The sequence below is a fragment of the Brevibacterium sediminis genome (assembly GCF_024895295.1).
Taxonomy (GTDB): domain Bacteria; phylum Actinomycetota; class Actinomycetes; order Actinomycetales; family Brevibacteriaceae; genus Brevibacterium; species Brevibacterium sediminis.
Map to the genome: position 1 here is coordinate 1 of NZ_JAHQRN010000004.1, position 115,007 is coordinate 115,007.

The 115,007-nt window shown below is 64.8% G+C and carries 100 protein-coding genes and 1 riboswitch (1 of these 101 running past the window's edge); of the genes, 63 read left to right on the forward strand and 37 right to left on the reverse strand.

Translation table 11 applies throughout. The features are described from left to right. Positions 1-8 precede the first annotated feature (8 nt). A complete protein-coding gene (locus KTJ89_RS09990; RefSeq protein ID WP_259357609.1) occupies positions 9-785 on the reverse strand; it encodes an NAD(P)-binding domain-containing protein in 777 nt (258 codons plus the stop codon). 99 nt (positions 786-884) lie between these two features. Beyond that, on the reverse strand, positions 885-1,403 hold the full coding sequence (locus KTJ89_RS09995) for a MarR family winged helix-turn-helix transcriptional regulator (protein ID WP_259357610.1): 519 nt from the start codon (positions 1,401-1,403) through the stop codon (positions 885-887). A gap of 102 nt (positions 1,404-1,505) precedes the next feature. Between KTJ89_RS09995 and KTJ89_RS10000 the strand changes: the two genes are divergently transcribed. Beyond that, the gene (locus KTJ89_RS10000) at positions 1,506-2,291 is read left to right on the forward strand and encodes an SDR family NAD(P)-dependent oxidoreductase (RefSeq protein ID WP_259357611.1); all 786 of its coding nucleotides are present in this window, start codon (positions 1,506-1,508) and stop codon (positions 2,289-2,291) included. Positions 2,292-2,547: 256 nt separating this feature from the next. On the opposite strand, the gene KTJ89_RS19370 is transcribed toward KTJ89_RS10000, so the two are convergent. The 5 genes from KTJ89_RS19370 to KTJ89_RS10020 form a co-directional block, all read right to left on the reverse strand. Beyond that, entirely contained in the window at positions 2,548-3,285 is a 738-nt protein-coding gene (locus tag KTJ89_RS19370) for an RloB family protein (protein WP_374990267.1), read from the reverse strand. 9 nt (positions 3,286-3,294) lie between these two features. After that, on the reverse strand, positions 3,295-4,596 hold the full coding sequence (locus KTJ89_RS10005) for an AAA family ATPase (protein ID WP_259357612.1): 1,302 nt from the start codon (positions 4,594-4,596) through the stop codon (positions 3,295-3,297). A gap of 555 nt (positions 4,597-5,151) precedes the next feature. Next, positions 5,152-5,988, reverse strand: coding sequence for a MetQ/NlpA family ABC transporter substrate-binding protein (locus tag KTJ89_RS10010; protein WP_139468371.1), 837 nt, complete (start codon positions 5,986-5,988; stop codon positions 5,152-5,154). 154 nt (positions 5,989-6,142) lie between these two features. Continuing rightward, a complete protein-coding gene (locus KTJ89_RS10015; protein ID WP_139468372.1) occupies positions 6,143-6,817 on the reverse strand; it encodes a methionine ABC transporter permease in 675 nt (224 codons plus the stop codon). Then, complete coding sequence (locus tag KTJ89_RS10020) at positions 6,817-7,785, reverse strand: methionine ABC transporter ATP-binding protein (RefSeq protein WP_259357613.1); 969 nt, start codon at positions 7,783-7,785, stop codon at positions 6,817-6,819. Before KTJ89_RS10020 ends, KTJ89_RS10015 begins: the two co-directional genes overlap by 1 nt. Before the next feature lie 406 nt (positions 7,786-8,191). Here KTJ89_RS10020 and KTJ89_RS10025 point away from each other — a divergent pair, with 406 nt between their 5' ends. The 3 genes from KTJ89_RS10025 to KTJ89_RS10035 are packed head-to-tail and all read left to right on the forward strand — an operon-like array spanning position 8,192 to position 11,308. Continuing rightward, on the forward strand, positions 8,192-9,262 hold the full coding sequence (locus KTJ89_RS10025) for a glycosyltransferase (RefSeq protein ID WP_248283930.1): 1,071 nt from the start codon (positions 8,192-8,194) through the stop codon (positions 9,260-9,262). Further along, positions 9,259-10,782: a hypothetical protein gene (locus tag KTJ89_RS10030; RefSeq protein WP_259357614.1), complete on the forward strand. Its 1,524-nt coding sequence runs from the start codon at positions 9,259-9,261 to the stop codon at positions 10,780-10,782. Before KTJ89_RS10025 ends, KTJ89_RS10030 begins: the two co-directional genes overlap by 4 nt. Positions 10,783-10,795: 13 nt before the next feature. Beyond that, positions 10,796-11,308 (forward strand): GtrA family protein, encoded by a 513-nt coding sequence (locus KTJ89_RS10035; RefSeq protein WP_101543404.1) that lies wholly within the window; start codon positions 10,796-10,798, stop codon positions 11,306-11,308. A 79-nt stretch (positions 11,309-11,387) separates the two neighbouring features. Here KTJ89_RS10035 and KTJ89_RS10040 read toward each other — a convergent pair whose 3' ends face one another. Next, the gene (locus tag KTJ89_RS10040; RefSeq protein WP_181272504.1) at positions 11,388-12,170 is read right to left on the reverse strand and encodes an ABC transporter permease; all 783 of its coding nucleotides are present in this window, start codon (positions 12,168-12,170) and stop codon (positions 11,388-11,390) included. Further along, complete coding sequence (locus tag KTJ89_RS10045; RefSeq protein ID WP_259357615.1) at positions 12,167-13,135, reverse strand: ATP-binding cassette domain-containing protein; 969 nt, start codon at positions 13,133-13,135, stop codon at positions 12,167-12,169. Before KTJ89_RS10045 ends, KTJ89_RS10040 begins: the two co-directional genes overlap by 4 nt. 77 nt (positions 13,136-13,212) lie before the next feature. On the opposite strand from KTJ89_RS10045, the gene KTJ89_RS10050 reads away from it, so the two are divergent. After that, positions 13,213-13,992, forward strand: coding sequence for a TetR/AcrR family transcriptional regulator (locus KTJ89_RS10050; RefSeq protein ID WP_181272506.1), 780 nt, complete (start codon positions 13,213-13,215; stop codon positions 13,990-13,992). A 120-nt stretch (positions 13,993-14,112) separates the two neighbouring features. Here the strand turns inward: KTJ89_RS10050 and KTJ89_RS10055 are convergent, their stop codons facing one another. The 7 genes from KTJ89_RS10055 to KTJ89_RS10085 form a co-directional block, all read right to left on the reverse strand. Beyond that, complete coding sequence (locus KTJ89_RS10055) at positions 14,113-15,555, reverse strand: DUF6716 putative glycosyltransferase (protein ID WP_259357616.1); 1,443 nt, start codon at positions 15,553-15,555, stop codon at positions 14,113-14,115. After that, positions 15,542-16,543, reverse strand: a complete 1,002-nt coding sequence (locus KTJ89_RS10060; RefSeq protein ID WP_062243292.1) for a polysialyltransferase family glycosyltransferase — start codon at positions 16,541-16,543, stop codon at positions 15,542-15,544. The genes KTJ89_RS10055 and KTJ89_RS10060 overlap by 14 nt, the downstream gene beginning before the upstream one ends. Then, the gene (locus KTJ89_RS10065; protein ID WP_259357617.1) at positions 16,540-18,000 is read right to left on the reverse strand and encodes a polysialyltransferase family glycosyltransferase; all 1,461 of its coding nucleotides are present in this window, start codon (positions 17,998-18,000) and stop codon (positions 16,540-16,542) included. The genes KTJ89_RS10060 and KTJ89_RS10065 overlap by 4 nt, the downstream gene beginning before the upstream one ends. Next, entirely contained in the window at positions 17,997-18,992 is a 996-nt protein-coding gene (locus KTJ89_RS10070; protein WP_259357618.1) for a glycosyltransferase family 2 protein, read from the reverse strand. Before KTJ89_RS10070 ends, KTJ89_RS10065 begins: the two co-directional genes overlap by 4 nt. A 114-nt stretch (positions 18,993-19,106) precedes the next feature. Beyond that, positions 19,107-19,994 (reverse strand): N-acetylneuraminate synthase family protein, encoded by an 888-nt coding sequence (locus KTJ89_RS10075; protein ID WP_259357619.1) that lies wholly within the window; start codon positions 19,992-19,994, stop codon positions 19,107-19,109. Next, positions 19,991-21,445, reverse strand: a complete 1,455-nt coding sequence (locus KTJ89_RS10080) for an acylneuraminate cytidylyltransferase (protein ID WP_259357620.1) — start codon at positions 21,443-21,445, stop codon at positions 19,991-19,993. Before KTJ89_RS10080 ends, KTJ89_RS10075 begins: the two co-directional genes overlap by 4 nt. A gap of 431 nt (positions 21,446-21,876) precedes the next feature. Beyond that, positions 21,877-23,760, reverse strand: coding sequence for a dolichyl-phosphate-mannose--protein mannosyltransferase (locus KTJ89_RS10085; RefSeq protein WP_259357621.1), 1,884 nt, complete (start codon positions 23,758-23,760; stop codon positions 21,877-21,879). Positions 23,761-24,037: 277 nt separating this feature from the next. Here KTJ89_RS10085 and KTJ89_RS10090 point away from each other — a divergent pair, with 277 nt between their 5' ends. The 11 genes from KTJ89_RS10090 to KTJ89_RS10140 all read left to right on the forward strand — a co-directional run bounded on the left by KTJ89_RS10090 (position 24,038) and on the right by KTJ89_RS10140 (position 37,044). Then, complete coding sequence (locus KTJ89_RS10090; RefSeq protein ID WP_259357622.1) at positions 24,038-24,709, forward strand: DUF4190 domain-containing protein; 672 nt, start codon at positions 24,038-24,040, stop codon at positions 24,707-24,709. Between the two features lie 364 nt (positions 24,710-25,073). Continuing rightward, entirely contained in the window at positions 25,074-25,529 is a 456-nt protein-coding gene (locus tag KTJ89_RS10095; protein ID WP_259357623.1) for a DUF4190 domain-containing protein, read from the forward strand. A gap of 192 nt (positions 25,530-25,721) precedes the next feature. After that, positions 25,722-26,156: a DUF4190 domain-containing protein gene (locus tag KTJ89_RS10100; protein ID WP_259357624.1), complete on the forward strand. Its 435-nt coding sequence runs from the start codon at positions 25,722-25,724 to the stop codon at positions 26,154-26,156. 167 nt (positions 26,157-26,323) lie between these two features. Continuing rightward, positions 26,324-27,196 (forward strand): 16S rRNA (cytidine(1402)-2'-O)-methyltransferase, encoded by an 873-nt coding sequence (gene rsmI / locus KTJ89_RS10105; RefSeq protein ID WP_374990275.1) that lies wholly within the window; start codon positions 26,324-26,326, stop codon positions 27,194-27,196. A gap of 300 nt (positions 27,197-27,496) precedes the next feature. After that, positions 27,497-28,561, forward strand: a complete 1,065-nt coding sequence (locus KTJ89_RS10110; RefSeq protein ID WP_259357626.1) for a type IV toxin-antitoxin system AbiEi family antitoxin — start codon at positions 27,497-27,499, stop codon at positions 28,559-28,561. A gap of 176 nt (positions 28,562-28,737) precedes the next feature. After that, the gene (gene metG / locus KTJ89_RS10115; protein ID WP_259357627.1) at positions 28,738-30,453 is read left to right on the forward strand and encodes a methionine--tRNA ligase; all 1,716 of its coding nucleotides are present in this window, start codon (positions 28,738-28,740) and stop codon (positions 30,451-30,453) included. Beyond that, positions 30,453-31,454 (forward strand): TatD family hydrolase, encoded by a 1,002-nt coding sequence (locus KTJ89_RS10120; protein WP_259357628.1) that lies wholly within the window; start codon positions 30,453-30,455, stop codon positions 31,452-31,454. The genes metG and KTJ89_RS10120 overlap by 1 nt, the downstream gene beginning before the upstream one ends. A gap of 218 nt (positions 31,455-31,672) precedes the next feature. Next, positions 31,673-32,878, forward strand: coding sequence for a resuscitation-promoting factor (locus KTJ89_RS10125; protein ID WP_259357629.1), 1,206 nt, complete (start codon positions 31,673-31,675; stop codon positions 32,876-32,878). Positions 32,879-33,269: 391 nt separating this feature from the next. Further along, positions 33,270-33,563, forward strand: a complete 294-nt coding sequence (groES, locus tag KTJ89_RS10130) for a co-chaperone GroES (RefSeq protein WP_039209993.1) — start codon at positions 33,270-33,272, stop codon at positions 33,561-33,563. Between the two features lie 36 nt (positions 33,564-33,599). Beyond that, the gene (groL, locus tag KTJ89_RS10135; RefSeq protein WP_139908737.1) at positions 33,600-35,192 is read left to right on the forward strand and encodes a chaperonin GroEL; all 1,593 of its coding nucleotides are present in this window, start codon (positions 33,600-33,602) and stop codon (positions 35,190-35,192) included. Positions 35,193-35,475: 283 nt separating this feature from the next. Beyond that, positions 35,476-37,044 carry a polysaccharide pyruvyl transferase family protein gene (locus tag KTJ89_RS10140; RefSeq protein ID WP_259357630.1) on the forward strand — a complete coding sequence of 523 codons (1,569 nt, stop codon included), beginning with the start codon at positions 35,476-35,478 and terminating at the stop codon, positions 37,042-37,044. 237 nt (positions 37,045-37,281) lie between these two features. Here KTJ89_RS10140 and KTJ89_RS10145 read toward each other — a convergent pair whose 3' ends face one another. Next, positions 37,282-37,686 (reverse strand): SRPBCC family protein, encoded by a 405-nt coding sequence (locus KTJ89_RS10145; protein ID WP_181272443.1) that lies wholly within the window; start codon positions 37,684-37,686, stop codon positions 37,282-37,284. Positions 37,687-37,969: 283 nt separating this feature from the next. On the opposite strand from KTJ89_RS10145, the gene KTJ89_RS10150 reads away from it, so the two are divergent. Both KTJ89_RS10150 and KTJ89_RS10155 read left to right on the forward strand, forming a co-directional pair. After that, positions 37,970-38,746: an ABC transporter ATP-binding protein gene (locus tag KTJ89_RS10150; RefSeq protein WP_259357631.1), complete on the forward strand. Its 777-nt coding sequence runs from the start codon at positions 37,970-37,972 to the stop codon at positions 38,744-38,746. Then, positions 38,743-40,164, forward strand: coding sequence for an FtsX-like permease family protein (locus tag KTJ89_RS10155; protein WP_259357632.1), 1,422 nt, complete (start codon positions 38,743-38,745; stop codon positions 40,162-40,164). Before KTJ89_RS10150 ends, KTJ89_RS10155 begins: the two co-directional genes overlap by 4 nt. Positions 40,165-40,313: 149 nt before the next feature. On the opposite strand, the gene KTJ89_RS10160 is transcribed toward KTJ89_RS10155, so the two are convergent. Together KTJ89_RS10160 and KTJ89_RS10165 are read right to left on the reverse strand one after the other, a co-directional pair. Continuing rightward, positions 40,314-43,139: a PEP/pyruvate-binding domain-containing protein gene (locus KTJ89_RS10160; protein ID WP_259357633.1), complete on the reverse strand. Its 2,826-nt coding sequence runs from the start codon at positions 43,137-43,139 to the stop codon at positions 40,314-40,316. 158 nt (positions 43,140-43,297) lie between these two features. Further along, positions 43,298-44,512: a lysophospholipid acyltransferase family protein gene (locus KTJ89_RS10165; RefSeq protein WP_259357634.1), complete on the reverse strand. Its 1,215-nt coding sequence runs from the start codon at positions 44,510-44,512 to the stop codon at positions 43,298-43,300. 404 nt (positions 44,513-44,916) lie between these two features. Here KTJ89_RS10165 and KTJ89_RS10170 point away from each other — a divergent pair, with 404 nt between their 5' ends. Beyond that, positions 44,917-45,165: a hypothetical protein gene (locus tag KTJ89_RS10170; RefSeq protein WP_259357635.1), complete on the forward strand. Its 249-nt coding sequence runs from the start codon at positions 44,917-44,919 to the stop codon at positions 45,163-45,165. 263 nt (positions 45,166-45,428) lie between these two features. Here the strand turns inward: KTJ89_RS10170 and KTJ89_RS10175 are convergent, their stop codons facing one another. Beyond that, positions 45,429-45,881 (reverse strand): hypothetical protein, encoded by a 453-nt coding sequence (locus KTJ89_RS10175; protein ID WP_259357636.1) that lies wholly within the window; start codon positions 45,879-45,881, stop codon positions 45,429-45,431. Positions 45,882-46,063: 182 nt separating this feature from the next. On the opposite strand from KTJ89_RS10175, the gene KTJ89_RS10180 reads away from it, so the two are divergent. Then, entirely contained in the window at positions 46,064-47,149 is a 1,086-nt protein-coding gene (locus tag KTJ89_RS10180; protein ID WP_259357637.1) for a pseudouridine synthase, read from the forward strand. A 9-nt stretch (positions 47,150-47,158) separates the two neighbouring features. Next, the gene (locus KTJ89_RS10185; protein WP_025776861.1) at positions 47,159-47,821 is read left to right on the forward strand and encodes a GntR family transcriptional regulator; all 663 of its coding nucleotides are present in this window, start codon (positions 47,159-47,161) and stop codon (positions 47,819-47,821) included. Between the two features lie 71 nt (positions 47,822-47,892). Here the strand turns inward: KTJ89_RS10185 and KTJ89_RS10190 are convergent, their stop codons facing one another. The 3 genes from KTJ89_RS10190 to KTJ89_RS10200 all read right to left on the reverse strand — a co-directional run bounded on the left by KTJ89_RS10190 (position 47,893) and on the right by KTJ89_RS10200 (position 50,541). After that, on the reverse strand, positions 47,893-48,357 hold the full coding sequence (locus KTJ89_RS10190) for a VOC family protein (RefSeq protein ID WP_259357638.1): 465 nt from the start codon (positions 48,355-48,357) through the stop codon (positions 47,893-47,895). A 13-nt stretch (positions 48,358-48,370) separates the two neighbouring features. After that, the gene (locus KTJ89_RS10195) at positions 48,371-49,564 is read right to left on the reverse strand and encodes an MFS transporter (protein WP_259357639.1); all 1,194 of its coding nucleotides are present in this window, start codon (positions 49,562-49,564) and stop codon (positions 48,371-48,373) included. Positions 49,565-49,662: 98 nt separating this feature from the next. Next, positions 49,663-50,541 carry a LysR family transcriptional regulator gene (locus tag KTJ89_RS10200; protein ID WP_259357640.1) on the reverse strand — a complete coding sequence of 293 codons (879 nt, stop codon included), beginning with the start codon at positions 50,539-50,541 and terminating at the stop codon, positions 49,663-49,665. A 156-nt stretch (positions 50,542-50,697) separates the two neighbouring features. Between KTJ89_RS10200 and guaB the strand changes: the two genes are divergently transcribed. The 14 genes from guaB (at position 50,698) to KTJ89_RS10270 (ending at position 68,155) form a co-directional block, all read left to right on the forward strand. Continuing rightward, the gene (guaB, locus tag KTJ89_RS10205; RefSeq protein WP_259357641.1) at positions 50,698-52,224 is read left to right on the forward strand and encodes an IMP dehydrogenase; all 1,527 of its coding nucleotides are present in this window, start codon (positions 50,698-50,700) and stop codon (positions 52,222-52,224) included. A 499-nt stretch (positions 52,225-52,723) separates the two neighbouring features. Then, positions 52,724-54,376 carry a pyridoxal phosphate-dependent decarboxylase family protein gene (locus KTJ89_RS10210; RefSeq protein ID WP_374990268.1) on the forward strand — a complete coding sequence of 551 codons (1,653 nt, stop codon included), beginning with the start codon at positions 52,724-52,726 and terminating at the stop codon, positions 54,374-54,376. Next, complete coding sequence (locus KTJ89_RS10215; RefSeq protein ID WP_259357642.1) at positions 54,373-55,806, forward strand: lysine N(6)-hydroxylase/L-ornithine N(5)-oxygenase family protein; 1,434 nt, start codon at positions 54,373-54,375, stop codon at positions 55,804-55,806. Before KTJ89_RS10210 ends, KTJ89_RS10215 begins: the two co-directional genes overlap by 4 nt. Continuing rightward, positions 55,803-58,433, forward strand: a complete 2,631-nt coding sequence (locus KTJ89_RS10220) for a GNAT family N-acetyltransferase (protein WP_259357643.1) — start codon at positions 55,803-55,805, stop codon at positions 58,431-58,433. Before KTJ89_RS10215 ends, KTJ89_RS10220 begins: the two co-directional genes overlap by 4 nt. A 638-nt stretch (positions 58,434-59,071) precedes the next feature. Next, on the forward strand, positions 59,072-59,401 hold the full coding sequence (locus KTJ89_RS10225; RefSeq protein ID WP_139908724.1) for a TfoX/Sxy family protein: 330 nt from the start codon (positions 59,072-59,074) through the stop codon (positions 59,399-59,401). 164 nt (positions 59,402-59,565) lie between these two features. After that, a complete protein-coding gene (locus tag KTJ89_RS10230; RefSeq protein ID WP_139908723.1) occupies positions 59,566-59,964 on the forward strand; it encodes a hypothetical protein in 399 nt (132 codons plus the stop codon). Between the two features lie 110 nt (positions 59,965-60,074). Further along, on the forward strand, positions 60,075-61,172 hold the full coding sequence (locus KTJ89_RS10235; protein WP_259357644.1) for a LacI family DNA-binding transcriptional regulator: 1,098 nt from the start codon (positions 60,075-60,077) through the stop codon (positions 61,170-61,172). A 92-nt stretch (positions 61,173-61,264) separates the two neighbouring features. Continuing rightward, a complete protein-coding gene (locus KTJ89_RS10240; RefSeq protein WP_139468400.1) occupies positions 61,265-62,359 on the forward strand; it encodes a substrate-binding domain-containing protein in 1,095 nt (364 codons plus the stop codon). A gap of 98 nt (positions 62,360-62,457) precedes the next feature. Next, positions 62,458-63,282, forward strand: a complete 825-nt coding sequence (locus KTJ89_RS10245) for an ATP-binding cassette domain-containing protein (RefSeq protein ID WP_259357645.1) — start codon at positions 62,458-62,460, stop codon at positions 63,280-63,282. Beyond that, entirely contained in the window at positions 63,279-64,490 is a 1,212-nt protein-coding gene (locus KTJ89_RS10250) for a sugar ABC transporter permease (protein ID WP_139468402.1), read from the forward strand. Before KTJ89_RS10245 ends, KTJ89_RS10250 begins: the two co-directional genes overlap by 4 nt. A gap of 151 nt (positions 64,491-64,641) precedes the next feature. Then, a riboswitch (TPP riboswitch) is annotated at positions 64,642-64,775 on the forward strand. Then, on the forward strand, positions 64,763-65,692 hold the full coding sequence (gene thiM / locus KTJ89_RS10255) for a hydroxyethylthiazole kinase (RefSeq protein ID WP_259357646.1): 930 nt from the start codon (positions 64,763-64,765) through the stop codon (positions 65,690-65,692). Its footprint overlaps the riboswitch before it by 13 nt. Next, on the forward strand, positions 65,689-66,447 hold the full coding sequence (gene thiE, locus KTJ89_RS10260) for a thiamine phosphate synthase (RefSeq protein WP_259357647.1): 759 nt from the start codon (positions 65,689-65,691) through the stop codon (positions 66,445-66,447). The genes thiM and thiE overlap by 4 nt, the downstream gene beginning before the upstream one ends. Continuing rightward, positions 66,444-67,313 (forward strand): bifunctional hydroxymethylpyrimidine kinase/phosphomethylpyrimidine kinase, encoded by an 870-nt coding sequence (gene thiD / locus KTJ89_RS10265; protein ID WP_259357648.1) that lies wholly within the window; start codon positions 66,444-66,446, stop codon positions 67,311-67,313. Before thiE ends, thiD begins: the two co-directional genes overlap by 4 nt. Before the next feature lie 101 nt (positions 67,314-67,414). After that, positions 67,415-68,155 carry a TenA family protein gene (locus KTJ89_RS10270; protein WP_259357649.1) on the forward strand — a complete coding sequence of 247 codons (741 nt, stop codon included), beginning with the start codon at positions 67,415-67,417 and terminating at the stop codon, positions 68,153-68,155. 6 nt (positions 68,156-68,161) lie between these two features. Here the strand turns inward: KTJ89_RS10270 and KTJ89_RS10275 are convergent, their stop codons facing one another. The 6 genes from KTJ89_RS10275 to nadA form a co-directional block, all read right to left on the reverse strand. After that, the gene (locus KTJ89_RS10275; RefSeq protein WP_259357650.1) at positions 68,162-68,686 is read right to left on the reverse strand and encodes a DUF1648 domain-containing protein; all 525 of its coding nucleotides are present in this window, start codon (positions 68,684-68,686) and stop codon (positions 68,162-68,164) included. A gap of 106 nt (positions 68,687-68,792) precedes the next feature. Further along, on the reverse strand, positions 68,793-69,008 hold the full coding sequence (locus KTJ89_RS10280; protein WP_139468407.1) for a hypothetical protein: 216 nt from the start codon (positions 69,006-69,008) through the stop codon (positions 68,793-68,795). Positions 69,009-69,136: 128 nt separating this feature from the next. After that, complete coding sequence (locus KTJ89_RS10285; protein ID WP_259357651.1) at positions 69,137-70,384, reverse strand: cysteine desulfurase family protein; 1,248 nt, start codon at positions 70,382-70,384, stop codon at positions 69,137-69,139. A gap of 1 nt (position 70,385) precedes the next feature. Next, positions 70,386-71,237, reverse strand: a complete 852-nt coding sequence (gene nadC, locus KTJ89_RS10290) for a carboxylating nicotinate-nucleotide diphosphorylase (RefSeq protein WP_259357652.1) — start codon at positions 71,235-71,237, stop codon at positions 70,386-70,388. Beyond that, positions 71,231-72,862, reverse strand: a complete 1,632-nt coding sequence (nadB, locus tag KTJ89_RS10295) for an L-aspartate oxidase (RefSeq protein WP_259357653.1) — start codon at positions 72,860-72,862, stop codon at positions 71,231-71,233. The genes nadC and nadB overlap by 7 nt, the downstream gene beginning before the upstream one ends. Next, the gene (gene nadA, locus KTJ89_RS10300; protein ID WP_259357654.1) at positions 72,862-74,145 is read right to left on the reverse strand and encodes a quinolinate synthase NadA; all 1,284 of its coding nucleotides are present in this window, start codon (positions 74,143-74,145) and stop codon (positions 72,862-72,864) included. The genes nadB and nadA overlap by 1 nt, the downstream gene beginning before the upstream one ends. Positions 74,146-74,461: 316 nt before the next feature. On the opposite strand from nadA, the gene panB reads away from it, so the two are divergent. From panB to KTJ89_RS10315, 3 genes are all read left to right on the forward strand, one after another. Further along, the gene (gene panB, locus KTJ89_RS10305; RefSeq protein ID WP_259357655.1) at positions 74,462-75,466 is read left to right on the forward strand and encodes a 3-methyl-2-oxobutanoate hydroxymethyltransferase; all 1,005 of its coding nucleotides are present in this window, start codon (positions 74,462-74,464) and stop codon (positions 75,464-75,466) included. Beyond that, positions 75,466-76,377 (forward strand): pantoate--beta-alanine ligase, encoded by a 912-nt coding sequence (panC, locus tag KTJ89_RS10310; protein WP_259357656.1) that lies wholly within the window; start codon positions 75,466-75,468, stop codon positions 76,375-76,377. Before panB ends, panC begins: the two co-directional genes overlap by 1 nt. A 211-nt stretch (positions 76,378-76,588) precedes the next feature. Further along, positions 76,589-77,989, forward strand: coding sequence for a mechanosensitive ion channel (locus KTJ89_RS10315; RefSeq protein WP_259357657.1), 1,401 nt, complete (start codon positions 76,589-76,591; stop codon positions 77,987-77,989). Between the two features lie 91 nt (positions 77,990-78,080). Here KTJ89_RS10315 and KTJ89_RS10320 read toward each other — a convergent pair whose 3' ends face one another. Next, positions 78,081-78,806: a LysE family translocator gene (locus KTJ89_RS10320; RefSeq protein ID WP_259357658.1), complete on the reverse strand. Its 726-nt coding sequence runs from the start codon at positions 78,804-78,806 to the stop codon at positions 78,081-78,083. A gap of 190 nt (positions 78,807-78,996) precedes the next feature. Here KTJ89_RS10320 and KTJ89_RS10325 point away from each other — a divergent pair, with 190 nt between their 5' ends. The 10 genes from KTJ89_RS10325 to KTJ89_RS10370 all read left to right on the forward strand — a co-directional run bounded on the left by KTJ89_RS10325 (position 78,997) and on the right by KTJ89_RS10370 (position 88,505). Beyond that, entirely contained in the window at positions 78,997-79,902 is a 906-nt protein-coding gene (locus KTJ89_RS10325) for a LysR family transcriptional regulator (protein WP_259357659.1), read from the forward strand. Positions 79,903-80,037: 135 nt separating this feature from the next. Continuing rightward, positions 80,038-81,171 (forward strand): GuaB3 family IMP dehydrogenase-related protein, encoded by a 1,134-nt coding sequence (locus KTJ89_RS10330; protein WP_139468415.1) that lies wholly within the window; start codon positions 80,038-80,040, stop codon positions 81,169-81,171. A gap of 55 nt (positions 81,172-81,226) precedes the next feature. Next, positions 81,227-82,153 (forward strand): SURF1 family protein, encoded by a 927-nt coding sequence (locus KTJ89_RS10335; protein ID WP_259357660.1) that lies wholly within the window; start codon positions 81,227-81,229, stop codon positions 82,151-82,153. Positions 82,154-82,155: 2 nt separating this feature from the next. Continuing rightward, entirely contained in the window at positions 82,156-82,593 is a 438-nt protein-coding gene (locus tag KTJ89_RS10340; RefSeq protein WP_139468416.1) for a DUF3817 domain-containing protein, read from the forward strand. 170 nt (positions 82,594-82,763) lie between these two features. Next, complete coding sequence (gene guaA / locus KTJ89_RS10345; protein ID WP_259357661.1) at positions 82,764-84,347, forward strand: glutamine-hydrolyzing GMP synthase; 1,584 nt, start codon at positions 82,764-82,766, stop codon at positions 84,345-84,347. Positions 84,348-84,529: 182 nt separating this feature from the next. Then, a complete protein-coding gene (locus KTJ89_RS10350) occupies positions 84,530-85,186 on the forward strand; it encodes a biotin transporter BioY (RefSeq protein WP_062243406.1) in 657 nt (218 codons plus the stop codon). Next, positions 85,183-85,911: an energy-coupling factor ABC transporter ATP-binding protein gene (locus KTJ89_RS10355; protein ID WP_259357662.1), complete on the forward strand. Its 729-nt coding sequence runs from the start codon at positions 85,183-85,185 to the stop codon at positions 85,909-85,911. The genes KTJ89_RS10350 and KTJ89_RS10355 overlap by 4 nt, the downstream gene beginning before the upstream one ends. After that, positions 85,908-86,606: an energy-coupling factor transporter transmembrane component T family protein gene (locus tag KTJ89_RS10360; RefSeq protein ID WP_244882203.1), complete on the forward strand. Its 699-nt coding sequence runs from the start codon at positions 85,908-85,910 to the stop codon at positions 86,604-86,606. Before KTJ89_RS10355 ends, KTJ89_RS10360 begins: the two co-directional genes overlap by 4 nt. A gap of 108 nt (positions 86,607-86,714) precedes the next feature. Beyond that, the gene (locus KTJ89_RS10365) at positions 86,715-87,665 is read left to right on the forward strand and encodes a hypothetical protein (RefSeq protein WP_259357663.1); all 951 of its coding nucleotides are present in this window, start codon (positions 86,715-86,717) and stop codon (positions 87,663-87,665) included. Between the two features lie 273 nt (positions 87,666-87,938). After that, on the forward strand, positions 87,939-88,505 hold the full coding sequence (locus KTJ89_RS10370; RefSeq protein ID WP_259357664.1) for a cysteine hydrolase family protein: 567 nt from the start codon (positions 87,939-87,941) through the stop codon (positions 88,503-88,505). A 145-nt stretch (positions 88,506-88,650) separates the two neighbouring features. Here the strand turns inward: KTJ89_RS10370 and KTJ89_RS10375 are convergent, their stop codons facing one another. After that, complete coding sequence (locus KTJ89_RS10375; protein WP_259357665.1) at positions 88,651-89,832, reverse strand: glycosyltransferase family 4 protein; 1,182 nt, start codon at positions 89,830-89,832, stop codon at positions 88,651-88,653. A 249-nt stretch (positions 89,833-90,081) separates the two neighbouring features. On the opposite strand from KTJ89_RS10375, the gene KTJ89_RS10380 reads away from it, so the two are divergent. The 3 genes from KTJ89_RS10380 (at position 90,082) to KTJ89_RS10390 (ending at position 94,430) form a co-directional block, all read left to right on the forward strand. Continuing rightward, positions 90,082-90,708, forward strand: a complete 627-nt coding sequence (locus KTJ89_RS10380; protein WP_259357666.1) for a LemA family protein — start codon at positions 90,082-90,084, stop codon at positions 90,706-90,708. After that, positions 90,705-91,559 (forward strand): tRNA pseudouridine(38-40) synthase TruA, encoded by an 855-nt coding sequence (truA, locus tag KTJ89_RS10385; RefSeq protein ID WP_259357667.1) that lies wholly within the window; start codon positions 90,705-90,707, stop codon positions 91,557-91,559. The genes KTJ89_RS10380 and truA overlap by 4 nt, the downstream gene beginning before the upstream one ends. Before the next feature lie 231 nt (positions 91,560-91,790). Next, entirely contained in the window at positions 91,791-94,430 is a 2,640-nt protein-coding gene (locus tag KTJ89_RS10390; RefSeq protein ID WP_259357668.1) for a bifunctional metallophosphatase/5'-nucleotidase, read from the forward strand. Positions 94,431-94,645: 215 nt separating this feature from the next. On the opposite strand, the gene KTJ89_RS10395 is transcribed toward KTJ89_RS10390, so the two are convergent. Together KTJ89_RS10395 and KTJ89_RS10400 are read right to left on the reverse strand one after the other, a co-directional pair. Continuing rightward, positions 94,646-96,955 carry a hypothetical protein gene (locus KTJ89_RS10395; protein ID WP_259357669.1) on the reverse strand — a complete coding sequence of 770 codons (2,310 nt, stop codon included), beginning with the start codon at positions 96,953-96,955 and terminating at the stop codon, positions 94,646-94,648. Beyond that, positions 96,952-99,270, reverse strand: a complete 2,319-nt coding sequence (locus tag KTJ89_RS10400; protein WP_259357670.1) for an alkaline phosphatase family protein — start codon at positions 99,268-99,270, stop codon at positions 96,952-96,954. Before KTJ89_RS10400 ends, KTJ89_RS10395 begins: the two co-directional genes overlap by 4 nt. 416 nt (positions 99,271-99,686) lie before the next feature. On the opposite strand from KTJ89_RS10400, the gene rplM reads away from it, so the two are divergent. The 4 genes from rplM (at position 99,687) to glmM (ending at position 102,516) form a co-directional block, all read left to right on the forward strand. Beyond that, positions 99,687-100,130 (forward strand): 50S ribosomal protein L13, encoded by a 444-nt coding sequence (gene rplM, locus KTJ89_RS10405; RefSeq protein WP_101554123.1) that lies wholly within the window; start codon positions 99,687-99,689, stop codon positions 100,128-100,130. Between the two features lie 32 nt (positions 100,131-100,162). Next, positions 100,163-100,672, forward strand: a complete 510-nt coding sequence (rpsI, locus tag KTJ89_RS10410) for a 30S ribosomal protein S9 (protein ID WP_025779545.1) — start codon at positions 100,163-100,165, stop codon at positions 100,670-100,672. A 262-nt stretch (positions 100,673-100,934) separates the two neighbouring features. Further along, positions 100,935-101,129 carry a hypothetical protein gene (locus KTJ89_RS10415; protein WP_259357671.1) on the forward strand — a complete coding sequence of 65 codons (195 nt, stop codon included), beginning with the start codon at positions 100,935-100,937 and terminating at the stop codon, positions 101,127-101,129. A 34-nt stretch (positions 101,130-101,163) separates the two neighbouring features. Further along, positions 101,164-102,516 (forward strand): phosphoglucosamine mutase, encoded by a 1,353-nt coding sequence (gene glmM / locus KTJ89_RS10420; RefSeq protein WP_259357672.1) that lies wholly within the window; start codon positions 101,164-101,166, stop codon positions 102,514-102,516. 354 nt (positions 102,517-102,870) lie between these two features. Here the strand turns inward: glmM and KTJ89_RS10425 are convergent, their stop codons facing one another. Continuing rightward, positions 102,871-104,733 (reverse strand): ABC transporter ATP-binding protein, encoded by a 1,863-nt coding sequence (locus KTJ89_RS10425; RefSeq protein ID WP_259357673.1) that lies wholly within the window; start codon positions 104,731-104,733, stop codon positions 102,871-102,873. A gap of 253 nt (positions 104,734-104,986) precedes the next feature. Then, positions 104,987-106,024, reverse strand: coding sequence for a type I pantothenate kinase (gene coaA / locus KTJ89_RS10430; protein WP_025779539.1), 1,038 nt, complete (start codon positions 106,022-106,024; stop codon positions 104,987-104,989). Positions 106,025-106,290: 266 nt separating this feature from the next. On the opposite strand from coaA, the gene glmS reads away from it, so the two are divergent. The 3 genes from glmS (at position 106,291) to KTJ89_RS10445 (ending at position 109,362) form a co-directional block, all read left to right on the forward strand. Next, positions 106,291-108,165, forward strand: coding sequence for a glutamine--fructose-6-phosphate transaminase (isomerizing) (glmS, locus tag KTJ89_RS10435; RefSeq protein ID WP_259357674.1), 1,875 nt, complete (start codon positions 106,291-106,293; stop codon positions 108,163-108,165). A gap of 73 nt (positions 108,166-108,238) precedes the next feature. Further along, a complete protein-coding gene (locus tag KTJ89_RS10440) occupies positions 108,239-108,697 on the forward strand; it encodes a holo-ACP synthase (RefSeq protein WP_259357675.1) in 459 nt (152 codons plus the stop codon). A gap of 44 nt (positions 108,698-108,741) precedes the next feature. Continuing rightward, on the forward strand, positions 108,742-109,362 hold the full coding sequence (locus KTJ89_RS10445; protein WP_259357676.1) for a DJ-1/PfpI family protein: 621 nt from the start codon (positions 108,742-108,744) through the stop codon (positions 109,360-109,362). 27 nt (positions 109,363-109,389) lie between these two features. Here the strand turns inward: KTJ89_RS10445 and KTJ89_RS10450 are convergent, their stop codons facing one another. Continuing rightward, positions 109,390-109,890: a GNAT family N-acetyltransferase gene (locus tag KTJ89_RS10450; RefSeq protein WP_310650284.1), complete on the reverse strand. Its 501-nt coding sequence runs from the start codon at positions 109,888-109,890 to the stop codon at positions 109,390-109,392. 116 nt (positions 109,891-110,006) lie between these two features. Between KTJ89_RS10450 and KTJ89_RS10455 the strand changes: the two genes are divergently transcribed. The 4 genes from KTJ89_RS10455 to KTJ89_RS10470 all read left to right on the forward strand — a co-directional run bounded on the left by KTJ89_RS10455 (position 110,007) and on the right by KTJ89_RS10470 (position 113,738). Continuing rightward, entirely contained in the window at positions 110,007-110,312 is a 306-nt protein-coding gene (locus KTJ89_RS10455) for a nucleotidyltransferase family protein (RefSeq protein ID WP_259357677.1), read from the forward strand. Beyond that, positions 110,302-110,661 (forward strand): HepT-like ribonuclease domain-containing protein, encoded by a 360-nt coding sequence (locus tag KTJ89_RS10460; RefSeq protein ID WP_259357678.1) that lies wholly within the window; start codon positions 110,302-110,304, stop codon positions 110,659-110,661. The genes KTJ89_RS10455 and KTJ89_RS10460 overlap by 11 nt, the downstream gene beginning before the upstream one ends. Before the next feature lie 124 nt (positions 110,662-110,785). Further along, positions 110,786-112,102, forward strand: coding sequence for a M20 metallopeptidase family protein (locus KTJ89_RS10465; protein WP_259357679.1), 1,317 nt, complete (start codon positions 110,786-110,788; stop codon positions 112,100-112,102). A 106-nt stretch (positions 112,103-112,208) separates the two neighbouring features. Beyond that, on the forward strand, positions 112,209-113,738 hold the full coding sequence (locus tag KTJ89_RS10470; RefSeq protein WP_259357680.1) for a bifunctional ADP-dependent NAD(P)H-hydrate dehydratase/NAD(P)H-hydrate epimerase: 1,530 nt from the start codon (positions 112,209-112,211) through the stop codon (positions 113,736-113,738). 15 nt (positions 113,739-113,753) lie between these two features. On the opposite strand, the gene KTJ89_RS10475 is transcribed toward KTJ89_RS10470, so the two are convergent. Then, entirely contained in the window at positions 113,754-114,431 is a 678-nt protein-coding gene (locus KTJ89_RS10475; RefSeq protein WP_259357681.1) for a hypothetical protein, read from the reverse strand. A 152-nt stretch (positions 114,432-114,583) separates the two neighbouring features. Between KTJ89_RS10475 and alr the strand changes: the two genes are divergently transcribed. Then, positions 114,584-115,007 carry the beginning of an alanine racemase gene (alr, locus tag KTJ89_RS10480; RefSeq protein ID WP_259357682.1) on the forward strand. It continues 791 nt past the right edge of the window, so 424 of the gene's 1,215 nt are visible here — the first part of the coding sequence; its start codon is at positions 114,584-114,586; its stop codon lies beyond the right edge, outside the window.

Here is a 115,007-nt window from a genome sequence, read left to right on the forward strand (position 1 = left end):
TCTGGGGGTCAGTCGGACTTCGTGACGCGGTCGAACACGGCGTCGAGAGCTGACGCCAGGGAGCTGCGGTTGGCCTCGTTCATCCACTCGTTATTGAGCATTTCGTTAAGGCCGCCCGGGGTCTCGTGAGCTGCGACCAGGTTGTCGATGGGCTCGTCTGTCTGCGCAAGAGTGGTGCCGAGTCCGACGAACTGGCCGCGGATGAAGTGATCGGCATCCGCCTGGTCCCAGCCGCGGTCGACCAGCCACGCGGTGATCGTCTGGAGGAACGCGAAGTGCGCCGACATCGTCGCCGTCACCGCTGAGAGCGTGGAGAACATCGTCTCGTCTGCTGCGGTCACTGATCCGCCGAGGTGACTCAACAGCCCTTCGACCGCGTCATTGGCGGGGTATACGGCGGTGACTCCCTTGCGCTCGCGGACGGCGGGCAGGGGGATGACGCGCACGATCGTCGGGGAATGCGGAAGACGGTTTTCGAGCGTGGTCGTTGAGATTCCAGCGACGGCGCTGACCAGGGTCTTTTCGGCAGGAATGTCGAGATCGTTCAGGACTGCGTCGGTCTGCTGCGGCAGGACTGCGAGGACGATGAGGTCGCTGCGGTCGATGACGTCCTGATTGCTCTGGCAGACCGTGGCGGACTCGATTGAGTCAGCGAGTTTCGCCGCGCGTTCTGCATTGCGTGGGGAGAGGAAGAATTGGAAGTCGGGTTTCGCCTCACTGTCGGCAAGACCTTCGACCATCGCCGAGGCGATCTCTCCGACTCCGATGAAACCGATTCGTGTCATGTGCTCCTCCTTGAATGGTGTGTCCTTGTGGGCATTGTGTCATTGAAGTACGGGGGCACGGGTGGGGATCTTGTCAACGGAGGAGCAAGGTGTCGTCGCCTACTGCGGTCTCCAGCTGCCCTCGTCCCTGATCGTCGAGGTGATGCGCCGACTGGTCTGTCCGAGTGCACGGGCCTGGGCCGGGGTCAGAGAATCAAACACCACGCGTCGCACGAAGGCGACGTGGTCCGGAGTAGCCGCACTCATGGCTGCGAGGCCGGAGTCGGTGAGGGACGCAATCGTCGTGCGTCCGTCGTCGGGGTCCGGACGTCGAGTCACCCACTCACGGCGCTCGAGTCGTGCGACTGCCCGTGACAGGCGTGAGAGAGTGCTGTTGGCGAAGCCGGCGAGTCCTGTCATCGCCAAAGTCCTTTCCTCAGCCCGGGAGAGTGCGAAGAGGATCCCGTACTCGAAATGGCTGATCTGCGAATCGCGTTGCATCTGCGCTTCGAGCGCGGCCGGAAGCCACTCCAGCAAGGTCGCGATCGACGACCAGGTCTCGAGTTCGTCCGCTGTGAAGGCGGACGAATCGGAGTCTTGAGGGCTTCGTTCTGCGGTATGACTGTCAGCATTGTTCATAAAGCTCAGTCTAAGTTATTACTTGCCTGGGAAATTCAATCAATCTAGTATTGACTTTCCTGGGCAAGTAAAAGCGGATTCTGGACGATAGGCAGACAGCACATGGATCTTCAACTGGCGGGCAGAACCGTCTTCGTCTCGGGCTCGACGCAAGGAATCGGCTTTGCGATCGCCGCTCTTTGCGCGAACGAAGGGGCGACGGTCATCATCAATGGCCGCCACGAAAAAGGCGTCGACGCGGCTCTGGCGCGTTTGCGCGAACAGAATCCTACCGCCTCGGCGAGGGGGATCGCGGCGGACTTCGCCGTCGTCGGGCAGGTCGACGATCTGCTCGATCGGCTCGGCCACGTGGACGTGCTCATCAACAATGTCGGCCTCTTCGACGTGGCAGTGTTCACCGAGATCGATGACGCGGAGTGGCTGCGTTACTTCGAAGTCAATCTCATGGGAGCAGTTCGCCTTTCCCGGCGGCTGCTCCCGCAGATGGTCGAGAACGGGTGGGGACGAATCGTCTTCATCGGCACGGAATCGGCTGTCGATGTGCCAGGGGACATGATCCACTATGGAGTGACGAAGGCCGCGGCGCTGGCGTTGAGCAACGGCCTGGCAAAATTCACCCGTGGCACCGAGGTGACCGTTAATACCGTGCTCGGCGGGCCGACGTATTCTGACGGGGTTGCCTCCACGGTCGAGCAGATCGCCGCCTCTCAGTCTGTGCCCGCCGCGGACCTGAAAGACTCACTGATTCGGGAATCCTCACTGATCCGGCGCTTTATCGAGCCCGGCGAGATCGCCCACCTCGTGGCTTACCTGGCCAGTCCGCTGTCTTCGGCGACGAACGGTGCAGCCCTGCGCGCGGACGGAGGGGTGCTGCCGACTGTGGTGTGAGGGGGTGTTGAAGAGCGGGATGAGGCAATATTCTCATGATCGTGACCTCACCATCGCGTTTCGTTTATTGACGGTCAAATTGGTTCGCGCACGGCAGCGAACCTGAGCGCGGGTCGGGTGTCTACTAGCAAGCAAACGCACTAACCAGTGAGTGCTGACTGTTGTCAATCTAGACGGCGGTATGCAGTATCGTGTTAATGAATACAAATGTTTGAGCCAGCGAAAGCTGAGCGGATTGTGCGCGCAAACAAAAACACTATTTCTTCAAGGATTCCAACCGTTGCAGAGCCTCAACGAGAAGGTCCATATCACTTGACGGTACGTCATTGGGGAACGTTGATATTTCCGAGTGTCTCTTTCGCATATGTTTCGCCCTTGAGATCGCAAGCTCTGTGTTCTCCGGTGTTAAGCGTGACCGGTCAAGTACTTTGCCATTGGCGCCACTTAGAATTCTTCTATCTTTGCAGATTTTCTGCGCTATACTACGTACTCCTGGGTTCGAATAGTCTTCAAAATGCCAAATTAACCAAACTTCGAAGCACGGATTACTGACTGCCCATCGTACGTATGGAACTGCTTCGTCGAGATCGTCGTGTGTTCGCTGATGTTCAGGAACTGGTCGTAGCTGTTTGATTGACTCAGCTTCGTCGTCGACATCGCATACTATCCAGACCTCCCCGACTTCATTCGAAAGAAGCGCCTGAGAAAGATCCTCCGCTTTGTCCTTACGGCCCTCACTTTTTAGAAGCTTCCTTCCTTCGTTCGCCAGCGTTTCGAGCTCGCTACGTGCGTGAGAAAATAGGGTCGAGCGGGCGCTACCGGGAGTTAGTACAGATATTTCGATGTTCTGATTGGCGACGGTTGATTGCACGAAGTCTAAGTAAGCGGTTTCAGTTGTCTCTCCCTCGACTAGCACGATGAACTTACGCTTGCGTGCTTTGCTTGCAGAGCTGCGGAAGCGGGACTTACGGGGCCGTTCACTTGGTTTAGTCATCGGTGGCTCTCACGAGGGAGTATCTGTCTTATCGCGACTCACAATAGCACCCGCTAGTTCACCAACGTTTGGAACTCCGCCGAATTGTCCCAAAAGATAACGCCGATAGACGTTGGTTTCAGCACGGATTCCTTCAAAATCCTCCAATGAATAGATCGACGAAATTCCACTATTATCTTTGTCGACGAACCAGATCTGGTCAGGATCCAGTAGGGCATTTTGTAGCGGCGCCTCGTCTAGAAGTGAAATGTCGTGTGTGCTGTAAACTAATTGCGCCTGTGAAGGATTAGTTGTTGGGTTCTTGAAGAGATCGATAGCCTCTCGCAATAGGAGAGGGTGCAAGCTGCTATCAATCTCGTCGATAACAAGCGTCGCGCCAGATTTCAACGCTTGTATTGCCAGCATGATAAAGCATAGCATTGCGCGCGTTCCTGTTGATTCTGCCCCGAGGGGCAGTGAGAACAATCCTTCTTCGCCGCGGTGGTCAAACGTAACTCGATGGCTTTGTCGTTCGACCGCCTCATCAAGGTCATCGCCATCTAGGAACTTGGACATGGCTTCTCGCAATGATTTAAGTTCTTCTTTGGACCGTTTTTCGACCTGTACGTCTTCGATTCCGACATCGGCTTGGCGAAGGAACTCCTTCGCTTGCTCTTGGGATTCCTCTGATAGGTGGTCTATTTGAGCGATCAAGCCCTCGCTAGCGTTGGTGAGGTGATGCCCATCAATGACGTGAATGCTTTCCACCAGGCCCTCGTAGGGAGCGCGCAACGGGTTGTTTTTCAGCTCATTGAATCGAGAGAGCAGTAGCTGTTTGGGGTTGGTAAGGTCGACGACCGACTTCTTAGGTCCCGTGAGCTTAGGCGAAAACTTCACTTCAATCGTATCGTCGGGGCCGGGTGTGCGTCGGAATAGTGGAGTTGCTCGAGAGGAATAGTACGCTTCGAGCAATTCGAAATCGATTTGGCCGTTTCCAAATTTCACAGTGTATCTGTACTCGATACGTTCAGCTATGAACTCGACCTCAAACGTGCTGCCAGAGTCCTCTGAGCCGTGGTCACTTCCTGCAAATCTTGAAGGCACACGCGGTTCGTCAGTCGTGGCCCCAAACAGTTCAGAGATTACGTTGAATACACTGATCAAGTTGCTCTTACCGGAGGCGTTTGCCCCATAAATCGCGGAGACCGTGCTTATCTCGGGATGCGGCCAGCCTTGCGGGGCCTTCTTTTGGGCTTTGTTTGGGCGTACGAACGACATTTCCGTACGGTGTTTGAATGAAAGGAAGTTCGTGACCGCTATCGAGATCAACATGTGGTCAGTCTACTCGAAAACCCGGTTTCCGCAATATTCTTGCAGAATCGACAGTTTCGGGAGGTATGTCTGACGGTGGGGTCGACTGATGGGCTTCTTTAAAGGCCTTGCCGATATCTCAATGGGGTGGAGCTATAGACAACCTCGAATCGGTATCTTGGCAGTCCTCAAAGTGACCTCTTTTGCTGCGGGTTGAGAGAGTGGCACTTGCGTGACTTTCGCTGTGTGGCGCTGTTCCCTGCCGTCTTGGAGCTGGCTTCCGTGTTCGTGCTAGAAGATTTTGGACAGTGGCGATTGTCAGTTGAATCGGGATATACACGTGGTGACCACGAACCGGATGGTCCGGGAGGAAGGACCATATCCGACTGTGGCCGTCGTCAAGGTCAAGGTCCGACGAAGAAGTCGTCGAAAGGAACCAGACGCAAGCTCAAAGGGTATCTAACGCGCCGGGCCTATAAGATCCTCAACGCGCTAGATACCGTTCCTCAACAACCTGACGGCGGCCCAGCAACCTCGCGCGAGGTTGCTGGGCCGCCGTCAGGTAGCAATTAGTTGTCAGAAGCTGGGGAGGACGGAGCCGTCGGCCCACTTCTTCTCGATGAACTTCTTCACCTCGGGGGAGTGGAGCAGCTCGTCGAGCTTCTTGATGTTCTCGTCGTCCTTGTTCTCCGTACGCACGGCGAGGAAGTTGCCGTATGGGTTGTCCTCGGCCTTCTCCAGCAGGATGCCGTCCTTGGCCGGGCTCAGACCGGCTTCCAGGGCGTTGTTGCCGTTGATGACCGAAGCATCGACGTCTTCGAGGGTGCGAGCCAGCTGCGCGGCGTCGGCCTCGACGAACTTCACGTTCTTCGGGTTGTCCTCGACGTCGGAGAGCTTCGCGTCGACCGCGTCCACGCCGTCCTTGAGGGTGATGAGCTTCGCGTCTTCGAGCATCTTCAGCGCGCGACCCTGGTTCGACGGATCGTTGTTGATGCCGATCTTGGCGTTCTTCGGGATGTCCTTGACGTCCTTGATGTCCTTCGAGAACAGCGCGAAGGGCTCGAGGTTGATCGGCTCGAAGCCGGTGATCTCGTAGCCCTGGCCTTCGACCTCGGAGTCGAGGTACGGCTTGTGCTGGAAGTAGTTCGCGTCGATGTCGCCGTCGTTGAGCGCCTTGTTCGGCAGCGTGTAGTCCGTGTACTCGGTGACCTCGATGTCGAGGCCGGCATCCTCGGCGAGGTTCTCATCCACGTAGCGCAGGATGTCGCCCTGCGGCACCGGGGTCGCACCCACGGTGAGCTTCGTGATGTCGCCGTCCTTCTCACCGACGGAGTCGGTGCCGCCGCCGACGAGTCCGCAGCCCGAGAGCAGCAGAGTCGCGCTGGCCGCGATCGCAATGAGCTTGGTCTTCATGATTCTCCTTGATGTGTGTTGTGCAAAGGGATGAGCAGTGGTGGCCGTTAAGTGTGCGCAGATTGCCGGATTCGTCGCCGATTCGGACAATCTGAGCACACTTAACTCGGAGTTCCGTCGCCGCGCCGGACGTGATCGACGCCGCCGAGGCGGCTCACCGGTGGTCGACCGTGCGGGCCAGCCGATCGCCGATGAACTGGATGATCGTGACGACCAGGACGAGAACGATGATGCAGGCGATCATTGTGTCCGCCTGGTAGCGCTGATAGCCGTAGGAGATCGCCAGCGCACCCAGACCGCCGCCGCCCACGGCACCGGCCATCGCGGTATAGGACACCAGCGTCACCGAGGTGACCGTGGCTGCTCCTATGAGACCGGGCAGAGCCTCGGGAACGTAGACCTGACGGATCACCTGGCCGTTCGAGGCGCCCATCATCAGTGCGGCTTCGATCTTGCCTTCGGAGACCTCGCGCAGCGAGTTCTCGACCAGACGGGCATAGAAGGGGATCGCGCCGATCGTCAGTGACACCACGGTCGCCTGCCAGCCCAGCGCCGAGCCGACGACGAATCGGGCGAAGGGGATGAGGGCGATGATGAGGATGATGAAGGGGATTGAGCGCGTGATGTCGACGATGAAGGACAGCACCCGGTAGACGACCGGGTTCGAGTTCAGCCCGCCCTTCGACGCGGTGAACAGCCAGATTCCCAAGGGCAGTCCGAAGAGGACGGCGAGTCCGGTCGACCAGGCCGTCATGAGCAGAGTCTCGATGGTGGCCGGCCACATCTGATCGGTGATCGCCGGGTTGTCGAACCATGTGGGATCGTTCATCAGGCAGCCTCCTCCGCATAGATTCCATCGGCTTTCAGGGCGCTGATCAGCTCTTTCGCCTGTTCGGCCGAGTCGACGGAGAAGCGCAGCCGACCGACCTGGCGGCCTTCGATCGTCTCCACGGCTCCGGCGAGGATCGCCTCGGCGCTCGCTCCGGCATTTCGCGCGGCGGTGAGCACGGTGGGCAAGTCGGTGCCGGCCAGGGACACCTCGACGAGGCGGCTCGCCCCGTCGTCGAGGCTGACCGGAGGCAGAGGGACGAGATCCTTGGCCAGGACCGATCCGGGCTCGGCGATGACCTCGGCGAGTTTCCCGGTCTTGGCCACGCGCCCGTCGGAGAGCAGCGTCACGGAGTCGCAGATCTCGCGGATGACGGACATCTCGTGGGTGATGATGAGGACGGTGATGCCCAGACGGTCGCGCAGCGAGCGGATGAGGCTGAGGATCTGATCCGTCGTCGTCGAATCCAGCGCCGAGGTGGGCTCATCGCACAGCAGCACCTTCGGCTCTGCGGCCAGTGCTCGGGCGATGCCGACGCGCTGCTTCTGTCCTCCCGAGAGCTGAGCCGGATAGTTGTCGACGCGGTCGCCGAGGCCGACGAATTCGAGGAGCTCACGGGCCTTGGCCAGGCGTTCGGCCTTCGGCACGCCGGCGATCTTGAGCGGGTGGGCCACGTTCTTCAGCGCGGTGCTCGAGTCGAGGAGGTTGACGTGCTGGAACACCATGCCGATGCTGCGACGGGCCTCGCGCAGTCCGGCACCGGACTGGTTCGTGAGGTCGACGCCGTTGATCGACACCGTCCCGGAGGTGGGGGACTCTAGCCCCGTCAGGCAGCGGATGAGCGTGGACTTGCCGGCGCCGGAGCGGCCGACGATGCCGTGGATCTCTCCGGCGGGGACCGAGAGGTCGATCTCCTCCAGGGCGACGGTCTCTCCGAACACCTTCCGCAGTGCGCGCAGTTCGATCACAGGCGCCTCCTCGTGTGGTTGACGAATGCCGCGCACGGTGGTGGACGGCAGAGATTTGGGGATGGGTCGGTCTACGGTCCAGTAGGGCCGACGATTCAGGATGACAAGGAATCGCTTCGGCGGCGTCAGGAGATGTCATAAAAGGACGCATTGGCGACCCATCGTGACGAAGAACTCACTGGGGCGGGGAAGGGCTTTGTTGCTCTCTTCGGTGTCAACTGATCTCGACCGCCACGGCGGCAGAGATGACGAGACGGTGAACGGCGGTCGAAGTCGGGGCAGAATCCAGCAGCATTTTCCTCCGACGTAACCCGATGTCCATATCCGGGGCGTACCTGTGGTTGATCGACAGGTTCGCTTGCCCGGTGTGCCGGCAGGCGGACGAGCTCCACGACGGGACCGGTGAATGTACGAAGAATCGAGCAGGATCGCGGCGATCGTTCCCTGCCACAACGAGGAGATCACCGTCGCCAAGGTCGTCGGCGACCTCAAGGCCGCCGTCCCGGGCATCACGGTCTACGTCTATGACAACTGCTCGAGCGATCGCACCTCGCAGCGAGCTGCCGAAGCCGGTGCCATCGTGCGCAAGGAGAACGTCCCCGGCAAGGGCAATGTCGTCCGCCGCGCCTTCGCCGACATCGATGCCGATATCTACGTGATGATCGACGGCGACGATACCTACGAGGCGGCCCACCTGCCCGAGATGATCGACACCCTGATCTCCGGCCCTTACGACCACGTGCTCGGTGTTCGCCAGGACAATCAGGAGACCACGTCCTACCGTCCCGGCCACGAAGCCGGGAACAAGATGTTCAACCGGCTGACCGGGTGGCTCTTCGGTTCGCAGGTGTCCGATATGCTCTCGGGCTACCGCGTCTTCTCCCGCCGTTTCGTCAAGTCGTTCCCCGCGATCAGCCGCCGGTTCGAGATCGAGACCGAGCTGACCGTGCACACGATGTCGCTGCGCCTTCCCACCACCGAGGTGGCCGTCGACTTCCGTGACCGACCCGACGGAAGCGAGTCGAAACTCTCGACCTTCAAGGACGGGTTCCGCATCCTCGGGCTCATCTCCGCTCTCGTCCGCCACGAACGACCCCGCCTGTTCTACGGCACGCTGACGGTCGTGCTCGCCGCCCTGTCGCTGGTCTTCGGTCTGCCCGTGGTGTGGGAGTTCTGGCAGACCGGGCTCGTGCCGAGGTTCCCGACTGCGATTCTTGCCACCGCGCTCATGGGGCTGGCGTTCCTGCTCGGCAGCGTCGGCCTGACCTTGGACGGTCTGCGCAGGGCTCGCCGCGAGACTTCCCGCCTGGTCTATCTCAGCTTGCCCGCGGTGACCGGTCGACCCGTCACGCAGCGTCAGACGCCGCAGCAGACTGCTCCCGCGGACCGAGAGTTTTCAGCCCCGGAGGCAGAGATCTTTGCCGACGCAGCACGGATGAAGCCGAGCCGGCAGGTGCGGGCACGCTTCGCTTCATGAGTCGTTCTGCTATTCGCAGATGGCTGACGTCCCCGTTGGCATGGGACCTGCTGCTTGCTCTCTTCACCGTCGCATGGTCGTTTATCTTCCTGCGCCTGTTCTGGCCCGGTCGGGTCAACGTCGATATCGCCAATCAGTACTTGCAGGCAACCGGAAAGATCCCGTACTCCGATTGGCATGCGCCGGTGATGAGCGCGGTGTGGAGAATTCTCATCGACATCACCGGAGACCCGGGCAGTCTGCTCCTGCTGCAGGTCGGCCTGCTCGCCGCGGCCGCATGGGGGATCGGGGTGTTCGTCCACCGATCTGGGGCGCCGAGGTGGGTGTCGCTCTTGGGCCCGACCATCATGGTCGCGCCCTGGGTCGTCTCCCAGATGACGACGCTGTGGAAGGATTCGCAGATGGCCGTGGCCATCCTGCTCGCCGTCGTCCTCATCATGATCACCCGCTTGGTCCCGAAGACATGGCTGCTGTGGCTTCCGGCGCTGGCCCTCCTCGTCTACGGGGTGGGGGTGCGCAAGAATGCGGTGTTCGCGGTCGTCCCGATCGCCGTGTACGGCGGGTGGTGCCTGGTGCATCTGTGGCGCCATCGTCGAGGGCGACCTGGAGACTCTGCCACGTCTGCGGGCTCCGCGTCACCGGAGACTTCAGAGCCGACAGCAGACTCCGCGAAGAAAGGACGCCCTTTTCTGCTGACGGCGGTTTCGTCGCTGATCGTGCTCGGACTCATCGGCGGAGGCGTCAAAGTCACCGACGCGGTCATCGACTCGCAGATGGGAGTGACGAAGACCGGCCAGATCTCACAGATCTTCCTCGACGACGTGATGTTCTCAGTGCCGGAATCTCGACTGCAGTCGTCTGACGCACCCAGAGCGCTCAAAGACCACATCAGTTCTGCGCGCGACAAATGCCTGAAGAGAGGCGAGATCTGGGACGCCTACTGGAACTGCTACGGCAGAGGCACGACTGGGAAGGCATTCAGTCCCATTGCCTACCAGGATGAGCTGAAGTCGCTGTGGTTGAGCGAAGTCGTCACTCATCCGGTCAGCTACATCGAATATCGGATATCGGTCTACTCCTCCTACTTCTTCACCTCGAAGCTCGAATACTGGGAAGCCGACTGGGACGGCGATGCGCAGAAGGCACGCTTGCCCGCAGGAAGCGCAAAGGCTGACTACATCGTCCGACCATATGTCGAGGACTTCGCGCTGGGAACTTTCCCGATGCTCTTCAAACCCTGGTTCTGGGCCCTCGTCGCCGTTCTGCTGCTCGGTCTCGGGTACCGATCGCACAGCCGCACCCGTCGCGAACTGAACGCGTCTGCCCACCGGCCGCGGTCCTTCTGGTCCGAGATCACGGTCCTGGCCGCCTCGGCGCTGTGCTACATCTTCGGGTACTTCCCGATCGTGCCGGCGAACCATTTCCGGTACACGTTCTGGCCGGCGCTCGCCGTCACCTTCGCGTTCGTCCTCTGGCTCGCCCAGCGCCGCATCCAGCGAGTCCGAAACATCGGGCCATAGACTGAGTGCAGTTATGAAAGAGTCATTCTCGGACCGTCTCCGGCGCCTGGCGGTGGAAGCCTTCAAGTTCCTCACCGTCGGCGGGCTCGGCTATATCGTCGACGTCGGCCTGTCGAACCTTCTGGCCTACGGGTTCGGTCCGATCCCCGCCCTCCTCGAGGGCAGTCCGATCAAATCGAAGATCATCTCGACTATTCTGTCGATGATCGTCGTGTGGATGGGCAATAAGCTCTGGACCTACGGCGACCGGACCACGAACTCGAACATGCGCGGCATCGTCCTGTTCGTCGCGGTCAACCTCGTCGGCATGATCATCACCGTCATCCCGCTCGGCGTGACCTGGTACCTGCTCGATATGCGCGACCAGCTCACCTACAACATCTCGACGAATGTCATCGGCATCGGACTGGCGATGATCTTCCGCTTCTACGCCTACCGCACTTGGGTATTCAAGGACCAGGCCCCCGACACCGAGGTGGTCGTTCCCATGGAGGAATCGAGCCGGGTCCCCGACGACCGGGGTTGAACGCGGCGGGCGCGGTCATCGACCCGGCCCTGCAGGGCCCCGGCTGTCCCTCTGGCCAGCTGTCCCTCTGGCCGGCGACCTACTTCCTCAATCTCCGGTAGGCATGGGCCGAGAGCGGCACGAAGACTGCGGTGATGACCAGCGGCCAGGCGACTGCGGCAAGCAGGCTGTAGTCATCGAGCCACCCGCCGGTGACCCCAGTGGGATTGCCGAAGAGCTCGCGCACTGCCGTCGCTGTGGCCGATATAGGATTCCACGACGCGACCGCGCCCAGCCAGTTCGGCATGAACTCGGGGGCGGCGAAGACGTTGGACAGGAAGCCGATCGGCCACACCAGCACCTGCACGAGAACTGTCGCTCCTTCGTGCTTGCCGACGGTGAGTCCGAGGTAGATCCCGATCCACAGAACGGCGAACCGCAGCCACAGGAGGAGGACCACCGCCAGCAGCCCGGCCAGTGGGGAGTTCGTCGCCCGCCATCCCAGGAGCAATCCGCCGATGAGGAGGATGACGATCTCGACAGTGGAGCTGACCATGTCGGCACCGGCCCGGCCCAATGAGACCGAGGCATCGCTGATCGGCATCGACCTGAACCGGTCGGTGATTCCCTTCTTGGCATCATTGGCCATAGTCGTCATGGTCGTTTCCACGCCGAACATCATCGCCAGAGTCATCATCCCCGGCAACAGGAAGTGGATGTAGTCGCCGCCTCCCGGCAGTTCGATCGAACCGCCGAAGATGAAGGCGAAGACCAGCAGCAGCATGATGGTGAAGAGCAGATTGAAGATCGGCGTCCAGGGTTGGCGGCCCCAATGGGCGAGGTCTCTTCTGCTGAGGATCAGGCCCTCTCGAACGATGCTCATGCGTCCTCCTTCTCGGTCAGGGCGAGGAATACCTCGTCCAGGGTGGGTCTGCGCAGAACGATGTCGTCTGCGACGATTCCGGCGGCATCGAGCCGACGAACGACGGCGCTGAGATCTCCGGCACCGCCGGCGGCAGGGCAGGTCACGACGCCTGTGTCCTCGTCCAGTGCGATCTCCGGACCGTCCGTGGAGACTAGGGCCGTTCGGATCGCCCGAGCCTCAGACGCTGTCGCCCCCGTCACCTCGATCCGGTCCCCGCCGCGGGCTCGTTTGAGTGCGGTAGGGGTTCCTTCGGCGATGATGCGCCCGGACTTCATGATCGAGATGCGGTCGGCGAGAGCATCGGCTTCCTCGAGGTACTGGGTGGTCAGCAGCACCGTCGTGCCCCGCTCGGCGGTCGCGGTGACCGAATTCCAGACGTCGATGCGACCTCGCGGGTCGAGCCCGGTCGTCGGTTCATCGAGGAAGAGGACCTGTGGATCGAGGATCATTCCCACCGCGATGTCGAGCCGCCTGCGCATCCCACCGGAATAGGTGCTCGCCGGGCGCTCGCCTGCCTCGGCAAGGCCGAAGCCTGCCAGCAGCTCATCAGCACGCCTCGCCGCATCGCGACGCGACAGGCCGAAGAGCTGTGCAAACATGACGAGATTCTGACGCCCGCTGAGAATCTCATCGAGCGCCGCGGACTGGCCGACGAGACCGATCCGTCGCCGCACCTGACCCGGGTCAGCACTGACATTGAGGCCGGCGACCTCCGCCGTTCCCGCTTCGAGGGTGATGAGGGTGCTCAGCGCACTCACCAGCGTTGACTTCCCTGCTCCATTGGGTCCGAGGAGCCCGTGGATCGTGCCGGCCTGAATCTCGATCTCCAGCTCGTCGAGGGCCCGGACAGTGTCATAGTTCTTGACCAGCCCGGTCGCCCGCACTGCTGGGCGACCGCGGTCCTTCTCCATTGCTTCACGCATCTGCAATCCTAACTATGTACAGTGTACGAATTAAGGTAGACTGAAACAGTGTACACCGCACGGAGTAGACTGCAAGCATGGATTCGAAATCAGATGGTTCGGGATTCGATCCCGAGTCCGTGGACGTCGTGCTCCGCCTGCTGTGGCGCGAGCACCTCGAAGTCGCGCCCGGCAGACGTGGACCGCGCCGCAAGCTCAGCGTCGACGAGATCATTGCGGCCGGTGTCGCTCTCGCCGACGCCGAAGGGCTCGAGGCGCTGTCGATGCGCAAGGTCGCCGAGGCGGTCGGAGTCTCTGTCATGTCGCTCTACAGCTACGTTCCGCACCGGTCGGGGTTGATCGGACTCATGGTCGACGAGGTGATCGGCCGAACCGCTCTGCCGGAACTCCCCGAGGGTGTAGGGGAGCGACTGCGCATGATCTCCGACCTGTTGTGGGACGAGTACCACCGCCACCCGTGGTTGGTCGCTGCCCAGTCGCACAGACCCTGGATCGGCCCCCATACCTCCGCCCGCTATGAGTGGGAGCTCGGGGCGCTCGAAGGGATCGGCCTCGACGACATTGCGATGGACCACACCGTCGCACTCGTCGAGTCGCACGCTTCGGCCAGCGCCTCGAACAGCATCAATGCACAGAAGCTTGCCGACGACTCCGGCGTCAGCGATGTGGATTGGTGGAACGCCAACGCCCCGTTCCTCGAACAGGTCATGCCCGACGAGGGATATCCCGTCTCCGGGAGAGTGGGCTCAGCCGTGGGCGAGGCCTACCAGGCAGTGACCAGCCACAGAGCGGTCTATGAGTTCGGTGTCGAGACGATCATCGCCGGCGTGGAGGCACGCCTCTCGGCGCCGGCGTAGGTGAGAAGAATGGTCGGCCAATGCGAAATCATGGTCGCAAACGGACAGTTTCCGGCGGGCGGCGGGCGAAATGTCCGATGGTGACCTATTCTCGGGGAGTGTAGATGCCAGCGGACCAGTTCAGCGGGCGTAGCGGAGCCTGCGGTAGGCGGCGATGATCGGTGCGGGGGTGACGGTGCGCAGTTCGGCCCTGATGAGCATCCGCTTCTGCTTGAGCAGTGCCGACCGACGGTTCGGCAGTTGACCGGCCCGTGCTCGGGTGGCCAACAGCCCCAGATCTCGGCGCAGCTGTCCGTCTTGCGCGTGGAAGTAGTTCTCGGTCAGCCATTCCGGGTCAGGGAATCCGATTGATCCGGCGGCGACTTCGGCCAATGTGCCGGTGGCACCGGAGTCTGCGAAGACCTCGTTGAGCAGCTCGGCGTTGAAGCCGAAGTCCGAGATGAGCAGGGTCGGAATGCCCCGATCGATGGATTCGAGTGCCGCAGTCGAGGACACCGTGATCAGTGCCGAGCCGTCGGTGAGGAAATCGCTGAGAGGACCATATCCGAGCTCGATGCGCTTCGCTCCAGGCACTCTGCGGGTGCGGAAGTCGTCGAGGATCTCGAAGTAGGAGTGCTGTTCGTGATGGGTTTCGAACTCACCGGGACGCGACCGCATCTTGATGACCGCCGTCGAATCCGGGTGCCGGTCGGCGAACTCGGCCAGTGCCGCGATGATCGCCTCACGGTCGGCTCGCTCGGCAGGAACCTTCGCCTGCGGGGCGAAGAGCAGAGTCCGTGGGGCCGCAGGGGCAACGGTTCGTGCGGCACCCGCCGAGGACGGCGCGGTGGCGTCGGATGGTGGGGTCGCCTCGGCGAGGGGTTCCGCAGGTGCCGCGAGCTGCGGTATGCCCTCCGAACGCAGCATCGGCAGGCGCGCCAACAGAACTTCGCAGGGCACCTGCGACCGGGCACTCGCCTCGGTGTAAGCGGCAACCTCGGCGGAGGAATGGGCGATGAACGCATCCATCAGACGGCGATAGTTCATCCCCTTGCCGCTGGCAGGCAGACCCATTCCGGGCAGCCCCGAGATCAGGGCCGGACGGTCAGCGCGGGTGTGCGCGGTGAGGAAGACCTGGGCGACGATCGGGCCGGTGGCGGCACCGAGGACGATATCGGGGGAGTGATCGGCGATGACCTGCGCGAGGTCGGCCCGCGCGATGACGGGGACCTCTCGGTGTTCCCAGTCGGTGCCGGCGACGGCGCTGGCGATCTGCTCATCTGTCGGCAGAATCGGATTGTCGACGAGGAACACGCGTCCCTCCACGTCGGGCAGGGACGACAGCAGCTGGGTCGCCCACTTGAGATACGACTCACTGTCGGAAATCGAGAGGATGCGGATGGGCGCAAGCCCGGCCGATCGCCGAGGCGGGAGCACAGGACCGTCCGGGAAGTTCGACTGCGACGACTGACCGTCCGCGCGAGTGCGCTCGGTCAGATGCGAGGGCCGAGGCGGGGCGTCGGAGAGCGACGGCGGCATGATCGGCCCGCTGTAGTGGGGATCGCCTGGTTCAGGAATCGTCATCTGCCTTGACTGACTGGGCGTTGAGGGACTTTCGCAGACTATCGGGTGAGGCGCCGGTCCACCACTTCGCGGGGATCTCGGTGACATCGATGGTCACATCCGGATTGAGTACGGCCAGGGACACCGCCGCTGTCGACGGCAGGCTGCGGATCGTCGAGTCCGGCGGCAGGTTGATCAGCCGCAGCTCGATGGGCAGGCCGAGATGTTTGATCCTGACGCGCTCGTCCTGGGCGAGATCGGCGAGGAATTCCTCGGTCTCACGGCGGTGCGGATAGTAGGTGATCGATCCGTGAGTGTCGATGATGTCATCGACCCACGCCCGGTAGGCAAAGGCATCGATGAGACCGTCGGCGGCCAGGGACGAACCGATGACCGGATTGTCCCGGGGGTGGCTGCCGCCGGTGGGCAGAGTCTGGAGATGTTCGAACCGGTGGCGAGTGATCTCACCGCCTGATTTGAGGAAAGCCTTGCGCAGCGGTTTCGCCACCGGCAGCGCCGTGTGCCAGCGCAGCTTGCCCACAGTGGCGAGGTGGCGAAGCCGGTCGGCGACGTGAGCGGCCATGACCGTGCGCGAAGCTTTGAGCTTCTGCCGGGGACGGACGAGGGGACCGCGCTTGGCGGTGAGGATCTCGATCGCAGAGTACGTGGCCAGACCGTCATCGAGAATGACGACCTCCGGCAGACGACGTTCCAGGTATGCCAGCGCCAAGGCTCTGTGCACCTGACCGGAGCAGGCATCGCCGAGGTAGATCCGGTCGAAGTTCGTCTTCCGCAACACTCCCGGTTTCGCCCCATCTCGCTCGAGGCGGACATTCTTCGGCAGCCAGGCCGGATCGAAGGCATCGAGGAAGGACGTCATGCCTTTCGCGCTTGCCCGGGCCCGAATGAGCAGATCCTCCGTCGGCTCATGTGATTCGAGCGCCGAAAGGAACTGCAGTGGGGATTCGACGAAAGCGACGGCGCTCCGGCGCTTCTTCTTCGGTGTCACCGCTGTTGGATCCGTTTCATGATGCGTTGTTGTTTTCTTGCCACCGCTTTGATCACGAGCGTTCCCGATCGTTTGATCATCCGCTTCGGAGCAAACGCCTTCGACGTGCTGCCCGGCAGAGCGAGCGCGGTGAGGCGTCGGCGCTTGAAATAGCGACTGAATCGGTCGGCTGACCCGCCGCGGCCTGTGCTGACCTCGAAGACCTCTGTGAGGAAGTCAGTTGCCGCGTCACGCAGATCGTGCGACAGCGTCGGTGCCATGCAGTAGGTGACGGCTGCGAGCAGACGCCCCAGCTGCGGATGCGCGTCGGTCTTGTCCGGGGCGCTGCCGTCGCAGATCTCGGAGATGATCGTCAATGGGATGCGATTGCTGTTCTGATAAGGAGCGATGGCTTCGAGCAGCAGATCCGTACCCACAGCCAGGGCAGGTACCTGATAGATCTGGCGAGCAGTCATCAGTGCGGTGGAGAACCCGCCGACAATGAGGTCGGGAGCCAGACGATCGATGATGACCTCGGCCATGACGGGCAGGTCGAAAAGCTGCAGAGTGATCCCGAGTCTCTGTGCCGCCTCGAACAGTGGTCCTGTCTGCGAGGGAGGAGCGGCCGGGTGCGGTTTGAACACCACGACTTCCATTCCGCGCGCAGCGGCGGCTTCGATCATGTCGATGTGCAGCTGCGTCTCTTCCTCAGAAGTGATGAGTCCGAGCGCCGACAGATACTGGCCGACGACTAGTGCCCACGGACGATTGCTCGACGGCGCGGCGCTGAGAACCCCTCCCAGTTCGTCCTCCAGCGCTTCGGCCGAATGCTCGCCGAGCTCGCGCACCACACCGGTGAACGACTCGACACCCAATGGGCGGTGGACGATTCCGAACTCGCGGAGCAGCTTCGGCGAGATTCCCGGCACCAGTGGCAAGTAATGCAGCACGGACATCCGCTGACCGTTCGTCAGCGGAATCTGATTGCGGGTCGGGCCGAAGCTCATCAGTCCGTCGGCATGTACCCTGATCGTCGCGCGGGAGAACACTCGGCCAAGCGCAATGGCCGGGTTGACCTGGGGTGATTCGATTACGAGTTCGATCTCGTCGGTATCGTCCAACCCCCACCGGCCACGCAGATACGATTCCACGACCGGCAGATCCGTATGATCGGGCCGCCATGACGAAGGATGGACGTGCAGAGGCGCGAGCGCCTCATTGAGGTTGACGACCCGATCGAACCGGGCGATCAACGAGGCGGCTCCCGGCGAATCGACGAAGGATTCCGAGAGCTCCATGACCACGGCGTTGTTGCTGACCAGCAGGATCCGTTCGGTCGGAGCCGGGGTGTCCTCGGGCGCGAATCCATCGGTTCCCATCAGCGCCGGAGCCGCCGGCCGGTCGTAGTCACCGCCATCGATTCCTGCCGCCAAGCAGACGAGTTCGAACAGGGTCGAGGCCAGAAAGATCTGTTTCACTTCACCATCTCCAGCATTAACGAAGGTGCGTCATTGAGGTAGCTGCTGACGTTGAGCTGTCGTCCCTGTTTCTGCAGAACGAATTCCTCACGCAGATACTCTGGCGGAATCTTCGCCGAAATCGTTCGTGCACCCCTTCGCAACTGGTTTCGCAGGGACGCCGGCGACGCTGCGAAACGACTGATCTGATGGTCGAGGATTGCCAACCAGTTGCGGATCGCCTTCGGCCACAGTCGGTCGGCGTCCGGCTCGGCAGCGACGAGATCGAAGATCTGTCCGAATGCGCGGATGAAATCCAGCTGTCGAATGTCGACGATGCGCGACAGAGAGCCCGCCATCCCTCTTCGATAGAGGATCCCTGGAGCATCGACGACGGCGAAGGACTCGGCCTGCAGGTGCAGTCGCCAGATCCAGGACCGGTCTTCGGCAGTCATGAAGTTCTCCGGGAAATGGAGGATCCCCTGTTCGAGCACTCGCCGGTGGAAGATGCCGGCCCAGGCGAACGGATAGTCGACCATCGTCGATTCGTAGACGGGCAGGATCCCCACCTTGGGATCCAATGGCACGTCTCGGACCGACATCGGCGCGAGTTTGCGCACCCGCTTGGTCCCCTCGACCGTCGTATGGTCACAGCGGATGAAATCGACTCCGAGCCTATGTGCTGCGGCAAGCATCGAAGACAGATGCCCCGGGGCCAACCAGTCGTCCCCATCGAGGAAGATGATGTGCTCTCCCCGGGCAGATGCCAGGCCCTTGTTTCGGGCATTGGCAAGTCCCGTCGCCTCCGGGTTGGTGAGGACCTCGAAATGAGGGAACCAAGTGCTGAACTCATCGAGCAGCTCCGGCGTCTCATCACTTGATCCGTCATTGACGAAGATCAGCTGAGTGCGGTCCCAGACGGGGCCCTGCTGCCTCAGCGAACGGAACAGCGTGCTCAGGTAGGGGGCACCATCTTTTGCGGGAATGATGATGCTCAGGTCGAAATCGGTCACGGGCCTTCTCCGAAGATTGCGGTCATGGGTTGGTCCACCAGAAGATCAGTGGTTCGGACATGGAAGAGCCACCTCGGCGCAGAAAATCCTCGCCGAGGTGGCTCAGCCGATTGCTCAGGCCGTGACCTTGCGCAGGGAATCGATCTTCGATTCCTCGCCCGGCATGACGCGCTTGACTCCGTCGCCGAATGCGGTTTCGAGGACGCGGACGCCCTTGACGAGGGAGGCGAATTCGCGCGGTTCCATCGACGCGGACTGGTCGGATCCCCACATGGAGGAGTCGAGGGTGATGTGGCGTTCGATGGTCACAGCACCCAGTGCGGCTGCGGCGAACGAGATCTCGAGGCCGAGCTCGTGGCCGGAGTAGCCGACGGGAACACCGTAGCGTTCGCGCATGGCCGGGACGGCCTTGAGGTTGACCTCTTCGGGCGGCAGCGGGTAGGTCGAGGTGGCGTGCATGAGCACGAGCTTGTCGCGGTCGAAGACCTCGACGGCCTTGTCCAGGGTCTCCCAATCGGACATGCCCGAGGAGCACAGAACCGGCTTGCCGGTGGCGGCGATCGCGCGCAGCAGCTCGAAGTCCGTCAGCGAGGCCGAGGCCACCTTGTAGGTCAGGGCATCGAACTCGTTCTCGAGGAAGTCGACGGAGTCGGTGTCCCACGGGGACGCGAACCACTGGAGTCCGACTTCCTTGGCGTAGCGGTCGATCTCGGAGTATTCGTCGATGCCGAACTCGACGCGGTGCTTGTAGTCGATGTAGGTCATCTCGCCCCACGGGGTCGAGCGCATCTTCGACTTCTGGTGTTCGGGAACGGCCACCTCGGGGTTGCGCTTCTGGAACTTCACTGCCTGCGCACCGGCGGTGACGGCGACATCCATGAGCTGCTTGGCGATGTCGACGTCGCCGTTGTGGTTGATGCCGATCTCACCGATCATGTACACGGGCTGGTTCGGGCCGACGAGGTGCTCTCCGATAGCCACAGGGGCGAGTTGATCAGTCATGAAACCTGCTTTCGGTTGGCACGCGAAATCTCCGCGCGGTTGGTGAACTGCGGCTGGTGCCGCGGGACGGATGGTTGCTGGTCGGGGAAGGCGGACGCGTGGCCGGACAGGGCCGCCGACTGGTGGCCGGCCGGGCGTCCTGACTGGTGCCCTGCCAAGGTCGATGGGTGTCCGGTGGGCGACCGCAGTGAGGTCAGGGTCGGATTCGGCAGGGGTTCGGCCGCCTCGGCGGGGATGGGAATGAGGTCACAGACCTCACGCACCGCACCCCGTCCGCCTGGCCTGTCGAGGATGACGCGGGCGGCGGCGAGGACGCGCGGGTGGGCGTCGGCGACGGCGATGGGCCAGCCGACGACGTCGAAGGCCTCGAGATCGTTGATGTCGTTGCCGACGTAGGCGACGCGGGCCGGGTCGAGGTCGTTGGCGGTGATCCATGCGTCGAGGATGCTGGCCTTGTTGTCGATGCCCTGGGCAACGTCGACGCGCAGCTTCTCCGCACGGCGGGTCACGACGGGGTTGCGTTCCTTCGACAGGATCATCACGGGCACGCCGGACTTCACGAGTCGGGAGATGCCCATGCCGTCGCCGCGGTGGACGCGGACCTGTTCGTTTCCGTCCTCGTCGACGTAGGCGCCGTCGTCGGTGTGGACGCCGTCGAAGTCGGTGACGAGGGCGTCGACGTCGATGACCTGCGCGGTCTCCTGCGTCGAGGCGATGGCGCGGACGAGGGTGAGGTCGGACATGTCGTCGATCTCGCGGGCGTGCTCGGGCGGGACCTCTTCGATGCCGATGCGGCCGAAGAAGCGGTGCTCGTGCTCGATGAGGCCGGAGGTGCGCATGACGTAGAACGCGCCGGTTTCGTTGAAGTGCTTGGCGCGGTCCTGGCGGCGCGGCCGGAAGCTGGCTTCGTGCCCGACGGCCACGGCCTGGGTGTCGTCGTCGAGGCGCCACAGGAAGGAATGGTCTTCGACGGCGGAGAAGACGACATCGGCGTCGTCGTCACGGACCGTGCGCACGGCGTTCTCGATCGAGGCGGAGTCGATGAAGGGGGAGGTGCACTGCATGAACACGGTGATGTCGAAGTCCTCATCGAGGGTCGACAGTGTGTGGATGAGAGCGGATTCGCTGGTGGCGGTGTCGCCGGCTATCTCGGCGGGGCGGTGGGCCACCTCGGCGCCGGCGCGCAGGGCTTCGGCTGCGATTCCGTCGTGGTCGGTCGAGACGATCACGCGGTCGATGCTGGGGCTGGCCTGGGCGGCATTGATGGCGCGGGCAAGCAGGGAGATTCCGGCGACCTTCTGCAGGTTCTTCAGCGGGATGCCCTTGGATCCTCCGCGCGCGGGGATGATCGCGACGGTGCGGTGGGGAGTGGGGGAGGTGGTGCTGGTTGATGCGGTGGTGCTTTCTGCCGCCTGGTTCGCGGCCGCGGTGGTGCGCGCATCCGGCTTCATTTCCGACTGAAACTCGGTTGCGTTGGGCTCGTAGGTCGTCGATTGGTCATTCACAATGATTCGACGCTAACGACGGGGTGTTACCTCAAGGTGAACACGCCATGTCGCCGAGGCGACCCTTCGATGGCGAACCCGTGACGGATGTGCCGGTGGGCCGCGGGCGGGGCCGTGCGGCGACGTTCAAGCCGGCCCCTGTGCCCGCGGGCGGTGGGTGCTGAGTGGGCAGAGCCGGTGGGAGTCTCATCGACTTTTGGGTAGGTGCGCGAAAACGTCTCATCGACTTTTGGACGAATAATCCGGTTCGAACATGAGTATCTGATCAAAAGTCGATGACGAATGGGACAAAAGTCGATGACGCACGGCGCGAAGCTGCCGGCGGCGTGATTCGACGGAGCCAGTGCGGTGCGTGGGTGCACGCCAACGTCAGCCGATCAGCGCCAGGTGATGTTCCACATGCGGTCGTTCCAGGCCGAGAACGGGATGACCTCACCGGTGTAGACGGGCCAGAAGTAGGCGAAGGCGAGGATCGCTGCGACGAGGATGAGCCCGACGCTCAGTCGCCTGGCGAACAGCGCCGCGGAGATCCGCGCGAAACGCTGCTTCGTCGACGGCCCTGGCGACGCTAGCCCACGAACCGGAACCCGACCCCAGACGAGGGTCAGATAGTACGTCACGGCCAGCACGACGAAGGGCACCATGACGATGGTGTAGAAGGTGAAGATCGTCCGCTCCTGGTAAGCGAACCATGGCAGCCAGGTCGCTGCCAGCCCGGCGAGGATGACGGCGGGGCGGACGTCCCGGCGGATGATCCACACGATGAGGCAGACGAGCACAGCCAAGGCGGCCAAGCCCCAGATCACAGGGTTGCCCACCGAGGTGATCGCCGAGGAGCACTTCGCGACCGTGCACCCCATATCGCCCCGGTCGTAGGACTCGTAGTAGAACGACGTCGGGCGCCACTGCACGATCCAACCCCACGGGTTCGACATGTACGGATGCTCCGAGTCCAGCCCGACATGGAACGAGTACGCCGTGTAGTGATAGTGCGCCAGCGACGGCAGCCAATCCAACCACTCCGGCAACGCACGCCACCAGCCGAAATTCTCCGCAGCCCACTGTCGGTCCCACGCGTCATCCGAACGGATCCACCCGGTCCAGCACGCCACATAGGTCACGAGTGCGATCGGCACGAGCTTGAAGAACGAGGGAATGCTGTCGCGGATGAACATGCCCAGCCACGGATGCACGACCCCGGCCCGATACCGCGAATGCACATCCCACAGGACGAGCAGAATCCCGAACGCCGCCAGCGCATACAGACCCGACCATTTCACCCCCGTAGCCAGGCCGAGACTGATCCCTGCTGCGAAGATCCAAGGCCGCGCGCCGAGGCGGGGCCCGAAGTTGATCACGTCCCTGGACTTCGTCCGATGCCGACGTCGGGCTTCCGCGGTGGGCGGGGCCGCCTCGGGGAGTGGGGCGGCGGAAGTGATCGACTCGCTGAGTTCGGTCGGGAAGGTTCGGGGGACCTCATCGGGGTCGGATGAGGAGGAAGCGGCCGCCTCGGGGAGGGGATCTGGATTCTGCAGTGTGCGGGACGGAGCGGAGCTGTCGATCACCGCGGTGCGCTGGGTCCAAGCGGCCAGACGCTTCGTCACCTGCTCGCGGTCGAGGAGGATGAAGAAGAAGGCGAGGAGAACGAAGGCCATGAGCACGATGTCGAGCAGGCTCGTGCGGGAGTGGACGAAGTGCTCGCCGTCGATGGCGAGCAGGCCGGCGGCGACGCAGGCGAAGAACGCCGAACGGAAGAGCTTCCAGGCGATGACGCCGAGGAGGAAGATCGTCAGGGTGCCGATGATCGCCACGGTGAAGCGCCAGCCGAACGAATCGTCGGCGCCGAAAAGGTCGATGCCCCACCCGATGAGCCATTTGCCCAGCGGCGGGTGGACGACGTATTCGGGGGTGGGCTCGATGACGCTGGGATCGCCGGCGTTGAAGGAATCGTCGGCGTTCTCGGGCCAGGAGCGTTCGTAGCCGAAGTTGAAGACCGAATAGCCGTCCTTGACGTAGTAGGTCTCGTCGAAGATCAGGCGGTGTGGGAAGTCGAGGCGGAAGAGTCGCAGGGCCGCACCGATTCCGGTGATGACGAGCAGGGCCGGCCACATCCACAGCGGTGCTCGGGTGGCCCACATGCCGGCGTGGAAGGTTTCGCGGCGCATCGCAGCGGCGCCGGAACGCACCTTTTCGCGTTTCCTCGCCAGGCGCTCGCGGGCGATGCGCCTGGTGGGGGCCGGGGAGTCTGCGGTGTGTGTCATCGGAGTCCAGTTTAGAGATCTCGGCGGGCAGGGCTCTCATGCGACCCGCAGGGAAGGGCGGGGCATTGGGAATGATCGGGCCGACGAGGTGGGGTCGAAGGGGAGTGTCGGGCGGGCGTAGGTCGGGGAGTGAGGGCGTGCCGGGTGTGGCTGGCGTAGGTCGGGAGGGGGAGACCGGCATGAGGTTCGGCACCTTGAGCAGGATTCTTGGGCATTCGCCACCGTGCATCACTAGAGTAGTGGGAGACAGCCGGAGTCAGAGCGAATGGTGCACAACGTGTCGAACAACCCCAACTACCGCCCGAGCGATCCTCCCCAGGTCGGCTCGCAGCAGTTCAACAACAACTATGGGTCCCAGCCGCAGTACGGTCAGGGACAGTCGGGCCAGTACGGATCCGGTGACGGACAGTATGGGTCCGTTGCCGGGCAGTATTCGCAGGGACAGCCGTATGGGCAGCAGAACTCCTATGGACAGTCCGGCGCCTACGGTCAGCAGAACGCGTACGGACAGTCAGGCGGATACAGCCAGCCGAACGCCTACGGTGCCTACAGCCAGCCGGGCGCCTACGATGCCTACAGCCAGCCGATGACCTACGGCGCGCAGCCGGTCTTCGTCCGGCCCGCACCCAACAAGATGGCCGTGTGGTCGATGTGGATGGGCATCGCCGGTATCGGCGGCGGATTCGTCTGCGGTCTGCTCTCGATGATCCCGGTCATCGGCATCATCTTCAGCATCATCGCGATGTTCCTGTGGATCGCACCGGTGCTCGCCGTCATCTTCGGCCACATCGGCCTCGGCCAGATCAAGCGCACAGGCGAAGAAGGCCGCGGACAGGCGATCGCCGGGCTCATCATCGGATACGTGACCATCGCCCTGGGGCTCATCATGGCGATCGTCATGATCGGCATCCTGGGCATCGGCTTCTTGGGCATGATGAGCAGCTACTGAGCAGCCCCGCATGACCTCGGCGCCGCCCCGCGTGACCTCGGCGCCGCCCCGCGTGACCTCGGCGCTGCTCCGGATGGCTTCGGACGGGTGCCGAGGTCACGCTCGATTCGTACGGTCGGGCCGCTCTGCACGTCCCCGACTTCGCCTGCCCGGCGCCTTGCGGGCGCCCCAAGGCCACGCGGGTACGGGACGGTCGGGCCGCCTCGGCGAGGGGAACCTGCAACCTGTGGTGCAGGACTGCAACACGATTCGGCCGCCGCGCTCGCTGCACGTAGGTAGCGTTGATCTCAGACATCGGGACACCCGTCGAGGACGGCCCCGAGCAGATTCAAAGATCAACGACAGCCAGCGGAACGGAACGGACATGAACACTCGCGTACTGCCTCTCGGGAACACCTACACCGGATCGAAGGGTTCGGTCCACGCCCCCGTCGCAGTCCACACGCCCGCACCGGTTCATACTCCGGCCCACCCTCATGCCTTGGTCCAGGCCCCCGTGACGTACGGAAACCGAGCACCGGTCGTCGTCTACCAGCAGGTGGCGCCGACGAACTCCTCGTCGATCGTCGCGCTGGTGCTCGGCCTCATCTCGTTCATCTCATCGTTTTTCTTCCTCGGCTTCGTCGGCATCATCTTCGGACACATCGCCCGTTCGCAGATCAAGGCCCGCGGAGAGCGCGGCAACGGAATGGCCGTGGCTGGACTGTGGCTGAGCTACCTGAGCGTGCTCTTCTGGATCGTGTTCTGGCTGCTCTACTTCGGCGTCATCGCGCTCGTCATCGGCGCCTCGATCGCGGCCGGAAACGCAACCGTCAGCTGAGGCTCGGGATTCCGGGAAGCCAGCCCCGGCAAACGATCTGGCGCACGGCCTCAACGTCCGACACACGCGCCCGCCCCGGCATCACATCGCAAGGTGCCCACCCCGCCAACTGTGACTGACCTGTAACCGCCCCGCCTTTTGCCGCCACCGACGACTCTGTACCGTTGAAGGCAACCACAAGGAGACTTCGCTATGAGCAGCCAGAACAACTGGAACAACCCGGACATGTACTACCAGCAGCCCCAATCGAACGCGGGCGGCTCATACAGTGCACAGTCCTACAGCCAGAACAGCGCCTACGCGGCCAATGCACAGTACGCCGGCGGACCCGGCTACGTGTACCAGCAGCTGCCACCGACGAACGTGCTGGCCATCGTCGGCATGTGCGCCTCGATCTTCGGCGTCATCTCGTCCGTCTTCATCGGCGGCATCGCCGGCATCATCATGGGCCACATCGCCCGCAAGCAGATCCGCGAACGCGGAGAACGCGGCGACGGCATGGCCATCGCGGCCCTGTGGGTCGGTTACATCGGCACCATCCTCTGGATCCTCTTCTGGGTCCTCTACGTCGGGGTATTCGTCCTCATCTTCGGCGCGGCAATGGTCGGCGCGGGTTCGACCAGTTGAGTTCAGACTCCTTCGCGTCGTCCGGCCAGGGTGCAGATACGGATCTTGGGTTCGGTGACGACGACAACCCCACCGAGGCGGCCGGCCACGGAGCCGACGACAACCCCTCCGAGGCGGCCGGCCACGGAGCCGACGACAACCCCACCGAGGCGGCGCCGTCCGACGAGATCGACTTGACCGATGACGCGGGGCCAAGATTCGGTCCGAACCTCACCGGCGGTCGACTGATCCTGGTCGGGACTCCGATCGGCAACCTCGGCGATGCGAGCCCGCGGATGCGGGAGGCCATCGAAACTGCCGATGTCATCGCCGCCGAGGACACGCGGCGGTTCCTGTCGCTCGCGCAGCGACTCAACCTCACGCACACGAAGCGTGTCATCAGCGTCTTCGACCACAACGAGGGCCACCGCGCTCCCGAACTCGTCGATATCATCGCCGCTGGTGAGACCGTGGTTCTGCTCTCCGACGCGGGGATGCCCGCCGTCTCCGACCCCGGCTACCGCGTGGTCAAGGCCTGCGCCGAGGCGGGACTTCCGATCACGTCGACACCGGGGCCGTCCGCGGTGCTCATGGCGCTCGCGGTCTCGGGACTGCCGAGCGACCGGTTCAGCTTCGAAGGGTTCCTGCCGCGCAAGTCCGGGCAGCGCAAGACCCTGCTGACCGAACTCAAGGCCGAGAAGCGCACGATGGTCTTCTTCGAAAGCCCACACCGCATCGCCGATGCGATGGACGACTTCGCCGAGATCATCGGCGTCGACCGGCCTATGGCCATCAGCCGCGAGCTGACGAAGACCTACGAGGAGACTCTGCGCGGAACCGTCGGTTCACTGCGCGATCAGGCCGCCGAGGGTCTGCGAGGGGAACTGACCCTCGTGCTCGCCGGTGCCACCGAGGTCGAAACGGCTCCGGAGGACCACCTCGGCGAGGTCAGCGCACTGGTCGACTCCGGTTCGCGTGCCAAGGACGCGGCCGGGCAGGTGGCGAAGAAGTTCGGCCTGTCCAAGCGCGACGTCTACGAGGCCTGGCTCCACCGCGAGTGACACGACTCGTGCGCAATCGGCTGTGGATAGCCGGCAGCCCAGTTTCGGGTGGATAGCCCATGGCAGAAAGTGGGCTATCCACCCAAAACTGGGCCATCAGCGCGGTTGAGATACTCCCCAAACGAGCCTGGTGCGAAAGGCACGAGCCGCTGTGAAGCCGGTCGACGACTCGACTCGAACGCTGACGCCTGTTGATTGACTCTTTACTGAGGCGCTGTCACCGTGTGGACGCCGAAGCTGATTCCACAGCAACAGGATTGAGCATTGCTGAATCAATGCGGATTTCGGCAGTGTGCCGGCATGAAGAACAACGTCGTGTATTTCACGGACCTTCGCAATGCTGGAGCCTCAACGGCAGACATCCGCAGCGCTTTGGGCTGCTGTCTGCGAAAGCTCTCTCGTGGAGTCTATTCGGTCGTCAGACGTTGTGAAGTCCGTGCCCACCGATACCTCTCTCCCTTCGCCACGGACTCGGATTGGATGACGTATCACGAGGAGGGACGCGACAAAGAGCGGTCCCAGCAACGCAGATACGAGGCGAATCTGAAGCGTCTGCAAGTCCTCCACTATCCCCACTACCGCGCAGGAGACATCGTGTTCGGGATCTCGGCGGCCCGGTTGCACAGAATCGGTATGTTCGATGAACCGGACGAACCAGTGTCGGTGTTCCACCCCATATCAAGCACCAAGTCACCCGAGCTGATCAGGCGACGCAGAACAATCGCAGCTGATGACGTTTGCCAGGTGGAAGGGCTTAGCGTTACATCTCCGGTTCGAACTGCTTTGGATCTGCGAGCCGAACTCGGCAGCGCTGCGGCATTTGCCGCGATGGAGCAGGTGGTCAGATGGCATCTTCTCGGCGACGACGAGGATCTGATCTTCAGGCTCGGGTATCCGGCACACCTGCTGGACGAGGTTCCGGGTGCAGTCGCAGCTCTGTTCGCAGCGCCCATTGACCGCCTGGCACGGGGCGCAAAGGTGTCTGCGAGACTGGTCTCACTCGCATCACCGTTATCCGAAAGCTATGCGGAGAGCAGAGCCGCCTTCAATCTGCATCTTCTGGGTCTGCACGACTTCGTGCAACAGGTGAATATTGCCGATGGCAGCCGACTTCTCACGAGACTCGACTTCCTGTTCCGTGACGATAGAGTCGCACTCTATGTGGACGGGACTCAGAAGTACGTCGACGGCGGCTTCGACGTCATGAACAAGGAGAGCCGACAGCACAATCGTCTGCTGGCGATGGGCTATAAGATCGTGCGCTTCAAATTCAATGAAGTTCTGGACCCGAGGACCTTCGGACAGAAGCTCTTCTTTCAGGCACCTGAACTGCGTCGCCGGTGTGGGAAACCGCTGGTTCTGTGAGCTGGTGTCCAGGTGCGAACTGTTTCAGCCCAGTCCGAGGTGAGCAGCCCATCTTCAAACATGGGCTACTCACCGCAAATTGGGCTATTCGCGAATCCTCGGCAAAAGCTCGCTTGGGTCCACCAGCACCAGCCCATGCGCGCCTGCGCGGCCGCGTCCCTTAGACTGAGTTCCCTATGGGTTACTACTTGACGACAGCGATTGCCTACCCCAACGGGGCCATTCACATCGGGCATGCCTATGAGTACATTGCGGCCGACACGATCGCCCGGTTCAAGCGACTGGACAATCACGATGTCTTCTTCTGCACCGGCACGGACGAGCACGGGCTGAAGATGCTGCAGGCGGCGAACAAGCTCGGCATCACGCCCAAAGAACTCGCTGACGACAACGCGAAGAACTTCCGCGACACCCAGCTCGCCCTCGGCTCGACCTTCGACCGGTTCATCCGCACCACCGACGAAGACCACTACGCCGCCTCGCAGGCCATCTGGCGCAAGCTCGAAGAAGCCGGCGACATCTATCTCGATACGTACTCCGGCTGGTATTCCGTGCGCGACGAGGCCTTTTACACCGATGACGAGACCGAAGTCGTCGACGGCGTGCGCCTGTCCAAGGAGACCCGCACCGAGGTGACCTGGACGGAAGAGGAGTCCTACTTCTTCCGCCTCTCGAAGTACCAGGACAAGCTGCTCGAGCTGTACAAGAACCACCCCGAGTTCATCGGTCCGGATTCCCGCCGCAACGAGATCGCCTCGTTCGTCGCATCCGGGCTCAAGGACCTCTCCATCTCTCGCACCACCTTCGACTGGGGTGTGCCGGTTCCCGGCAACGACAAGCACGTGATGTACGTGTGGATCGACGCCCTGACGAACTACCTCACTGCCGCCGGCTACCCCGATGACCAGGAGCGCCTCAGCAAGTGGTGGCCCGCGGACGTCCACATCATCGGCAAGGACATCATCCGCTTCCACTCGGTCTACTGGCCTGCATTCCTCATGAGCGCCGGCATCGAACTGCCCAAGAGGGTCCACGCCCACGGCTTCCTCTTCAACTCCGGTGAGAAGATGTCGAAGTCCGTCGGCAACGTCGTCGACCCCCTCGACCTCGTCGATGCCTTCGGCCTGGACACCCTGCGCTTCTTCCTCTTCCGCGAGTTCTCCTACGGCCACGACGGCTCGTATACGAAGGACTCGATCATCACACGGAAGAACTCCGACCTCGCCAACGAATACGGCAACCTCGCCCAACGTTCGCTGTCGATGATCCAGAAGAACTGCGACGCTCAGGTGCCTCAGCCGGGCGAACTCACCGAGGCGGACGAGAAGCTCCTCGCCCTCGCCCGCGCCGTGCCCGACACCGCCCGACGCCACGTCGACACCCAGGCCCTCCACCTCTATGTCGAGGCCTGTTGGAAGGTGCTGTCCGAGGCCAACCGCTACTTCTCCGCGCAGGAGCCGTGGAAGCTGAAGAAGACCGATCCTGATCGCATGGCCACTGTGCTTTGGGTGACGATCGAGGTCGTGCGCATCATCTCCATCCTCATCCAGCCGGTCATGCCCGATTCCGCGGGCAAGATCCTCGACCTCCTCGGTGTGCCCGCCGGCGTCGGTGAGGCCGGTGCGAAGGTCCTGCCGACCGCCGTCGATTCCGGGTCCGGCGCCGAGGCGATGGGAGCCGTATCCGCGAGCGCGGCCATCGGCGTCGCCGCCGGTGCGGCATACGCTTCGGCCGCCCTGGCGCCGAATGTCGCCGAGGCCGCTGCCGACGGCATCGCCGCCGCCGAGGCGGATCCCCGGTCGTTCGCGGCCGTCGGGTTCCCGCTCGAACCGGGCACGCCCCTGCCGAAGCCCGAACCCGTGTTCCCGAAGTTCGTGGAGGAGACCGAATAATGGCCTCGCGCGCCGCCGGAACCTATCCACCGGTGCCCGAACCACTCGCTCATCCCATCGTCGACACCCACACTCACCTCGACATCTGCACGGGTGTGCGGCTTCCGCTGGGTGCTGGTGAACCCGAACCCGAGGTGACCCCGAACGCGGACGAAGAGTTCCCGTCGCTGGATTTCTTCCATGACACCGCCTCCGAGGCGGGAGTCCGTCGCATCGTCCAGATCGGCTGCGACCTTCCGGCAGCCCGGTGGACGACTGCGCTCGTGGCTTCCCAGTATTCAGGCACCCCCGCCGAGGCGGCCACGGAGGTGGGATCCCTCGCCGAGGCGGCCGACCCCCGTACTGTGCCCGGCCCTCCTGCCGAGGGACGGACGTGGATGATCGGCGGGGCCGCCCTCCACCCGAACGAAGCCCCGCGGCTGGCCGAGCGCGGCCTGCTCGATGACGCTCTCACCGAGATCGAATCGCTCGTGAGCTCGCATGAGCGCATGCGCGTGGTGGGGGAGACCGGTCTCGACTACTTCCGCACGGCAGAAGAGGGAGTCGCCGAACAGCAGCGCTCCTTCCGAGCTCATATCGAGATCGCCAAGCGCACCGGACGTGCACTGCAGATCCACGATCGGGAGGCACACGCCGATGTGCTGCGCATCCTCAAGGAGGAAGGCGCTCCCGAGGTCACGATCTTCCACTGCTACTCCGGCGACGAGGCGATGGCCCGCGAATGTGCGGCCGAAGGCTATTACATGTCCTTCGCCGGCAACCTCACGTTCAAGAACGCCGACGAGCTGCGGCGGGCCGCGGCGGCCGCTCCACTGGAGCTCCTGCTGACGGAGACCGACGCACCCTTCCTCACCCCGCACCCGCATCGCGGTAAGCCGGGAGGTCCTTACCTCACGGCGGTCACGGCGCGGAGACTCGCCGAGGTGCGCGGGATGAGCGAAGAGGATCTGTGCGCGGCCGTGTGGAACAACGCGGAGCGGGCCCTCGGCAGCTGGGACTGAGCCGGGCTCAGCCCTTCGTTCTGTGAGCGAGATAACGGGACGCAGCGCCGCCTCGGCGGGGGAATGTCACGATCGGGAATGCCCCGGAAACACGGGGAACTCCAGGTCAGACACGCCCTCAGGAAACTCACACCGTTACATTTCCGTGATATTTTGCGAACCGTGTAACGAATCGGTTACAGTGAACAGGTCGATAAACTCTGCTCAGGGATATTTTTGTGATTGATTTTCTGAAGAACCGCAAGGTTCAGATCGCTGCACAGGCGGTCGTGATCACCGGACTCGTCGGTGGCACGGGCGCGGTTGTGACCATGAACAAGCCCGTGACCTTGGAGGTCAACGGACAGGCCGAAGAGATCCGAACCTTCGGAGGAACGGTCGGGGACATCCTCGACAGCCACGAAATCGATGTCGACAAGCGCGACCAGGTCAAGCCCGGTGTGGGCACCAAGGTCGACCGTGATATGACGATCACCGTCAACACGGCGAAGAAGGTTGCGCTGTCCGTCGATGGCAAAGAGACGAACGAATGGACCAATGCGAACACCGTGGGTCAGGCTCTGGCCGACCTCGGTGTCGACGCGAAGGGCGCCGACCTCAACGCGAAGGCCAGCCAGCGTCTGAAGGACGAAGGCAATGACATCGAGGTGACCACGTCGAAGGACCTCACCGTCGTCGCCGACGGCAAGGACCACAAGGTCTCGGCCGCTGTGGGCACCGCCAAGGAAGCCCTCAAGGACACGGGCGTCAAGCTCGACAAGGACGACTTCCTGTCCGTGCCGATGTCCGCCGAGGTCTCCGACGGCCAGGTGCTGACCGTCAACCGCGTGAAGAACGACACCGTCAAGGACAAGCAGGCCATCAAGGCCAAGGTCGAGACCAAGAAGTCCGATTCCCTCTACGAAGGTGAGACCAAGGTCGAGACCGAAGGCAAGGACGGCGAGAAGCAGGTCACCTACAAGGTCAAGACGATCAACGGCGAAGAGGTCAAGAAGGAGAAGAAGGACGAGAAGGTCCTCTCCGAACCCAAGACCAAGGTCGTCATCCAGGGCACCAAGAAGAAGGAAGAGCCGGCTGACACCGGCGGCTCCGACTCGGGTGACTCCGGCGATTCCGGTTCGGGCGACTCCGGTGACTCGAGCACCGGCGGCGGCTCCGGTGGCGGCGGTTCCATGTCCACCGCCGAGATCAAGGCGATGCTCGGCGGACCCGGTTCCAAGTGGTACTCGGTCGTCGAGTGCGAATCGAACTTCGATCCGAAGGCTTCGAACGGCACCCACTTCGGTCTGTTCCAGTTCCTGCCCTCGACCTGGCAGGCCATGGGCGGCAGCGGCAATCCGTCGGATGCCAGCCCGCAGGAGCAGTTCCAGCGCGCCAAGAAGCTCCAGGCTGAAGCCGGCTGGGGACAGTGGGCCTGCGCCTGATCTGAGATCAGGTTCGCAGTAACCGACTGAGCGCCTGTACAGGCCATGAACTCTGGCCGTCATTGACAACAGATATCGACAACTGAGCTGAGGCGGTCAGCAAGGAGCGTGGGCCCCGGGGAGAGATCCTCGGGGCCCACGCTTTTCGGTGCCCCGCTGCCCCGGCTTCCGGGGCCCAATCTGAACTTTCGCCCAGAGCATGACGAATTGCTGGCACTCAAGTTGACCGAGTGCTAAGAGCGTTCTAGAGTCAGAATTAGCACTAGCACTCATTGAGTGCCAGTTTCATGAGACGGTCGAATCGCTCGGCACCCGCGACGACGAGAGGTTCATGGCATAAGCCGCCGTCTGACTCGATGAAATAGAACCCAGCGAAGGGAGAGGGCCCGATATGTCGGTCTCCATCAAGCCACTCGAAGATCGGATTGTCATCCGTCAGGTCGAAGCAGAACAGACTACCGCCAGTGGTCTGGTCATTCCCGAAACCGCCAAGGAAAAGCCTCAGGAAGGCGAAGTTGTCGCAGTGGGCCCGGGCCGTGTTGCTGACAACGGTAACCGCGTGCCGGTCGACGTCGCCGTCGGCGACAAGGTCATCTACTCCAAGTACGGAGGCACCGAAGTCAAGTACGCAGGCGAAGAGTTCCTCGTGCTCTCGGCTCGCGACGTGCTCGCCGTCATCGGCTGAATCCCCTGAACAACTACTTCACTGACAGGAGGACGAATGCCTAAATCATTGGAATTCAACGACGAAGCCCGTCGTGCACTCGAAAAGGGTGTCAACACCCTGGCCGACACCGTCAAGGTGACGCTGGGACCCAAGGGCCGCAACGTCGTGCTCGACAAGAAGTGGGGCGCCCCCACCATCACGAACGATGGTGTGACCATCGCCCGTGAGGTCGAGGTCGACGATCCTTACGAGAACCTCGGCGCACAGCTGGCCAAGGAAGTCGCCACCAAGACCAACGACATCGCCGGTGACGGAACCACCACCGCGACCGTTCTCGCTCAGGCCTTCGTTAACGAAGGACTGCGCAACGTTGCCGCAGGTGCCGCACCCGGACAGCTCAAGCGCGGCATCGAGACCGCCGTCGAGGCCGTCTCGCAGCAGCTGGGCACGATCGCCCGCGACGTCGCCGACTCCTCGGAGATCGCACACGTCGCCGGTCTGTCGGCTCAGTCGCCTGAGATCGGCAAGCTCATCGCCGATGCCTTCGACAAGGTGGGCAAGGACGGCGTCATCACGATCGACGAGTCGCAGGCCGCGTCCGTCGAACTCGAGATCACCGAAGGAATGCAGTTCGACAAGGGCTTCCTGTCGCCGCACTTCGTGACCGATGCCGATCGCCAGGAGGCTGTGCTCTCCGACGCTCTCATCCTCATCAACCAGGGCAAGATCTCCAACATCCAGGAGCTCCTGCCCGTCCTCGAGAAGGTGCAGCAGGCAGGCAAGCCGCTGTTCATCATCGCCGAGGACATCGAGGGTGAAGCTCTGTCGACCCTGGTCGTCAACAAGCTGCGCGGAATCATCAACGTCGCCGCCGTCAAGGCTCCCGGCTTCGGTGACCGTCGCAAGGCCATCCTCGAGGACCTCGCCGTCCTCACCGGTGGCCAGGTCGTCACCCCGGACATGGGCATGAAGCTCGACCAGGTGACCCTGGAAGAGCTCGGCAACGCCCGCACCATCACCGTCACCAAGGACAACACCACCATCATCGATGGTGCCGGTGCCGACGATGCTGTTGCCGGTCGTGTCGCTCAGATCCGCGCCGAGGTCGAGAACACCGACTCCGACTGGGACCGCGAGAAGCTGCAGGAGCGCTTGGCCAAGCTCTCCGGCGGAGTCGCCGTCATCAAGGTCGGCGCCGCCACCGAGGTGGAGCTCAAGGAGCGCAAGCACCGCGTCGAAGACGCCGTGTCCGCTACTCGTGCCGCCATCGAAGAGGGCGTCGTCGCCGGTGGTGGATCGGCTCTGATCCACGCTGCGAAGGTCCTCGACGGCAACGACCTCGGACTGTCCGGTGACGCACTCACCGGTGCCGAGATCGTCAAGCGCGGAGTCGTCCAGCCGCTGCGCTGGATCGCCGCCAACGCCGGCCAGGACGGCTACGTCGTCGTCGCCAAGGTCCAGGACCTCGAGTCCGGCCAGGGCTACAACGCCGCCATCGACGAATACGGCGACCTCATCGGTGCCGGAATCATCGACCCCGTCAAGGTCACCCGTTCGGCACTGCGCAACGCCGCTTCGATCGCCGCCCTGGTTCTCACCACCGAGACCCTGGTCGTCGAGAAGAAGGAAGAGGAGGACGAAGCCTGAGCCACCCGCTCGGACTGAGTCGCCTCTGACCACGACAGTGGCCCGGAACATCACGTTCCGGGCCACTGTCGCGTTCATCGGCGTATGCACCCTCACCGAGGCGGCCGCCGCTTATTCAACGCATTCTGAGTGGCTGTATCCGAGCCTGACCTTGGCGTCGGCTTGAACGCGAACGTATTCACCTCGGAGACAGGTGCTGTTCACGAGCGAACCCATCGCTGTCGTTACAGTGATCGGAACATTCGATTGAAGTTCTGCAGTGCATGACGTGAACAAGGGATCCATGAAGAGAATTACGATGATCGGCGACGTAGGCTGGAGCCGGTTCTACCATCTCGGCGATGAGGCCATGACCGAACTGGCCATCGATGCGCTCCGTGCCCGTTCGGACATCGCCATCACACTCATTGCCGGTGAACCTGAGCACGCGAGCGAAATGTACGGTGTCGACGCTGTCAAGCGTATTGGGTTCAAGCGCGACCGGCGTCCGAATGCCTCACGGATGGCGAGAGTTCTCGACTATGTCGGTGGAGATCGGGAAGCGCTCAAGGCAGACGACCCAGCGATTGACGTCATCGGGGCGGTTCGGGAGTCCGATGCTGTCCTCATCGCCGGCGGCGGCAACCTCAACTCGATGTTCGCTCACCACATCTATGAGCGTGCGACCCTGGCGAAGATCGCTCGCGCTCTCGGCAAACCGTATGCGTTGACCAGTCAGACGCTCGGCCCGCTCATCTACGACGAGGATCGGGACATCGTTCACGAACTCCTCTCCGAAGCGGAGTTCGTCGGGACTCGAGAGAGCTACACGACTCACCTCGTCGACGACCTCGGTCGAGGTTCGGCCACGGTGCGTCGTCAGGTCGACGACGCGTTCTCATTGACAGCGCGCGACGAGGACCGGTCTGCCGTATCGGATCTGACCGAGCATCCGTTCATCCTGGCGAGCTTCGCCGAGAAGGCCTCGACCCCGATGCTCAGCGATGACGACTATCACGCGCGGTTGGCGGAACTCACCCGTCGGCTTGCCGAGGATACCGGCCTGCGGGTGATGCTTGTGCCGCACGGCGGGGCACTGCCACCAGCGCCGGAGACGAGAGATCAGCTCACTGATATGAAGATCGCTCAGGCCAGCGGGCATGCTGAGGTCGTTCCCACCCGGATGCTCATCGCACGAGAGCTCATCGCCCTGACAGAGCAGGCCCAACTGGTCGTCGGCACCCGGTACCACGCGGCGATCTTCGCCGGAGCTGCGGGCGTTCCCTTCATCTCGTTGGCCCCCAACCTCTATTCGTCCATCCGCATGCGCGGAGCCGCGGAGAACGTCGGTATGGAGGACTACGTGCTGCCGCTCGATTCGGTCGACGACATTGTGGCAACTGCGGTCGGCGCGGTGGAGGACCGAGGCGAGCTCGCGAACCGACTGCGTTCGCAGTCGCAGAAGCGCCGCGCCGAGCATCGGGAGTGGTGGGACTTCGTCGTGGCGAAGACGCTGGGCGACACTCCCGGAGCGGCGGGGTCCGAAGCACCCGGCTTCTTTCACGCCGATGTGATCGACAACCCTTACGTCGACAACATCGGCGTTGTCCGCGAACGTCTTAACGCCGTTCAGAACTATGGGCTGGTGATGGCGCTCAAGGACCGGAAGGCAGCACGGTTGAATGAAGAGGTGCAGGCGGTGAAGTCGCAGTTGCAGCGCGTACGCACCGAACGCGACGAGGCCCGTCGACGTGATGAGCGGCGCGAGGCAGAGCCTGCCGTCCGAGCAGCGCGACGTGTCGAGAGCGCGAGCCGACAGTCTGCAGACTTCGCCCGACGCGCATATCGCCGGCTGCGTGCCGCGCGCAGGTAGGCTCAAGGGCCTCGGGCGCGCAGGATTCCACTTTCGACACACCCTGCTCTGAAATGCACACTGAAGAACCTGGGCAATTCAGAGACAGGTGTACAAAAGGCCTGAAGCCACTGTGACCCAGCCGTTGTTGCGCGCTTTGTGCCGTCTAGGGCGTGCTCGGGCGTGGGGCCGTGTCGTTGGTGTCGGCTTTGTGCACGCGCGCGAGGCCTGGACGAAGGGTGCTCAGGCAGGGCGTGTTCAGGCGCGGTCGCTCTCGAGCTGAGTGCGCAGGCGGACAAGGTCGGCACGAACCATGTCGGCGTCCCGGTCGAACTGGGCGTCGTCGACTCCTGGCAGACGGAACAGAGTGAAGACCACCTCGGCGCCGGTGCCGTTGGCGAGCACCCGCAGGGGATTGTGCACGATCGTGCCGTCGGGGAAGATCACGTCGTGATCGAGGATGCCCAGCTCCGTGTGCGGGCCGAAGCGGACTTCGACCTCGCCCATCGGGGAATCCGTGATCCAGCGGCCGCCCGCCTCGCGGATTCCATTGCTCAGTCCTGCGGCCCAGGCCGGAAGGTTCGCAGGATCGCCGGCGAAGGCCGCCACCTCGGCGGGTGAGGCGTCGATGGACGTCGATAGGTGGAGCGCTGGATTCGTCATCTCCCAAGTGGACCACAAGAGAAGCCGCGCGGCCAGGGAAAGGGAGCGGACCATGGCAGGCGGGACGGCCATCGCAGGCGGGTCGGTACCTCGCACGCGGGCCGACCATCGCATGCGGGACGGTACCTCGCACGCGGGCCGGCCCAGAGTGCCCTCCCTCGTGCCGCTCGCAGCAGACCGTACACAGCTCGCTCACACCTACTGGCCAGTCGCTTTTCATGTTTCTTAAGCCCGATCCTCGTTAGTCTGGAAATGACAGCTTGCACCGACGCATGAGGAATCTATGACCACCGGCCCAACGATGCCCATCGCCCGACTTCGCGACGTTTCGAAGGTCTTCGATCCGAAAGGGGCAGCGGTCCCGGCTCTCAGCGGGGTCAGCCTCGACATCGCACCGGCCAAACTGACCGCGGTGATGGGGCCCTCGGGCTCGGGGAAATCAACACTCATGCACGTCCTCGCCGGACTCGATCGTCCCACCTCGGGCTCAGTCCACCTCGGCGAACAGGAGATCACGAAGCTGCGCGACGACGACCTCACCGCCCTGCGCCGCCGCCGGATCGGATTCGTCTTCCAAGCGTTCAACCTCGTGCCCACGCTCACCGTCAAAGAGAATATCCGCCTGCCCTTCGAACTCGACGACCGTCGGCCCAATGCCGACGAACGCGCCTGGATCACCACGGTCGTCCACCGCCTGGGGCTGGAAGACCGCCTCAAACACCGACCCAACGAGCTCTCCGGCGGTCAACAGCAGCGCACCGCCATCGCCCGGGCGCTCGCAACCCGCCCCGATATCCTCTTCGCCGACGAACCGACCGGCAACCTCGACGCGAAGTCCGGTCGCGAAGTTATGGCGATCATGGTCGAGGCCGTCCGCGACTTCGGCCAATCCATCGTGCTCGTCACTCACGACCCGATCGTCGCCGCCCACGCCGACCGCGTGATCTTCATCGCCGACGGCACCCCCGTGACGGAATTGAACGACACCATCACCGCCGAAGCGATCGCCTCGACCATGCTCGACATCGACGAACGCGCCGAATCCGCGGTGAGTCGATGAACCCGCTGCGCGAAATTCGAACCAACCCGCGGCAGTTCTTCCCCAGCATCCTCGTCGTCTTCATCGCCGCTCTCTTCGGCACCGCAATCATGCAGGGCATCGCGATCCTGACAGCGTGGCTGTCGTCCGAGAAGATCATCGCCGAGTCCGAGACCGCGCAGAACTTCCTCTCGATGATCGGTGTCACCTTCTTCCTCATCGCTCTCTTCGTCTCCGCGATCGTCATCGCGAACACGTTCTCGATCATCATCGCCGGTCGCAGCCGCCAGCTGGCTCTGCTGCGCCTCATCGGGGCGTCGTCGAAACGGCTGCGCAGGGCCGCCTCGGTGGAGGGCCTGATCATCTCCGTCCCCGCCGCGGTGCTCGCATTCGCGGCGTCGACCGGGCTGGCGAAAGCGGCCCAGAATTATCTGGGCAACGCCATCACCGAGGAGGTCGCCCTCCTCACCCCGACCATGGCTGTTCCAGCGCTCGCCACGATCATCGTGACCTGGCTGTCGGCGTACCTGGGCGCGCGCCGCATCACGGGGATCTCACCGATCGAGGCGACCTCGCAGGCGGTGGAGCTCCGGCCCGAGGATGCCCGGGCCTCACTCGGCGGACTCACCGCCTCGCTGATTCTGCTGTCCATGGGGCTGACGTTCCTCGTCAATTCCGTGATCGGGGCCGCCGATCATCGGATCAGCGTAATCAGCGTGGTGCTCACCGCATTCGGCTCGAGCCTGACCTTCCTCGGCGTCATCATCGGCCATCCGTGGATCCTGCCGCCCCTGCAGTCGGCGATGGGCTGGCTGTGCGGACGCACCGCGGTGTCCCGGTTGGCCGCCTCGACGATCGCCCGCCATCCCACCCGGAACGCGCGCACGGTCATCGGACTCGTCATCGGCATCACGCTCATCGTCATGTTCGCCACCGCCATGACCACCTTCCGTGATCAGCTGCTGCGGTATGCCAGGTCGCTCGGCGAGGAAGGGTGGGGCGGCCTCGAAGACGCGCTGGCCACCGTCATCGACAAGTCGATGCTGTTCGCGTTGGCCCTCATCCTCTTCTCCGTGATCATCGCCGTCATCGGCGTCGCGAACACACTCATGCTCTCCGTGCGTCAGCGCACTCAGGAGATCGGGCTGCTCATGGCGCTCGGCCAGACCCCGAAGCGCGTGCGTCGGATGATCACAGCCGAAGGCCTGCAGCTGAGTCTGACAGCCTGCGCGGTCGCCGTCCCGCTGGGCATCGGCTTCGGCTGGGTCGGCGCGCTGACCCTGCTCTCGCCCCTGCTTGGCCTCTTCGCGCCGAGCGTGCCCTGGACGGTTGTCATCGCCGTCATCGTCGGCACCCTCATCGCCGTGTTCATCGCCAGCCGCGAACCCGCCCGCGCGGCCACCTCGATCAGTCCCGTCGAGGCGCTCGAAGCCGTGTGAGGTGCGGGTGCTGCGGATGGCTACCGCCGAGGCGTAGGGCAAGGCCGCGGCGAGCAGCCCAGTTTGAGGTGAGTAGCCCTGTTTCAAACATGGGCTATTCAACTAAGACTGTGTAGAACTGTCGTCCGGGCTGAATCGAGCTCTGCGCGTCAGTCGATTTCGATGACGGTTCCGTTCGACCCGTCGACGCGGACGCGCTGGCCGGAGGTGAACCGGCTCGTCGCGTCGCGCACGGCCATGACGGCGGGCAGTCCGAGTTCTCGAGCGGTGACCGCTCCATGTGAAAGTGCTCCGCCGCTTTCGGTGATCACCCCGCCGGCCTGGTAGAACAGGGCGGTCCATGCCGGGTTCGTGGTGCGCGCGACGAGGATCGCTCCGTCGGGGAATGATGAGAAGTCAGCGGGGGAGTGGACGACGAAGACCTCACCTTCGACGGTCCCCGGACTGCCCGCGGTGCCGGTGATGTGGTCGCTGTCAGCGTCGACTGCGGCTGCTGCTTTGCCGTACTCCCATTCGGGTGTGCGATCGACCGCAGCATGGTAGGCAGCCTTGTTCTGTGCGGCGATCTCTGTGAGGCTCGTCAGAGCGGATCCTGTTCCCGTGGTGCCTGTGACCGGGCTCGTTGAGGCGCGGGTTGCGGCAGCGTCGGCGGTGTCCACCTCGCGGTCCGCGGCGTCGGTGGCGCCCAGGTCGCGGTTCGCGGCGTCGGTGGTGTCCACCTCGCGGTCCGCGGCGTCGGCACGGATCGCTGTGTCGAGGTGCTCGAAGTCGATGAAGTACACGTCCGAGGCCTCAACGAGGACCCCGGCATCGACGAGCCTGCCGCCGAGCTCCTTCAGCGCACGCCGCATCGGCAGGGTCAGCCGCGTCGTCTGATAGTGCTCGAGGTCATCGAGTGCCGTGTAGGTTCGGGCCAGACGGATGACTTCCTGGACGAGATAGCGCAGCTTCTCAGGTGCCGCATTGACGACGGCGAGTTCGGTCTCTGCCTGCACGATCTTGCGCTCCATATCCGTCATCGGCGCGGACGCGGCCCCTGTGCCCGAACCCGACTCCGGCGAGCCGATTGTCGCAGCGGCCGAATGGTCTCCACCACCCGCTGGACTGGCCCCGGCGTCCGAAGCCTCTGTCTCGGCCACGGTCCGTGCGGCGAGCAGACGGATCTGATCGAGCACGATGTGCGGAGCCTCGACCCACGTCGGATGGTAGGCGTCGAAGTCGAGTTCACGGTGTCCGTGCTGCTCGAGGAACCGGTCGAAGGATGCTTTGAACTGCGGGAACCTCTCCAGCTCCGCGACCCCGGCCTCACCATGGTGGGCCTCGAGCGCAGTGAGCAGATCAGCATCGGCGGCGACAAGCTGCGAGAGCTCGCGCAGCTCGGCGTTGACCTGTGACGTCTTCGTCTCCGTCGACGCCATGAGGCGTTCGAACACGACCTGTGCCTGATCCTCGTCGAGAGCGAGCGAGAGCATGTGCTGCAGAGCCGCATAGAGTGTGCCCTGGGTCAGCGAGATCGCGATGTTCGGCCGGAAATACTCGGTGCCGAGGTCACTGATCGCAATGACGTGATCCCACACCTGTGCCAGTGACTTGTCTTCCAACGGCTCGTTCGACAGGCGACCGATCCCGATGAGATACGTGTCGAGATCACGCATCCACTGCACCGGCAGCTCCTGCACCCACCCGAACTGCCGAGCGATCTGGGGCAGCGACTCGGTGATCGTCTCGACGCTGGAGAGCATGTTCGTCGGCAGCCGACCGGCGTAGAGATCGACTGCGGTCTGATTGCCGTAGATATAGAAGTCGCGCATGACGAACCATTTGTCGTCGAACGGCGGCCGCCCCATGAGATCGAAACTGTGATTGAGCGAATGATGGAAGCCGGCCTCCACGAGATCCCAGGTCAGCGGTGTCACCGGGGTGGGGAAGCGCTCCGCGGACTCATCGCGGGTCCACCGCGGAGCCACCCGCGTGATCGGCCGCGACTGCAGCAGATAGAGATCGCCGTCATGCAGCGCCCATTCGATGTCTTGAGCGAACCCGAAATGGTTCTCCGCGGCCACCGCGAGCTCGGCGACCTGTTTCGCCTGCGCCGTCGTCAGCGCCGGACGCGTGCGCTGTTCCGCGCCGAGGTCGACGACCGTCGTCCGCGCGCCGCCTCCCTCACCGAGGCGGCCGCCCCCGACGTCGTGACCGCACCCGTCGCCAGCGCCAGTGCCGAAGCCGTCGCCCGCGCCGTTCCCACCGCCGGTCATGACGAGCGCGGTGGGCTTCTCGGCGATCTCGGCTGCGACCTGCTCGCCGGTTTCCCTGCGGACCCGGAATTCGTCGACCGGTTCCTCCCCGCCGACGACCGTTTCGCCGAGACCGAAGGCCGCGTTGATGAGCACCTCGTCGGTGTTGCCGCGCACCGGGTCGACGGAGAACGCGACTCCAGCGGCTTCGTCGGCGCTGACTGAGACCATGAGCTGGACGACCACGGCCATCTTCGCCTCAAGCTGATCGACGCCGAGCTGCCGGCGGTAGCGGAAGGCGTGCTCGTTCCACAGTGAGGCATAGCAGTCGCGCACCGCCTCGGCGATGGCTGCGGTTCCACGCACGCCGAGGTAGGTGTCGTGCTGCCCGGCGAACGCTGCACCCGGCAGGTCCTCCATCGTGCCCGAGGACCGCACTGCCACGGCCTGCCCGGTCAGTCCCGCCTCGGCAACGGCTCCGTCGAATTCGGACAGCCACGCATCGGGGAACGGGGTGGCACGGATGAGGTCGGCGATCGCCTCGGCGGGAGAGTCGGTGCCGATGAGCTCGGCGATCCGTGACTGCAGCGGTGCGATGAACTGGGAATAGGCGTCGGCGGTGACGATGAAACCGCCGGGCACGGGCAGGTTCTGCGCGGACTTCGCCAGGCTGGCGCCCTTGCCGCCGGTGCGGGCCAGATCGGTGGCGAGGGGATCGGTGAAGCGGAGTGTGAGGCTCATCGGGGCTCCTTCGGGTCTGCGGTTCACGACACTGTTCATCGGGTGTGGTGCGGTTCGTCGAGGGTGGTGCGTTTGAGAGGTCGGTGCGGTTGAGAGGGTGATGCGGTCGTTGGGTCGGTGGGGTTGAAGGGACGGTGCGATGGGTGGCTTGCCGGGGTTCACGGTCGGATGCGGCGGACTCCCAGCAGCAGCCAGCCGAGCACTCCGCTGAGGACACCTGCGCCGATGACCGCGGGCCAGAAGAACGCCGCGATGATCAGTACCGGTACCCAGACCATAACCGCTGCGAAGCCCGCGAGGATGCGAAAGAATGTGACAGTATTGCGACCGTCCGCGCGTGACCCGGCGACCGCGGCGGCCACAAGGATCGGGGCGAAGAGCCACAGAGCCAAGAATCCGACCCACCTGATGACGGGATAGGTGCGCGGTGTCGTGGGGACATTCGCCGAGGTGGGGCCGCCGTCCGCCTGGCCCGCACCGGTAGGGCGGTCGCCGTCGGGAACGGCGGATCCGACCTCATTCTGCAGCTTGAGAAACGCCTGCGCATAGCTCGCCGAGGCGCCCGGAGTCCTCCGCGCCCGGTCGAGGGCACGGGCTTCGACAGCGGCGAACGTCGTTTCGTCCGGGCAGTTCACCGACACATCGTCAAGGGCGGCACCCATCGCCGAGGCGACCGCCGCCTCCCATTCTTTGTCCTCCCTGCCGTCGCGGTCGGGAATCGTGACCGCGCGACCGCGGACCACCTCGGCGCGGGAGCGGAACCGATCCGGGGTCGAATAGAACAGGCCCACGGGGATGACCTCGACGTCGATGCCGTCTTCGATGAGGGCACACGCGATCCGGGCAGCGCCGGACTTGTACGGCTGCGGACGGTGGCCCCACTCGCTGCTGGCCTCGGGGAAGATGCCGAGGTCACCGCCTCGGCGCAGGTGGGCGAGTCCTGCCTCGACGGGGCTGGCCACGGAGGCGGGATCGAGTCCGTAGCGCTCGACGTCTTTGGGACGGACCACGGGGATGCCGGCAATGAAGAGGCGGAGGAACCAATGGCGCAGCAGCTGGATCGAGACGAGGAACTGAGCGTGCGGGAACGCTGCTAGCACCTGGTGGCCATCGATCGCGCCGTTGCGGTGGCTGGCGATGATGAGGCGCGGTCGCCGGGCGGGACCTCCGTCGGGCGCGGAAGGAGAGTCAGCGGATGCGGCGGGACGGCCGGCACCTGAGGCGGGGGTCGCCTCGGCGGGAGATGATGCCGACTTCGGTGGCTGGGAATCCGGGCTCGAGCTGAGGTCGAGCACGCGGATGCGGCCGAAGTACACGGTGCGCATGGCCGCGTTGATGATCCGGTGGCGCAGGCTCAGTGAGGCATCGCTCATGACACCAGTTCACCACAGGTCCGGGTGGGATGGGACGTCCTGGCTATGCAATCGACGGTCGGCCAGGACAACCGCGGGTCTCGGCTGTCGCGGCTTAGTCCATTCGTTCCGGATTTTGTTATAGGTTTCTCTGAAATGTACAGCGAGGAAAGTGAGCATTTCAGAGAGACCAGTCCCAATGTCCGCCCGCCGGCGTCTAGGGCGTGTGGGGGAGTGCGGCAGGCCTCGGGGAGCCTGTGACGTCAGCCGGTCGCACGGGGTGCACCGCGGCGAATGGCCCCGTTTGAGGTGCATAGCCCGTGTTTGAAACGGGGCTATTCAGCTCAAACCGTGTAGTGCTCAGTTGCGGCGGTGAGCGGGGACGCAGCAAGCCGCTGAGAGTCAGAAGTCGGCAACCACCGTGTATGATGCAAGACGCCTTGAAGTCAACGCTGTGGGAGAACGGAGAACCGATGCCGATGGTTGGAACAGTGGGAATGATGAGTGCGGTGTCGATGGCCATCTACGCGTGCATCATGCTGCTGATGTTGGCTGTGCTGATCGTCGGCCTCATGGTGCTGCTCAAGCTCAACCGTCGACTTGGCGAGGACAACCTCGAGCGGGCAAAGGCGAAGAAAGCCGCGGAGGATTCCGCAACGGATAGCCCCGTTTGAGGCGCATAGCCCGTGTTTGAAACTGGGCTATTCGACTCCAAGTGGGCCGCAACGGGTCCGTCCCAACTTTAGGTACAGGATTCTCTGAATTGCACAGCGAAGATAGTGAGCAATTCAGAGAAGACAGTACCAATGTCCGTCTGCCGGCAGCTAGGGCATGCGGGGAGTGCCGTAGCCCTCGGATGACCCGTGACCTCAGTCGCGGCGGTGAGCGAAGTCGCGGCGGAACTCAGCCGCGACGAAGTGCGAAGACGCGGCGGAATTCAGTCGCGGCGGTGAGCGGAGACGCAGCGGCGGCGGTCGACGCGCATGACTCGGCCGCGGTTGCGCAGTCGACGCTGAACGCAGTCCGGCGGTCCCTCGAAATCCGGTCGCGGAGTGCGAGAGACGGCAGCAGGTTTGTGCTCGAGGGCGAATGAATCGGCCTCCCATTCCGGGGCGCGTCGCGCACCGAACTCAGAAGTTTCGATGAACGACCGGAACTCCGCGACCAGGCGCTCCTGCATGTCATAGAGGCTCTCATCGTTGCCTGGGTAATCGAGGAGGACTTCAATGGCCTCCCCGGCGACGACGATCCGCGCGAAGAGCCGACGCTCGTCTTCGGTATCGCGGAGCATCGCGATGCTGTCCCACTCGTGATCGGCGAACATCGCGAGAACGATCGGAGTGACGACCTTCTCGCAGAGGACATCCTGCGTGAGTTCGATGCGGTCCATGTGTCCCACCATAGGTGCTCAGTCGTCGGGAGTTCGAAGGCGTCTCGGAGTTTTGCGGAAACCGCGGCCGATCTGCGGTATGCGGCAGACTTCGTGCGGTTCCACGCCAATGCTTCCGCGACCGCGACGACGACGGCACCGCAAAGACTGGGACGAAGACGGCACCGCATAGAATTGACCCCATGCCGCGCAGTCCGCTTCCGCCCCGAGAAGGAATCTCGGCGACCGCGCTGCGCGCCCCCGGCGGCAAGGCCACCCATGCGAAGAATCACCTGCCCGTTCCCGATTCGATCGGTCAGTGGCTCGAATCCGAATTCCCCGAAGCGGCCCCCGATTCCCGACGGGCGCTGCTGACAGATGGGGACATGCGCGACGAGGCGGGGCTCCCGGTGGCCTGGGACGATCCGGTCATTCCCGGCGGGTTCTACTTCTTCCACCGTCCGGTCCCGCCCGAAGAGCGAATCCCGTTCGAGGTCGGGATCGTCTTCGAGGACGATGACCTCCTCGTCGTCGACAAACCCCATTTCCTCGCCAGTACCCCGAACGGACGATTCGTCCGCGAATGCGTCGTCACTCGTCTGCGCGTCGACCTCGGCCAGCCCGATCTCGTCGCCATCCACCGCCTCGACCGGATCACCGCCGGACTGTTGGTCCTGTCGAAACGGCCCGAGACGCGCGGCCGTTACCAGCGCCTGTTCCAAGACCGACGAGTCAGCAAAACCTACCGTGCCCTGGCGCCGGCCCCGCCGCCAGAGCTCGGATTCCCGCTCGTCCGCGAATCGCGCCTGGTCAAACCCGTCGGCGGACGCCAGGTGCACGAAGTCGCAGGGGAGCCGAATGCGGTCAGTCGGATCCGACTGCTTCGGACCATCACCCCACCGGACGGCGAGCCATCGCGAGGTGACACGGATACCTTGCCGCCACCTCGGCGAGGTGGAGCTGACGGTGCCCCGTCCGAACGGGCGGGGGACGGAAACGAAGCACCACCTCGGCGAATTGATGCGATTGCCGAATACGAGCTAAGTCCGGTCACGGGCAAGACGCACCAGCTGCGGGTGCACATGAACGCGCTCGGGCTGCCCATCCTCGGTGATCCGGTCTACCCGGTCGACCTCGCCCCGGACCCCTACGACTTCTCATCACCGCTGCAGCTGTTGGCCGCGGAGATCGCCTTCGATGATCCGCTGAACGGGCTGAGCCGACGATTCGAGAGCGGACTCGAACTCGAACCCGCCGCAGTCAGCTCCGATCCAGGCGAAACCCGGTAGCCTGGTGTTATGAGTCCACATGCCCCCGGATGCACATCAGAGGCCATCGTCGCCCTTGTCCGCACCCGCATCACCGACGGTGAATACCCGGCAGGAAGCCCGGTCCGCGATGGTGCCCTGGCCAAGGAATTCAACGTTTCGCGCAACACCGCCCGCGAATCGCTGAGCTTGCTGCGCCACGCCGGGCTGCTCACTCAGGAACCCAACCGGGGCTTCTTCGTCTCCACCTTCGGCATCGACGAACTCAAGGACCTCTACCGCGCGCGCCGGGTTTTCGAGATCCGCGCCGTCCAGGAATCCCAGGACGCCACCGACGAGGCGATGGCCGCCGTCGAAGCCTCCGTGGTCCGGGCCGAAACCGCACCGAAGAACGAAACCTGGGCCGATGCGCAGGAGCACTCGGCATCGTTCCACCGTGCGATCGTCGGCCTGCTGGGTTCACCGCTGCTCGACGAGTTCTACCTCAATCTCATGGCCCGACTGTCGACGACGTTTTCGCGCTCGCCCGAACCCGGCAAGTACCACTCGCACTGGGCGAACCCGCACCGGGACATCCTTGAGAAGATGAAATCCGGGGACCGGCAGGGCGCCGAAGGACTGCTGCGCATCCACCTCGACGATTCCGAAGCCTCGACCCTCGACCTCGCACGGTCAGTGGGGGAGGGGCGCTGAAGGGTCCAGGGCAGTGGCCCTGAGCATGGGCGTGCAGGGGATTTTGCTCGCTCACGGGCGCAGGAATCTATTCACCGGGTCCAGCGACTCAGGAAATCAGCCTGCTGAGAGAGATCGACGGCTTCGAGTCTGACTCCCGAACGAGGGGCATCGACGTAGGCGAACCGTCTGCCGTATTTGCGACCGTCGAAGACAGGCTCAGTTCCGGCCTCGGCCCAGTCCGCGAGCGTCCGATCAAGGCACGACGACCAGAACCCCAAGTGATGAAAGTGCGGGGACTGGGCCTCCCACGGGGATCCGGCGACGCTGCTGATGAGTTCGATGTGAGGTTCGGTCTCCGAAAAGGCGATCGAGTACGGCCACTCACCGATTTCACTGTGGAGCGGTTCGCCGAACCGCACTCCCAACAGTTCAGTGAGCTCTTCGGCAGCGGCCGGAAGGTCGGGAACGGTGAAACAGAAGTGATAGAGACTCGGATGGTCAGAATGCGAGTGATCCGACGGTGGAGTCTGAGATGAACGAGTTGGATCAGGCATCTCAATTCCTTTCTCAGCGGTGTGACGGTTCTGCGAACGATGCCGCGGAAGCGGGAAGCGACCGCTTCCGAGTGATGGTGAGCGCTGTGAGGATGATGACGAACACTGCCCCGCTCGTCCAGACCAGGGGAGTCGTCGATCCCGACCGCGCAAGCATCAGTCCACCAGCGGCCGAGCCGAGTGCCATCCCGGCATTGAACACGGTGACCAGGATCGATTGAGCCTGATCGACCAGTGGACCCGCTGCTCTCGCGCAGGCAGTCTGGAAAATGGTGGGAGCGCTGCCCAGCCCGATTCCCCAGAACACCGCAGAGACCAGGAGCGGCAGTGTCGACTGTGCAGCGATGAGCACAATGAACCCGAGGGTGAACGAGACCATCGCGATCACCGTGACCGATCGCAAGTGGGCGTCGATGACTGCTCCGGTGATGAAGAGTCCGACGATCGCGGCCAGACCGAGGACGAGCAGAAAGACGCTGACCGGCACTGTGCTCACAGTGTCGCGCAGGTGGGGTGCGACGAACGTGTAGACATTCATATGTCCCGCTTGGAAGAGACCTGCGCAGATGACGATGACGAGGAATCCCGGGACACGGAACGTCGTGTGCAGCGGTTGTCTGGTCGATCGGCTCGCCGCGATCGATGGCAGCAGCCACCAGCAGAGAACGGTGAGAGCAACCCCGATGCCGGCGATGATGAGGAAGACAGTGCGCCAATTCGTCAGTTCTCCCAGCGCGGTGCCGAGCGGCACACCGATCGCCAACGCCAGGGGAATCCCGCCCATCGCGATCGACAGAGCGCGCCCCTGTCGTTCTTCGGGCACCAGGCGCATGGCGAACCCGGCCAAGAGCGCCCACTGCAGTGCGGCGGCCGAACCTCCGAGGACACGGGCCGCGAACGCCAGCGGGTAGAACGCAGATGCAGCGGTGAGCAGGTTCGCCGCGGCGACGACGGCAATCGTGGAGATGATCAGCCCGGTCCGTGACAGCCGAGAGGTCAGGGTGACGAGCGGGATCGCTGCGATCATCGATGCTCCGGCATAGGCGGTGAGCAGCTGTCCGGTGGCAGCATCGCTGATTCCCATGCTGTGCCCGACGGCGGGCAGAAGACCCGCCGGCACGGTCTCGGTGAGCATGGTGACGAAACCTGCTGCGGCCAGGAGAAGCAGCTGAGGGAGGGAGCTGGTGCGCTGGGGAGTCTGTGACATCTCGGATGACCTTTCACAGAAGCGGTCCGTAGAACGGCGGTCACCGTCGAGACTAGAAAGCAGCATCGGCAACGGCCTCACCGAAGCTGCGATACCCGTCAGCGGATATCCGATGGCACCGAAGCGACGATTGCCTCTCGCACCTTCTCGATCACAGCGTCTGGTGCTCTCCGTGTCAGGCGGGTCGCGACGAAGAGAGTATTCAGTGGTGCGACTTCGGGAGAGCGCAGGATGATCAGCTCTCCTCGGTCGAGTGGTGTGCGGACGAGGTAGTCGGGCAGCACCGTAATTCCGGCACCCGCTCGGGCAAGGCCGAGCAGTGTGCGCAGGTCGGGTGCGGTGACCAATGGAGTCTCTGCGGAGGGGCGATGGCCGAACACGGTTCGCCAATAGCGGCGGATGATCGGCAGCTCCGGGCCGTAGCTGAGCAGCGGAATCGACTCGAGGTCTCCTTCGGCCTTCTCCGACCAGTCCGGATGGGCGACGAGGAAGAACTCCTCGTCGTAGATCGGTTGGGAGGACAGGTCGGAACCGCGCACCGGCAGGGAATTGACGAGTACGTCGATGGTGCCGTTCCGCAGGTCGTCGACGAGGTCATCGGCGTGGCCGAACCTCGTCGATATCTTCACTCCGCCTGGCAGACGGTGTGTCAGATTCGGCAGAATCACCGCGGAGAGGAACTCCGCCGGCCCACCGAGGAAGACCGTTCGCTCTCCGGCCTCTTCAGGGTGGTCGACGGCCGCGGCCAGCCCGTCGACCGGTCGGGAGATCCGGGCCACGAGGGCCTCGCCGCGCTGTGTGGGACGCACACCTGTGGAACTGCGTTCGAGGAGGCGGTACCCGAGGGAGCGCTCCAAGCGGGCGATCTGTTCGGACACGGACGACTGCGCCACCCCGAGTTCGTCGGCAGCAGCCGAGATCGAACGGGCGCGTGCGACCGCGAGAAACAAGCGCAGCGCATCCCAGGAGATCTTCATGGCACCAGGCTACAGAGGCTGTGGCCGGTGAACGCGAAAACGACTCTACTGCTGTGTAGCCAGTCTCACAGTGCCCGGTGCTTGAACCCATAGCGGTCGACTCTCTCGCTCCGATAGCATTGAGCCACCGTATCTTCGCGTCGAAAGGCTGTCTTCATGGGAAACCCTGAGCAGGAATCACAGGCCGCAAACGATCCGTTCTCGCTGACGGGACTCACGTATGACGATGTCCTCCTCCTGCCAGGCGACACCGATGTCATCCCTTCCGAAGCCTCCACCGCCTCCCGGCTGACCAAGGAGATCGAGCTCAACATCCCGCTCGTCTCCGCGGCGATGGACACCGTGACCGAATCCCGGATGGCGATCGCCATGGCCCGCATCGGCGGCCTGGGCATCATCCACCGCAACCTCTCCGCCGAGGATCAGGCGAACCAGGTCGACTACGTCAAGCGCTCCGAATCGGGCATGATCAACGACCCGCTGACGATCACCCCGGACAAGACTCTGGAAGAGCTCGACGAGATCTGCGGCAAGTATCGCATCTCCGGACTGCCGGTCGTCGATGAGAACAATGTGCTCGTCGGCATCGTGACCAACCGCGACCTGCGCTTCGTCACCCGCAGCGAATTCCCCACACGCACCGTCGCCGAGACGATGACGAAGATGCCGCTGGTCACCGCGCCCGTCGGCGTGGCTGCCGAGAAGGCGTTCGAGCTGCTCGCCGAACACAAGGTCGAGAAGCTGCCCCTCGTCGATGACAACAACGTCATCCAGGGCCTCATCACCGTCAAGGACTTCGTCAAGACCGAGGAATATCCGCTCGCGACCAAGGACGACGAAGGCCGCCTGCGCGTCGGTGCCGCCGTCGGATTCTACGGCGACGCCTACGAACGTGCAGGACTGCTCGCCGAGGCGGGAGCCGACGTCCTCGTCGTCGACACCGCCAACGGCCACGCCCGCGGAGTCACCGAAATGATCAAGAAGATCAAGTCGGACCCGGCGTTCTCCGCCGTGCAGATCATCGGCGGAAACGTCGCCACGAAGGAAGGCGCGCAGGCGCTCGTCGAGGCCGGAGTCGACGCCGTCAAGGTCGGCGTAGGACCCGGATCGATCTGCACCACCCGCGTCGTCGCCGGTGTCGGCGTCCCGCAGGTCACTGCCGTCCACCTTGCTGCACAGGCCGCTCAGGCCGCCGGGGTGCCGGTCATCGCCGACGGCGGTCTCCAGTACTCCGGTGACATCGGCAAGGCCCTCGTCGCCGGTGCCGATACCGTCATGCTCGGCTCTCTGCTGGCGGGATGCAACGAATCGCCGGGCGAACTCATCTTCGTCAACGGTAAGCAGTACAAGGCCTACCGCGGCATGGGTTCGCTGGGCGCGATGGCCCCGCGCAAGGGCAAGTCGTATTCGAAGGACCGCTACTTCCAGGCCGATATCGCCACCGACACCGACCTCATCCCCGAGGGCATCGAAGGCCGAGTCGCCTACCGCGGTCACCTCAAGCAGGTCGCCCACCAGCTCACCGGAGGCCTGCGCCAGACGATGTTCTACGTCGGCGCGCGCACCGTCGGCGAGCTCAAGGCCAAGGGCAAGTTCGTCCGCCTGACCACGGCAGGGCTGAAGGAAAGCCACCCGCACGATATCCAGATGACCGTCGAGGCCCCGAACTACGTCGTGAAGTGACGTAGGCAGGCACATCTGACGGAGATGCCTCTGGTCGATGAGAAGCCGCAGCTTCCGCGTTTGAGCGGAGGCTGCGGCTTCTTGCGTGTGCGGTCGGCTGAGGGCACGGGGCGAATTCCTGGCTGTTCAACGGAAATCTGTGACTCTGCAGTGCCTGAGCAAATTGTTGGGTCGATCCACGGTGTTCTGCGGTCTGAAACCACCGTGGATCGACCCAACAAATCGCGGTCACCCGGGCGCCCTTGGTCTCACGATGCTGGATGACACACCCCGATGTGACGAATGCCACTCGCCCATTTTCCGGCCGATGCATCCGTAGTGCGAACGGCCGTCTTGCCGTGTGAACGCTGGGAAGCGGGGCATCGTCCTTGGTGAGGGGTCTACTTCCGTAGTCATCGAATCCGCCCGGAGGCTCTTCGGGAACAAAAGAACTTAGGGTAGGTTTCCCTAATGCGAGCCGCGCTTCGCGGTGCGCATCATCGAAGGAGGAAACCTCACAGTGACGACTTCTCTGCTCTACGACACCGAAGCGACACCCACTTCAGCACCCCTTCAGACTCCCGAAATTCCCCACCCGGACGCCGCCGGCACCGTCAGCGATCGTGGCGCCCACACCGATGCCCTCCTCGGCGCCCACAGCGCAGACGAGTACACATCGCTCATGCACGACGTCGTCGACATCCTTGGCGAACGGTTCCGCACAACTGAGCGCGCCGCCTCGGCGAAGGATCGCTCCGGACTGCAGGCCGCCGTCGACGCCGTCGACCTCGACACCGCAGGCGTCGGCAACGCCGAAGCCCTGCGCGAGGTCGACGCTCTCTACGCCGACAATGCCGTGTGGTTCCACCACCCCAGCTACGTCGCCCACCTCAACTGCCCGGTCGCCGTGCCCGCCGTCGCCGCCGAAGCGATGCTCGCCGCCATCAACACCTCGGTCGACACCTACGACCAATCCGAGGTTGCCACCCTCATGGAGCGCCGCCTCATCGACTGGACCTGCGGCCACCTCGGCTTCGCCGGCGGCGACGGAATCTTCACCTCCGGAGGCACCCAGTCGAACCTCCAGGCACTGTTCCTCGCCCGCGAAAACGTCCTCGCCGAGGCAGCGGGACACGTTGAGGCCAATGACGCCGAATCCCGCCGAGGCGGCCCTGACCTGGGCGCGCCCAACCGCCGCGACCTGCTGTCCCGGCTGCGGATCCTGGCCACCGACCAGGCCCACTTCTCAGTGTCCCGTGCGGCATTCCTCCTCGGTCTCGACGCCGAGGCGGTCGTGACCGTCCCGACCGATCGGTCCGGCCGCATGGATGCCGAAGCACTCAATGCCAGCCTGCTCGCGATCCAGGCGAACGACCAGATCCCCATGGCCGTCGTCGCCACCGCCGGAACCACCGACCTCGGTGTCATCGACCCGCTCGAGACCATCGCCGAGGTCTGCGAATCAGCGAACGTGTGGCTGCACGTCGACGCCGCATACGGCGGCGGACTGCTCTGGGCCCCACAACGCGCCCACCTGCTCGACGGGATCTCCAGGGCCACCTCGGTGACCATCGACTTCCATAAGACGTTCTTCCAGCCCGTGTCCTCATCGGCCCTGCTCATCAGGGACGCGAGCCTGTTCGCGCCGACGATCCACCACCACGACTACCTCAATCCCGAAGCCGAAGCGCAAGAAGCCGACGCCGAACCGAACCAGGTCGACAAGTCCCTGCAGACCACCCGCCGCTTCGACGCGCTCAAGCTCTGGACGACGCTGCGCGCCCGCGGAGCAGGGGAGATCGGATCGATGCTCGACGCCGTCTGCGACCTCGCGACCGACGTCCGGGCGCTGCTCGAGGACCAGGCGGACTTCGAAGTGCTCGGCGCCTCGGACCTGTCCACGGTGCTCTTCAGATTCACCCCGGCGACCGCGGACCAGGTCACCTGCGACGAACTCGTCCCGCTCATCCGCCGAGTCCTCTTCCGCTCCGGCCGCGCCGCCATCGCCCGCACCGTCATCGACGGCACGCCGTGGCTCAAACTCACCCTGCTCAACCCCGACACCCGCATCGACGACGTCACCGCCGTGCTCGACCTCGTCCGTGCCACCGGGCACGGCATCCTCGCCGGCCGGGACCTCGAGGACGCAGCGACAGAAGGAGGCGCAGCATGAGCGCAGATTCCACACACGTTCACGACATCCTCGGCGTCGGCATCGGACCCTTCGGACTCGGCCTGGCCGCACTGTCGGAACCGCTCGACGACGTCGACGCGATCTTCCTCGACCAGCGCCCCGAATTCCGCTGGCACCCGGGCATGATGATCGAAGGCTCGACCATCCAGGTGCCGTTCCTCGCCGACCTCGTCACCATGGCCGACCCCACCTCGCCGTACTCGTTCCTCAACTTCCTCAAGGAGCGCAAGCGGCTCTACCCGTTCTACATCCGCGAATCCTTCTACCCCCTGCGCGCCGAATTCGACGAATACTGCCGGTGGGTCGCCGCCCAGCTGGATACGCTGCGATGGAACCGCCGCGTCGTGTCCGTGACCAGGGACGACGGTGTGTACACCGCCCTGGCCGAGGTGGTCGATGACTCCGGTTCGATCGTGACGACCGAGACCTACCGCGCTCGGCATCTCGTCCTCGGGGTGGGAACGCAGCCGGTGCTGCCACCTGCGCTGCAGGGGCTCGGGGGCGATGTCGACGACTCGCCCGCTGTCGGCCCGGACGGTGCCGCCGGCTTGCCCGCTGCCGGCCCGCTCATCCACACCGCCGATTATCTCGAGAACCGCGAAGCGCTGCTCGACTCGGGGGCGATCACGATCATCGGCAGCGGCCAGTCCGCCGCTGAGATCTACCGTGACCTCGTCGACGACGCAGAAGACCGCGGAGTGCGCCTGGACTGGGTGACCCGCTCGCCGCGGTTCTTCCCGATGGAGTATACGAAGCTCACCCTAGAGATGACCTCCCCGGAGTACACCGACCACTTCCGGGCCCTGCCCGATGAACTGCGCGAACGTGTCGGCCGGGAACAGCGCACGCTGTACAAGGGCATCTCCGCCGACCTCGTCGACGACATCCACGACACTCTCTACCGACTCAGCCGCGGCGGGCGGCAGCTGCTGACGAACCTCGTCTCCGAAGCCGAACTCGAAACCGCCGAGATTGATCCGATCAGCGGCGAATACCTGCTCGGCTTCCGCAACACGGCACTGGACAAGACGTTCACTCGGCGGTCCGGATCCGTGGTCGCCGCCACCGGATACAAATCGCAGGTCCCGGACTTCCTCAGCCCGCTCGGCGACGACATCCGTCTGGACTCCCGAGGCCGCCTCGACGTCAGCCGCCACTACACGATCAACGACGAAGGAACCATCCACGTCCTCAACGGCGAAGAGCACACCCACGGCGTGACCGCCCCCGACCTCGGCTTCGGCCCGTGGCGGGCCTCGGTGGTGCTGGCCGCAGTGACCGGCCGGGAACCCTATCCGATCGAACGGACCATCGCCTTCCAGACCTTCGGGATCCCGGCCGACGAATCCGATGCCGTGCCCGATGCCGCCTTCGCACTCGACGACTCCAAGGAGATGTCACACGCATGACCACCGAACTCATCACCAGCCTGACCATCACCGAGGCGGACGAAACCGATCCGACCGATTCTGCTGTTGGTGCGAACGCCGCCGGTGCGCGCACGGACCGCAGTTCGGACGTGAAGCTCACGGCCGCCTCGGCGACAGTGACCATCCGTCCGCTCGACGTCGACCGGGACACCGCCCGGATCCACGGGTGGCTGACCCACCCGCGCGCTCACTACTGGATGATGACCGACCTCGACGAGAACGAGGTCCGGACCTACTTGGATGGCATTCGCGACTCCGCGGACGACGCCGGTTGGGTCGGCTCCGTCGACGGCACCGACTGCTTCTACGTCGAGACCTACACTCCCGACAGCCTCATCCCGCAGAACGTCGTGGCGACCGGGCCCGCGGACATCGGGATGCACCTGCTCGTCGCACCGCCGGCAGGACCGGCCGTGCACGGCCTCACCGACCGCATCATGGCCGAGGTCATCGACTTCTGCCTGAAACCTGTTGACCAGGGAGGACGCGGTGCCGAGCGCGTCATCGTCGAACCCGATGCCAGGAACGATGCGATCATCGAGAAGAACCGAGCTGCCGGTTTCACCCCCATCACCGAGGCGACCATCATGATGGGCGAGATCGAGAAACTGGCGCTGGTCAGTGTGTGCACCCGCGCGGATTTCGAGGCCAGCGCGCTGGCACCGTTCGTCGCAGTCGGTGCTCGGGAGTCGCGCGCGACTGAGACCGGCGAACCGGACAGCGACCAGAGGTCCACCATGTCTCGCACGGGTCGGACGCTCGCAACCCCACCGGCCCCGTACGCCCACCTCAACGGGGATGCGTTCGCCGTCGTGCAGCGCCACCTCGTCGCCAAAGCCCTGTCCGAATTCGCGCACGAACGACTCATCGCACCGGTGAGCCTCGGCGAGGGTGAAGGGGTCGCAGCGAACGGCAGTGCACATCGGGTCGGGGGAGCCGCCTCGGCGAATGGCGAGGGCCAGACCTGGGAACTGAGCATCGACGGCGCCAGCCGATACACGTTCACCGCGCGTGTGCTGCCGCTCGAACACTGGGTGATCGACGAAGCGAGCATCACCCGGTGGCGCGACGGTACCGAGGTGCCGCTCGACGCGCAGGAACTCGTCGTCGAACTCCAAGACGAACTCTCCATCCCGGAAGACCTCATCTCCACCTACCTCGAGGAACTCGCCTCGACCCTGGCCGGGGCCGCGTTCAAACTCGAGGACGCCCGAGCCGGGCGCAGACCCGATGCACGTGCACTCGTCGAAGCGGATTTCCAGACCACCGAGGCGGCCATGACCGAAGGCCATCCGGGGTTCCTCGCGAACAATGGTCGCATCGGCTTCGGTCTCAGTGACTTCCGCAAGTGGGCGCCGGAGAACGGACAGCTCAACCGCATCGAATGGGTGGCAGTGAGGCGTGAACTCAGCCATCTGTCCACGGGCATCGGACTCGACGAGGAGAGCCACCTCGGTGAGGCTCTCAGCGAAGCCGAACGGGATCTCTTCGGGTCCCGGATCCGGGCGGCGGGACAGGACCCTGCGGACTTCCACCTCATGCCGATCCATCCCTGGCAGGCCGACCACCGCCTGGCGATCACCTTCGCCGCGGACATCGCGCGCGGCGATCTTCTGCCGCTCGGGGAAGGGCTCGATAAGCACCAGGCGCAGCAGTCCCTGCGCACGTTCTTCAACCATTCGCGGGCCGGAGCTCCGTATGTCAAGGTCGCGCTCGCCGTGCAGAACATGGGATTCCTGCGTGGGCTGTCGCCGAAGTACATGCGCGACACTCCAGCCATCAACGACTGGGTTGCTGGCTTGGTGGGCTCCGACCCCACCTTCGCCGAGGCGGGCTTCCGAGTGCTGCGGGAGCGCGCCGCACTCGGCTACACCGGTGATGTCTACCACCGGACGAAGGAGACGAACCCGCACCGGAAGATGCTCGCCGCCCTGTGGCGGGAGAACCCCGTCGAGCAGATCGATCCAGGTCAGAAGCTCATCACGATGGCTGCCCTGCTGCACCGGGATCACCAGGGGGTGTCGCTGGCCGGCGAGCTCATCAGCGCATCAGGCCTGAGCACCGCGGCATGGCTGCGCAGCTACCTGCGGGCGTACCTGAAGCCGCTTGTCCATGCGCTGCTGGCCCACGATCTCGTGTTCATGCCGCACGGGGAGAACCTCATCCTCGTCCTCGACGAGCATGTGGTCACCGGGGCATTCATGAAGGACATCGGTGAGGAGGTCGCCGTGCTCGGCCACCGAGAACTGCCTGCCGATGTCGAACGCATCCGTGCAGTGGTGTCGGGGGAGGAGAAGGCGCTGTCGGTGTTTACCGACATGTTCGACGGAGTCCTGCGGCACCTCTCCGGCATCCTCGACGGCGATGGACTGCTGCCGGCCGAGAGATTCTGGGCGATCGTCGCCGAGACCCTCGACGACTACGAAGCGGAGCACCCGGATGATGCGCGCGGTGTCAGCGGCGACGTGGATCTGCGTGCCGACCACTTCGCTCATTCGTGCCTCAACCGGCTGCAGCTGAAGAACACGAAGCAGATGGTCGACATCGGCAACCAAGCCGAATCACTGCTCTACGCGGGCACGATGCCCAACCCGGTGGCTCGCTGAGTCATAGGGGGCCACGCCGACCGCTCACCTGAGCGGCGACCGCTCGTCGCATAACTTGATACAGCGACGGCAACTCGAGCGCTCAGTGAAGGATGACTGAGCCAGTGCGTGCGCTCGCCGCTGCGCTGAGCGGTCGGTGATTCGACGTAGCAGAACATGCCACTCGCCGAGGCGGGACTCCGGAAAGGAGTCCCGCCTCGGCGAGTACGTTCAACGAGTTGATCCGATGGCGGAATCGGAGCCATGTTTATGAGCGCGTCTGCGGGCGATGAGCAGGCCGAGTGACCAGGCCAATGGAATGGGGATCAGCGGTCCGCAGAACAACCAAGTGAGTATCATCGCGACACCGGCCGAGATCCACCCGTCCTCAATGGTGCTCGCCCAGATGGTTACGACAATGCAGAATCCCAGGAGAAGAAGACACACAACTGACACGGCGGCGTAGAGCCAGCGGCCCACTGTGGATTTCGGAATCACTCTGTCCTTCCGCAATCGCGGCGTACTGTGAGATTTGACGATACAGGCAATCTTGTCGAACTCATGTTGATTTTTAAGCGGTTACGGCATAATTCGATAAAGGCATCACCGTCGTAAACCACTCGTTTGGAACACTGCAGAGCCGACCGGAGGCCACTGATATGACTCCCGAGCAGACTTCACTTATCGAACGAATCCGTGCACTCATTGTCGAAGAGCCCGTGGTTCGAGAGGTCTCGATGTTCGGAGGCCGCGCGGTCATGGTCAACGAGAAGATGATCGTCAGTGCTGGTAAGACGGGTGATCTGCTGGCGCGTGTCGATCCCGACTGTCACGACAAGCTCATCGAGCGACCAGAAGCTGCACGGGCCACGATGGGGGCCGACCGCGATATGGGGCCCGGGTGGATCAACGTGAGCGCAGAGTCTGTCCGTGATGGCGAAACCTTGGCGTTCTGGGTCGAGACCGCTTTGGATTTCAACCGGCCCTAAGCCGTGCGGATATTTCGCGCCGAGACCTGATTGTTGCAAACGGTTAGCCCTATTGCGGGGACAGCGCGAATAGAGTGTCCAGAAGCACACAGGTTTCAGTGGTGTGTTCGGATCAGGCAGTCCATCCGTGCGGGATTTCGTGCGACATCTCAAAGGCGACAAACATGCTCAGACTCAGTGCGGCCCTCGCCTCATGCGGTGCCGTCTACGCCGCCTATGTTCTGTTCGACAGCGCCGATTTCGAGGCCGGAACCGTCAACTCCTACCATTCGATGTGCGCGGCTTTCGCATTGATCGCCAGCACGCTCATCATTGCGGCACTGCCTCAGATATCAGCGGCGAGCGTTGCTGTGAAGTCAACAGGGGGCCTTGCCCTTGTTGTCGGTCTGTCGATAGCCGTGGCCGCCTGGTCGATTCCGTCTTCAGATGACTCGGGCTATCTCGGAATCATCACCGTCATGTTCGGGTTGCCAATGCTCGGGCTCTTGTCGGTGGCTGCCGTTCTGGTGGCATTGGGCACACTGATCGCTGAACTTGTCGCATCCAAGGCAACCGGACGGTGACAGGCCAGCACAACTGAGTCCGCCGCGCGAGCGGTTAGTATCATTCCAACGGTTGCCTGTGCGTCGATGCGCAGATTCACGAACCGGTTCTCAGACTCAAAGGTGTGCGCATGGCGAAGCAGAACGATCGGCCGACCCTGGCCACGGTCGCTGCGCGTGCCGGCGTGAGCATCAAAACCGCCTCCCGCGTCCTCAACGGCGAAAAGCACGTTGCCGCCTCGACGGCGGAGAAAGTCGAAGCTGCCGCCGAAGAGCTCGGATTCCGCCTCAACCCCACGGCCAGACGCTTGCGTGCCGGAGGCCGTTCACCCTATATCGGCGTCGTCCTCTCCGCCGCCGGTGATGCCTTCCAAGCCCGTGCGTTCGCAGCAGTGGAAGCCGAGCTCGCAACCCTCGACCTGCGCCCGGTGGTGACCGTGGTCGGAGACGACCCCGACCGGGAGGAAGCCTTCCTCGACGAATGCCTCGCCAACGACCTGACCGGGCTCATCGTCATCCGCGCCCACCCCGAGGCGGCCGAGACCTACGCACGAGCCGCCTCGGCGCCGGGCACTCGAATCGTCTCCCTCGACCCAGCGGTCGAAGGCCCTGGAATCAGCATCGTTGCAGGCGACGATCGTGAGGCGGGACGCCTCGCGGCCGAACAGCTGCTCGCTCACGGGCACATGGCACTCGGCGTCATCGGCGACCATTCGCCCAGCCTCATCACCACCCGCCGACTGCAGGGAATCCAGGACGCCATCGCCGGCCGCCGCGGCGTCGGCTGGCGCGCCTATATGCGCGAAGACGCCCACGACGAAGCCAGCGCGAAGAACGTCGTCGCCGCCTGGCTCGGTTCCCGCAGCGCACCCGGAGCCCTGATCACCCTGTCCGCCACAGTGACCCAAGGTGCCATCGACGCCTGCCGCCGCCTCGGCGAATGGCCGGCACTGGTCGGCATCGACGATTTCCCCACGGCCGAACTCCTCGATGTCACCGTCGTCGATCGCAACGTCGGATCCCTCGCCGCCGAGGCGGTCCGACGACTCCGGGTCGGTGTCGAACCCAGCGTTGCCGGCGAGGGCGGGGACCGCCTCGGCGAGGGGGATGGCCCGTTTGCGGGGGAGGCGAACCGGCGCGATCGAGTCGACGACGGCGTGCCCGATTTCGACAATGCGCTGTGCGTCATCGCTCGTGGCAGCGGTGAAGAGCCGCCGGACACCCGCTGAAGATTTTTGTCGAAACAGTTGACAGCAGGCGGCGTTCAGCGAATCATATTCAACAGCCTGACAACGTTGTCAGAAAGATTGAAAGGTTCACAATGAGGCACAACCTTAAGTCCCACAAAAAGCTGGCGCTCCTCGGTGCCTCCGTCGCGATCGGCGCTCTTGCGCTCAGCGGCTGCGGCAATCAGAAGGGCCAGGGAAACGACGAGGCCGACAGCGGATCCGGCGGCGACGGGGACGTCACCATCGCGCTGCTGCTGCCCGAGTCGAAGACCACCCGGTACGAGTCGCTCGACAAGCCGAACTTCGAGAAATACCTCAAAGAAGCCAACCCAGACGCGAAGGTCGAATACCGCAACGCCAATCAGGACGCGACTCAGCAGCAGCAACAGGTTGAGGCGGCCGTGACCGAAGGCGTCGACGCCATCGTCCTCGACCCCGTCGACGCTTCCGCAGTCTCATCCGCGCTGTCGAAAGCCGAAGCGAAGAAGATCCCGGTCATCTCCTACGACCGCTTCTTCGAAGGTGCGGATTACTACACCTCGTTCGACAACAAGAAGATCGGCAACCTGCAGGGCCAGGCCGTCCTCGACGGGCTCAAAGACGCCGGCGTCGACCCGAAATCGGGACCGGTCTGGATGGTCAATGGTGATCCGAAGGACCCGAACGCCGCGGACTTCAAGGCCGGCGCCGAAGAGACCCTCAAGGGCGCAGGCGTGGACATCGCCGCCAGCCACGACACTCTCGACTGGAACCCCGACGACGCCCGCCAGTGGGTCGAAGGTCAGCTGCAGGGCAAGGGCGAGAAGCCGATCGCGATCTACTCTGCCAACGACGGCACCGCCGGCGGCGTCATCGCCGCAACGAAGAAAGCCAAGGTCGAACCCGTCGTGACAGGTCAGGACGCCGAGGTCGACGGTCTGCAGAACATCCTCAAGGGTGACCAGTACGCCACGATCTACAAGTCGATCCCACCGCAGGCCGAGTTCGCCGCCAAAGCCGCCGTGGCCCTGGCCGCAGGCGAGGACGTCGACGCGGGCACGACCTACAAGGACACCCCCACGGACTTCGTCGAAGCCAAGGTCGTCACCACCGACACCATCAAAGACATCGTTGGTGACCAGATCAAGGCCGAGGACATCTGCACAGGCAAGGTGGAGAAGCTCTGTGCCGATGCCGGCGTGAAGTGAGCGCGTGCGCGTTCACAATCTGACGTGACCGACCTCGAGCCGGCGACCGCCACCGGTCGCCGGCTGCCGGGGTCAACGACTGCGACAAGTAGGAACAGATGACATCAGAGACACCCGACCCGGCAACTGAGGCGACGCGGACGCCGGGCAGCGACAGCGAGCCGGTGCTCGAACTGCGCGGAATCAACAAACGGTTCGGTGCAGTCCAAGCCCTGACCGACATCCATCTCAGCGTCGGTCGCGGCGAAGTCGTCGGCCTCGTCGGCGACAACGGCGCCGGCAAATCGACCCTGATCAAGGTCATCGCCGGAGTCCACGCCGCCGATGACGGCGAACTCATCATGAACGGGACGGCGCAGAGATTCTCCTCCCCGAAGGATGCACAGAAAGCCGGAGTGGCCACAGTGTTCCAGGATCTGTCCCTGTGCGAGAACCTCGACGTGGTGGCCAACCTGTTCCTCGGACATGAGAAGACCCGCGGCGGCGTCCTCGACGAAGTGACGATGGAAGCCAAATCCTGGGAGCTGCTGCGCAGCCTCTCGGCAAAGATCCCGAGCGTGCGCGTACCGATCGCGGCCCTGTCCGGCGGTCAACGTCAGACGGTCGCGATCGCCCGGTCCCTCCTCGGCGAACCATCCTTGGTCATGCTCGATGAACCGACGGCGGCACTCGGCGTCGCCCAGACGGCCGAAGTGCTCAACCTCATCGAACGGCTCAAAGAACGCGACCTCGGCGTGCTGCTCGTCAGCCACAATATGGCCGATGTGCAGGCGGTGTGCGACCGGGTGCACGTGCTGCGGCTGGGCAAGGACGCCGGTGATTTCCCCGGTGACGAGCGCACCGATGTGCTGGTCGCCGCGATCACCGGAGCCAGCGACAATGTCGTGACCAAACGCGCCGCACGGAGGGGTGAGCGTCGATGACCCGCAATTCCTTCATCACCGATGAGCGGATCTCCTCCGAAGGCGTGATCGGCACCTTCGTCCGCCGGGTCAAAGAGGGGCAGCTGGGGTCGTTCCCGGTCATCCTCGCACTCATCGTCATCGTCATCGTATTCCAGTCGGCCGACTCGAACTTCATCTCTCCGGCCAACCTAGTCAACCTCTCCACTCAGGTCGCGTTCCTCGCGATCCTGGCTCTCGGCATCAACCTCATCCTGCTCCTCGGCGAGATCGATCTGTCTCTGGCGCAATTGGGCGGTTTGGCCGCCTCGCTGCTCGGTGTCTTGGTGGTAAGGCAAGGTGTGCCGCCGGCCTTAGCGCTGGTCATCATGCTGCTGCTCGGCCTGGTCGTCGGCGCGATTCAAGGTTGGTTCTTCGCCGTCGTCGGCATCCCGGCGTTCGTCGTCACCTTGGCCGGTCTGCTCGCGTTCACCGGTCTGACTCTGACGACATTGGGCACGCAGAAGAACCTGTCGATGTCGGACACCTTCGCCTTCGACTTCGCCAGCTTCTACTTTCCTGCGATCTGGGCCTATATCTTCGGCGCCGTCGCGATCATCGGCTTCGGCGGCGGCATCATCTATTCGAAGCTGCGCCGCCACCGGGAGGGTCTCAGCGCTCCGAGCTGGACCTCTGTGATCGTGCGGATCGTACTGCTGGCCGCGATCGTGTTCGGGTTCCTCATCCTCGTCAATCAGGACTTCGGTCTGGCGATGCCTTTCTTCCTCATGATCGTCATTGCGATCATCATCGACCTCGTGCTGCGCAAGACCCGCTACGGTCGTTCCATCTACGCCGTCGGCGGAAAGGTCGAAGCTGCACGGCGTGCCGGCATCCGCGTGACCTGGGTGCGCATCAGCGTGTTCATGGCAGCCGGAGTGCTGGCCGCATTGTTCGGCTTCATCAAGACCGGTGTGACGACAAATGCGGGATCGACGCTGGTGAGCACGCAGGACCTGCTCAATGCGATCGCTGCAGCTGTCATCGGCGGCACCTCGCTGTTCGGCGGACGCGGAACCGCCTGGGCAGCCGTGCTCGGTGCTCTGGTCGTCGGTGCGATCAACAATGGTCTCTACCTCATCGGCTTCAACTCCGATGCGCAGCAGATCATCACCGCACTCGTCCTGCTCACCGCCGTCGTCATCGACGCGCTCAGCCGCCGCGGACAGAGGTACGTCGGGCGCGGGTAGTGGGGCGTGAAGCTCTCTCTGCCGACCGCTCGCCTTAGCGTCGAGCGCGCAATGCATAGCTTGATACAGCGACGTTGAGTCGAGCGGTCGGTGCTGAGCATCCAAGCAGAGTATGGAGTCGCCCGTGTCCGACCGGGCTGATACAGTCGGAGCCAATGACATGGGGTGCCTCATGAGGATCCGTTCGCACCAAAGAGTTGCGCACGGAGGACACCGAGGCTGAGAGAACACCCATCGAACCTGATCTGGGCCATACTAGCGAAGGGATCGTCATGGTTGACTTCGACCTGCGTTCTGCGAATGCGCGTCTGCGCGCAAGCAATCCACTCATCCAGTGCATCACGAACACCGTCGTGCAGCAGTTCAGCGCCAACGTGCTCCTGGCCATCGGCGCCTCCCCGGCAATGCTCGACCACGAGGCCGATGCCGGACAGTTCGCCGGGATCGCCAGCGGAGTCCTCGTCAACTTCGGCACCGCCTCGAACCACCAGCTGCTCGCCGCCGATGCCGCCATCGACGTCGCCAACACCGCCGGAAAACCCTGGGTCCTCGACCCCGTGAGCGTCGGCGCCGTCGACTTCCGCACCTCCCGCATCCGCCGCGCCGCCGCCGATCACCCGACCGCCATCCGCGGCAACGCCTCCGAGATCGCCGCACTCGCCGGAGTCGGACTCGGTGGTCGTGGAGTCGACTCCACCGATGAAGTCGACGCCGTCCTACCCGCTGCCGCGAAGCTGGCCCGAGAGACCGGTGCCATCGTCGCCGTCTCCGGACCCACCGATGCCGTCGTCGCCCACATCGACGGCACTGACCACGTCGCCCGCATCTCAGGTGGACATGAGTTCATGCCGCTCGTCATCGGCACCGGCTGCTCACTCGGTGCCGTCACCGTCGCCTACCTGGCCGCCGCCCGAGTCGGACTCGCCGACCCCGACGCCGACGTCTCAGCCGTCAACGCCACTGAGCAGTCCGCGAACGGTGGGGCCGCCTCGGCGAAGTTCGAAGCCGTCGTCGCCGCCCACGCCCACTTCGCGGTCGCCGGGGAACTCGCCGCCGATGGTGCGAAGGGGCCCGGCAGCTACTCGGTGAACTTTCTCGACGCACTCCACACCGTCGACGGTGACCGACTCGCACAGGCGAGAATCGGCCTCGACACGCTCACTTCTGCGAATGAAACCGCCGGCGAAGGCGTCCAGGCATGACCGCCGGATCCGCCCACATCGCTGACAACCCGGCTGACGACAGCGCGACCGTGAACGACCGAGACGGCTCGGCCGACCGCTTCGCCGGAATCGACACGCGCCTCTACCTCGTCACCGACTCCGCGCAGTGCGAGGCCGCCGGCCGCAGCGTCGCCGAGACCGTGCAGGCCGCCGTCGCCGGGGGAGTGGGCATCGTCCAGGTCCGCGACAAAGACATCGACGATGCAGGCTTCTATTCGCTCACCCGCCAGGTCATCGCCGCCGTCGATGCCGCCACCCGCGACACCGACCGCACGGTGCCCGTCGTCCTCAACGACCGCGTCGAGGTGGCCCGCCGCCTCATCGACGAAGGCGAGAACGTGCACATCCACGTCGGCCAAACTGACACCACCGTCGCCGAGGTGCGCGCCGCCGTGGGTGCGGAACCGCTCATCGGTCTCTCGGCCGCGAACAGCGACGAATTCGCCGCCGCCCGCGACTCCGGAGTCGTCGACCTCGTCGGCATCGGACCGGTCTTTGACACCTCCACGAAAGCAGACGCCCCCGACGGCATTGGCCCGGACCGTCTCGGGGAACTGGTGGCAGAAGCCGGCATCCCCGCGGTCGCGATCGGCGGCATCAACGCCGACCGAGCCCCTGACCTGCAGGGACGAGGGCTGATCGGGATCTGTGTGGTCTCGGCGATCTGCATGGCCGACGATCCGAAGACGGCAGCAGAGGAGCTGCTCGCCGCATACGCCGGGAGTGCACAGTGACAACCCGCCCGCCGATCACCCTGTCGATCGCCGGCACCGATCCCTCTGGCGGTGCCGGAATCCATGCCGACCTCAAGACCTTCACCGCGCGGAAGACCATGGGCACGACCGTCATCACCGCCCTCGTCGCGCAGAACACGCACGGTGTGTCCCGCGTCTATCCGATCGACGTCGATTTCGTCGCCGATCAATTCGACTCCGTGCTCGGCGACCTGCCCGTCGATGCGACGAAATCGGGGATGCTCGGCAGCCGTGACCTTGTCGAACTCGTCGTCGCTCGCGCCGCCGAAGGCCGGCTCGGCTTCTATACCGTCGACCCGGTGATGATCGCGACCTCCGGCCACCGCCTCCTCGAGACCGATGCCGTCGAGGCCGTGCGCACCCACCTGCTGCCGGTCGCCGACCTCATCACCCCCAACCTCCCCGAGGCGGCCCTGCTGATCTCCGACGACGAACCCGAAGCGCAGACGACTGAAGCCATGCGTGACCAGGCTCGGCGCCTGCTCGAACGCGGGCCCGGAGCGGTCCTGCTCAAGGGCGGACACGGCAGCGAGGACGAGGTCATCGACATCCTCGCCACCGCCGACGGTCAGGTCCGCGAGTTCACCCACCCCCGTGTGACGACGATGAATACGCATGGAACCGGGTGCACTCTGTCGGCCGCGATCACCGCCGAGGTGGCCGTCCTCGGCCGCGAACGCACAGAGATCGGGTCGTACATCCTCGGCGAGGCCGTCGACAATGCCCTCGATTACCTTGCTCGCGCTCTCACTTCGGCCGCGGATTGGCAGCTGAGCCTGAATCCGGAGGGCGCCCACGGACCGGTCGATCACCAAGTCGACATCGTCCGCGGTCGACCCGCCTGACGTATCCATCCCGCCTGACCGCTGCCGCACGCGAACCGCCAACTCAGTCGATCCACCACGTCATACGAACCACCACGTCATACGAGCACAAAGGAGTTCCCATGACCGTCACCTACACCGCTGGCCCATTGACCACCCAGCTGTGGGACCGTGTCCGTCCCATCGTCAAGCAGATCGAAGAGCTGCCGTTCCTCGCCCAGCTCGCCGACGGCAGCCTCGATCCGAAGGCCTTCGTCAACTACATCTCGCAGGACAGCCTCTACCTCAACGGATACGCCAAGGCCATGTCGTTCCTGGCCGCGAAGACCGTCGACCGTGACGAATCCCGATTCTGGGCCGGATCCGCCGCTGAGGCGATCACCGTCGAAGAGGAGATGCACGGAGAGCTGCTCGCCGATGCCCGACTCGCCTCGGCGCTGGAAGAACTCACCGCGGAAGGCTCCCGTTTCAAGGCCTCCCCGACGACGCTGGGTTACGTGTCCTTCCTCGTCGCCACGGCCGCCAGCCGTTCCTACGGCGAAGGCGTCGCCTCAGTCCTGCCCTGCTTCTGGGTGTACGCGCATATGGGCAAGGTGCTTGTCGACCGGGCCGGGCAGATGGCCGACGACCACCCCTACCGCACCTGGGTGCAGACCTACGATTCACCAGACTTCGACGAATCGACCCGCCACGCCGTGCAGATCCTCGAACAGGAACTCGCTAAGGCCCCGAGAGAGGAAGCCGCCCGCATGCGCGCCGCCTTCGAGCAGGCCTGCGTCTTCGAACTCCACTTCTGGGCCTCGGCGCACGCCATGCAGAACTGGGACGTCTCCGTGTTCCTGCCCCAGGAAGTCACCGTCTGAGCGCGGTCACCTCGGTGGGGTGAGCCTGCGGTAGAAACGCCAGACGGCGAGCCCCGTGGCGGCGAGGAAGATGGCCGTCGGCACGAAAGTCAGCCATTCCGACATCGTCGCCGAACGCGCTGCCTCCGCGATGATGACGAGGATGGCGGCGATGAGCAGTGCGGTGAGTCCCGCGGTGAAGCGCAGCAGCTCCATGAGGCAGCCGAGGAGGTAGGTCTTCTCGCCGCGTTCGAGCCAATACTCCTTATGCGGGGCATTGATGAGCGAGGCCGGCAGCTTCTCGAACAGCGGTCGGATCGACATGAGAACGGGCAGACCGACGCCTACGGGCACGAAGATCCCGAGGAGACCGGCCTTCGACGTCCAGTCATCGGGTTGACCACCGGAGTCGAAATGGGTGGCCACGTTATCGGGCGCCTGTCCCCAGAACCAGACGCAGACGCCGAGGAAGACGAGGATCGAGGTGACCGCGAAGATGAGCGCGGCGATCTCACTCGGTGGGTTACGGTGCGGCTGTGCAGAGAAAGGCATGGTGCCACTCTAACCACACAGGTGAGCGGCCCAACCGTGGCGATTGTCCAGCAGGATCGGTCCTACGGAGACGACGCAGGTTCACACCGACTGAGGCGACGGAGCCTCAGGCGCGGGAGGCTCCATAAGGGTCATCCGGGTAATGAGTGAGCGGCCCGAAGGATCCGAGAGCATGCCAACCGCGGCGCAGAGTCGTCCACAGAAGCACGTGATCGACCTCGATGAGGGGCACTCGGTCGTGCTTCGGGCAGGCGAACCGACCGATGAAGAACACAACGGTCGCAAACATCACTGCGATCATGAACAGAATCAAAAGATCCATGGCGGCCCCCTTACATCCTGATACGAATGCCTCTCTTTCAGTCTCGCCCCAAAATACAGAGAAAGATAGGGCTATCCCACCTGGTGAGCGTGAAGGTGATCAAAATCAACTCGGGTGTGAGACGCCGTTCATGCAAAGGACGAGGCAAGGCTCTCGGCAGCGCTGATGACGGCTCGGGCGGCCGCTCGTCCCTGGTCGGGGGTGATCGAGGACGGGAAGGTGAAGCGCACACTCGTCTGCGCGACCTCGGGCGCGACCCCTAAGGCCGTGAGCACATGGGAGGGCTCATCGGAGCCGACCGCACAGGCGGAACCGCTCGAGGCCGTCACCCCGAGGCGTTCGAGCTCGAGCAGCACTGCCTCGCCGGAGGTGTTCGAGAAGCAGAACGACGCATGATTCGGAGTCCGAGTCGCCCGGCCGTCAGGGCCGGCCGTGCCCGCCGCGCCCGTCAGAAACGACCCGGGGACATGGCTGAGCACTGTGGAGATGAACTCATCGCGGATGGCTCGGACACGATCGGCGGCCTCATGCCGATCCGCCTCGGCGAGTTCGAGTGCCGTGGCGAACGCAACGGCCAAAGCCACGTTCTCCGTGCCCGACCGTCGGCCCGACTCCTGCCCGCCGCCGTGGATGAGTGGTTCGACGGGGACGCGGGCGCGGATCGCGGCCACACCGATGCCCTTCGGTGCTCCGACCTTATGCCCGGCCAGACTGAGCGCATCGACGCCCAACCCGGTCAGCGGCAGCCACCCGGCCGCCTGCACGGCGTCAGTATGGAAGAGAGCACCGGCCTCATGGGCGATTCCGGCCAGGGTCGGAACGTCCGCAACGGTGCCGATCTCATTGTTCGCATAACCCACGCTCACAAGCACGGTGTCCGGGCGGATCGCCGCCGTGAGGGCTTCGGGGGTCACGGTCCCATCGGAGGTCGGGTCCACCTCGGTGACGGTGAATCCGTGGACGCGGGTCAGGAACTCCACCGAGGCGAGCACCGCTTCGTGTTCGACGGGGGAAGTGACGATATGTCGCCGAGGCGGCACCGCGGTCCCCGCCCGACCCTCGGGCTGAGCCCGATCTTGGGTGTGCGATCGACCCTGGGCCCGACCCTGGGTCTGATGCCCGAGGGCCATGCCGATGATCGCGAGATTGTCCGCCTCGGTGCCGCCACTGGTGAACGTGATGTCCGTGGCCCTCATTCCCAGCACCTTCGCCACGCGAGCACGGGCATCGGCGAGGGCTTCGGCAGGTCCGCGCCCGAATTCGTGATGGCTCGACGGGTTGCCGAACGCCCCGGCCAGATACGGCCAAGCGGCTTCGAGGGCCTCCCTGCGCACGGGGGCCGCGGCCGCGGTGTCGAGGTAGAGGCGTCCGGTCATCTCAGGCCTCGAGGGAAAGGTCGAGACCGAGGTCGATCGCGCGGACGCTGTGGGTCAGCGCGCCCGAGGAGATGACGTCGACGCCGGTGGCGGCGATCTCCGGGATCGTCTCCAGGGTGACGTTGCCGCTGGCTTCGACGACGGCGCGGCCGCCCACGAGTTCTACGCCTTCGCGCAGCTGTGCCGGGGTGAAGTTGTCGAGCATGATGATATCGGCGCCGCCGTCGAGCACCGCGGGCACCTGGTCGAGCCGGTCGACTTCGACCTCGATCATCGTCGTATGCGGCAGACGGGCACGGGCGGTGCGGATCGCCTCGGCGACGCTGAGCCCGGCACCGGTGAGCACGGCGAGGTGATTGTCTTTGGCCATGACCGCGTCGGAGAGGCCGAAACGGTGGTTGTGTCCGCCGCCGCAGACGACGGAGTGCTTCTCGAACGCGCGCAGCCCCGGAGTCGTCTTGCGGGTGTCGACGATGCGCGCCCGCCCGGCGGCGGCATCGACATAGGCGCGGGTCTGGGTGGCGATTCCGCTCATGCGCTGGCAGAAGTTTAACGCGATCCGTTCGGCCTGCAGCACCGCCCGAGCGGGACCGGCGACCGCGGCAAGCACCTGACCTGCGGTGAAAGCGTCTCCATCGGCGGCGGCGAGGTCGACCGTGACGCTCTGGTCGACGAGTGCGAAGGCACGGGCGAAGACCTCGATTCCGGCGAGCACCCCGTCTTCGCGGGCACGCAGCTCGGCCCTCGCCGAGGCGGCGGCGGGGATGAAGACTTCGCCGGTGATATCGCCCCAGGGAGCATCTTCGTCAAGGGCTGTGCGCAGTGCGGAATCGATGGTTGAAGCGGTCAGCATGCGGAGGCCTCCTGAAGCAGAGCGGTGGGCGGAGTGGCGGTGGACGGCGCGGTCGTCGACGGCGTGAGTGTCGTATCCGTGCGGGTATGCGCGCCGAGGCTGTGCTCGCGGGCCAGGGCATGCCGAGCCATATGTTCGGCGATGAGGGCGAGATTCGCGGTCTCGAGTGCGTCGGCGAGGGCCGCAGCTGGGGTGGTGGGGTGATCATCGGCGTTGTGGGCACGGTTGGCGGAGGTGCCGGCATTGCGGGTCCCGTCGTTGCGGGCACCGTCACCGAGGCGGTCGAGCAGGGTCCGTAGGCCCGTGGCGGTGCGCTCCACGCCCAGATGAGCCCAGGTCAGGTCCTGCAGCTCGGTTCGTGTCAGTGCCGTCTGGTGGAGTGAACGGGACTGGGGGAGTGGGAGTTCATGGTCTCTGTTGACCGGCAGTGCGTCGATCGCCGCGGCGGCGCGGGCGGCGAAGACCGCGCCTTCGAGCAGAGAGTTCGAGGCCAACCGATTGGCTCCGTGCACGCCGGTGCACGCGACCTCGCCGATGGCGAAGACTCCGTGGATGCTCGTGCGACCATCGCGATCCGTGGTCACCCCGCCCATGAAGTAGTGGGCGGCGGGAGTGACGGGGATGAGGTCCCGGGACAGATCGAGACCGTGAGCGGCCAGACCGGCAGTGATGCTCGGGAACGTCGCCTGCACATCCGGGACGGCCCGCGCATCGAGGAAGCACGGACGACCGTCCTGAACCGCCTGGCGACGGTGCAGGGCGAGTGCGACGACATCACGAGAAGCGAGCTCGGCACGATCATCGATGTCAGTCATGAACCGGTGGCCGTGCTCGTCGAGGATGAGAGCGCCGGCCCCGCGGACGGCCTCGGAGATGAGGAAACCGGGACCTGGAAGGGCGGTGGGGTGGAACTGGAAGAACTCGAGATCGGAGACCTTAGCACCGGCGCGAATGGCAGTGGCCAAACCGTCTCCGGTGGCAGCTGCCGGGTTCGTCGTGTGTGCGAAGAGCTGCCCGACACCGCCGGTGGCCAGCACGATCGCATCAGCAGCCAGGGCCGCGACGCGGCCTTCGCGGAGCACGGTGACTCCGGTGGCTGTGGCGACTCCGGTGGCTCGACCCTGTCGGCGCTCGTGGGCGCCGGTGGTGAGGATGTCGACGAGCATCGTGTCCTCGAGGAGGGTGATTCGCCCTGCGGCGACTTCGGTGCGCAGCTTCTGCGCCAGAGCGGTGCTGATCGCCCGACCGGTCGCATCACCTCCGGAATGGAAGATGCGCGGATAGGAATGCGCCCCTTCTATACCCCTGGCCCAGGCTCCGGTCGGATCGGTGTCGAAGTCCACCCCCGCCTCGGCGAGGGAGACGATCGCGTCCCCACCGGCTTCGCACAGGGAGCGCACGGCCTCCGGATCACAGTGCCCGGCGCCGGCCGTGAGCGTATCGGCGATATGGGAATCGACCGTGTCGTCGGGTCCGATGACACCGGCGATGCCGCCCTGCGCCCACTCGGTGTTCGACTCGCCGAGGCGGCCCTTCGTCACGAGCGTGACCGTGTGGCGGCCGGACAGGTGCAGTGCCGCGGTCAGCCCCGCGATCCCGGAGCCTGCGACGATGACGCGGCTCATCAGATCCGCGGCTTCGCGGCGAGCATCCGCTCCAGGGACACACGGGCAGGTTCGGCCACCTCGGCGTCGACGGAGATCTGATTGACGACCTGTCCGTCGATGAGCGATTCGAGGACCCAGGCGATATAGCCGGGGTGGATGCGGTACATCGTCGAGCACGGGCAGATGACGGGGTCGAGGCAGAAGATCTCGTGCTGAGGGTGTTCGGCGGCCAGCCGCTGGACCAGGTTGATCTCGGTGCCGATGGCGAACGTCGTCGGTTCGGTCGCCTGTTCGATGGCCTTCGTGATGTACGCGGTCGATCCGGCCTCATCGGCGGCCTCGACGGTCTCACGCGGGCATTCGGGGTGAACGATCACGCGCACGTCCGGGTGCTCAGTGCGGGCCTTGTCGATCTGGGCGGGGGTGAAGCGTTTGTGCACGGAGCAGAATCCCTGCCACAAGATGACCCGAGCCTCACGCAGCGTCTGCTCGTCGTTGTTGCCCATTGGCCTGGCGGGGTTCCACAGCGGCATCTCGTCGAGACCGATGCCCATGTTCACCGCGGTGTTGCGGCCCAGGTGCTGATCGGGGAAGAACAGGACCCGCTGCCCGCGTTCGAACGCCCATTCCAGAACCACCTCGGCGTTCGACGAGGTGCACACGATTCCGCCGTTGCGGCCGCAGAAGCCCTTGATCGCGGCCGAGGAGTTCATGTAGGTGACGGGGATGACCGGGACGCGACCGTCGGCATCGGCTTCGGTGCCGAAGACCTCGGCGAGCTGCTCCCAGCAGTCCTCGACCTGGTCGATGCTGGCCATATCGGCCATCGAACAGCCTGCGGCGAGGTTGGGCAGGATGACCGACTGCTCCGGCTTCGACAGCAGGTCGGCGGTCTCGGCCATGAAGTGGACGCCGCAGAAGACGATGGCCTTGGCCTCCGGATGGTTCTGGGCGGCCTGGGCGAGCATGAACGAGTCGCCGATGTAGTCGGCGTGTTCGACGACCTCGACTCGCTGGTAGTGGTGGCCGAGCATGACGACACGATCGCCGAGGGCGGCCTTGGCGGCGCGGATGCGGGCATCGAGCTCTTCAGGCGCGGCCTGCTTGTACTCCTCGGGGATATCGCCCTGACGTGGGGCGGCGACCGGAATCGGGTCGGCCATCGAGGAACCGGGACCGTAGCCGGGACGTTCGTCGACATCCCACGGGGCATCGAGCAGGTCCGTCGAGCACATTTCGTCGTTCGCTCCCGAGGCAGAGATGTCCTTGAGGGTGAGTTCGATCGAAGCTGTTGTGGTCATCATCGTCCTTCGCTCGGTGGGCGGGACCCGTGCCTGAAGTGCCTCGCACGTGGTGAGAGCCGCCCGAAATCTTTTGCGCAATTGTGCGTTTATTTCTTTGCGCAGATTTGAGCTTAATCCTGTCGGCGGGCAATGTACAACTCGCCGGCGATGGCTCTGCGCTCGGGGATGCAATAGGCTGTGGTCTGGCTCGCAATCCGAGTCGATGCGCACTGCGGTGGGCGCCCCCGTGAGAGTCACCGAGGCTTCGGACCGAAGCGTCGGTCTCGCCCCGCCCGCGCCGGCACCGACGGCATCGCATATCTGAAGGATTCTCATGCCCGAAGCGGCACACTCGAACCAGTTCACCTCTTCCTCCACCACCGGCATCGCGGGCAACGTTGCTGCCGGTGACAATGCCCCGGCCGGCACCGACGCGACGGCCGGCCCCGGCGCGACGACCGCGTCCGACGCGACGGCGGGGGCCGCCTCGGCGGAACAACCGGCCCCGTACGGCGGTCCGGTGTCCGCGCCGGCAGCGCCGCCTCGGCGAATCCGGACCCTCGACCTCATCAAGGCCAAGGCCGAAGGCCGGCGGTGGGCGATGCTGACCAGCTACGACCAGTACACGGCGGCCCTGTTCGAACAGGCCGGTGTCGAGGCCCTGCTCATCGGCGATTCGGCGGCGAACAATGTCTATGGCCACGCGACGACCCTGCCGGTCACCGTCGACGAACTCATCCCGCTGGCCCGGGCCGTCGCCTCGGCGACGAGCCGGGCGCTCATCGTCGCCGACCTTCCATTCGGCAGCTATGAGATCTCCGATGAACAGGCCGTGGCCACGGCCGTGCGATTCATGAAGGAAGCCGGAGTCCACGCGGTCAAACTCGAAGGCGGGGCGCGGATGGCCTCGCGGATCAAGGCGATCACGACGGCGGGCATCCCGGTCATGGCGCACATCGGCTTCACCCCGCAGGCCGAGCACAACCTCGGCGGCTACAAGGTCCAGGGCCGCGGCGACGCAGGCAGCGCCCTGCTCGACGACGCCCGCGCCGTGGCCGAAGCCGGAGCCTTCTCCGTGGTCATGGAGATGGTGCCCTCCGGGCTGGCCGGCCAGGTCACTGCCGAACTGACGATCCCCACCGTCGGCATCGGCGCCGGTGCCGACTGCGATGCCCAGGTCCTCGTATGGCAGGACATGGCGGGCCTGCGCACGGGGAAGGCCCCGCGCTTCGTCAAGCGCTACGCAGACCTGCATTCCGTGCTCACCGAGGCGGTCGGCACCTATGTCGACGAAGTGAAGTCCGGGGTCTTCCCCGAGCCCGAGAGGAGCTTCGACTGATGGAGGTCGGCGGCATCCAGGCACTGCGCCGGTGGCGGGCCGAGCAGTCGGGCCGCGTCGGTCTCGTCCCGACGATGGGCGCCCTGCACTCCGGACATCAAGCGCTCATGACGCGTGCCCGCGCAGAGTCCGAACTCGTCGTGGCCTCGATCTTCGTCAACCCCCTCCAATTCGGTGCCGACGAGGACTTCGTCCAGTACCCGCGGCCGATCGAAGAGGATTTGAAGAAGTGCGAAGAGGCAGGAGTCGACTTCGTCTTCGCGCCGGCGCTGGCCGAAATGTACCCGTCCGCACCCGAAGTGCGGGTCGTCGCCGGGCGCATGGGGGCCGTGTTCGAAGGCGCGGCCAGGCCCGGGCACTTCGACGGCGTGCTCACCGTCGTGGCGAAGCTCTTCACCCTCATTGCCCCCGACGTCACGGTATTCGGGCTCAAGGACATCCAACAGTTCGTCCTGGTCAAACGCATGATCGCCGACCTCAACTTCGATATCGAACTCATCGGCCTACCCGTCGTCCGGGACGCCGACGGGCTGGCCATGTCGAGCCGCAACTCCTACCTGGCGCCGGACGACCGTGCCCGTGCTCTGGCGATTCCACGGGCTCTCACCGCCGCCTCCGAGGTGGCCGAGCGAGGCCGTGGGGCGGCGGAGTCCGGCATCGGTGGCGGTTCTGGCTCTGGGGCCGGCACCAGTGGTGTTTCTGCTGGCTTGCCCGCTGCCGTCGAGGCGGCCGCGCGCGCCGAGCTGGAGCCGGCTGCTGAACGTGGGGATCTCGAGATCGTCTACTGCAGTCTCGTCGAGGCCGCGACCCTGCGGCCGTGCCCGCCGGCCTTCACGGGACCGGCTCTGCTGCTCGTCTCCGCGACGGTCGGTGGGACTCACCTCATCGACAATCTGCCGCTGGAATTCTGACGCGATATGCAATTGTGATAAGTTTGTGAAGATTCTGTTGAGCGATCGACATATGCATATGTAACCGACCGAGATCCATCGACAACTGTGGTTTGAATTAACGGCTATCAGTCGCTGGACCCTTGTTCTCAGTGTTCGCTGAGAATAGACTCAAAATCAGCAAGAGAAAATGAAACTTGCCGATTCGCTGAGTTCGAAGCAGATAAGCGACATGCAAGATCTGGATATCTGGTCGGTCCTGACGAAAGTCGGACTGGCAATCGTCATTCTCATTGTCACCTGGATTCTCGCCGCCATCGTCAAATGGGCGATCGGCAAACTCGTCACCAAGGTTCCCGCACTTCAACGCGACGGAAGCAATGGTCAGCAGATCGGAAAGTCGGTCGGGCAGATCGCCGGTCTCGTCATCTGGCTGCTCGGACTCATCGCCGTGCTCCAGCTGTTCAACCTCGATCAGGTGCTGACTCCGCTGCAGGGCCTGCTCGATGGAATCTTCGGATTCCTGCCCAATATCATCGGCGCGGGATTCATCTTCTTCATCGGCTATGTCTTCGCGAAGATCGCCAAACAGCTCGTCCAGACCGCCCTCAACGCTGTGGATCTGACGAAGCTGACGTCGAAGTTCCGCTCGCTCGGCGACAAAGCCACCGGAGTGGCCGAGGGTGCCGGAAATGCTCAACCGCATCCCGACGCCACTCAGCAGTACGCCGCACAGGGTCAGCAGGGCATGCCGCCGCAGGGGCAGCAGGGTATGCCGCCGCAGGGCGGACACCCCGGTCATGCACCGAACCCGAACGCGGAGGCGAACGCGAAGATCTCGAACCTCATCGGCAACCTGGTGTTCGGAATTATCATCATCGTCGTTGCGATCTCGGCGCTGCAGGTCCTCGGCATCAAGGCGATCTCGGAGCCTGCCCAGCAGATGTTACAGATCTTCCTCAACGCGATCCCGCTCATCATCGCCGCCGGCATCCTGCTGGCCATCGGCTTCGTCATCGCCAAGTTCCTCGGCAATCTGCTCGAACAGATCCTCCAGGGCATCGGCACCGACAAAGCCATCAACGAGATCGGGATCGTGCCCGAAGGCACCAGCGCCTCCAACGTGATCACCCGTCTCGTGCAGGTGGCGATCATGATCTTCTTCGCGATCATGGCCGCCCGGATGCTCGGATTCCCCGAGATCACGAACATCCTCAACGAGATCCTCGACCTCGGCGGCAGCGTGCTCTTCGGCGCTGCGATCATCGCCGCAGGATTCCTCATCGCCGCGATCATCGGCAAGTTCATCACGAACAACCTCGCCAGCAAGGTGCTGCGCTACTCGGCGATCGCCCTGTTCATCGCCATGGGCCTGCGCTACATGGGCCTGGCCGATTCGATCATCCACCTCGCCTTCGGAGCCGTCGTCATCGGCGGTGCCGCAGCGGCCGCTCTGGCCTTCGGCCTCGGCGGACGTGAGGCGGCCGCGAAGATGCTCGACAAGGTCGACCTTGCCGAGGCGGCCGAAAAGACGAACCCGGACGCCGTGGACAGCGGCGCACCGGGGACCGGAACGCGCACTGACGGAGGTGGCAGCGGGAACGGGGGAGCCTCCTCGGCGAATGAGAGCTGAGTGAGGGTCTGCCCACCGAACCGAAAGGGGCGGGGCACCGAGGATCGACCTCGGTGCCCCGCCCTTATCTTGTTTTCCGGGCAACCGCGGCTCAGATGGGGATCGCGATGACGGCGATGCCGATGATGAGCAGGATGAGCGTGGAGGCGGCTTCGATGAAGAAGTCGGCGCTGCGGTGGGCCATCGCCGATGCCGCGAGACTGGCCAGGCATGCGAGGACGAGCTGGTACGACAGAAGCACGCCGAGGATCAGGGCGACGAGCACGGTGTAGTCGATGCCGGTCGGGGAAGCAGGGACGAGGGTCGGCAGGATCGCGAGGAAGAACAGGCCGACCTTCGGGTTGGACAGCGACGAGATGATGCCGCGGCGATACGACACGAACGAGCGCAAGTGGCCCCACGAGGTCGACTCCATGACGTGAGCGATCTCGGTCACGGGCCCGTCGGGGGAGTCGGGGGCGGTCGATGGGGTGGGGGTGGCATTCGCGGTGGGGCGGTCGGTCGCCTCGGCGGCCTTCAGCTCCCGGCGCAGGCGAAGCGCCTGCCGACCGGCGAGGACGCCGAGGAGACACAGATAGAGGCCGCCGCCGATCTTGAGCACCTGCACGGCAGCCGGATAGAGGGTCAGCAGTGCGGAGACGCCGGTGAGCGCGAGGGCCATCCAGATCACGGTGCCCGTGGCCGTGCCGAGCGCATAGACGAGTCCGGCCTTGCGGCGCAGCGAGGACAGGCGGATCGTCAGGATCGTCTCGGGTCCGGGGGTAACGGCAAGCGCGGCCGCTGCTCCGGTGATGGTGAGGATCTCGGGTCCGGTCACGGCAATCCTTCGGGGGTGATGGGAATGGTCAGCGGGGATGGTGCACGGGTGTCTCGGGGCATCGTTCGATGGCATCGGGAACGAACACCATTCTGCCGGAACCGATCAATCGGGAAAAGCAATTGATCACGAATGATCATCAGGCAGTGCCTAATGATTTATCCGGCGTTCGGCGGCTACTCTTGGAGGTATGTGGGATCTCAATCGTCTGCGGGTGTGGCGGGCCGTCGCGGCCACCGGTTCCGTGGTCGACGCGGCGAAGAACCTCAACTACACACCGGCGACCGTCAGTCAGCACATCACCACGCTGCAGAAGGCCGTCGGGGCGCCGCTCTACCGGCGGTCGGGGCGCGGCATCGAGGTCACCGAGCTCGGCCGGCGTCTGGCCGATGATTCGGCGGAGGTCTTCACTGCGGTCGGCCGCCTCGACGATCTGGTCGAAGGCTTCCGCAGCGTCAGCAGGCTCCGGCTGCGGATCGCGGCGTTCACTTCATTCAATGCGCGCCTGCTGCCGGGCATCATCGATGCTGTGGCCCTGGAGCATCCGGATCTGCGTTTCGACATCCAGCTCAACGAACCGGCGAAGAACCGCCGCGGGCACTGCCTCATCGAGATCCGCGCCGAGGCTCCGCAGGACGGGGAGAACCATCTGCCGGAGATGACGCGCATCCCGCTCTTCGACGACGACTATCGGGTGGTCGTCCCCGAGGGGCACCGATTCGCAGGCCGTGAGTCCGTGCCGTTCATCGACCTCGAGGACGAGCACTGGGTCGACTACGACATGTGGGCCGGACCCTCGAGCAAGGTCGTCGACCATGCGTGCGCCGCGGCCGGATTCGAACGTAGAAGCTTCGCCGCCTGCGAGGACGACTTCGCGGCATTGGCCCTCATCGCCTCAAACATGGGCATCACGGTCCTCCCACGGCTCTCGACTCTGCAGCTGCCGCCCGGCCTCGTCGCCGTCGACCTCACCGACCCCGTCGCGATGCGCCGGGTCGTCATGCACATCCGCGACAAAGACGCGCACTTATCCCACGTCCGCGCCTTCGCCACAGCCACGTCGAAAGCGGTCGAGTCCCACCTCGCCACTCCCTAGTTGCTACCCGACGGCGGCCCAGCAACCTGGCGCCAGGTTGCTGGGCCGCCGTCGGGTAGTCCTGGGAGGGGAGATGCGCTGTTCCTCATAGTGGGCTGAGACGTTGCGCCAAGAGTGGTGGGATAGGCTGTTGGGGTGAGTTCTGAAATCGAAATCGGAAGAGGCAAGCGCGGCCGTCGCGCCTATTCGCTCGACGACATCGCCATCGTCCCCGCTCGGCGCACCCGTGACCCCGAAGACGTGTCCCTGAACTGGCAGATCGACGCCTACCAGTTCGAGCTGCCCTTCATCGGCGCCCCCATGGACTCGGCCATGTCCCCGGAGACCGTCATCGCGCTCGGCCGATTCGGCGGACTCGGCGTTCTCGACCTCGAAGGTCTGTGGACCCGGTACGAGGACCCCACCCCGCAGCTGGCTGAAATCGCCCAGCTGCCGGCCGAGATGGCGACCTCCCGGATGCAGGAGCTCTACTCCGCACCCATCCAAGCCGAACTCATCACCGCTCGCCTCGAGCAGATCCGCGAAGCCGGAGTCACCGTCGCTGGTGCTCTGACCCCGCAGCGGACCCAGGAGTTCTACAAGACGGTCGTCGACGCCGGAGTCGACATCTTCGTCATCCGCGGCACCACGGTCTCGGCCGAGCACGTCTCGACCCACACCGAACCGCTCAACCTCAAGCAGTTCATCTACGAACTCGATGTGCCCGTCATCGTCGGCGGAGCCGCCACCTACACCGCTGCCCTGCACCTCATGCGCACCGGTGCCGCCGGCGTCCTCGTCGGCTTCGGCGGGGGAGCGGCAGCCACGACCCGCAAGACTCTGGGCATCCACGCGCCGATGGCCACGGCCGTCGCCGACGTCCACGCCGCCCGGCGGGACTATATGGACGAATCCGGCGGCCGCTACGTCCATGTCATCGCCGATGGCGGACTCGGCACCAGCGGCGACATCGTCAAGGCCTTCGGGGTCGGCGCCGATGCCGTCATGCTCGGCACCGCCCTGGCCCGGTCGACCGAAGCACCCGGCCGCGGAATGCACTGGGGCGCCGAAGCTCATCACCCGGATCTGCCACGCGGACACCGTGTGGAACTCGGCACCGTCGGCAGCCTCGAGCAGGTGCTCTTCGGCCCCGGCCGCACCGCAATCGGCGAACTCAACCTCGCCGGCGCCCTGCGTCGGGCACTGGCCACCACGGGTTACCTCGACCTCAAGGAATTCCAACGCGTCGACGTCACCGTCTCGCCCTACCAGACTGGTTCGGTGGTCTGAACTGTTCCGCCTGGCACTGACTCCCAAATGGCTGGGGTCCCTGCTCCTCGTCCTGGTGCTCGTCACCTGCTTCGTCGGACTCTCCGCGTGGCAGGTCGACCGGGCCCAGCACAAGAACGACGTCGCTGCGTCCTCCGGAGTCGATGAGCTCAAGGACTTCAACGACGTCATGGATGCCCAGGCTCCGATGCCCGGCATCCTCGCCGACCAGCGGGTCAGCCTGTCAGGACACTGGATCCCCGATGCTCAGATCGTCGTTCCCGGACGCGTCCAGGACGGCGATACCGGGTATTGGGTCGTAACGATGTTCGCCCCGGACGGCGGTCACCTCGGTGAAGGTGTCGAGGCCGCGAACGCCGACGAGAAGACGATTGCGATCCCCGTCGTCCGCGGTTTCACCACCGACGAGGACACGGCGATGACGTCGGAGGCCATGGACGGTCAGGTCGAGCTGACCGCGCGCATCGGACCTATCGAGGGCCCCGTCGAGGGCAACGATCTGCCCGAGGGGCAGGTGCACACGGTCTCGACCTCGCAGATCATCAACCTGTTCCCCGACCTGCTCACTTACTCCGGATTCCTCATCCCGGAGAAGGCCACAGGCGCCGCCGCCTCGGTGGGCACCGACGGTCTCGCACAGGTTCCGACTACGACGACACGCGACGAGGGCGGATTCGATCTGCAGTCGGCGGTCTACGCTCTCGAATGGATCATCTTCGCGGCCATGGCCCTCTACATGTGGTTCCAGCTGCTGCGCGATGATTACCTCCGGCGCCGCCTCGGCGAGGATTCCCATGATTCGGAGAAGAGCGTCGAGTATGTTGTCGTCAAACCCGCGGGCGACGCGACCATCGACCCCGAGGTGATGTCCGGACTCACCGGACTGCCGGCCCACCGCCACGGAGGCGCCAAGCCCGGCAGGAAACGAAGCAAGAACGCCGATGCCCGAAACACTGACACCCGCACGACCGGAGGAAACTGAGCGTGAGCGAAGAACACGAGTCCTTGGACTCCCGCCCCGACTTCGACGAGAACAACGTGTGGAGCGTCAAACGCTTCACCTCGGCCCGCAATGCGCTGAAGTTCTACCGCGTGATGGCGCTCATCACCGGTACGATGCTGCTCATCCTCACGGTCGAGATGATCTACAAGTACCTCATCGCCGCGGACGCCGAGACGGCCCTGAACTTCGGCGGCTTCAACCTCGCCGCAGCCATCGCGATCTGCCACGGCTGGTGCTACGTGGTCTACCTCATCGGCTGCTTCTGGCTCAACCAGCAGATGCGCTGGACGCTCGGCCGCTACCTCATCCTCGCCCTGGCCGGAGTCGTGCCCGTGATGTCGTTCATCCTCGAGCGCCGCATCCACCGTCAGGTCGACGCCGAGCTCGAAGCCGCCGTCGTCGTCGCCCCCAAGTCCTAAGAGGGACCCCACCTCCGCCGAGGCGGCCCGCCGACCCGCGGTCATCCGCGGCGGCGAAACCGGCCCGGCCCACCCTCGCCGAGGCGGCCCGCCGACACGTGCTCATCCGCCCTGCGAAGGGAGCACGACCCGAATTCGGGCGTCTGGTCGCCGACGCTTAGAATTGGATCATGACGCAATCCCAGAGCACGCAGGTGCCCCCCGTCCTCGTCGTCGATTTCGGCGCCCAGTACGCCCAGCTCATCGCGCGCCGCATCCGCGAAGCCGGCCTGTACTCGGAGATCATCGCCCACGACGCCCCGGCGTCCGAATTCGCCGCGAAGAACCCCGTGGCCATCGTGCTCTCCGGCGGACCCTCGAGCGTCAACGACGCCGGCGCCCCGAGCTTCGACACGTCCGTGTTCGACCTCGGAGTGCCCACGATGGGCATCTGCTACGGCTTCCAGCTCATGTCGACCGCACTCGGCGGGCGCGTGGCCAAGACCGACAAGCGCGAATACGGATCGACCCCGGTCTCCGTGTCCCAGACCGGCTCGCTGCTCGCCGAGACCCCTGAGAACTACAAGGTCTGGATGTCCCACGGGGACTCCGTCGCCGAGGCGCCCGACGGCTTCGACGTCCTCGCCTCCACCCCGGACACCCCCGTCGCGGCCTTCGAATGCGCGGCGAAGAGGTTCGCCGGCGTGCAGTGGCACCCCGAGGTCCTCCACTCGGAGAACGGGCAGAAGATCCTCGAGAACTTCCTGTTCAACGTCGCCGGCCTCGAAGCCGACTGGACGAACGAATCCGTCATCGACGAACAGGTCGAACTCATCCGCGCCCGCGTCGGCAACAAGAAGGTCATCTGCGGCCTGTCCGGCGGAGTCGACTCCTCCGTGGCCGCAGCGCTCGTCCACAAGGCCATCGGCGACCAGCTCACCTGCGTGTTCGTCGATCATGGGCTCCTGCGCCAGGACGAACGCGTCCAGGTCGAGAAGGACTACGTCGATTCGATCGGCGTCCGCCTGGTCACCGTCGACGCGCGTGAGCAGTTCCTCTCCCAGCTCGCCGGGGTCACCGACCCGGAGGAGAAGCGCAAGATCATCGGCCGCGAGTTCATCCGCACCTTCGAAACCGCCGCCGCCGACCTCGTCCTCGAAGCACAGGAAGGTGAAGGCGAGGAGATCGCGTTCCTCGTCCAGGGCACCCTCTACCCCGACGTCGTCGAATCCGGCGGTGGATCGGGCACCGCGAACATCAAGAGCCACCACAACGTCGGCGGCCTGCCCGATGACATCCAGTTCCAGCTCATCGAACCCCTGCGCGCCCTGTTCAAGGACGAGGTCCGCGCCATCGGCCGCGAACTCGGCGTGCCCGAGGTCATCGTCTCCCGCCAGCCGTTCCCCGGCCCCGGACTGGGGATCCGTATCATCGGCGAAGTCACCGAGGAGCGCCTGAACATCCTGCGCAAGGCCGATGCGATCGCCCGCGCAGAGCTGACGAAGGCCGGCCTCGACGGAGAGATCTGGCAGTGCCCGGTCGTGCTCCTGGCCGATGTCCGCTCCGTCGGCGTCCAGGGCGACGGCCGCACCTACGGCCACCCCGTCGTGCTGCGCCCGGTCTCGAGCGAGGACGCGATGACCGCCGACTGGACGCGCATCCCCTACGATGTGCTCTCCGTGATCTCCAACCGCATCACTAACGAGGTCGACGACATCAACCGCGTCGTCCTCGACGTCACCTCGAAGCCTCCGGGCACGATCGAATGGGAGTGATCCTCCGCGACCGTTGAGGGGGCACTGCGCACGTGAACGTGCGGATTCCCTCGCCGATGCGGCCTCGACCGCGACCCCGAATACCGCTCCTGAACACCGTTCAGTTACAGTGGGAAGGTGCTCGAGGCCGCCTCGGGCGTCCCCGATCCCGGTCGGGGAGGATCACGACCAATGGAGTACTCATGACACCGACCCACAGCACCACCTCGGCGGGAATCACCCGTCCTCGCTCGGCCGGCAGCGATATCGCCCTCGTCGCGGTCTTCGCGGCGATGCTCGCGGCCTTTGCGATGATGCCTCCTGTCCCGGTGGGTCCCCTCGGTGTGCCGATCACTCTGCAGACCTTCGCGATCGCACTGTGCGGGATGGTGCTCGGACCCTGGCGCGGATTCGCAGCCACCCTGCTCTATGTCGTCCTCGGTCTCGTCGGACTCCCGATCTTCTCGGGAATGCGCGGCGGAATCGGCGTCCTCGCAGGTCCGAGCGCAGGCTACATCCTCTCTTTCGCGCTCTACGCTCTCCTCGCCGGGCTCATCGCCCGCTGGGCCGTGCGCCGCTTCAGCGGAATGAAGCTCGGCGTGGTGCTGTTCCTCGGCGGCTTCGGCGGCAGCCTCCTGCTCAACCACCCGCTGGGCATTCTCGGCATGTCGATCAACGGCGATCTGCCGCTCGGCGTGGCTGCGGTCGCGGACCTCGCCTACTGGCCCGGTGACATTGTGAAGAACATCCTGGCCGCCTCGGTGGCGGTGCTCATCCACCGTGCATTCCCCGACGTGCTGCGCCGTCGCGGCATCAGCGTCGAATCGGTGTCGGCCGGGCAGGCACAGGGCGCGAAGTGACTCGTGAGATCCGGTTGAGCGACGTCGGCGTCGGAGTCCTCGACTACGGACCCGACGGCGATGTCGTGCGCCCGATCCTCCAAGAGGTCAATCTCACCCTCACCGAGGATGTCGTCGCCGTCATCGGTGCCAACGGCTCGGGGAAGTCGACCCTGCTGCAGCTGTTCAACGGGCTGGTCACCGCGAACGTCGGAGAGGTCCTCGTCGACGGTTTCGACCCGCGCCGGCAGGCGGCGAAGGTGCGCTCAATGGTCGGCTTCGTCTTCACCGATCCGGCCGCGCAGCTGGTCATGCCGACCCCGATCGAGGACATCGAACTGTCCCTGCGCAAGTCCGTGCCCAAACGCGAACGGCGGGCAGCGGCACTGGCGGTGCTCGACGAGCTCGGCATCGCCGACCTGGCTGAACGCAGCGTCTACGAACTCTCCGGCGGTCAGCGTCAGCTCGTGGCACTGGCCGCGGTGCTTGCGGTGGATCCGCAGATCCTCGTCCTCGACGAGCCGACGACCCTGCTCGACCTGCGCAATAAGGAGCGGCTGCGCGTGCATCTCCAGGAGCTCGTGGACAGGCGCGGGGTGCGCATCATCCTCACCACCCATGACCTCGAGTTCGCGCAGACCGCCCAGCGCGCGATCGTCGTCGACGACGGTCGGATCGTGGCCGATGCCGCCCCCGCCGAGGCGGTCGCCGCCTACCGGAATCTCATCATGAGCGATACGCCATGAGTGGGAAACGTCCTGTCGGGGCCGGTCATACCGGCGTTGGTGCCGGTGACACCGGAACGACGTGGCGGAAGCACGCCGGCATCAAGGCCCGACCGCAGCTCTTCGGGAAGGTGGCGCATCCTCGGGGATGGCTGCATGCAGTGCCGACGGGAGTGAAGCTGGCGGTGATCGCCGTGATCGGCATCGTTGCGCTCATCTTCCGTGATGCGGCGATCAACTGGTCGATGTTCGCTGTCCTCGTGGTCCTCGGCTTTACCGCCCGGCTGCGGGTGAAGCACTTCCTGCGCACATGGATCTATGTGGCGGTGCTCGTGGCGATCGTCATGGGGCTGCAGTACTTCTTCGGGTCCATGGAGTCGGGGCTGGCTGTCGGCGGGACCGTGTTCGCCTGTGTGCAGGCGGCCCTGATCCTCACCCTGACGACGTCGGTGGCGCAGCTGCTCGACACGTTCACGGTGCTGGTCTCGCCCTTGCGGTTCTTCGGCGCGAACACCGAGGCGATCGCACTGACAGCGAGCCTCATGGTCAGGGCGATCTCCCATATCTCCGGTCTGCTCGGCGAAGCCGAACGCGCAGCCCGGGCCAGGGGATTGGACTCGAGCATCAGGGCCCGAGTGGTGCCGGCGATCCTGCGGTCGGTGAAATACGCGCAGGACACCGGTCGGGCCCTCGACGCTCGCGGCATCGTCGACTGAACCGCCCCCGTCGGTCGTGTCAGGACCGCCCCATAGAGTGTTCGGCACATCATCGGATGAGAGCAATGCTGCTCGAAGAGAGCAGCGTTGCCGGATGAGAGCGGAGGTATGTCGAGCCCAAACCTGCGGTCACCTGCACTGGAGAGGTTCTACCTCGCCGCTGTCCCGAACCCGATCGCGTTCATCGACGAGTCGATGAGGCAGCCGACAGGCGCGGCGGAGGGCACCTTCTCTCGAACGCGGTTGGGTCCGGCGGAGGTCTCGTTATATCAGATGGCCGCGGTCATCTTCTCTCATGCGCGCTTGGATTCCATTCGCGAGCGATTGGTGGAAGTGGCCGACGGAACCTACTGGCATACGAACAAGAAGTTCCGCGGAAGCGACTTCGACCGCGGTGACATCGTCGAGATGGTCGAGACGATCACCGAGGAATCGGTGTGGAATGTCATTGCTGTGAAGATGCCGTTGGCGGGCAGTTCTCAGGGCGACATTGCGAGGGCCATGGCGCTGTGTCTCGGCCGGCTCGTCCGTAACCTCACGAGCGGTACCGGAGAGGGGGCTGTTCGGGGGATCGTCGCTGACAACAATAGGGATCAGAGACTCAACCGGGCAGATGAGCGGGTGGTCGATAGTTTGCGGAGGACGGGCGCGATTCACCCTGGTGTCGCCTTCACTCACGGCGGAATGGCGTTCGAACCGTTGTTGTGGTCAGCAGACGCGATCTCATGGGCGATGCAACGTGACATCGCGCGCGATGATGTCAGATTCATCGAGCCGGTTCTGCAGGAAGGCAAGTTGACGGTCATCAATGCTGTCGACGGAAAGCTCTTGAATATGAAGCACCCCCTGGGTGCTTCCGCATTCGCCAGGGGGCCGTCTTCCCAAAGGCCGGGATTATCCGGTAGCCCGGGGCATGACGTTGCTTCATCATCCAGGATACCAGCGCGTTATGCGGTCGACAACGGCGCGTTGTTTGCTCCCGGCCAGTCGGTGGGCCATGATCTTCTGCGCCAGATCCGCGCCTTGGGCGAAGCGGCTCGACGGAAGGCAGGCGGTTGAAACGATAGGTCCGTGAATATGAAGCACCCCCTGGGTGCTTCCGCATTCGCCAGGGGGCCGTCTTCCCAAAGGCCGGGATTATCCGGTAGCCCGGGGCATGACGTTGCTTCCTCTTCATCATATCGATGCCGCCTTCGGCGGACAACGGCACTCCACTGCTAGCCGTCGCTCCGGTCTCAGTCGGCATTGAGCCTCGACTCAGCGGACCAACTGGAGTCAGGAGTAACCTCGGCGGAAGAGGGAATCAGCCCCACTCGAACCGAAGGAGACATGATGACCGGAACCGACAGCACCGTTCTCTTGGCCATGGATTTTCAGAACGGCATCGCAGGTGACGACGCCTTCGCCTCGACCGGTGTGCTCGAACGCGCACGTGACGCCGTCGCCGCGGCTCGCAGCCACGACATCCCCGTCGTCTGGGTGCGAGTGGCGCTGCGCGAGGGGCATCCGGAACTGTCGGCAACGGCATCGTTCGCGCAGATCGCCGCTCACGGCGACCTTGACGAGACCCATGCCTCGACGAGCATCCACGACACCCTTGACCGGCATCAGGGCGAGCCGATCGTGACCAAGCGTCGCATCAGCGCCTTCACCGGCAGCGATCTCGAGGTGCTGCTGCGCGGCTACGGGGCATCGTCTCTCGTGCTCGCCGGAGTTGCCACGAGCGGTGTCGTGCTCTCGACGGTGCGCCAGGCCGCCGATCTCGACTTCGAGCTCACTGTGCTCTCCGACGCCTGCGCCGACCGCGACCCCGAGGTCCACGCGGTGCTCACCGAGAAGATGTTCCCCAAGCAGGCGACAGTGACGACTGTCCAGGACTGGACTGCTGGCCTCGGCTGAGCTCGGCAGCTGAAGGCTCGCGCGCGCCGACCGCTCACCTCGGCGCCCAGCGCTCACCGTATACGGAAATTGTCAACCTGTTTGATACAGCGGCGGTAACTTGAGCGGTTGGCGAAAGGGCCGGAAGCTGAACTGCGCGATCGCCTCAGTAGGGCAGTGGATTCTCCAGTCCGGAGTTGACCATCGAGCTGAATCCGCGGCCGAGCACCTGCGGGGCTGGATTCTCGATCGCCCGCGAATAGTGGCCGACGAGCTGTGAGCACACGCTCTTCCAACTCCTGGCCTGCACCTGCTCACGACCGGCGACCCCGAAGGCCCGCCGTTTCGCCTCGTCGCCGAGGAGGTCCGCCGCATGCGCTCGCATGGCACCGAGATCCTTCGGGGTGTAGAGCCACCCGGTGCGCGAGGAGTCGACGAGGTCGAGTGGGCCGCCTCGGGCGGGAGCGATGACCGGCACCTCGGAGGCCATGGCCTCCTGAATCGTCTGGCAGAAGGTCTCGAGCTCACCCGGGGCGACCATGAGGTCGAAGCTCGCCACAGCTTGGGCCAGGGCATCCCCGCCGAGGAACCCGGTGAAATGAGCCTCCGGCAGCAACCGCTGCAGACGCGTCCGCCAGGGACCGTCACCGACGATGACGACCTTCGCCCCGGGCAGATCGGTGAGCGCGGCAAGGTCTTCGACCTGCTTCTCCGCAGCCAGCCTGCCGACGAAGCCGATGATCTTCTCACCATTCGGGGCAACGCTTCGACGCCAGGCCTCGGACCGGTGACCCGGGTCGAAACGGGAGGAATCGACCCCACGGGCCCACAGTGCCACCTCGGCGACACCGAGGCCTTGCAGCTGATCGATCGTGTACGACGATGGGGCCAGCGTCAGAGAGGAATGCTGGTGGATGTTGCGGACGTGGTTCCAGAGCATGGCCTCGATGCCGTGCATTCCGTACCGGGCGGCATAGGCGGGAACCTCGGTCTGGTAGATCGCCACAGTCGGCAGATTCAGTGCCTGGGCGGCGAGGACCCCGCGCCATCCGAGGACGAACGGGCTGGCCAGATGGACGACGTCCGGGGCGAACCGCTGCAGCAGTCGGCGGATGCGGGTGACGCCGCCGGGAGCCACGCGGATGCGCCGATACTTCGGCAAGGCGATCGAGGGAACCCGGACGATGCGGGCGCCGGCGACCTCCTTCGGACCGTCCCTGCGTGTGCCCGGAGCGATGACGAGGACTTCGTCGCCGCGGTCGGCCAGATGGTCGAGGACCCGCAGGAGTGAGTGGGTGACCCCATTCTTATTGGGGAGGAAGGATTCTGCAATGATCGCTACTCTCACGACTTCCAGCTAAGGCCCGCCGAGTGACGAACGCATGACCCGAAGGCGACAGGTCGGCGACATCTGGCCGAAATCGGTCCGCACTCTCTGCGGTGACTGCAGAATGCCGGGCCGGTGTCCGGGCGCGGTCCTTCTCGGTGACTCTTCTCAGTAGCCTCGGTGTCCGGATGATGACCTGTTCGCGACGAGTCTGAGCCCCGCGTAAACTGAGGTGTCGGAAATGCTCGTGCAGCACATGGAACGAGGGGAATGGCCGTGGTCTGGTTCATCGTCGGCGGTTGCGTACTCGCCGCTCTCATCGTCCTCTTCGTCATCCTCACCGTCCTGCGCTTCAACCAGCTGTCCATGGCCCGGTCGCTGTGCGATGAAGCCAAGCGCCAGCTCATCGGCGAGATTCGCGCCCGCCACGCTCTCGTGCCGGCCTATATCGGCACCCTCCAGCAGATCGCCGGACAGGACCTGTCCCGGCTGGAACTCGCGCTCGCCTCTGCCGAACGCGCCCCCTTCGACCACCGCGGCGCTGCAGCCGAAAACGCCCTGACCGACGCCGTCGATGACGCCGCACTCATCCCCGCGGCGCTGACGGAGAGGTCCCTGAACTCGGACTCTGCCCGTCCCCAGCGGGCTGCGGTCAATGAGGAGATCGACACGACGATCCAGCTTCTGCACGGTCAGCTGCAGGTGCTCACCGAACGGATCCTCGCCGGCGCGCGTTTCTACAACACGAACGTCGAGCGCTATCACCGGCAGCGGGCGCGACTGGTCTCCCGCCTCTTCGGAGGGGTCTTCAAGCCCCGCGCCCCATTCACCGAAGCGATCGATGACGATGGCGGACCCGGAACGGCGGGCCCCGCCTCGGCGAGGACGACCCGATGACCCGCTTCCGCCTCGACCTGGGCTATCGCGGCACGGATTTCCATGGCTGGGCCAAGCAGCCGGGGCTGCGCACGGTCCAGGCCGCCATCGAATCCGGACTGGAGAGGATCACCGGCACCGAGGTGGCCACCGTCGTCGCCGGCCGCACCGACTCCGGCGTCCACGCTCGCCGTCAGGTCGTGCATATCGATCTGGGCGATGAGGCGATCGGCAAGCTCATCGGCCAGTCGAATCGATCCGCCGAGGCGGCCCTCCTGTCACGTCTGCGCGGAGTCCTCATCGCCGGTGAGTTCCACGACATCGTCGTCCACGCGGTGGCCGAGGTGCCAGAGGACTTCGACGCCAGGTTCTCTGCGCTGTGGCGGTCGTATCAGTACCGGTTGGCCGATCATCGGTCATTCATCGACCCGCTGCTGACGCAGGTGACGCCGCGGCACAAGGGCGAACTCGATGCCGAAGCCATGGCCGAGGCCGCGAGCGAGGTCCAAGGGCTCCACGACTTCCTGCCGTTCTGCAAACCCCGGGAGGGCGCGACGACGATCCGCACCCTCTACGAACTGCATGTCGCGCGCGATCATGATGCTGTGATCACCATCGATCTGCGCGCCGACGCCTTCTGCCATCACATGGTCCGTGCACTCGTCGGCGGACTGATCAAGGTCGGATCCGGCAATTGGCCGGTGACCCGCCCGGCCGAACTCATCGCCGAGGCGGACACCGGGCTGACTCCGGATGTGCCCATGTTCGTCACGCCTGCCGAAGGACTCGTCCTCACCGAGGTCGGCTATCCGGCACCCGAGGACTACGCGGCTCGCAACGCCCAGACGATGGCCCGACGCGACCAGGAATAGGCCGACGGTTCGGCGGGTCGCTGGCAGAAGCATCAAGCCGCAGCATCAAGCCGCCTTTTATCGCGCGAGTCGCGATCATGTGAGAATTCCTCTTTCCAGTTGTGAGAATCCTGTGTAGATTCACACTTAAGTAACTTTCAGTTCGCATTGGCACTGCAGGATGGAATCCGTCTTCAATCCCACCGGCACGGTTGATGTGCGCCTCACTGAACGATCGAAGGAACCGAATACATGTCGAAACTTGTGACCAAAGTGCTGGCCACGGGCGCCGCGGTGTCAATGCTGACTCTGCCCGGCCTCGCGCCTGCCATCGGGGCACCCTCTCTGGGCAACGGAAACTCCACCGACGACAGCGCCACGGCACCGAGTGAAGCGGCTCCCGCGGACCCCGACGAGTCGTCGAACGATTCGACCGACGGCAAGTCCGCGCCGTCGGACAACGCCGGCGACGAGCAGGATTCCGGCAGCGATGCGCAGTCGGCGCCCGAGGGCACCAAAGTTCAGCTGCTCAATATCACCGACTTCCACGGACGCATCTCCGAGGCAGGCACTCAGGTCGCCTCGGTCGTCGAGGAGGAACGAGCGAAGTTCGGCACCGGCGGCGACAATATGGGCACTGCTCTGCTCTCGACCGGTGACAACATCGGTGCCTCGACCTACACCTCCTCATCGCAGAACGACACCCCCACGCTCGATGTCCTCAACGCCATGGGCGTCGAGGCCTCTGCTGTCGGCAACCACGAATTCGACAAAGGCATCGATGACCTCACGGGAAGAGTGAGCGACGAAGCCGACTTCCCGTACTCGGCGGCCAACGTCTACGACAAGGGAACTCAGAACGTCGTCGACGGCCTCGACGAGTACTCCATCGTCGACGTGTCGGGAGTCAAGATCGCCGTCATCGGCGTTGTCACCAAGGACACCGCCTCACTCGTCTCACCGGACGGCATCGCCGACCTCGACTTCGGTGACCCCACGGACGCAGTCAACCGCGTCGCCGACGATCTCGAGAACCTGCCCGAGGACGAACGACCGGATATGACGATCGTCGAGGCCCACCTCGGCGCGTCGTCGACCGAGAGCCTGGAAGACGCGAAGGCGTCGAACGCGGAGTTCAAGAAGCTCGTCACCGAGGCCGACGCCTCGGTCGACGCCATGTTCACCGGCCACACCCATATGCCGTATTCCTTCGAAGCACCGGTGCCCGGAGAACCCGATCGCACCCGTCCCGTCATCGAGGCCGGCAGCTACGGCGAATACGTCGGGCAGGTGACCATGAGAGTCGACGGCAACAGCGACTGGCAGGCCAGCGGCATCGATCTCATCGAGACCGAGGGCAAGAGCTATGACTCCGAGGTCGTCGACAAGGTCGCAGGCATCGTCAGCGATGCAGAGGAGAAGGCCAAGGAGCTCGGCTCGGAGGTCACCGGCACGATCAGCGAGGACATCACCCGAGCGAAGAAGGACGGCGAAGAGGACCGCGGTGCCGAGTCCACGCTCGGCAACCTCGTCGCCGATGCGCTCAAGGAAGGCGTCGAAGAGACCCAGCTGGAAGAAGCCGACTTCGGCATCACGAACCCCGGCGGTCTGCGCACCGATCTGCTCTGCGATGACATCTACAACTCCGAGGAGAAATGCGAAGTCACCGTTGCCGAGCTCAACAGCGTGCTTCCCTTCGCCAACGACCATGGTGTCGTGACGATGAAGGGTTCGGACGTCATCGGCCTCTTCGAAGAGCAGTGGCAGCCCGATGGTGCCTCCCGGTCGTTCCTCCACCTGGGCATCTCCGATGACCTCGACGTCGTCTATGACACTGATGCCGACAAGGGCGAGCACGTGAAGTCGGTCAAGGTCGATGGCAAGGACATCGACCCGAACAAGGACTACCGGGTTGCGACGCTGAGCTTCCTCGCCACCGGTGGCGACAACTTCTCCTCCTTCGCCAAGGGTGATTTCGAACAGTCGGGACTCACCGACTTCGAGACCTGGGAGAACTACTTCAATAAGCACCAGGCCGAAGACAAAGACGTCACCCCGGATAAGAACGAGCGTCAGGCAGACGCGGCCAAGGACGTCATCGACAAGGGTGATCTGAGCGCCGAGCTGACCGGGCCGAAGGCCATCAAGCCCGGTGAGAGCGCTGAGTTCGCGCTCAAGACGAACGCGAAGTCCGAAGTTGCGGGTCCCATCGACGTCACCGTCGACCTGCCGGAGGGCTATACCGCCGAGGCGGCCGCGCAGTCCGAGTCCCGGTCTGCTTCCAGCAGCGCCACCAAGGGCAGGGCCCCCGAGGTCAGCGCCGAGGCGGCCAAGACGATCACCCTCGATTCGATCCCGGCAGGTGCGTCCGAGACTCCTGTGACGGTGACCGCGCCGAAGGACGCCTCCGGTGAGGTGACCGTCAAGGCCAGCGTGCAGGCGAATTCCGATGGTCCGTGGTGGGATGACAACCCGCTGCCGCTGGCGCATGAGTTCGAAGCCACCGCGGCAGTCGGTGACGATGCGAATGCCTCAGCCGGCGATGACGGTTCGGCCGACGGCGGCAATGCCGATGGTGGTTCCGCCGATGGCGGCGCCGCTGACGGAGGAGACAGCGCGGCCGGCGGCAATGCCGATGGCGGAGACAGCGCGGCCGGTGGGTCGGACGGTTCGTCGAACGCCGGCAGTGGGGCTGACGGCGCGAATGCGTCTGCCGACGGTGGTTCGGCCGATGGCTCCGGGGCCGATGCAAACGGTTCGAAGGACGGCGGCGACCTGCCGCGCACCGGCTTCGAGACCGTCAACATCGTCGCCGCGGCACTGGCACTCATCGTCGCCGGCACCACTGCGGTCACGATCGTCCGTCGCCGCAAGCTCAGCCTCCAGAACTGAGCCAGGCCGGCGTCAGACCGGCGGGCCGGAGAGTACTTCTCTCCGGCCCGCCGTCGTATACAGGCACATTTCTCGCGGAGCCATCCCGCACCCTTGGCGTCATCCCCACCCGGTAGTCGCACAACACCCCGGTGCACCGGGGTGTTGTGTCGCTGCGGGGGTGGTTTGCGAGGAAAGGTGGGTGCTGACGCTGCCGGTGCGTGATGCCCGCAGAGTCAGGGGCGTGACGATGAATCGGAGCCGTCGGCGTCGGCCTCGGCACCGGAGTCGGCAGGGGCCGCGCCAGCATCGCCGGCACCGTCACCGGAGGGCGTCGCCGCTGGGACCGGCGGGCGACCGGCGCGGAAGGTCTCGAGGTGAGTGAGCACCGGGACGAGGAAGAGGATGCCGACGGCCGGCACGACGATGCCCGAGTCGTTGATGAGAGTGCCGACTCCCAGCAGGATCGCGAGGCTGATCATCGCCGCCCTCAGCAGTGGGATCCGGCGGTAGGTGTCCTGGAGTCCGTTCAGTCGGAAGCGCGCTGGATCGAGCGCCATCCAGAACACGCCGATGATGACCAGCGGCAGCACCAGAGTCATCCACGACTGGGTGAGGATGTCGATGTTCATCCCGATCTTTCGAGCCAGAACGCTGAGCGCTTGACCGCTGATGATCGAGTCGAAGAACCGTCCGAAGTGCGTGCGCTGATCGGCCGGGCGCAGCCAGTCGAGGAACAGCACGGTGAGCATGACGAACCCGGCGATGCCCACCGTCAGTCCCAGCCGTTTGAGCGAGAACCGGATGCTCGCCGCGGCCAGAACGAGGTAGGCGACTCCGATGATGAGGGTCGGCACGGACCCGAACTTCGTGCCCAGACCTGGTGCTGCGAGGATGACGCAGGAGGCGAGCACGGGAACGGTGACGATGAGGACCCGATGCAGCGGCTTGGTCACCAGTGACGCGAACCCTGCGACCGCCATCAGCAGCGCACAGCAGTACAGCGCCAGTGCCGAGTTCCCGATCCCGTAGAACCGGGAGGCGATGAGCAGGGGCTCACCCAAGAGCGTCGACATCTGCAGCTGGGATCCGGTGACGACGTCGTAGGCGAGCACGGCGACGGTCACGGTGGACACGAAGAGCACCGGCCCGAACTTGTGCCGCCGCCAGGGGCCGAGGAGCGCCAGCACCCCGAGCAGCAGCGCCCACCCGGCCAGGGCTCCGAGCATCGCGATGTCCGGATTCGTCGCCCGCTCCCACGGCACGGTATTGACCAGATACGTCGAGATCGGCATCGCCGCGAATACGACACCGAGGCGGTACGCCCCGGAATGGACGAGCTCCCGGTGGTTCTTCCGCATAAACCACGCCAAGGCCAACAGTCCGATCATGAGCACGGCGACCACGGGGAAGAACCACGTCGACAGATCGTTCTGCGTCTTCACCGCCACCTGACGATCGAGGACTGCCTGATAGCGCGAATGCCAATCGGACCCATGCGCCCCCGAGGTCATCGGCGCCCCGGCCGCATTGTCCATCTCCTCGGCACCGGACAGTGCCACGAGCGTCGGTGCCAGGTCGGGCACCTGCACCAGTCCCGGCTGCCGCGTCGACGAGGAGGTGAGCAGTCCCGCCTGCTCGCCCGGGGCGACCATCATCGTCGCCTGCATCGACGAATCTTCATGCGTGCCGTCGGCGATCGATGAGAACACCACGGGAACGCGTCCTTCGCCGAGGCGGTTCGGCTGATCCGCGCTCATCCATCCCGTCGATTCGAGGATGTCCCCGACCTGAGCGTCGAGATTCTTCAGCGAGTAGCCGTCGGCGGCGGTATTGCCGAGATCGACGAGCGTAAGCTCGCCGTCTGCGGTCGATTTCGCGACGTCCGCTCCAAGGTCGGCTCCGACGGGCGACCAGTTCTCGACGCGGCCGGTTGGGGTGGCCGCGGCGATGGCGGCACCGTTGCCGAAGGCGCGGATATCGGGCACTGCCTCGGCCAGGGCCCCGAGGGAGGCATCGTAGTTGTCGCCGCGGGCCACCTGCGCGTACACGTCCCAATCGGCGACCCAGCCGTCGAGCGGAGATGCCGGTTCGCGGCACTGATCGCGGGGTTCGTCGGCGGCCCGCCGCCCTGATCCGAGTCCCAGCCAGCCGTCGACCGGGCAGCTCGTCGAGCGCACGCTGCGCGGTGTGATCGTCCCGATCTGCCCGCCCTTCATCATCACCCACAGGTGCGGTGTGGTGCGCGGATCGAGGTCCTCGAAGCTGAACCCGGAGACGTTGATCGACACGACCCCGGGATTCGCCGAGGCGGTCCCGCCGTCGCCGTCTTCCGAGGCCGGAGCCGTGCCCCCGTTCCCGCCCGCCGCCTGGGCGTCGGCTCGAGCCGACGCACCCGCGGCCGCATTCGCGCCCGTGGCAGCATCCGCGTTCGAGCCCGCGCCCGGAACCGCCTGCCCGGCTTGGGGCAGGCCGAGGACGAACAGGGCGATGGCCAGGATCCCGAGCAGAACCCGAGCGGCGGGGGAGGTCACGGGGGCTCTCATCGGTGAGCCTCCTCGGCGTGCTCAGCACTGAGCGCCAGCAGGAAGGGCAGCAGAACCATGGCTCCGGTCGAGGGCACGGCGACCCCGGAATCGGTGAGCACGAGCCCGACGCCGAGCCCGGTGGCGGCGGCCAGGAATCCATAGTGCAGGTCTGAATCGGTGAAGAGCTGGGGGAGCCGTCCGCGCCATTTGTTGACCAGGCGCCCGGTCCGGCTGCCGGCGTGGACGCGGGGGAAGTGGAGGAGGTAGCGGAGGAAGATGAGGATCGCGATGGCCGCAAGCGGGGTGACGATGGCCAGAGCCGGATTGACCTGGATGATGTGGAGGTTCGCGCCGAGCTTGCGGCCGACGACCTGCAGGGCCTCACCGGTGACGATCTGGTCGAAGAACGTGCCGAAATGTGAGCGCGCCCCGGCCGGGCGCAGCCAGTCGAGGAAGGCGATGCCGATGAGCACGGCCAGCGAAGACAGACCGATGAGGGCGAGGCGCAGCAGAGTCAGTCGGATCTTCGACAGCAGTGCCAGCAGGACCATGAGTCCGGCGAGGATGGCGATCGTGCCGCCGAACTTCGCACCCCAGGAGGGGTTGCCGGAGACGAACACGGCGGCCAGTCCGACGGCGACCGGCACGATGATCACGGCTTTTCGGTGGCCCCGCGTCCGCAGCCAGGACACCACAAGCCCTAAGAAGATGAAGAGGCTGACGATGAAGATCGCCGCACCCTGATTGCCGAGTCCGTAGTAGCGGCCGCCGACGATCGGGTTGTACCCGAGCAGCGAGTTCGCCTGCAGATGGGACCCGGTGGCCAGGTCGGTCGCGAGGATGAGCAGGTTCGCCCCGGCCAGGGCGCCGACCCGTCCTCGCCAGGTCCGACCCCATGGCGGGATGAGGGCGAGGACGAACAGAACGGCGGCCGTGCCGATGACCGAGAGGAACAGGCCGAGCCCGGGATCGGCCATCCTCGACCAGGGGAGGAGCCCGGCGAGGAACGCTCCCATCGGCAGGGAGGCCACGCCCAGGGAAACCCGACCGAGGAAGCGGTGGACGTGGGACGCTCGGGTGGCACCGCCTCGGCGGCCGAGGATGGAGCGGTTGAGCAGGACCGCGCACGCGATGAAGAGGATGTAGAAGATGACGTCGAGGGTGATGGAGAACGTCGAGAGATTCTGATGGATCGTCGTCGACTTCTGCGCCTCGGCGACGAGATCGTCGATGCGCTGCTGCGGATCATCATCGGTCGGGGTGGAGTCGAAGCCGACGGCGCGCGGGGAATCGACTTCGAGGACATCGAGGATGCCCGGCGCCAGATCGGTGATCTGCAGCAGCCCCGGGGTGCGGGTCGTCGCCGAGGACAGGGACCCGGGTTCGAAGCCGGGCCCGGACGCGATGAACGCGCGCAGCTGCGGCAGACCGGAACTGTCACCGAGGCCGGCGACGATGATCGTCGGATCCGCGGCCCCGTCCTTCGCGTTCTCCCGCACTTCCTGCAGGCGCACGCCGAGGCGGCGGTCGGCTTCGGCGACGCGGGTCTCCCGGTCGTAGTTCGGCGGAACGGTATAGGAGTAGTTCGGGATCGGGCCGAACAGCCAGGAGCGGATGCCGATCGCGCCGAGGTCGACGACGCCGAGGCGGCAGTCCGTGACCAACGCATCGTCCGTGAAGTTCGTCACCACCCCGTCTTCGTCCGCGGCGGCATATGCTGCGCCGGGGCCTTCGGCTGCGACGCAGGGTTCGAGCAGGGAGTCCGCATCGGTTGCGTCGGTGCCGGCGGGCACGGCGCTGCCGGCTTCTGTGACGGCGCGCGCGAGCATGCCGTAGTCGACGGAGTAGCCGGAGCCGATATTGGGTTCCTTGACCGCATCGAAACCTTCGATCCGAGCCGTCGTCGTTCCGGCCGCGGATTCGTCGCCATGAGCTTCGTCACTGTTCGCCGTCTCCTTCGCCGAGGCGGCCCCGTCCTCGTCGTCCACGGAACCGTCCGTGGTGGGGGCGATCATCGTCGGGCAGCGGGCCGAGTCATCGGGGTCGGCATCCTCGGCGATGGGGGAGGGACCGGCCTGCGCGCGGGCGCCCGCGCCGAAGGACAGCCAGCCGGAGGCGGGGCAGGTCGCCGAGCCGATCGTGCGCACGTTGAGGTTCGCGGCCGCGCCCTCGGAGAGCAGACGAAAGAGGTTCGGAGTGCGCTCTGGGTCGATATCATCGATGGTCAGACCCGGAATGCCGAAGACGACCGTCTGCCCAGCCGGGGGCCTGCCGGTGTCAGTGGACTGCGCGGAGGACGCATTCGCGTTGGCCGAACCGTCGGTCGGTGCCATGCTGTCCGTTGATGCCGAGCCGTCGGTTGATGCCGATGCGGAGGAGGGGCCGAGTCCGAGGCCCGCCGTCAGGAGCCCGACCAAGAGACCCAGCATCAGGATTCTCAATGCGGGAAGTCGGAAGGGCAGGCTGGAGTGAGTCGGCACAGATCAATACTATCGGCTCGGGTTTCAGCTGGCCCTGAGACCGCTCTGGGCGTTTGCTCCCCGGGGCTGAGGGCATGTATATTTGATTGTCGTTGTGTGTGCTTGTCGCACTCCCTTACATAGCCTCATGCGTTGCAGGCCCGTAGGTGAGGGGAATGCGTCGATAGGTTCACCCGATTGAAGACAACCAGCGCTTGAGACCCATTGGACTCACGACCCGATGAGGATCCGGCGCTGCACTGAACACAGATACGAAAAGAAGGCTACTTTTGCGTACGTATACAGCTAAGCCCGGTGACGTTGAGCACCAGTGGCACGTCATCGACGCCACTGACCAGGTGCTCGGTCGCCTTGCTTCGCAGGTTGCACGCCTCCTGCGCGGCAAGCACAAGACCACGTTCACTCCGAACACCGACACCGGTGACTTCGTCATCATCATCAACGCCGACAAGGTCGCGCTGACAGGTGCGAAGCTCGAGAAGAAGCGCGCTTACCGCCACTCCGGATACCCCGGTGGCCTCAAGAGCGTGAACTACGCCGAGCTCCTCGCCACCCACCCCGAGCGTGCAGTCGAAAAGGCTGTCGCCGGTATGGTCCCGAAGACTCGTCTCGGACGTGCCCAGATGCAGAAGCTGAAGGTCTATGCAGGTGCCGAGCACCCGCACGCCGCTCAGAATCCGCAGCCGTACGAACTCAGCCAGGTCGCGCAGTAAGCGCCTGAGCTCTAGACATACCGAGGAGAACCGTGGCTGATACCACCAACGCGACAGAAACTGTCGAAGAAGAGATCACCGAATACACTTCCGAGACTCCCGCATCCGCTGGCCTGGGCGAAAGCACCGCCGGTGGACGTGGACAGTCCCTGACCGCCCCCGGCAACGGAGTCGGCCGCCGCAAGCAGGCAATTGCTCGTGTGCGCCTCGTCCCCGGCACCGGTGAGTGGACCATCAACGGACGTACTCTCGAAGAGTACTTCCCGAACAAGCTGCACCAGCAGCTCGTCAACGAGCCCTTCACCCTGCTGGACCTGGGCGGACGTTTCGACGTCATCGTCCGGATCTCCGGCGGTGGACCCTCCGGCCAGGCCGGCGCCGTCCGCCTGGGCGTGGCTCGTTCGCTCAACCAGATCGACGCGGAGTCCAACCGTGCCGAGCTGAAGAAGGCCGGATACCTCAGCCGCGATGCTCGCGTTCCTGAGCGCAAGAAGGCCGGTCTCAAGAAGGCCCGTAAGGCACCTCAGTTCTCGAAGCGCTGATCTCGCTGGCGAACCGACTGCGGCTGGTCTGCCACTGAGTCGCAGTCATCGACAGTTCAGCATCATGAACATGAGAATGCGGTCCCGAACCAGGTTCGGGGCCGCATTTCTCATATCCGGACTCATCTCACACGGTCGCTGACTTAGCCGGCGTTGCGCGCGACCGCGGCTGCGGTCGGGTGTGCCGCCTCGGCGCATAGTCCGTCGTTCAAGCCTGAGCGCGAATATCGCATTGTGCACCGCACGATAAGCGCGCTCCGCCTTGAACGAACTGATCACCTTCCGCTCGTTCCCGTCGTTCAAGGCGACGCACATCTTTCGAGCTGTGCACCGCACGATAAGCGCGCTCGGCCTTGAACGGACACTCGCGACGCCGCGACCACAGCAGCCACGGCTGCGGGTGAGCCGCCTCGGCGAGGACGCCGACATCACGAGCGACACACAGCGGATCGACTAAGATCGACTCCGACATTGACGAAAGGATCTCCACTATGTCTCGACTCTTCGGCACCGATGGAGTGCGCGGACTGGCCAATCGCGATATCTCGGCCAAACTCGCGCTCCAGCTCTCGGTCGCAGGTTCACGCGTGCTCAGCAGCGGCTGGACGGGTGAGAAGCGCCCCTTCGCCGTGGTCGGACGTGATACGCGCGTTTCCGGCGAATTCCTCTCCGCCGCACTGAGCGCCGGAATCGCCTCGACGGGAGTCGACGTCCTCGACGCGGGCATGCTGCCGACGCCGGGCATCGCCCAGGTCGTCAAGGACACCGGCGCCGCTTTCGGCGTCGTCATCTCCGCCTCCCACAACCCCATGCCCGACAACGGCATCAAGTTCTTCGCCGCGGGAGGCACGAAGCTCGACGACGCGGTCGAAGACGAGATCCTCGCGATCTTCGATGAGGACTGGGACCGTCCGACCGGCGCGGACGTCGGCCGCATCTCGCGCTACCCGGCCGCTGCAGACGAGTACACCGAACACCTGGTGCGCTGTGTCGACGCCGACAATGTGCGCCCGCTGTCGGGACTCAAAGTCGTCGTCGACTGCGCTCACGGTGCGGCGTCCATCGTCGGACCCGCCGCCCTGCGCCAGGCCGGCGCCGAAGTCATCGTCTCCGCCGCCGAACCCGACGGCTTCAACATCAACGACGGTGTGGGATCGACCCACCTCGGACCGCTGCAGCGCCTCGTCGTCGAGACCCAGTCCGATCTGGGCGTGGCTTTCGACGGTGACGCCGACCGCTGCCTGGCCGTGGACTCCTTGGGGCGGGTCGTCAATGGCGACCAGGTCATGGGCATCCTGGCGATCGGGCTCAAGGAGCTCGGTGAACTGCGCGGCAACACCCTCGTCACGACCGTCATGTCGAACCTGGGTCTGAAGCAGGCGATGGACAAATACGGCATCGATACCGTGCAGACCGCTGTCGGCGACCGGTATGTGCTCGAGCGGATGCTCGCCGACGGGTATGCGCTCGGCGGGGAGCAGTCCGGACACGTGCTCATGCTCGATCACGGCACCACCGGCGACGGAGTGCAGACCGCCCTGCATCTGATGAAGCGGATGGCCGATGCCAAGCGCACCCTGGCCGACCTCGCCGCGGAGATCCCGCAGCTGCCGCAGGCGCTCGTCAACGTCAAGGGCGTGGACAAGAACAACGTCGATCACCCGCAGGTCGCCGCCGAGGTGGCGGCCGTCGAGGCGGAACTCGCGGACACCGGTCGCGTGCTGCTGCGCGCCTCGGGCACGGAGCCGCTCATCCGGGTCATGGTCGAAGCTGCCACCGAGGATGCCGCCTCCGCCCAGGCCGAGCGCCTGGCCGCGTCGGTCAAGGAGCACCTCGCGCTGTAAACGCCGAGTCACCGGCTCCGGCGTGCCTTGCGGGGCGCCATTCGCTCGATCAAGGGCTCGCTCAGATATGTCGCGGTCTTCCGCAGCATATTCGGGCGGGCCCTTGATCGACGTTGAGAGACGTAGGGTTTGCCGAGTGCGCAGTGCCGCGCCGATCGCCAGTTTCAGAGGGACCCTGCCGTGGCGACCGCGGGGCGGAAAGACCTTCTGCCGCGGCGTTGGCCAGTCAACTGTGCGCAGATTGCACAATTTCGGCTCGAAACCGGCAATCTGCGCACACTTGACTCGAAGAAGTCTCTGACCCTGCGGCGTCAGTGCGGGACTCGCACCGAGAGTGGTTTCAGCGTCGCGCCCTCAGCTCGAGGCGAACTGGGTGGCGTAGAGCTCGGCGTAGCGGCCGCCGCGACCGACCAGCTCCTCGTGAGTGCCCTTCTCGATGATACGACCGGCCTCGACGACGAGGATCGTGTCGGCCTGCCGGATCGTCGACAGACGGTGGGCGATGACCAGAGCTGTCCGCCCGTGCATCGCCTGGGCCAGGGCACGCTGGATCGCGGCCTCATTCGTCGAATCCAGCGCCGAGGTGGCCTCATCGAGCACGACGATCTCCGGAGACGCCAGCAGCATCCGGGCGATGGTCAGGCGCTGACGCTCGCCTCCGGAGAGACGGTACCCGCGCTCTCCGACGACGGTGTCCAGTCCATCGGGAAGCGCATCGATGACGCCTTTCAGCTGTGCCCGTTCGATGGCATCGAGCATCTGCTCCTCGGTGGCATCGGGATTGACCAGCGCCAGGTTGGCGCGGATCGACTCGTGGAAGACATGTCCGTCCTGGGTGACGACGCCGACGGCCTCGCGCAGATCGGCGAACGACAGATCGCGAACATCGACTCCGCCGATGGTGATCGTGCCGCCCGTGACGTCGTAGAGCCGCGGCAGCAGCGACGCGATCGTCGACTTTCCCGCACCCGAGGATCCGACGAGGGCAACGGTGTGCCCGGCGGGAATCGTGAAGCTCAGATCGTGGAGAACCTGATCGCCGCCGCGGGTGTCGAGCACGGATACGTCTTCGAGGCTGGCCAAGCTGACCTGCGAGGCGCTGGGGTAGGCGAAGTCGACGTGATCGAACTGCACATCCAACCCGACGGCGGGCAGGGCCTTCGGCTGCGACGGCTCCTTGAAGTAGGGCACGAGATCGAGGATCTCGAACACCCGCTGGAACGACACCACTGCGCTCTGGATGTCCAGGCGCGCGTTGGCGAGCATCGTCAGCGGCGTGTAGAGCCTGGTCAGCAGCAGTGCCAGGGTCACGACCTGACCGGCGTTGAGGTTGCCGACGACGGCCTGTGCACCGCCGACGCCGTAGACCAGAGCCAGCGCCAGGGCGGAGACCAGAGTCAGTGAGGACACGAACGTCGACTGCAGCATCGCGACCTTGACCCCGATATCGCGGACCTGGCCGGCGCGGTCGGCGAACTCCTCGTTCTCCTGGCGGGGATTGCCGAAGAGTTTGACCAGGGTGGCACCAGCGGCGGAGAAGCGCTCGGTCATGCGGGTCGACATGTCTGCGGAATTGTTGGCCGCTTCGAACTGCAGGGATGCGAGCTTTCCGCTGAGCATTCGGGTGGGGATGATGAACAGCGGCAGCAGCAGGATCGACAGCACGGTCACCTGCCAGGAGATCGTGACCATGACGCCGACGGTCAGGGCCAGGGAGACGAAGTTCGACACGATGCCGGACAGGGTGTTCGAAAACGCCCGCTGCGCACCGATGACGTCCGTATTGAGCCGGGAGACCAGGGCGCCGGTGCGGGTGCGATTGAAGAATGCGATCGGCATCGACTGGACGTGATCATAGACGGCCGTGCGCAGATCGAAGATGAGTCCCTCGCCGATCCGTGAGGACAGGTACCGGTTCGTGATCGAGATGGCCGCATCGGCGATGGCCAACCCGCCGATGGCCACGGCTAGCCATACGACCGTGGACACGGGCCCGCCGCCGGTGATCGCGTTGACGACGTCGCCGGCGAGGACCGGGTTGAGGACGCCGATGCCCGCGGTGAGCACGGACAGCAGCAGGAAGATGATGAGTTTGCGCTTGTGCCGGGTCGCATACCCGGCGATCCGCTTGTAGATGCCCGGTTGGATGCGCGTCTCGGGGGTCTTCTTGCTCTTGACCGAGGAGTACATGAGGTGATGTGCGGATGGCACGCTCATACTGGGTCCCTTTCTGCTGCCGAAACGACCGAGCATGCACGGGGGAGCCCGTGACGGCGCGAGGATCGCTCGCATCCGGCCGCCGCCGCGGGCGGGTGGCCTGCCGGCGGTGAGTAGTTCAGTGCACACTGTGCAACCGCCAGAGCGGTGAAACTATTTCCTCACCGCCCGGCGACTCCCATCACAGGTACCATCGCAAGCTCGCCGAGGCGGCCCGCCCCGTCCGAGGTCCCAGACCCACCAGCGACTCCCGTCACAGCTTCCGCAGCTGCACCTTCCGGATGGTGTGGTCGGAGGATTTGTGGAGCACGAGATCGGCTCGGCCGCGGCTGGGCTGGACGTTCTCGCGCAGGTTCGGGAAGTTGATGGAGTCCCAGATCTCCGTGGCCAAGGTGATCGCCTCGTCGTCGTCGAGCTGCGAGTACCGGTGGAAGTAGGAATCCTCGTCCTGGAACGCACCGTGCTTGAGTTTGAGGAACCGCGAGATGTACCACTGGCGGATGTCACGGGAGCGCGCATCGACGTAGACGGAGAAGTCGAAGTAGTCGCTGATGGCCAAGCCCACGGTCCCGTCCTGACGGGGGCGGGCGGGTTGGAGGACGTTGAGGCCCTCGACGATGAGGACATCGGGGGAGCGCACGACCACCTCGGCGCCGGGAACGATGTCATAGGTGTGGTGCGAGTACACAGGTGCACGGACCTCGGGGGCCCCGGATTTCACGGCGGAGATGAACTTGAGCAGCTTGCGCCGATCGTAGGATTCGGGGAATCCCTTCCGCCCGTTGAGGCGGCGACGGTCGAGTTCGGCGTTGGGGTAGAGAAATCCGTCGGTGGTGATGAGCTCGACGCGCGGAGTGTCGGGCCAGCGGGCGAGCAGTTCGCGCAGCACACGTGCCGTCGTCGACTTGCCCACGGCCACCGATCCGGCGACGCCGATGACGAAGGGCGTGCGCTTGGCATCCTGCGGTTCCAACCCGCGTTCGTGCAGCGGAGAGAAGAATTCCCTGGTCAGGTCGTGCTTCGCCCGCCGTGCGGAGACGTAGAGGTTGAGCAGTCGTGACAGGGGCAGATAGACCTGGGCCACCTCGTCGAGGTTGATCCGATCCCCGAGCCCGCGCAGCCGTTCGATATCGCGCTGCTTCAGCGGAAGCGGCGTAGCCTGGGCGAGCGTACCCCACACCTCCCGATCGAACTCCCAGAACGGAGACGTCGTGTCCGGCTCGCTGCGCCGGGCGGTATTGAGGCCGGCGAGCTTGCGCGCACGGTCCAACTGAGGGTCGACATGGCTCATCCCACCATTGTGTCATGCGTCATGTTCGCCGCCCGCCCCAGGTCGGCGAAAGCCCCCCACCCCCACCGAGGAGCCCCACCCCACCGAGGCGCCCCACCCCACCGAGGCGCCCCACCCTCACCGAGGTGACCGTTCCGTCTCCGGCCCCGTCAGGTGTGCCCGACCGTCCCCTCACGCGCCCGCGTGCGCGTGCAGTTCGTCACGTTGACCCGATCGTGACTCGCCGGAATACCCGAGATCGGCTATCAGTGCGTAAAATCTCCCTCATGTGTGGAATCGTTGGCTATGTATCCAAGGCCCCCGTTGACAATGCCGACCACTCGGCGCTCGATGTCGTGCTCGGCGGCCTGAAGAGGCTCGAGTACCGCGGCTACGACTCGGCCGGCGTCGCGCTCGTGACGCCCGAGGGTCAGCTCGCCTCGGCGAAGAAGGCCGGAAAGTTCTCCGCCCTGACCGAGGAGATCGAGGCCAACCCACTGCCGGCTGCGCAGACCGGAATCGGCCACACCCGCTGGGCCACCCACGGTGGACCCACCGACCTCAACGCCCACCCGCACCTGGCCGACGGCGGCAAGCTCGCGCTCATCCACAACGGGATCATCGAGAACTTCGCCCACCTGAAGAAGGACCTCGTCGCCGAGGGCGTCGAATTCCTCTCCGAGACCGACACCGAGGTGGCCGCCGCCCAGCTGGCCAAGAACTACAAAACCACGGGCGACCTCACCGCCGCGATGCGCAAGACCGCCACCGAACTCGAAGGTGCGTTCACCCTGCTCGCCGTCCACGCCGACGCTCCCGGTCAGGTCGTCGCCGCGCGCCGGAACTCACCGCTGGTCATCGGCCTCGGTGAGGGCGAGAACTTCCTCGGCTCCGACGTCGCCGCGTTCATCGACTACACCCGCACGGCCGTCGAGATCGGCCAGGACGAAGTCGTCACCATCACCCCGGAGACGGTCACGATCACGGACACCGAAGGCAACCCCGTCGAGGGTGAGCAGTTCGAGGTCGACTGGGACACCGCCTCGGCGGAGAAGGGCGGCTTCGCGTCCTTCATGGACAAGGAGATCCACGATCAGCCGCAGGCCGTGGCCGATACTCTGCTCGGCCGTCTCGATACCGAGGGCCGCCTGACGCTGGACGAGATGCACATCGATGAGAACGTGCTCAAGTCCGTGGACAAGATCGTCGTCATCGCCTGCGGCACCGCAGCGTACGCCGGTCAGGTCGCGAAGTACGCGATCGAGCACTGGTGCCGCATCCCCACCGAGGTGGAGCTGGCCCACGAATTCCGCTACCGGGATCCGGTGGTCACGGAGAAGACGCTCGTCGTGGCGATCTCGCAGTCCGGTGAGACCATGGACACGATCATGGCCGTCCGCCACGCACGTCAGCAGGGTGCGAAGGTCATCGCGATCTGCAACACCTTCGGCTCGACGATCCCACGCGAATCCGATGCCGCGCTGTACACCCACGCCGGCCCGGAGATCGCCGTGGCCTCGACGAAGGCCTTCCTGTCGCAGGTCGTCGCCTGCTACCTGCTCGGCCTCTACCTCGCCCAGCTGCGGGGCAACAAGTTCCGCGACGAGATCGGCACGATCCTCGCCGAGCTGCAGTCCATCCCTGCGAAGATCCAGCACATCCTCGACGAGACGAAGTCGCAGGTCCTCGCCCTGGCCGACCGCAACCAGGACGTCGGTTCGGTGCTGTTCCTCGGCCGTCACGTCGGCTACCCGGTGGCGATGGAGGGTGCGCTCAAGCTCAAGGAGCTCGCGTACATCCACGCCGAGGGCTTCGCCGCAGGTGAGCTCAAGCACGGACCGATCGCGCTGATCGACGACGGTCAGCTCGTCATCATCGTCGTCCCATCCAAGCGCGGCCGGGATTCGCTGCATGCGAAGGTCATCTCGAACATCCAGGAAGTCCGCGCCCGCGGTGCGAACACCGTCGTCATCGCCGAGGAAGGCGACGAAGAGGTCGATCAGTTCGCCTCCGAGGTCATCTACGTGCCCGAGACGACGACGCTCATGGCGCCGCTGCTGACGACGGTTCCGCTGCAGATCTTCGCGATGGAGCTGGCCACGGCCAAGGGCCTCGACGTCGACCAGCCGCGCAACCTCGCGAAGTCGGTCACGGTCGAATGATCCGCCTCGGTGCCGGGCACGACAACGGTCGGTCCGGCATCTGAGTCGGTCGGGTATCTGAGGAGGTTCGATTGTGGCGATTCTAGGGATCGGCACTGACATCGCCGACGTGCCGCGCTTCGCGGAGCACATCGAACGCGTGCCTGAACTGCTCGACCGCCTGCTCACTCCCGGTGAGCAGCTCAAACGCAATGGCAAACGCCGGACGGATGCCTCCTTGGCGGCGCGGTTCTCCGCGAAGGAGGCGCTGAAGAAGGCGATCGGCTTCCCCGGATGGCTGCCGTGGCAGTCCGCCGAGGTGGTCCCCGCCAGGTCCGGTGCGCCGAGTTTCCGTCTGCGCGGGCTCGTGCTCGAGCACTTCCGTGCCATCGGCGGAACGAACATCCACCTGTCGATCACCCACGATGCGCACCTGACGATGACCTTCGTCATCGCCGAGGGCGACGGGCCGTCGCTGAGCCCCGGCATCGAAGGCGCCGCGGAGCACTTCACCCATTCGATGTACAAGCGAGTTCTTCGGCCGGAAGACTGAATCCGCGGCAGGAAGACTGACGCTGCAGCTGGGACAATGATTCGATGGACTCACTGACTAGCAATGTGGCGGTAGTGCTCTTCGACGGCTTCGAAGTTCTCGATGTATTCGGCCCCGTCGAACTCTTCAGCCGTCTCCCGGATTCCTTCACCCTCTCCTATGTCGCCGCTCAGCCTGGGCCCGTCCGCAGCGCTCAGGGCATCGAGGTTATCGTCACCGAGTCCTTCGACACAGCGAGCAACCCGGACATCGTCATGGTTCCCGGCGGGATGGGCACCCGGCAGCTGGTCGACGACCGAGCATTCCTCGACCGCCTCGTGAACTGGTCGGCCGGTGCCGAGCTCATCACCTCTGTGTGCACCGGTTCGGCGGTGCTCGCTGCCGCCGGCCTGCTCGACGGGTATCGGGCGACGTCGAACAAGAAGGCTTTCACGTGGGCGTCCGAACACGGCGAGGATGTCACCTGGATACCGCAGGCCAGATGGGTCGAGGACCGGGATCGATGGACCTCATCGGGTGTGGCCGCTGGCATGGACATGACTGCGGCACTCATCACCCATCTCTACGGCGCCGAGGCGGCCGCCACCGTCGCCCGTGAGATCGAGTTGGATATCCACACCGATCCCGATTGGGATCCCTTCGCCGCCCACCACGGGCTGGTCTGAACCGTCGACTTCTTGCACAGTCGAGCATCATCGGGACGCGAGTCTCAGTAGACCAGCATGTGTTCGGCTGAACCCGCACGAATCATGATAGAAAACTTCGAGGTGCGGCTCATAGTCGACATGCACCCATTCGCAGCCGGCGGCTTTGATTTCATGAACGAGAGTCTGGACCAGTCGTTTTCCGATACCACGCCTCTGATGTCCCGGATCAACAATTGTGTCGAGGACGAACGCGTGCACCCCGCCGTCCCAACAGGCGTGGACGAACCCGATCAACTGGTCGTCGGAGAACGCACCGATCCACGTCAGGCTGTGCCGCTTCAAGCGCGCTCCCCACGGTTTCACCTCTCCACCTGAGTGTCCAAACGCTCGTGCATGGAGTGCAGATAGGTGGGCGTCATCAACAGTGAATCGCACACGAAGGTCTATGTCCTGGGCCATGACGATCAGTATGCCGTATCGATCAACATGGTGAGCTTCGCTGAATTCTCTGTCTGCCACCGAGAACCGGGACCCCTGACGCTTCATGAGATCCGTCCATCGCCCACCACCGCGTACGGTTCACGTCCGATGGAGGTGAATGTATTCGCAAGGAACTGTTATATGGCCTGGTTGAGTCGCTCCCGATCTGGGAGAATAGACTCATGGAATCCGCCGTGGTACTCGACACTGACGCAATCAGGAGCGCTTGCGAAAGATTCGGTGTGGAACGGCTTCGCATTTTCGGGTCCGTGCTCACGGATCGGTTCAATCCGGAGACGAGCGACATCGACTTCCTCGTCACTTTTCGACCGGAACGGGACAATCTGTTCCACGACTACTTCGATCTGAAGGCTGAGCTGGAGCGGATCGTCGGACGGCGAGTCGATCTGGTCATGGAACGCTCGGTGAAGAACCCCTTCTTCAAAGCGGTTGCGTTCGAGAGTGCGCGGGAAGTCTATGCAGCGTAAGACAGGTGCGCACCTCTGGGATGCTGCTGAAGCGGCTAAGTTGGTCCGTGAGTTTGCTGGCGGCAAGACCGAAGAGGAATTCATTTCCGATCTCGTCGTTCGCTCAGCGATCGAGCGCCAACTGGAGATTTTGGGGGAGGCGCTGAAGCGCCTCCGCAGAGACGATGCCGACACCGCTGCTCGTGTGCCCGGACTCGAACGAATCGTTGGACTGCGGAACGTCCTTGCCCATGAATACGGTGACATCGACTACGAAATACTTTGGCTGGCGACCACAACCGAAATCCCCGGCCTGATCACGATCCTCAATGAGCTCGTCGATGAGGCCAGAGACGCTACAGGACTGTAGCGGCTCCATTGCGAAGACTGCTGATCGATCACTGCCGCCGGAAGAATCACGCGTAGCGCGCGGATTTCTAGGAAGGCTGATCGGTCTCAATCCGCCTGCGCCTGGTGGGTAATAGACTCAAGGCATGAGCTCACTTCCCAACGACACCGACAACACCGCCGCTGCCGACATCGCCGCCCCTATGAGCCCGACCCCCGCCGAGGCGGCCGCCACCCAGGTGCACCTGCCCACCGCCGATGACGCGAACGACATCGCGCCCGGTCTGGTCACCCTGCGCCGTGCCCTGCACGAGAACGTCGAGGTCGGACTCGACCTGCCGGTGACGCAGAAGCTCGTCCTCGACGCCATCGAGGGCCTCGACGTCGAGGTGAGCACGGGGGAGAGGCTGTCGTCGATCGTCGTCGTCCTGCGCGGCGGTGCCCGCAGGGAGGACTCGACCGGGGTCGTGCCCGCCGTCCTACTGCGCGGGGACATGGACGGACTGCCCGTCACCGAGGCGACCGGCTTCGACTTCGCGGCCACCTCGGGGAGGATGCACGCCTGCGGCCACGACCTGCACACCGCCGGGCTCGTCGGCGCACTCAAACTCCTCCACCGCGACCGCGACTCCCTGCCCGGCGACGTCGTGTTCATGTTCCAGCCCGGTGAAGAAGGCTATGACGGGGCCGGGAAGATGATCGATGAAGGCGTCCTCGACGCCGCCGGACCCCGCGTCAAGGCCGCCTACGGCATCCACGTCTCCGCCGACGCCGACCTCGGCGTCGCCAGCTCCCGTCCCGGGTCGTACATGGCGGCGTTTTCGAAGATGACGATCACCGTGAATGGCAAGGGCACGCACGCCTCCCGCCCGGCCACCGGCAAGGACCCCATCCAGGTCGGTGCGATGCTCGTGGGCCAGCTGCAGGAGTACGTCACCCGCCGCTTCGACATCTTCGACCCGCTCGTGATCACCGTCGGCCAGTTCAACGGCGGCACCGCTCCCAACGTCGTCCCCGACTTCGCGACCTTGGTCGTCAGTGTGCGCACGTTCTCGGAAGCTGTGACCTCCCGCGCCGAGGCGGAGCTGCCTCAGCTTGTCCGTGACCTCGTCGCCGCCCACGGTCTGACCGCCGACGTCGAGTACGAGCAGATCCTGCCGCCGACGATCAACGACGACGCCGAAGCCGAGTTCTTCCTCTCCACCTTCACCGACCTCTTCGGCGAGGAACGGACCGTGCGCAAGGCGAATCCGCTGCCCGGTTCCGAGGACTTCTCCCGTGTGCTCGACGCCGTGCCCGGAGCCTATGGACACTTCGGAGTCGCCCTGCCGAATCTGCCGGTCGAAGAACGCGAAGCCAATCATTCCCCTCGCGCCCGCCACAGCGACGACGGTCTCGCCGACCAGGCTCTGTTCCTCGCTCATCTGGCCGGGCGCCGGCTGGCGCAGCTGTCCGAGGGATGATCCGCCCGACCCCTGGCTCGGACGGTGGAAACGGCATACGGTGCAGGGATAGGTCCCGTGCAGGGCGACGTCGTATCAGGAGCAGAATTGTGAAGAGGAACAGTCGATGAGCATGTTCGCCTACCCGAGTGAAACCATCAGGGAGGCCGAGAATCCGCTGCTCGAAGCCGGCATCCCGCTCATGGCCAGGGCCGCCCGAGCACTGGCGAACAGTGCGGCCGCCATGCTGAAGGCCGACCACGGACAGGTCACCGGCACCCGCGTGAGCGTACTGGCCGGGCCCGGCAACAACGCCGGGGACGCACTCTTCGCCGCGGCGACTCTGGGAAGGCGCGGTGCCGCCGTCACGGTCATCACCCTCTTCGATCGCACTCACGACGATGGACTGGCCGCGGCACACAGCGCCGGTGCGCAGGTCATCGCGTTCACCTCGGCCGAGTCCGATGCGGCCCGGGCCGACGCTCTGCGCGAACTCTCCCGCGCCGATCTCGTCCTCGACGGCATCCTCGGCACGGGCGGGCGGCGCGGACTGCCCGACCACATCTCCTCACTTACCGCCGATTGGGCCCCGCACCGCACCGGCCGCCTCATCGCCGTCGACGTCCCCTCCGACCTCGACCCGAACCACACCGGGGCAGAGAAACGACTCCACGCCGACCGCACTGTGACCTTCGGTGGACTCAAGGCCGAACTCATCGATCCGCGTGTGGACGAGTTCATCGGAACCATCGACGTCATCGATATCGGCCTCGGCCTCGACCCCAGCTCGGCCGCCGCGGAGCTGCTCGATCACGATGATCTCGTCACCGGATTCCCGCGCCCCGATGAGACCGGGCACAAGTACTCCCGCGGTGTCACCGGGGTCCTCGCCGGCTCCGAGGACTACCCTGGCGCGGGCGTGCTCACCACCACCTCGGCGGTGAACACCGGAGCAGGGATGGTCCGCTATCTCGGCTCCCCGCTCGTCGCCGAATACGTCCTCGGCCTCCACCCCGAGGTCGTCAACGCCTCCGGACGCATCGACTCCGTCGTCCTCGGCCCGGGCGACCCCGAACCCGAATTCGTGCAGGGCGTCGCCGAGGCGCTGGCCGGCAACCGCACACCGGTCGTCGTCGACGCAGGCGGCCTCGACATGATCGCCCGCGCCGAATCGATGGCAGGCACCTGGCTGGTCGACCGCCCGCTCATCATCACCCCGCACGCCGCCGAGCTGGCGCGGCTGCTCAGCCGCCTCCTCGGCGAGATCATCACCGCCGGCCGGATCGGGGCGAACCCGATGCGATGGGCGCGGCGAGCCGCGGAGCTGACCGGAGCGATCGTCCTGCTCAAAGGCCATCACACGGTCATCGCCGCACCCGACGGGCACGTCGTTCTGCCTGCACCGGGGCCAGGCACCCTCGCCACGGCGGGCTCCGGGGACGTGCTCGCCGGGATCCTCGGCACGCTCGCCGCGATCGCCGCCGCCCACGGCCGCTACGACAGCGACGATCGGACGCGTCCACCCCGTGAGTGGGCTCGCCTGGCCGGTCTCGGAGTGCTGCTGCACAACGAGGCCGGCCGACGCGCGGTGACCGCGTCCGGATTCGCCGATGCCCTCGCCGAGGTGGTCGGCGAACTCATCCACGGCACTGACTGAATCTGCTCATCCACCTCAGTGGATGAGGATCTGCGTCTTCGTCGAGCCCTCCCACTTCATCGCCTTGACGAGACTGGACTCGTACATCGACACACAGCCGGCGGTCTTCATCGACTCCGTGTTCGCATGCAGGAAGATCGCCGATCCCTTCCCCGGCGTGCGAGCCTCGTTGTAGCCGATGACCTGGGCATACTTGTACGGCTTCGGCTGGTAGAGAGATTCGCCCTTGTACCCTTCGGACTTCCGCTGCATCGTGTTGTATCCCTCGGCCTTCGTCGCGTCACCGTCGACCCAGACATGATCGCGGGTGACCTTCGTCCACGGCTTGCCCAGCCCGGGATTCGCCGAGGTGCCGAAGCCATCGCGCATCCAGAACACACCCTTCGGGGTCTTGCCGTCACCTTCCCGTTTGCTCGACGTGGTGCCGTTGTAGCCGAGGCGGGCCTTGAACGGGCCGCTGTCGCGGGCGTACCGGTCGCCGGACTTCTTGCACAGGTAGATATCGGCGGTGATCGTCGACCGCTGCTTGACCTCGATGGCCTTCGCGGCCGTCACCGAGCTGTTCGACTCGACGCCGGTGCAGTACTTCGCGGCCGCCTCGGCAGGACCGGTCTGTCCGATCACGGTGAGGCCCGCCGCGAACAGGACAGCCGTAATCACCATTGCGAGGATGCGGGCTGGTGTGGTGTGCATGATGTCTCCTTCTTCATCGAATGGCTCGTCGAGCCGGTCTTCGCCGAACACGTCGTCGGCTGCACCTGCGACACCGGCGCCGGAGCCGAATGTCGCGGGGGATCAGCGTAACGAAGGTGCTGGTCGACGGGGGTCGGCGGTAGTCTTATCCAGTGACATCTTTCGACATCCCCGAGGCTCTCGTACGGGCCGAGATCGACGAGGCAGCCCTGTGCGACAACGCCGCCGTCCTTGCCGATCGGCTATCACCCGCCCGCCTCAAATGCGTCGTCAAAGCCAACGCCTACGGCCACGGCATCGACCTCGTCGCACCCGCTCTCTTCTCGGCCGGGTGGCGCGAGTTCTGTGTGGCCACGATCCCCGAAGCCCTTCGTCTGCGCAGCCTGCTCGGCCCCGAAGCGCAGATCCTCGCCTGGCTCTACGGACCGACCACCGACCTCGACGAGGCGGTTCGCGCCGGCATCGAACTGGGAATTTCGACGGTCGGCGCCCTCGACCGACTCGCCGAGGCGGCCCGCCGCACCGGCGTCACAGCCCGAGCCCATCTCAAGATCGACACCGGTCTCGGCCGCAACG

What these genes read in the sequence shown, in the direction of transcription:
- KTJ89_RS10025 (WP_248283930.1), top strand. Translation starts at nt 8,192, where the DNA reads ATGTACGAAGAATCGAGCAGGATCGCGGCGATCGTTCCCTGCCACAAC.
- groES (WP_039209993.1), top strand. Translation starts at nt 33,270, where the DNA reads ATGTCGGTCTCCATCAAGCCACTCGAAGATCGGATTGTCATCCGTCAG.
- KTJ89_RS10015 (WP_139468372.1), bottom strand. Translation starts at nt 6,817, where the DNA reads ATGAACGATCCCACATGGTTCGACAACCCGGCGATCACCGATCAGATG.
- KTJ89_RS10250 (WP_139468402.1), top strand. Translation starts at nt 63,279, where the DNA reads ATGACCCGCAATTCCTTCATCACCGATGAGCGGATCTCCTCCGAAGGC.
- KTJ89_RS10075 (WP_259357619.1), bottom strand. Translation starts at nt 19,994, where the DNA reads ATGACTGATCAACTCGCCCCTGTGGCTATCGGAGAGCACCTCGTCGGC.
- KTJ89_RS10145 (WP_181272443.1), bottom strand. Translation starts at nt 37,686, where the DNA reads ATGACGAATCCAGCGCTCCACCTATCGACGTCCATCGACGCCTCACCC.
- KTJ89_RS10450 (WP_310650284.1), bottom strand. Translation starts at nt 109,890, where the DNA reads ATGAAGCGTCAGGGGTCCCGGTTCTCGGTGGCAGACAGAGAATTCAGC.
- KTJ89_RS10400 (WP_259357670.1), bottom strand. Translation starts at nt 99,270, where the DNA reads ATGGCACCGACCGACGGTTCGGCCAACGCGAATGCGTCCTCCGCGCAG.
- KTJ89_RS10200 (WP_259357640.1), bottom strand. Translation starts at nt 50,541, where the DNA reads ATGAAGATCTCCTGGGATGCGCTGCGCTTGTTTCTCGCGGTCGCACGC.
- KTJ89_RS10350 (WP_062243406.1), top strand. Translation starts at nt 84,530, where the DNA reads ATGACACCGACCCACAGCACCACCTCGGCGGGAATCACCCGTCCTCGC.
- guaA (WP_259357661.1), top strand. Translation starts at nt 82,764, where the DNA reads ATGACGCAATCCCAGAGCACGCAGGTGCCCCCCGTCCTCGTCGTCGAT.
- panC (WP_259357656.1), top strand. Translation starts at nt 75,466, where the DNA reads ATGGAGGTCGGCGGCATCCAGGCACTGCGCCGGTGGCGGGCCGAGCAG.
- KTJ89_RS10000 (WP_259357611.1), top strand. Translation starts at nt 1,506, where the DNA reads ATGGATCTTCAACTGGCGGGCAGAACCGTCTTCGTCTCGGGCTCGACG.
- KTJ89_RS10190 (WP_259357638.1), bottom strand. Translation starts at nt 48,357, where the DNA reads ATGCCTGATCCAACTCGTTCATCTCAGACTCCACCGTCGGATCACTCG.
- KTJ89_RS10455 (WP_259357677.1), top strand. Translation starts at nt 110,007, where the DNA reads ATGGAATCCGCCGTGGTACTCGACACTGACGCAATCAGGAGCGCTTGC.
- KTJ89_RS10380 (WP_259357666.1), top strand. Translation starts at nt 90,082, where the DNA reads ATGGCCGTGGTCTGGTTCATCGTCGGCGGTTGCGTACTCGCCGCTCTC.
- groL (WP_139908737.1), top strand. Translation starts at nt 33,600, where the DNA reads ATGCCTAAATCATTGGAATTCAACGACGAAGCCCGTCGTGCACTCGAA.
- KTJ89_RS10110 (WP_259357626.1), top strand. Translation starts at nt 27,497, where the DNA reads ATGAAGAACAACGTCGTGTATTTCACGGACCTTCGCAATGCTGGAGCC.
- KTJ89_RS10050 (WP_181272506.1), top strand. Translation starts at nt 13,213, where the DNA reads ATGGATTCGAAATCAGATGGTTCGGGATTCGATCCCGAGTCCGTGGAC.
- panB (WP_259357655.1), top strand. Translation starts at nt 74,462, where the DNA reads ATGCCCGAAGCGGCACACTCGAACCAGTTCACCTCTTCCTCCACCACC.
- KTJ89_RS10275 (WP_259357650.1), bottom strand. Translation starts at nt 68,686, where the DNA reads ATGCCTTTCTCTGCACAGCCGCACCGTAACCCACCGAGTGAGATCGCC.
- glmM (WP_259357672.1), top strand. Translation starts at nt 101,164, where the DNA reads ATGTCTCGACTCTTCGGCACCGATGGAGTGCGCGGACTGGCCAATCGC.
- KTJ89_RS10225 (WP_139908724.1), top strand. Translation starts at nt 59,072, where the DNA reads ATGACTCCCGAGCAGACTTCACTTATCGAACGAATCCGTGCACTCATT.
- KTJ89_RS10165 (WP_259357634.1), bottom strand. Translation starts at nt 44,512, where the DNA reads ATGAGCGATGCCTCACTGAGCCTGCGCCACCGGATCATCAACGCGGCC.
- KTJ89_RS10100 (WP_259357624.1), top strand. Translation starts at nt 25,722, where the DNA reads ATGAGCAGCCAGAACAACTGGAACAACCCGGACATGTACTACCAGCAG.
- KTJ89_RS10005 (WP_259357612.1), bottom strand. Translation starts at nt 4,596, where the DNA reads ATGTTGATCTCGATAGCGGTCACGAACTTCCTTTCATTCAAACACCGT.
- KTJ89_RS10370 (WP_259357664.1), top strand. Translation starts at nt 87,939, where the DNA reads ATGACCGGAACCGACAGCACCGTTCTCTTGGCCATGGATTTTCAGAAC.
- KTJ89_RS10325 (WP_259357659.1), top strand. Translation starts at nt 78,997, where the DNA reads ATGTGGGATCTCAATCGTCTGCGGGTGTGGCGGGCCGTCGCGGCCACC.
- KTJ89_RS10395 (WP_259357669.1), bottom strand. Translation starts at nt 96,955, where the DNA reads ATGAGAGCCCCCGTGACCTCCCCCGCCGCTCGGGTTCTGCTCGGGATC.
- thiE (WP_259357647.1), top strand. Translation starts at nt 65,689, where the DNA reads ATGACCGCCGGATCCGCCCACATCGCTGACAACCCGGCTGACGACAGC.
- guaB (WP_259357641.1), top strand. Translation starts at nt 50,698, where the DNA reads ATGGGAAACCCTGAGCAGGAATCACAGGCCGCAAACGATCCGTTCTCG.
- KTJ89_RS10220 (WP_259357643.1), top strand. Translation starts at nt 55,803, where the DNA reads ATGACCACCGAACTCATCACCAGCCTGACCATCACCGAGGCGGACGAA.
- nadA (WP_259357654.1), bottom strand. Translation starts at nt 74,145, where the DNA reads ATGACCACAACAGCTTCGATCGAACTCACCCTCAAGGACATCTCTGCC.
- coaA (WP_025779539.1), bottom strand. Translation starts at nt 106,024, where the DNA reads ATGAGCCATGTCGACCCTCAGTTGGACCGTGCGCGCAAGCTCGCCGGC.
- KTJ89_RS10155 (WP_259357632.1), top strand. Translation starts at nt 38,743, where the DNA reads ATGAACCCGCTGCGCGAAATTCGAACCAACCCGCGGCAGTTCTTCCCC.
- KTJ89_RS10035 (WP_101543404.1), top strand. Translation starts at nt 10,796, where the DNA reads ATGAAAGAGTCATTCTCGGACCGTCTCCGGCGCCTGGCGGTGGAAGCC.
- KTJ89_RS10085 (WP_259357621.1), bottom strand. Translation starts at nt 23,760, where the DNA reads ATGACACACACCGCAGACTCCCCGGCCCCCACCAGGCGCATCGCCCGC.
- truA (WP_259357667.1), top strand. Translation starts at nt 90,705, where the DNA reads ATGACCCGCTTCCGCCTCGACCTGGGCTATCGCGGCACGGATTTCCAT.
- KTJ89_RS10390 (WP_259357668.1), top strand. Translation starts at nt 91,791, where the DNA reads ATGTCGAAACTTGTGACCAAAGTGCTGGCCACGGGCGCCGCGGTGTCA.
- thiM (WP_259357646.1), top strand. Translation starts at nt 64,763, where the DNA reads ATGGTTGACTTCGACCTGCGTTCTGCGAATGCGCGTCTGCGCGCAAGC.
- KTJ89_RS10460 (WP_259357678.1), top strand. Translation starts at nt 110,302, where the DNA reads ATGCAGCGTAAGACAGGTGCGCACCTCTGGGATGCTGCTGAAGCGGCT.
- metG (WP_259357627.1), top strand. Translation starts at nt 28,738, where the DNA reads ATGGGTTACTACTTGACGACAGCGATTGCCTACCCCAACGGGGCCATT.
- KTJ89_RS10465 (WP_259357679.1), top strand. Translation starts at nt 110,786, where the DNA reads ATGAGCTCACTTCCCAACGACACCGACAACACCGCCGCTGCCGACATC.
- KTJ89_RS10235 (WP_259357644.1), top strand. Translation starts at nt 60,075, where the DNA reads ATGGCGAAGCAGAACGATCGGCCGACCCTGGCCACGGTCGCTGCGCGT.
- KTJ89_RS10240 (WP_139468400.1), top strand. Translation starts at nt 61,265, where the DNA reads ATGAGGCACAACCTTAAGTCCCACAAAAAGCTGGCGCTCCTCGGTGCC.
- nadC (WP_259357652.1), bottom strand. Translation starts at nt 71,237, where the DNA reads ATGCTGACCGCTTCAACCATCGATTCCGCACTGCGCACAGCCCTTGAC.
- KTJ89_RS10150 (WP_259357631.1), top strand. Translation starts at nt 37,970, where the DNA reads ATGACCACCGGCCCAACGATGCCCATCGCCCGACTTCGCGACGTTTCG.
- KTJ89_RS10230 (WP_139908723.1), top strand. Translation starts at nt 59,566, where the DNA reads ATGCTCAGACTCAGTGCGGCCCTCGCCTCATGCGGTGCCGTCTACGCC.
- KTJ89_RS10245 (WP_259357645.1), top strand. Translation starts at nt 62,458, where the DNA reads ATGACATCAGAGACACCCGACCCGGCAACTGAGGCGACGCGGACGCCG.
- KTJ89_RS10470 (WP_259357680.1), top strand. Translation starts at nt 112,209, where the DNA reads ATGAGCATGTTCGCCTACCCGAGTGAAACCATCAGGGAGGCCGAGAAT.
- KTJ89_RS09995 (WP_259357610.1), bottom strand. Translation starts at nt 1,403, where the DNA reads ATGAACAATGCTGACAGTCATACCGCAGAACGAAGCCCTCAAGACTCC.
- glmS (WP_259357674.1), top strand. Translation starts at nt 106,291, where the DNA reads ATGTGTGGAATCGTTGGCTATGTATCCAAGGCCCCCGTTGACAATGCC.
- KTJ89_RS10095 (WP_259357623.1), top strand. Translation starts at nt 25,074, where the DNA reads ATGAACACTCGCGTACTGCCTCTCGGGAACACCTACACCGGATCGAAG.
- KTJ89_RS19370 (WP_374990267.1), bottom strand. Translation starts at nt 3,285, where the DNA reads ATGACTAAACCAAGTGAACGGCCCCGTAAGTCCCGCTTCCGCAGCTCT.
- KTJ89_RS09990 (WP_259357609.1), bottom strand. Translation starts at nt 785, where the DNA reads ATGACACGAATCGGTTTCATCGGAGTCGGAGAGATCGCCTCGGCGATG.
- KTJ89_RS10425 (WP_259357673.1), bottom strand. Translation starts at nt 104,733, where the DNA reads ATGAGCGTGCCATCCGCACATCACCTCATGTACTCCTCGGTCAAGAGC.
- KTJ89_RS10280 (WP_139468407.1), bottom strand. Translation starts at nt 69,008, where the DNA reads ATGGATCTTTTGATTCTGTTCATGATCGCAGTGATGTTTGCGACCGTT.
- KTJ89_RS10160 (WP_259357633.1), bottom strand. Translation starts at nt 43,139, where the DNA reads ATGAGCCTCACACTCCGCTTCACCGATCCCCTCGCCACCGATCTGGCC.
- KTJ89_RS10215 (WP_259357642.1), top strand. Translation starts at nt 54,373, where the DNA reads ATGAGCGCAGATTCCACACACGTTCACGACATCCTCGGCGTCGGCATC.
- KTJ89_RS10365 (WP_259357663.1), top strand. Translation starts at nt 86,715, where the DNA reads ATGTCGAGCCCAAACCTGCGGTCACCTGCACTGGAGAGGTTCTACCTC.
- KTJ89_RS10055 (WP_259357616.1), bottom strand. Translation starts at nt 15,555, where the DNA reads ATGACGATTCCTGAACCAGGCGATCCCCACTACAGCGGGCCGATCATG.
- nadB (WP_259357653.1), bottom strand. Translation starts at nt 72,862, where the DNA reads ATGAGCCGCGTCATCGTCGCAGGCTCCGGGATCGCGGGGCTGACCGCG.
- KTJ89_RS10315 (WP_259357657.1), top strand. Translation starts at nt 76,589, where the DNA reads ATGCAAGATCTGGATATCTGGTCGGTCCTGACGAAAGTCGGACTGGCA.
- KTJ89_RS10185 (WP_025776861.1), top strand. Translation starts at nt 47,159, where the DNA reads ATGAGTCCACATGCCCCCGGATGCACATCAGAGGCCATCGTCGCCCTT.
- KTJ89_RS10175 (WP_259357636.1), bottom strand. Translation starts at nt 45,881, where the DNA reads ATGGACCGCATCGAACTCACGCAGGATGTCCTCTGCGAGAAGGTCGTC.
- KTJ89_RS10285 (WP_259357651.1), bottom strand. Translation starts at nt 70,384, where the DNA reads ATGACCGGACGCCTCTACCTCGACACCGCGGCCGCGGCCCCCGTGCGC.
- KTJ89_RS10445 (WP_259357676.1), top strand. Translation starts at nt 108,742, where the DNA reads ATGGACTCACTGACTAGCAATGTGGCGGTAGTGCTCTTCGACGGCTTC.
- KTJ89_RS10045 (WP_259357615.1), bottom strand. Translation starts at nt 13,135, where the DNA reads ATGCGTGAAGCAATGGAGAAGGACCGCGGTCGCCCAGCAGTGCGGGCG.
- KTJ89_RS10360 (WP_244882203.1), top strand. Translation starts at nt 85,908, where the DNA reads ATGAGTGGGAAACGTCCTGTCGGGGCCGGTCATACCGGCGTTGGTGCC.
- KTJ89_RS10170 (WP_259357635.1), top strand. Translation starts at nt 44,917, where the DNA reads ATGATGCAAGACGCCTTGAAGTCAACGCTGTGGGAGAACGGAGAACCG.
- KTJ89_RS10120 (WP_259357628.1), top strand. Translation starts at nt 30,453, where the DNA reads ATGGCCTCGCGCGCCGCCGGAACCTATCCACCGGTGCCCGAACCACTC.
- KTJ89_RS10180 (WP_259357637.1), top strand. Translation starts at nt 46,064, where the DNA reads ATGCCGCGCAGTCCGCTTCCGCCCCGAGAAGGAATCTCGGCGACCGCG.
- KTJ89_RS10195 (WP_259357639.1), bottom strand. Translation starts at nt 49,564, where the DNA reads ATGTCACAGACTCCCCAGCGCACCAGCTCCCTCCCTCAGCTGCTTCTC.
- KTJ89_RS10475 (WP_259357681.1), bottom strand. Translation starts at nt 114,431, where the DNA reads ATGCACACCACACCAGCCCGCATCCTCGCAATGGTGATTACGGCTGTC.
- KTJ89_RS10080 (WP_259357620.1), bottom strand. Translation starts at nt 21,445, where the DNA reads ATGAAGCCGGATGCGCGCACCACCGCGGCCGCGAACCAGGCGGCAGAA.
- KTJ89_RS10040 (WP_181272504.1), bottom strand. Translation starts at nt 12,170, where the DNA reads ATGAGCATCGTTCGAGAGGGCCTGATCCTCAGCAGAAGAGACCTCGCC.
- KTJ89_RS10270 (WP_259357649.1), top strand. Translation starts at nt 67,415, where the DNA reads ATGACCGTCACCTACACCGCTGGCCCATTGACCACCCAGCTGTGGGAC.
- KTJ89_RS10010 (WP_139468371.1), bottom strand. Translation starts at nt 5,988, where the DNA reads ATGAAGACCAAGCTCATTGCGATCGCGGCCAGCGCGACTCTGCTGCTC.
- KTJ89_RS10140 (WP_259357630.1), top strand. Translation starts at nt 35,476, where the DNA reads ATGAAGAGAATTACGATGATCGGCGACGTAGGCTGGAGCCGGTTCTAC.
- KTJ89_RS10030 (WP_259357614.1), top strand. Translation starts at nt 9,259, where the DNA reads ATGAGTCGTTCTGCTATTCGCAGATGGCTGACGTCCCCGTTGGCATGG.